We start from the raw sequence: 115343 nt of genomic DNA on the forward strand, positions 1-115343 counted from the left end.
GAGGCGGAGGCGAGGAGGAGGACCGAGCCGACCAGGCCCGCCTGGGCCGGGCTGAGGCCGAGCCCGGCGGAGAGTCTGCCGACGACGGTCGGGAGGAGGTACGGGGCGAGATAACCGGCGGTGAACAGGGCCACGAGGGGCCCCAGGGCACGCGGGCGCGACGACATGGGCGTTCCAGGAACGGCGGGGCAAGGGAGGGGGAGCGCCCGGTGTGCGCACGGGAATCCTTGACTGCGGGATCCGACGGCAACGGGGTCGCGGGGACATTCGTATCAAGTGACCGTGGGCCCCGAGAAGCCCGATGAGGAAGGAAAGTCCCCATTCCATTTGTGATCTGGGTCACTATTGGGTTTGGGGGGTGAAGTGCCGGGTAGTCGATGTCGGTTTTCCGTCCCGCGTCACCCCGGTCACCCCGCCCCCATCAGGCACACTGGCCTGATCGGCACCACGGACGGGAGCAGGCCGTGACCACAGCACGAGGAGACCAGCAACACGACGCGGGCGTCGACCCGTTGGTGCGCCTGCGCGAGCCCACCGACCCCGCCTGCGACGTCTTCCTCACCGGCACGGTCTTCCTCGACATCATCTTCACCGGCCTCGACAGCGCCCCCGTGCGCGGCACCGAGTCCTGGGCCAGGGGCATGGGATCCAGCCCCGGCGGCGTCGCCAACATGGCCACCGCCCTCGCCCGCCTCGGTCTGCGCACCTCGCTCGCCGCCGCCTTCGGGGACGACCACTACGGCGAGTACTGCTGGGACGCCCTGGAGCAGGGCGAGGGCATCGACCTCTCGCTCTCCCGGACCGTCCCCGGCTGGCACTCCCCGGTGACCGTCTCCATGGCGTACGAGGGCGAGCGCACGATGGTCTCCCACGGCCACGAGGCCCCGCCCCTCGACGGCGCCCTGCCCGCCTACCCGCCGCACGCCCGGGCCGCCGTCGCCTCGCTCGTGCCCGGCCGGTCCGAGGAGTGGGTCGCCCAGGCCGCGCGGGGCGGCGCGAAGGTCTTCGCCGACGTCGGCTGGGACGACACCGGCCGCTGGGACCTGCGCGGCCTGACCGACCTGGAGCACTGCGAGGCCTTCCTGCCCAACGCCCAGGAGGCCATGCGCTACACCCGTACCGACTGCCCCAGAGCCGCCGCCCGGGCGCTCGCCGACAAGGTCCGCTACGCCGTGGTCACCCTGGGTGCGGAGGGCGCGTACGCGGTCGACGGGGCCACCGGCGAGACCGCCGAGGTGCCCGCGATCGCGGTCTCCGCCCTCGACCCGACCGGCGCCGGGGACGTCTTCGTGGCCGGCTTCGTCACCGGCACGCTCGCGGACTGGCCGCTCGCCGACCGGCTCGCCTTCGCCGGGCTCATCGCCGCGCTCTCCGTCCAGGAGTTCGGCGGCTCGCTCTCCGCCCCCGGCTGGGGCGAGGTCGCCGCCTGGTGGGAGCACGTCCAGGAGCACGTCTGCCAGGACCCGGAGGCCCTGCGCGCCCGCTACGCCTTCCTCGAACGCATGCTCCCGGCCGCCACCCGCCCCTGGCCCCTGCGCCGGGCCGTCCCGACCATCGGGTTCCGCGCCGCCCCGTCGTGAGCCGTCCTCCCGTAGCCGTAAGCCGTCCTCCCGGCAGCCGCGCTCGCGCCTCGTAAAAGCCCTCGGCCTTGTCGGTGCCAAGTCGTAGGCTTGGTATCCAGAGGTTGTCGAGCAGCGAGAACCCTGCAACGGGAGGTATGTGCAGGCCACAGTGCCGGCCCATGACTCAGACACCCACAGCCCCCAACGGCGCGCCGGGCGAGACCCGCGCCTACTTCACCGTCCCCGCCAAGCATCCGATGGTGACCGTTCTCGGTTCCGGTGACGCACTCCTCCGTGTGATCGAGGCGGCGTTCCCGAAGGCCGACATCCATGTCCGGGGCAACCAGGTCAGCGCAGTGGGAGAGGCGGCGGAAGTCGCCCTCATCCAGCGCCTGTTCGACGAGATGATGCTGGTGCTCCGCACCGGACAGCCGATGACGGAGGACGCAGTGGAACGCTCGATCGCCATGCTCAGGGCGAGCGAGAACGGCAAGGCGGACGCAGGCCAGGAGACCCCGGCCGAGGTGCTCACGCAGAACATCCTCTCCAGCCGCGGTCGCACCATCCGCCCCAAGACCCTCAACCAGAAGCGGTACGTCGACGCGATCGACAAGCACACGATCGTCTTCGGCATCGGCCCCGCGGGCACCGGTAAGACGTACCTGGCCATGGCCAAGGCGGTCCAGGCCCTGCAGTCCAAGCAGGTCACCCGGATCATCCTGACCCGGCCGGCCGTCGAGGCGGGTGAGCGGCTCGGCTTCCTGCCCGGCACGCTCTACGAGAAGATCGACCCGTACCTGCGGCCGCTCTACGACGCCCTGCACGACATGCTCGACCCCGACTCGATCCCGAAGCTGATGGCCTCGGGCACGATCGAGGTCGCGCCGCTGGCGTACATGCGAGGCCGGACGCTCAACGACGCGTTCATCATCCTCGACGAGGCGCAGAACACGAACCCCGAGCAGATGAAGATGTTCCTCACCCGCCTCGGCTTCGAATCCAAGATCGTCATCACCGGTGACGTCACCCAGGTCGACCTGCCCCGCGGCACCCACAGCGGTCTCCGTCAGGTCAGGGACATCCTGGACGGCGTCCCGGACGTCCACTTCTCGACGCTCACCTCCCAGGATGTCGTCCGGCACCGGCTCGTCGGCCGTATCGTCGACGCGTACGAGCAGTACGACAGCCGCAACGGGAAGCAGTAGAAGAGCACCATGTCGATCGACGTCAACAACGAGTCCGGAACCGAGGTCGACGAGCAGGCGATCCTCGACATCGCCCGCTACGCGCTCGCGCGGATGCGCATCCACCCGCTCTCCGAGCTCTCGATCATCGTCATCGACGCGGAGGCGATGGAGCAGCTCCACATCCAGTGGATGGACCTCCCGGGCCCGACGGACGTCATGTCCTTCCCGATGGACGAACTGCGTCCGCCGGCGAAGGACGACGACAACGCGGAACCCCCGCAGGGGCTCCTCGGCGACATCGTGCTCTGCCCCGAGGTCGCCACCCAGCAGGGCAAGGACGCGCCGACGCAGCACTCCATGGACGAGGAGCTCCAGCTCCTGACCGTCCACGGAGTGCTGCACCTGCTCGGCTACGACCACGAGGAGCCGGACGAGAAGGCCGAGATGTTCGGCCTCCAGGCGGCCATCGTCGACGGCTGGCGCGCGGAGAAGGGCCACACCGGCCCCTCGCCGGCGCCCACCGTCTCCTGACCCGGGGATCGGGCCCCCGATGAACGCATCGCTCATCCTCGGAGCGGTCGCGCTGGTGATCGTCGCCTGGCTCGCCGCCTGCGCCGAGGCCGGCATCGCCCGCGTCTCCAGCTTCCGCGCCGCCGAGGCCGTACGGTCCGGGCGGCGCGGCGCCGAGAAGCTCGCGCAGGTCGCCGCCGACCCGACCCGCTACCTCAACGTGGCACTGCTCGTCCGGGTCGCCTGCGAGATGGCGGCCGGGGTCCTCGTCACGTACGCGTGCCTGGAGGAGTTCCCCGAGACCTGGGAGGCCCTGCTCGTCGCCATGGCGGTGATGGTGCTCGTCTCGTACGTCGCCGTCGGCGTCTCGCCGCGCACCATCGGCCGCCAGCACCCGCTGAACACGGCGACCGCCTCCGCGTACGTCCTGCTGCCGCTGGCCCGGATCATGGGCCCGATCCCGCAGCTGCTCATCCTGATCGGCAACGCGCTCACCCCCGGCAAAGGCTTCCGCAAGGGCCCCTTCGCCTCCGAGGCCGAGCTGCGGGCCATGGTCGACCTGGCCGAGCAGGAGTCGCTGATCGAGGACGACGAGCGCCGGATGGTGCACTCCGTCTTCGAGCTCGGCGACACGCTCGTACGGGAGGTCATGGTGCCGCGCACCGATCTCGTCTGCATCGAGCGGTACAAGACCGTGCGTCAGGCCCTCACCCTCGCGCTGCGCTCCGGCTTCTCCCGGATCCCGGTGACCGGCGAGAACGAGGACGACATCGTCGGCATGGTGTATCTGAAGGACCTGGTCCGCAAGACGCACGTCAACCGCGACTCCGAGTCCGACCTCGTGTCGACGGCGATGCGGCCGGCCACCTTCGTGCCGGACACCAAGAACGCGGGCGACCTGCTGCGCGAGATGCAGCAGGAGCGCAACCACGTCGCCGTCGTCATCGACGAGTACGGCGGCACGGCCGGGATCGTCACCATCGAGGACATCCTGGAGGAGATCGTCGGCGAGATCACCGACGAGTACGACCGTGAGCTGCCGCCCGTCCAGGAGCTGGGCGGGGACAGCTACCGCGTCACCGCCCGCCTCGACATCGGCGACCTCGGCGAGCTGTACGGCTTCGGCCCGGACGAGTTCGACGACGAGGACGTGGAGACCGTCGGCGGCCTGCTCGCCAAGGCGCTCGGCCGGGTGCCGATCGCCGGGGCCAAGGCGGTCGTGGAGCTGCCCGACGGGCGCTCGCTGCGGATGACCGCCGAGTCCCCGGCGGGCCGCCGGAACAAGATCGTGACGGTGCTCGTGGAGCCCGTACGGGCCGACCCGGAAGGGACGACGAGGGATGACGCCTGACCAGCTGCGCGCCTTCTGCCTGGAGTTCAACGACGCGACGGAGGAGTTCCCCTTCGGGCCCGACACCTCCGTCTTCAAGGTCGGCGGGAAGTTGTTCGCGCTGTCCTGGCTCGACGGCCGGCCGCTGCGGATCAACCTCAAGTGCGAGCCGGAGGAGGCGGTCCGGCTCCGCGAGGAGTACCCGGCGGTGGCCCCCGGCTACCACATGAACAAGCGGCACTGGAACACGGTGACCGTCGGCGGACTCCCGGACCGCATGGTCCGGGAGCTCGTCGAGGACTCCTACGACCTGGTGGTCGCGGGCCTGCCGAAGGCGGTACGGCTCCGGCTCGACCGGCCCTGACACCCTAGGGGGTGTCTCGCCGATCATGCCGGGCTCGCGGCGTCTGGCACCGCTCCCCCAAGCTCTTCGAGCAGGGGGCACCCCCAGCCGCGTTGTCGTCGGTTGCCAACTCCCCCGTAGCCCTTCGGGCACGGGAGGTGCCCCCACCGCGTTGACGCCCTCCTCCGCCTTGCGATGCACGGCACCAGACGCCGCTCCCTGATCCGGCCTGATCGACGAGACACCGCCTAGGCGCGCTTCCGCAGGCCCACGGCGAGCAGCAGGGCCGCCGCGACCACGATCGCCGCGTCGATCGCGAGGACCGTGCGCACCCCGTCGTACAGGCTCGGGCCGGTCGTCGCGAGGACGCCGAGCAGCGGGATGCCGACGGTGAGGCCGACCTGCTGGGTCGTCGTCACCAGGCCGGTCGCCAGGCCCTGCTCCTCGTCCGGGACGCCGGAGGTGACGGTCACGCCGTACGAGATGATCGCGGCCAGGTGGAACATGCTGGCCAGCGAGACGCCGACCGTCGCGAACACCGCGCCCGACTCCGAGCCGAGGCCGAGGAGCGTCGCCACGAACACGCCCTGGCCGAACAGGGCGACCACCAGCGTGCGGCGGGCGCCGAACCGGCCGATGATCTTCGAGGCGAGCGAACCGGCGAGCACCGACAGGACGCCCTGCACGCCGAAGACCAGGCCGGTGCCGAAGGCCGAGAGGCCCAGGGTCTCCTGGAGGTACAGCGTCAGCACGAAGACGACCGTGGACATCATCGAGAACGTCACGAGCCCGCCCAGGTTGCCGAAGGCCACCGTCCGGCGACGCAGCATCGGCAGCGAGACCAACGGGGACTCGTGCCGGGACTCGACCGCCACGAAGGCCACGAGCAGCAGCACCCCGCCCACCAGCGTGACCAGGACGTCCGTACCGCCGAAGCCGCGCTCGGCCGCCGTCGACAGGGCGTAGATCACGGCGAGCAGCCCGCCGGTCACGGTCACCGCGCCCGGCACGTCGAGGCGCGGCCGCTCGGCGGTCCGCGACTCGCGCAGCACACCGGGGGCGAGCGGCAGCACGATCAGGCTGAACAGCGCGAGCAGCCCCATCGTCGAGCGCCAGCCCAGGGTGTCGGTCATGACCCCGCCGAGCACCATGCCGATGGTGAAGCCGAGGGACATCAGCGTCCCGGAGATGCCGAGCGCCCGGGCCCGCTGCGGGCCCTCGGGGAAGGTCGTCGTCAGCAGGGACATGCCGGTCGGCACGATCGCCGCCGCGCCCAGGCCCTGGAGGGCCCGCCCGGCGAGGAAGGAGGCCGGGTCCCAGGCGAAGGTCGCGAGCAGTGAGGCCGCGCCGAAGAGCGCGAGACCCCCGAGGAACAGCTTCTTGCGCCCGAACAGGTCGCCGATCCGCCCGAAGAGCAGCAGGAACCCGCCGGACGGCAGGGCGAAGGCGGTCACCGCCCACTGGAGCGCGGACGGGCTCATGCCGAGGTCGGCGCCGAGGACGGGCAGCGCCACGTTCAGGACGGAGAAGTCGAGCGCCACCATGAACTGGGCGGCGCACAGCACGAAGAGGACGAGCCGGGCGCGGCCGTTCAGAGCGGGCGGGGCCTGCGGGGCGGGGGTCGGGGTGGTCGGTGAGTCGAGGGTTGTTGCCATGGACACCACCCTCGGTGCCAGGGAACAACCGTGGGGAGCGGGAACTTATCCTGTTGGTCGCACCACCAGGCATCCAGGGGGAGGAAGCTAACCGTGGCCACAGCGGTCGAGAACGATGCCGGCAAGGCACACCGACTGGGCGAACTGCGCGAGTTCCTGATGAGCCGTCGGGCCCGGGTCACCCCGGCCGAGGCGGGACTCCCGGACGGCGGCGCCCGCCGCCGCACGCCGGGCCTGCGCCGCGAGGAGGTCGCCGTCCTCGCTGGCGTCGGCGTCTCCTGGTACCAGTGGCTGGAGCAGGGCCGCGACATCACGGTCTCCTCGCAGGTCCTCGACGCGGTCGCCCGAGTGCTGCGGCTCAGCCCGGCCGAGCGGCGCCATCTGTACGTCCTCGCCGCCCTCAACCCGCCCGCGCCCGAGGTCGATCCGGCGGCGCGGGACATGTGCGCGGGCCTTCGCCGGCTGATCGAGGCGTGGATGCCGTTCCCGGCGCACATCATGGACGTGTACTGGAACGCGATCATGTACAACGAGTCGGCGTCGGTGGTCCTCGGCATGCGGCCGGAGACCTCGCAGAACTGCCTGATCTCCTTCTTCACCGACCCGCTCTACCGCTCCCGCGCCGCCGACTGGGAGCGCCTCGCGCCGCAGGTCGTCGCCCAGTTCCGGGCCGCCTGCTCGGAGTGCCCGGACGACGACGGCTTCCGCGAGGTGGTGGAGGAGGCGAAGGCGGCGAGCGCGGAGTTCACGGCGCTCTGGGAGCGCCGTGACATCTCCCCTGGCGGCCAGCTCCGCAAGCGGATCGAGCACCCGATCGTCGGCGAACTCCTCATGGAGGCCACGCAGTTGCGGGTGCCGGCCCGCCCCGACCTGACGATCGTCATGCACACCCCGCTGCCGCTCGCGGACACCGAGGCGAAGCTGACCTGGCTGGTCTCCCCGGAGGGCAGGCGCGGGGCGATGTACCCGATCGCGGGCTGAGCGACGCGGACGGGGCGCGCCCCTGCGCACAGGAACGTCCCGGCCGCCGGATATTCTCCTGGCGTTCCGGCCGTACGTCCCCCTACCGGTGTCGGTCGTACCGTTCCGCTCGCACCCACAAGGGGCTCCAATCATGCGTACGCGCATCCGCCACGGTCTGGCCGCGGCCCTCACCGTCTCCGCTCTCGCCTTCGTCGCCGCGTGCGGTGGCGGCGAGGCCCAGGACGACACCAAGAAGGACGCGTCCGCCGACAAGCCGGCCGCCTCGCAGACGACGTCGGCCGCCCCGGCCGCCGCCACGCCGCTGACGGCCGCGCAGATGAAGGCCGGCGTCCTGGAGCTGAAGGACCTGCCGTCGGCCTGGAGGGCCGTCAAGGCCGAGAAGGGCCCGAGGCTCACCAAGGTCGACAAGGCCGAGTGTCTGCCGATCGGGGGCCTGTTCGCGGACAAACTGTCCGGCGCGACGCTCGGTGCCTCGGGCGACTTCGAGCATGGCGCAGGCACCACGCTCAACCAGGAGGTCCTGACATTCGCGGGCACCGGTGCCACCGACTTCGTCACGAAGCTGGGCGGCGCCCTGGAGAGCTGCACCGGATTCGGCGCCACGGCGGAGGACATGAAGGTGCAGGCCACCGTCGAGAAGCTCACCGCGCCGCAGGGGGCCGAGGAGGCCCACGCCCTGCGGGTGAAGCTGAGCATCCCCGACTTCGATTATGCGACAGAGGTGAACCTGCTGGTAGCCCGCCAGGGCACCGGTGTGATCCGGCTGGCGCACGACCCGGCCGCCGCCTCCGGCCGCAAGGAATTCGACGCGCTCGCCAAGATCGCCACCGACAAGTTCGTCAAGGGCGCCAAGAGCTGATCCCGCCCGCCGACCTATCCTCGGTCCATGACACTTCAGCCCGACCACGGCGACCTCGGCGCCGAGGACCTCAAGATCATCACGCTGGCGCGCAGCGCCCGCGCCCGTAACGGTGTGCCCGAGGGGGCGGCGGTACGGGACGAGACCGGCCGCACGTACGTGGCCGGGACCGTGGCCCTGGAGTCGCTCAAGCTGAGCGCGCTCCAGACGGCCGTGGCGATGGCCGTGGCCAGCGGGGCCCAGTCCCTGGAGGCCGCGGCCGTCGTCTCGACCGCCGACGCCGCCTCGGACGAGGACCGCGCGGCGGTACGCGACCTCGGCGGGCCGGACACCCCGGTGCTGCTCGCCGGGCCCGACGGGCAGCTGCGCGCGGCGGTCACGGCGGGCTGAGGCAGTTCCACAGCTGAACAGAAGGGGGCCTGGCAGCGTGCCGGGCCCCCTTTGTGTGTTTGTGAAGAATCAACGAAACGTCTCTTGTCTTCCTCGGCCCGTTGCGCATCAATGGCAGCGGTCGGTCCGACGGACCGTCAGATTCACGCCTTCACGCAGCGTCCGCACCCCTGCGTGCTTCATCGGGAAGGGGTACGACCACATGAGAGGCATCAGCAGAGGCGGGTTAGGCATCGGCGCGGTCCTCGCGGGCGCGCTCGCCGCGACCGCTCTCGCCTTCGCCCCGGCGGCCGGCGCGGTGACGCCGGGCACCGCCACCGCCACGTACGACTGCGGGATCTGGGGCGGCGGGCTCGCCACCCTCCAGGCCACGCAGAGCGGCACCGCCGCGACGATCACCCTCACCTCGGCCGTCAAGACGCCGGTCGCGGTCGGCGCCGACACCATCAACGCCCAGCTCACGATGGCCAAGGGCGGTGGCGGCACCCGTGTGTTCAGCGGCCAGAAGAACCCGGCGCTGGCGGCGCAGCAGTCCGTCACCATCGGTCCCCTCAACGGGACGGTGGCCATCGGTGACAGTCTCAACTCGTACTTCGCCGGCACCGCGCTGACGATGACGATCTTCGGTGTCACCGTGAACTGCGACGCGGTCACCTCGCAGTCGCCCGGCCCGTTCGTGTTCTAGCGCGACCTGCTCCTCCGTTCCTTCACCGGCGTCGCCACAGGCGGCGCCGGTACCTGTGCTGCGCCCGTCCCGACCCTCCCGTGGTACCCCCTGTGACCAGGTGAAACGTCGATCTTGACAGTATCTGATGGGTCATCAGTCGGTGCATTTCGATTCCATTGACTTCTCCTGGCCCGCAGCCGTCAATGGCGCCCTCTCATCCCTCAGGAGGGGGCACACATGGCACTTTCGCCCACCCGGACCCGGACCCGAAGACGGCGCTGGACCGCCGCTCTCGGGGCCACGGCCCTCGTGTTCGCAGCGGGCGGCGCGCTGGCGTCTCCGGCCGGCGCGTTGGGGACCGCGTCGCAGGAGGTGGAATTCCCCACCCGCTGCGTTCCGCCGCCGATCGCCGGCATCCCGCCCATCGAGGGCATCACGAAGGCCCAGATCACGGTCGACAAGGCCACGCCCAAGGTCGGCGACACCGTCACGGTGACGTACACGATCACCAAGCCGGCCGCCTCGAACCCCGTGGACCTGGCCCTGCCCGCCGACATCATGACCCCGACCGGCAAGGTCACCCTCGGCGGCGCCCAGTCCGGCGCGGTCACCGTGGCCGGGCCGAAGAAGAACCCGCCGGTCCCCGGCAAAGGCACGTTCCCGTCGTTCTCGATGACCGGTACGTTCACGGTCACCGCGCCCGGCTCGATCACGCTCTCGCCCGGTGACTACAACATCCACACCAGCTACATCATGGAGCTGGACACCCCCTGTTCGGTCCTCAACCCGCCCGCGCCCGTCTCCGAGACGGTCGTCGCGAGCGCGCAGCCGGGCGCCAACGAGCGGAACGTCTCGCTCGGCGCGGCCTCCGGCGCACCCGGCGTCCGGGTCACCGTGACCGGCGCCAAGTTCACCCCGCTCGCCGAGGTCACCGTCGTCGGCCGGGCCGGCGGGGCGGAGACCGCCGACAAGATGACCGTCACGACCGACAGCGAGGGCGGCTTCGTCGCCCGCCTGAAGGTCAACGACAAGGCGACCACAGGGATCGTGGCGTACGAGGGGGCGGCCTGGGACCCGGAGAAGGGCGCAGGACCGGCCGCGTACACCGTCATCGACGACACCCCGCAGCCGCCGAACAGCCAGAAGCTCACGGCCGCGGTCACGGCGGGCGAACTGTCGATGACCCAGGCCGGTGACGCCGTCCAGCTGTCGTCCGTCGACTTCGGTCAGGGCGGCGCGGCGACCGGCGACCTGAAGACGGTGACGGTCAAGGACTTCCGCGGCGGCCCCGCGGGCTGGTCCCTGACCGGCAAGGTCACCGACTTCACCGGGCCCGGCGGCTCCATCGGCGCCGGCGCGCTCAGCTGGACCCCGGCCTGCACCACCAAGGCCGGCAGCCCGAGCACCTGCGTACCCGGCTCGGCCGGCGCGGTCGGCAGCGGCGGGGCGACCCTCGCCTCGACGCCGAACGGCACGCTCACCGGCGGCGAGTTCACCGTCGACGCCAAGGTCTCCCTCGACGTCCCGGCGTTCACCGCGCCCGGTGCGTACGCGGGCGTCCTGACGCTCACGCTCAGCTGATCCGCAGTACGCACACAGCGGGCCGGGCGCGCACCCGGTCGGCCCGCTCCGAGCCACAGGGGGTTCCGCACCGTGCGCAGCAAGCTGTACGTCTTCCTCCTCGCGGCGGCGCTCACGCTGATCGGCGTGGCGGTGGCCCCGGCCGCCCGGGCCGCCGAGAACGGCGAGTGGGCGGTCTACCCGGCCGCATCCGAGCTCGGCAGCCGGCCGTACTTCTACCTCTCCGCCGACCCCGGCACGACCGTGAAGGACCAGGTCACCGTCGCCAACAAGACCGGGGCCCCACTGACCTTCCGGCTCTACGGAGCCGACGCGTACAACACCGAGCGCGACGGCGGCTTCGCCGTCCGCACCAGCCAGGAGAAGCAGACCGGCGCCGGAGCCTGGATCAAACCCGAGCGCGCCCGCGTGACCGTCCCGCCCCGCTCCAAGGTCACCGTGCCGTACACCCTGACCGTCCCCGAGGACGCCGAGCCCGGCGACCACCCCGGCGCCGTCGTCGCTCTCGACGAGCGGATCGAGGCGGGCAGCGGCTCGGTCGCCGTCGGTGTCCAGCGCGCGGTCGGGGCCCGGGTCTACCTCCGGGTCAACGGCCCGACCGTCCCGGCCCTCGCCGTCGAGGACGTCACCCTCGACCAGGACCGGCCGCTCGTCCCCGGCGCGGGTTCGTCCACCGCCGTCATCTCGTACACGCTCCACAACCGCGGCAACGTGACCCTCAATCCCAAGGTGGCCCTGCGCGCCGAGGGCGTCTTCGGGCGCACCCTGCTCGCCCGCGACCTGGCGAAGATCCCCTCCGAGCTGCTGCCCCGGCAGAAGATCCGGCTGACCGAGCGGTGGACGGGTTCGCCGCAGTTCGACTGGGGCGAGGTGACGCTCACGGCCACCGCGAAGGACGTACGGGAGTCCGGCCGGGCCTCCTTCCTCGCGCTGCCGTGGCTGGCCGCCGGGGTGGTGCTCGTCGGGGGAGTCGTGGCCCTGATCGCGCTCCGCGCACGGCGGGTCCAGGCGGGCCGAGCGGGCTCCGCCGGGCACTGAGGTACGTGAGGGGGCCGGGATCGGGGACAATGGCCCCCATGAGCGCTCGTAACCAAGAATCCGAAGCCGTCCACCGGGCCGGCTTCGCCTGCTTCGTCGGCCGCCCCAACGCGGGCAAGTCCACCCTCACGAACGCTCTGGTCGGCCAGAAGGTGGCGATCACCTCCAACCGGCCCCAGACCACCCGGCACACCGTCCGCGGCATCGTGCACCGCCCGGAGGCGCAGCTGATCCTGGTGGACACGCCCGGTCTCCACAAGCCGCGCACGCTCCTGGGCGAGCGGCTGAACGACATCGTGCGCACCACCTGGGCCGAGGTCGACGTGATCGGCTTCTGCCTGCCCGCCGACCAGAAGCTCGGCCCCGGCGACCGCTTCATCGCCAAGGAGCTGGCCGGGATCAAGAAGACCCCGAAGGTCGCGATCGTCACCAAGACCGACCTGGTCGACTCCAAGACGCTCGCCGAGCAGCTCATCGCCGTCGACCAGCTCGCCAAGGAGCTGGGCTTCGAGTGGCGCGAGATCGTGCCGGTCTCGGCCGTCGGCGACAAGCAGGTCCAGCTGGTCGCCGACCTGCTGATCCCGCTCCTCCCGGAGTCCCCGCCGCTCTACCCGGAGGGCGACCTCACGGACGAGCCGGAGATGGTGATGGTCGCCGAGCTGATCCGCGAGGCCGCCCTCGAAGGCGTACGGGACGAGCTGCCGCACTCGATCGCGGTGGTGGTCGAGGAGATGATCCCCCGCGAGGACCGCCCGGCGGACAAGCCGCTGCTCGACATCCACGCGAACGTCTACATCGAGCGCCCCAGCCAGAAGGGCATCATCATCGGCCCGAAGGGCAGCCGCCTGAAGGAGGTCGGCATGAAGTCCCGCAAGCACATCGAGGCACTCCTCGGCACCCCGGTCTTCCTCGACCTCCACGTGAAGGTCGCCAAGGACTGGCAGCGCGACCCGAAGCAGCTGCGGAAGCTCGGCTTCTAGCCGTAAAGACCTAGCCGCAAAAGGCTAGGCGCCTTCCTTCAGGACCTTCTCGATCAGTGTCCGCTGCGACTCCGTCAGGCTGGGGTCGCAGCAACGCATTGTCTCGTCGTCGACCGTGATCTCGTACGAGAAGCCGTCCCGGACGCCCCGCGTGTCGCCGCCACCGTCGCCCTCCCGGACGACCGTGGCGGCCAGGGTGTGCCACTCCCCGGCGTCCGGTCGGCCGGAGGTGTTCACCTCGGCCGACCGTTCGATGCCCGCGAAACCGCCCGTGCGCCGCACTCGAATACGCATGGGGCAGGTCTATCAGTCCGTCGGTACGCCGACGGCCGACCAGGCCTTCAGGACGGCCTGGATCTCCGCCCCGTCGCCGTAGCGGGCCTTCGCCGCCGCGACCGTGGCCGTGGCGAACTCGGTGAAGCGGGTCTCGGGGGTGAGCGTGCCGCCGGTCATCACGTCGTACCAGATCTGGCCGGCCCGCTCCCAGGCCTTGCCGCCCAGTTCCGTGGCCGCCAGGTAGAAGGCGTGGTTCGGGATGCCGGAGTTGATGTGGACCCCGCCGTTGTCCCGGCTCGTGCGGACGTAGTCGTCCATGTGGCCCGGCTGCGGATCCTTGCCGAGGACGTCGTCGTCGTACGCCGTGCCGGGGGCCTTCATGGAGCGCAGCGCCGTCCCCTGGACGTTCGGGTGGAAGAGGCCCTCGCCGATCAGCCAGTCGGCCTGGTCGGCGTTCTGGCCGAGCCCGTACTGCTTCACCAGCGAGCCGAAGACGTCCGAGACGGACTCGTTCAGCGCGCCGGACTGGCTGAAGTACTCCAGGTTCGCCGTGTACTGCGTGAAGCCGTGCGCCAGCTCGTGGCCGATCACGTCCACCGGGAGCGTGAAGTCGAGGAAGATCTCGTCGTCGCCGTCGCCGAACACCATCTGCTCGCCGTTCCAGAACGCGTTGCCGTAGTTCCGGTCGTAGTGGACGGTCGCGAGGAGCGGCAGCCCCGCGCCGTCGATCGAGTCCCGCTGGAAGGCCTTCAGGAAGAGGTCGAAGGTGGCGCCGAGCCCCGCGTACGCGCGGTTGACGGTGGCGTCCCCGGTCGCCTCCCGGCCCTCCTCGCGGACCGCGACGCCCGGCAGCTCCGTGGCGCCCTGCGCGTCATAGACGGTCCGCCGGGGGCGGGCGGACTCGGCGCCCGGCGCCACGGCCGTGGGCGCTTCCGGAAGGGACAGCAGGCGGCCGGTCCGGTTGGCCGCGTCGGCGACCAGGGTGCGGCGGGCGGTCGCCGCGACGGCCGGGTTGTCGGACGCGGCCAGGTGCTCCAGGAGGTGCGGGGGCACGATCGTGCAGAAGACTGAGGTCATCCCAGCAATGTGGCACTGGGTCACGCCACTGTCACTAGAGGCGACCATGATCCGCGAAATGGAGTGATTCGTCACCTTTTCGTATTTTCGTTCTCGCCCGTCCCGCATACTGGACCGAGATGTCCGCGCTCGGCGGACCTCAGCTAGGCTGCGGCACATCATGCGTTTCGGGCTGCTTCTCCTTAGCTGCCGCGGCGAGGGCCTGTAGTCGTAGGCCGACCCCCTCCCCGCGGGACCTGGTGTTGCGTTCGACCAGTCGGCCTCCCCCAAGCTCTCGACTTCGCTCGAGCAGGGGGACCCCCACTCCCGCTGGACCCGAGGAGCCCAACGCAATGTCCCAGCCTGTCGGTCGCCCCACGCCCATCACCAACGCCACCCAGACGCAGAAGCCGTCCGGGATGCCGATCCACAAGTACGGCCGGTACGAGGCCGTGCACATCCCCGATCGGACCTGGCCCGAGCAGCGCGTCACCAAGGCCCCCCGCTGGCTGTCGACCGACCTGCGCGACGGCAACCAGGCCCTGATCGACCCGATGAGCCCCGCCCGCAAGCGCGCGATGTTCGACCTGCTGGTGCGCATGGGCTACAAGGAGATCGAGGTCGGATTCCCGTCCGCGAGTGACACCGACTTCGGCTTCGTGCGCTCCATCATCGAAGAGGGCGCGATCCCGGACGACGTCACCATCTCCGTACTGACCCAGGCCCGCGAGGACCTGATCGAGCGGACCGTGGAGTCCCTGGTCGGCGCCAAGCGCGCCACCGTCCACATGTACAACGCCACCGCGCCCACCTTCCGCCGGGTCGTCTTCCGCGGCTCGAAGGAGGACATCAAGCAGATCGCCGTCGACGGCACGCGGCTGGTCATGGAGTACGCGGACAAGCTGCTGGGCGACGAGACGGTCTTCGGCTACCAGTACAGCCCCGAGATCTTCACCGACACCGAGCTGGACTTCGCCCTGGAGGTCTGCGAGGCGGTCTGTGACGTCTGGCAGCCCGAGGAGGGCCGCGAGATCATCCTCAACCTGCCCGCCACCGTGGAGCGTTCGACGCCCTCCACGCACGCGGACCGGTTCGAGTGGATGTCCCGGAACCTGACCCGCCGCCCGTACATCTGCCTGTCCGTCCACCCCCACAACGACCGCGGTACGGCCGTGGCGGCGGCCGAGCTGGCCATCATGGCCGGCGCCGACCGCATCGAGGGCTGCCTGTTCGGGCAGGGCGAGCGCACCGGCAACGTCGACCTGGTGACGCTGGGCATGAACCTGTTCTCGCAGGGCGTCGACCCGCAGATCGACTTCTCGCAGATCGACGAGATCCGTCGCACCAGCGAGTACTGCAACCAGATGGAGGTCCACCCGCGCCACCCCTACGCGGGCGACCTGGTCTACACGTCCTTCTCCGGCTCCCACCAGGACGCCATCAAGAAGGGCTTCGACGCCATGGAGGCCGACGCGGCCGCCGCCGGCAAGACCGTGGACGAGATCGAGTGGGCGGTGCCGTACCTGCCCATCGACCCGAAGGACGTCGGCCGCTCCTACGAGGCCGTCATCCGGGTCAACTCGCAGTCCGGCAAGGGCGGTATCGCGTACGTCCTGAAGAACGACCACAAGCTGGACCTGCCGCGCCGGATGCAGATCGAGTTCTCGAAGATCATCCAGCAGAAGACGGACACCGAGGGCGGCGAGGTCACGCCGGCCGCGATCTGGTCGGTCTTCCAGGACGAGTACCTGCCGAACCCGGGCGACGCCGACGCTCGTTGGGGACGCATCCAGCTGCGCTCCGGCCAGACCACCTCCGACACCGACGGCACCGACACCCTGACCGTCGAGGCGGTCGTGGACGGCGTCGACACCGTCCTGAGCGGCTCCGGCAACGGTCCGATCTCCGCCTTCTTCGCCGCCCTGCAGGCGATCGGCGTGGACGCCCGACTGCTGGACTACCAGGAGCACACCATGAGCGAGGGCGCCTCCGCGCAGGCCGCCTCGTACATCGAGTGCGCCATCGACGGCCAGGTCCTGTGGGGCATCGGCATCGACGCCAACACCACGCGCGCCTCGCTGAAGGCCGTCATCTCGGCGGTCAACCGCTCCGCGCGCTGATCCGGACGATCGGCCGACCCGAACAGTCAAACTGTGACCTCGGTCACGCCTTCAGGTTGGCTTAAGGGAGAACCGTCGACGGTGCCCCAATTACCCGTATGTGCGGGTAGTTGACGCCACATCAGGGAGTGCCGGAAGGTCGGCTCGTCCACTCGGACGACCCCCTTCCGCACTCCCTGACCTGGAGTTCCTCCATGCGTACGCCCGCCGCCGTGGCCGCCGTCCTCGCGGTCACCGGCACCGCCCTGCTCTGGGCCCCGGCCGCCTCCGCCACCCCGACGGCCACGCTGTCGTGCGCCCCTCTCGGCGCGGCCGGTGGTTACGCCGAGTTCGTCGAGAAGGACTCCACCCGCTTCTCCGACTCCGAGGGCGCGGTCGCGGTCGGTGGGGACGCGTACTTCGGTGACGGCGCCACCGGCCAGGGCTTCTCGGTCGGCTCCCGGCTCACCGACGCCGACCTCGCGAAGCTCCCCGGCGGCCGCAGCCTCGTCGTGGGCGGCACGCTCCACGCCAACCAGGTCGTCGTGTCCAAGGGCAGCGCCGTCTACGGAAAGCTGGACGACCGCTCCACCGCCGACTTCGCCGTCGACGGACGCCACGCGAGCGGCGCATCCCCGACCTCCCCGATCGACTTCGGCAAGGAGTTCGCCGCCCTGCGGAGCCTCTCCGCTGGCTGGGCGGCCGTCCAGCCCAACGGCACCGTCACCGTGCCCCAGGGCTCCCACGGGCTGCTCCTGACCGGCACCGACAAGGAGCTCAACGTCTTCGCCGTCGCCGCCGAGGACCTCCAGAAGGCCGCCGAGATCTCGGTCAAGGTCCCGGCCGGCGCCACGACCCTCGTCAACGTGATCGGCACCTCGTACGACATGGGCACCACCCCCACGTACGGCGTGAACCTCTGGGACGAGACCGCGGGCCGCTTCGTCCAGGACGACTACGCGGCGGGCAGCTCGGCCTTCAAGCAGGTCCGCTCCGAGCTGCTGTGGAACTTCCCGCAGGCCGAGAGCGTGAAGAAGAACTACACCTCCTGGCCGGGCACGATCCTCGCGCCGAACGCCAAGGTGGAGCTGGGCGGCAAGGGCGTCGGCCCCGGCCACGTCAACGGCTCGGTCGTCGCCGAGGAGCTGCTCTCCGTGCCCGGCGCCGAGACGCACCAGATGACCTTCACCGGCTGCCTGCCCAAGAACGCGGGGCCGGGCGACCCCGTCACGCCCGAGGAGCCGAAGCCGACGCCGACCGTCGTCCCGGAGCAGCCCGAGCCGGAGGAGCCGAGCGTCAAGGAGGGGGAGCCGTCCGCGTCCCCCTCGACGCCCGCCGAGAGCAGCGCTCCGGCGACCCCCGCGCCCTCCCCGACCACCCCTGAGGGTGATCTCGCCAGTACCGGATCCGCGTTCGGGCCGGGTGTCGTGGGGGTGGCGGTCGGGACCGTGGCCCTGGGCGGCGTATTCGTGGCGTACTCGGTGCGCAGGCGGCGCGGGCGGGTCTCCTGACGGTGGCGCGTCTCGGCCAAGTCGGTGGCGATCTGCTGACGGGGTGCTGACGCCGCATCAAGGATGTGGCTAACATCACTCCCCACGTCGGCAAAGTCGCCGGTTCGTCAAGGGAGGTGCGGCGTGCTGTCTGCCCGAGAGTCACGTAGCCGAAAAGTAACCCTCTGCGGCATTCGTACCTCCTGGAACACCGTCGGTGACGGCGAGTTCTTCTGCGAGGAGTGCGGCGGGGACCGCAACTACCGTCGCCGGACCGGACGTCGGCGGTTCGCCGTCCTCGGCGTGCCGCTGCTGCCCCGGGGCCACGCGGGGCCGGTCATCGAGTGCGCGGGCTGTCACACGCACTTCGGCACCGATGCCCTCGACCACCCCACGACGAGCCGCTTCGCCGCGATGCTGCGGGACGCCGTGCACACCGTCGCCCTCGCCGTTCTGGCGGCGGGCGGCACCTCGTCCCGTACGGCCGTGGACACCGCCGTCGCGGCCGTCCGCGCCGCCGGGTACGACGAGTGCACCGGCGTCCAGCTCACGGACCTGGTCGAGGCGCTCGAAGCCGACACCGGCCGGTTCCTGCCGGACGCGGACTGCGGGGGCGCGGCCCTCGCCATCGAGCTGCACGAGGCCCTGGAGCCGCTCGCCCCGCACCTGGCCGCCTCCGGGCGCGAGTCGATCCTGCTCCAGGGCGCGCGGATCGCGCTCGCGGACGGGGCGTACAGCCCCTCGGAGCGGGACGTCCTGAACACCGTCGGCAACGCGCTCGCGCTCTGCGCGGACGACACGGCACGGCTGCTCGCGACGGCGCGGACGCTGCTCTGAGCTCCGCTCACGGCGCGATGTTGTGGTTGAGGCGGAAGAGGTTGCCGGGGTCGTAGCGGCGCTTGACCGTCCGCAACCGGTCGTAGTTCTGCCGGTAGTTGGCCCGTACGCGGTCCTGGTCGTCGGTGTCCATGAAGTTGACGTAGCCGGCCTCCTCGGCGTGCGGCCGCAGGGCCTCGTCGTAGGCGCGGGTCCAGGCGATGTTCGCCTCGTTGTCGGCGGGGTCGGTGTGGGTCGTGCCGAACGCGGCGGAGAAGTTGGCGTCGCGGTAGGCGAAGGCGCTCTCCTCGGGGCCGACGCGGTGGCAGGCGCCGTCGATCGGGAAGATCGCGGTGTCGCTCTCCATCGAGGGCAGGGTCTCGCCGTAGCGGATGTGGACGTCGATGGCGCCGTCGCTGAGCTCGCGGCTGAAGTTCCCCTTCCAGTAGTGGTACAGCCCGGGCGGCAGGTCCTCGTCGAAGAGCGTGTTGACCATCGGGTACGGCATCCGCTCCACGAACCGGCCGACGACGGGGCCCAGGTCGTCCAGGAGCGCGAGCACCTTCTCGTCCTCCGCGGGCGGGCCGCTGAAGCAGGTCACGAGGCCGCAGAGCGGGCGGCCGTGCCAGCGTTCCGGCAGGAACGGCATGTCCGGGCCGAGCACCATGACGAAGATCGTGTTCAGCTCCTCGGGTGAGTCGGCGACCAGATCGCGCCACCGGCGGGCCACCTCCGCGTCGAGCGGGTAGAACGCGACACCGCCCAGGACGTCGTCGACGGGGTGCAGCCGGTAGACGAACGAGGTGACGACGCCGAAGTTGCCTCCGCCGCCGCGCAGCGCCCAGAAGAGGTCGGGGTGCCGTTCGGCGTCGCAGGTGACGAGGGTGCCGTCGGCGGTCACGACGTCGGCCTGGACGAGGTTGTCGCAGCTGAGGCCGTAGCGCCGGGCGAGGTTGCCCATGCCGCCGCCGAGGGTGAGCCCGGCGATGCCGGTGGTGGAGACGACCCCGCCCGTGGTGGCCAGGCCGAAGGCGTGCGTGGCGTGGTTGAAGTCGCCCCAGGTGCAGCCGCCCTCGGCCCGGGCGGTACGGGCCACGGGGTCGACGCGGACCGAGCGCATCCGGGTCAGGTCGACGACGAGCCCGTCGTCGACGGTTCCGTACCCGGCGACCGCGTGCGCGCCGCCCCGGACCGCGAGCGGCAGCCCGTGGTCCCGGGCGAAGAGCACGCCGGCGATCACGTCGCCCGCGTCGACGGCCCGGACGACGACGGCCGGCCGCCGGTCGTGCATGGCGTTGTAGACCGCGCGGGCCTCGTCGTAGTCGGGGTCGCCGGGGACGACGACCTCGCCTCGGACGGCGCCGCGCAGGGTTTCCAGCGAGTTCGTGGTGAGGGTGAGGGGGTCGGTGGTGTCCATGCACCCGTTCTAGGCCGGGGGACCGGGGCCGGGCATCGCCCGAACCACCCACATCAAGGGGCGGGCGGGGCATGGGCGAAACGGCCTATAGGGGCGCCGGGACCAGGTGGTGGGTGTGGGCGTACGTCGAGGCGGCGGTGCGGGTCGTCACGTCGAGCTTGGCGAAGATGTTGTTCAGGTGGCGGGCGACCGTGTGTTCGCTGATGACCAGGGCCTGGGCGATCTCCCGGTTCGTGCCACCCTCCGCGACCAGCCGCAGCACCTCCGCCTCGCGGGCGGTCAGGCCGCCGGGCAGCGCGTGGCGGCGCCGCTCCGTCAGCAGGGCCGCCGCGCGGCGGGCGTCGGGGAGCGCGCCGAGCCGCTCGAAGGCCGCCCGGGCCGCCACGAGCTCCAGGCGGGCGGCCTCCTCGTCCCCGGCCGCGCGGTTGGCGGCGGCCAGGAGCATCCGTACCTGCGCGGCCTCGTACGGCACCCGCAGCTCCAGCCAGCCCGCGAGCGCGCGGCGCAGCGGAACGAGGGCCGGTTCGTGCCGGGCGAGCGCGAGGGCGCCGCGCGCGGTGTCGGCCATGGCGGTCAGGAGCGGTACGCCCCCGGTCCCGGCGAGCCCCTCCAGCTCCACGACCGCCGCGTCGGCCCCGGCCACGTCCCCGACGGCCAGCGTGACCTCCGTCTGGGCGGCGAGCAGCCGGGCCCGGCCCAGGAGCCCGTGGCGCGGGTCGCAGGCGAGGGCGAGCCGCAGACCGGTCACGGCCGCGTCCGCCTTGCCCTGCGCGAGCCGCAGCAGCGCGAGGCCGGGCTGCGGGACCCTGCCCAGCTCGTGGGCGTGCGCGTACGCGCGGGCGGCGGCGTCCAGGCGGCCCTGGCGGCGCCGGATCTCGCCGGCCGCGTAGTACGCCTCGGCGGCGACGTCCAGGCTGTCCACCATCACCTCGCCGCACACCCGCCCGGCCTCGTCCTCGGCGAGCGTCCACGCCCCGAGGAGGTCGAGCACCTCGACGTGGTGGATCCGGCACAGGCCCCGGAAGGGGTTGTCCGTGAAGGACCCGGGCGCGTGCTCCACGCCCGCCACACCCGCCACACCCGCCGCACTTGTCGCCTCGGGCGGCCGCACGTGCTGGGACCACGGCGCCTCGCACCAGGTCATCGCCGCGTCCGTCCACTCCACCGCGCGGGCGAGGTCCGCCGCCTCCATGCACTGGCTGAGAGCCAGGCAGAAGAGTATGCCCGTGTACATGCCGCTCAGCTCGCCCGCCAGGACCGAGACCATCGCGTCGTCGAGCAGGGCCATGCCCTCCGCACGCCGGCCCTCCGCCAGGAGTACCGCCGCCTCGGTCTGGCTGCTCAGGGCCACCAGGCCCGGGTCGCCCGACGCGACGGCGATGTGGGTCATGCGGCGTGCGGCGGCCAGGGCCGCGGCCGGGTCGCCGTGCTCGATGGCCTCATCCACGTCCGTCCAGGCGAGGAAGCACTGTTCGGGGCAGTCCGGTACGTGCTCCAGGTGGTGCCGCGACCGGTGCAGCCAGCCCGCCGCGGCCGCGGGGCGGCCCAGGCAGCGGTACTCGAAGTGCAGCCACCACGCCACGGCCCCCGCGCCCCGGTGGTCGCCCGCCGCTCCGTACGCCGCGTGGGCCCGCAGCCGCGCGGCCACCGACTCGTCCACGTGTCCGGTCCACCACGCGGCGTCCGCGAGCAGGTCGAGGTCGCCGGGGGAGAGGGCGCCGGAGGGGTGCCGGTCGGCCTCGGTGAGCAGGACGTACGCCTCGGCCCAGGCGTCCCGGGCCGCCGCGTCCCGCGCCCGCGCGACGACGGTCGCGTGGTCGGTGGCCTGTCGTTCGGTTGCCTGGACGACGGGGACGGCAGCCATCGCCGCTCACTTCCCTTCCCGGATGCTTCCAGGGTAGGGCGGCTCGACGGAACGGGCCCGACGCGGCGAGACGCGTCGGGCCCGTTCGTAACTAGTACGTACTACGTCTGCGGGGCGGGGTCAGCCCAGCTCGACACCGCTCGCGCGGAGCATGTCCTCGCGCTCGACGATCTTCACGCGCTCGCGGCCCTGCGGCTCGCCCAGCGCCTTCTCGGCGGCGTCGAGGGCGTACCAGCCCTCCCACGTCGTGTACGTGATGCCCTTGCCCTCCAGGAAGGCGACGACCGCGTCCGTCTCCGGGTTGGCGGGCGTGAGGAGCCGGTCGTGGGCGAAGTCGTCCAGCAGGTTCGCGACCGTCTCGTTGGCGTCGCCCTTGGTGTGGCCGATGAGGCCGACGGGGCCGCGCCGGATCCAGCCGGTCACGTACGTCGACGCCAGGTGCTCGCCGCCCTCCTCGATGACCCGGCCGCCCTCGTCGGGGACGGTGCCGCTGGCGACGTCCCAGGGGAGCTTGGGCAGCTCGTCGGAGAGGTAGCCGACCGCGCGGTAGACGGCCTGCACGTCCCAGTCCGTGGTCTGGCCGGTGCCCTTCACGTTGCCGGTGCCGTCCAGCTCGGTGCGCTCGGTGCGCAGGCCGACGACCTGGCCGTCCGCGCCGAGGATCTCGGCCGGCGACTCGAAGAAGTGCAGGAAGAGCTTGTGCGGGCGGTCGCCGATGTCGCGGATCGCCCAGTTCTCCAGGGTCTTGGCGACCATGTCGGTCTGCTTGTTCTTACGGCGCTCGGCGATCGAACCGTCGTCGTAGTCGATGTCCTCGGGGTTGACGATGACCTCGATGTTCGGCGAGTGGTCCAGCTCGCGCAGCTCCATGGGGCTGAACTTCGCCTGCGCCGGGCCACGGCGGCCGAAGACGTGGATCTCGACGGCCTTGTTGGCCTTGAGGCCCTCGTGGACGTTCGGCGGGATCTCGGTCGGCAGCAGCTCCTCCGCCGTCTTGGCGAGGATGCGCGCGATGTCGAGCGCCACGTTGCCGACGCCGAGCACGGCGACCTTCTCGGCCGAGAGCTCCCAGGTGCGCGGGACGTCCGGGTGGCCGTCGTACCAGGACGCGAAGTCGGCGGCGCCGAAGACACCGTCCAGCTCCACGCCGGGGATCTTCAGCTCGCGGTCGGCCATGGCGCCGGTCGAGAAGACCACGGCGTCGTAGAACGAGCGCAGGTCGTCCAGGTGCAGATCGGTGCCGTAGTCGACGTTGCCGAAGAGGCGGACCTGCGGCTTGTCGAGCACCTGGTGCAGGGCCGTGATGATGCCCTTGATGCGCGGGTGGTCCGGCGCGACGCCGTACCGGATCAGACCGAAGGGAGCCGGCATCCGCTCGAAGATGTCGATCGACACGCCCGGCTCGTTGGCGGCCTCGGACTTCAGCAGCGCGTCAGCGGCGTAGATACCGGCGGGGCCGGCGCCGACGATCGCTACCCGGAGGGGGCGGGGCATGTCAGGGTTCCCTTCGCAAAACGACGTGGCGATGGGTGTCGCCACTTAGGTCACCCTAAATAACGCCTGAAGCGCGCCGGTACCCGCCCCCTGTCTATGACCCCATAAGCCGGTCTTATGGCTGCCCAAAGGGGCCTGGTCATCCGCCGGTGAACCTCACCGTGGGGGCGCGACCAGGCCGATCTCGTAGGCGAGGATGACGAGGTGGACCCGGTCGCGTGCGTCGAGTTTGGTGAAGAGGCGTGCGAGGTGGGCCTTGGCGGTGGCCACGCTGATGGTGAGCTCTTCGGCGATCTCGGTGTTGGACAGGCCGCGGCCGACGAGGGTCAGGACCTCGCGTTCCCGGTCGGTGATGCCGTCGACCACCGCCCGGCCGGTAGTGGCGACGGGTTCGGGCCGTGCCGCGAACTCCTCGATGAGGCGGCGGGTGACGCTCGGAGCTATGAGGGCGTCTCCGGCAGCGACGACCCTGATCCCGTCGAGGATGGTCTTCAGCGGCATGTCCTTGACGAGGAAGCCGCTCGCTCCGGCGCGAAGCGCGCCATAGACGTACTCGTCGTCGTCGAAAGTGGTGAGGACGAGGACGCGGGTCTTCGACTCCGGATCCGTGTTGATCCGGCGGGTGGCCTCGATGCCGTCCATGCCGGGCATGCGGATGTCCATGATGGCGACGTCCGGCCGTAGCCGTTGGACCAGTTCCACCGCCTCGGCACCGGTCCCGGCCTCCCCTGCCACCTCCAGGTCGGGGGTGTCGGCGATGAGGACGCGCAGGCCGGAACGGATCAGGGGCTGGTCGTCGACCAGAACGACACGGATCATCGGTCTGCCTCCACAGGCACCGGAAGCCGAGCTGCCACGCGGAAGCCGCCTTCCGGACGCGGCCCGGCGCTGAACTCGCCGTGCAGCAGACTGACCCGTTCGCGCATTCCGGCGATGCCGTATCCGGACTCTGCGACGGTGCCGCCCGAGCCGAGGTCGACGATATCGACGGCCAGTTCGTCGGGGCGGTAGTCGACCGTGACGCTGCAGTCCCGGGTGCCGGAATGCCGCACGACGTTGGTGACCGACTCCTGGACGATGCGGAAGGCTGCCAGGTCGACGTCGGAGGGCAGGTCGCGACGCTCCCCACGCCACCGGACGTCGACCCGGACCCCGGCGGCCGCGGTCTTCCCGACCAGCTGCCCGAGGGCGGCCAGACCAGGGAGCGGATCCAGCGGCGCGGACTCCGGGTCACTCCGGCGCAGCGCGCCGAGCATCCGCCGCAGGCCGGCGAGGGTCTCTCTGCTGGTGGCCTCGATGGCGTCCAGCGCTTTGCGGGTCTCGGCGGGCTGGGTGTCCATGACCAGGCTGCCCACACCGGCCTGGATGGCGATGATGCCGATGTTGTGGGCGACCATGTCGTGCAGTTCCCGGGCGATCCGCAGCCGCTCGGCCGTGACCGCCTGTTGCGTGGCCTGGGCGCGAACCGTGTCCGCGTGCGTCCGGTTCTGATGGACCGTGTTGCCGATCAGCCAGGCGATGACGACGGTCGACGCGAGGGCGGCCGGCACCGAGAGGTTGAAGAAGTACCCGCTTCCCAGCCGCCAGACCGTGTACGCGGCCAGCACGCCGACCGGGAGCACGGCCGCGAGGACCGAGACCCGCCGTGAGCGGGTCGCCGCGGTGTAGCCCACGGCAGCATCGGCCAGCAGGAAGAGCACGACCGGCGTCGCCCGCACCTCCATCCCGAGCGAGAACACGGCGCCCGCGAGCGCGATGGCCACGGCCGCCAGCGGAGCCCGGAAGAGCAACAGCGCGCCCAGGGTCGTGACGACGGCGGTGACCAGCAGCGGTGCGTCCTCGATGTTGCCGTTGTACCGGAGCAGACGCTGCAGTTCGTCCGGCCGCTGGAACGTGCGTACCAGGATGAGGGCCGACCAGAAGGCCGCCACCCACACACCCGGTGGCACGCGTTTGAGCAGGGGTGGACGGGGAGTGGCGATCATCAGTCGATCCTATCGACGCGCTCCCGCCGGGGCATTGACCCACGGGCGTAATCCCCCGGGCTACCAGCAGGGCTCACAGGTGTGAACCACCAGCCGATGCCGGCTCCTTGCCCTCCCCGGCAGCTTGGACCCATGATCGAATCCACCCGGCTGACCAAGCGGTACGGCGACACCGTCGCCGTCGACAACCTGACCTTCACTGTGGAGCCGGGCAAGGTCACCGGCTTCCTCGGCCCGAACGGCGCAGGCAAATCCACCACACTGCGGATGATCCTGGGCCTGAACACCCCCACCAGCGGGTCCGTCACCGTGGACGGGGTCCCCTTCTCGCACCGCCCGCGCGGACTGCGTCACGTCGGCGCGCTGTTGGACGCCCAGGACGTCCACGGCGGACGCACCGCACAGGCACACCTGTCCGCCCTGGCCCGCGGCAACCGCATCCCGGCGGCCCGCGTGGACGAGGTCCTCCAGGAGGTCGGGCTGGCCAAGGCGGCGCGGCGCAGGATCGGCGGGTTCTCCCTCGGGATGAAACAGCGTCTCGGCATCGCGGGCGCCCTGCTCGGCGATCCCCCGGTGCTCCTGTTCGACGAGCCCCTGAACGGTCTGGACCCCGAGGGCGTGCTGTGGGTGCGTGGCCTCTTCCGCCGTCTGGCGTCCGAGGGCCGCACCGTGTTCGTCTCCAGTCACATGATGGCCGAGATGGAGCACACCGCCGACCGGCTCATCGTCATCGGCCAGGGCCGGCTGATCGCCGACGAAAGCCTGGAGCACTTCTCAGCCCGCAACGCCTCCCAGGGCGTGACCGTGCACACGCCCGACCTGGCGGCCCTGGAAGCCCTGCTGATCGCCGAGGGTGCGTCGGTGCGCCGCGAGAGCGACCAGGCGGGCCGGGTCACCGGTCTGACCTCGGCCCGGATCGGCGACCTCGCCCACCGGCACCGCATCGTGCTGCACGAACTCGCCACCCACACCTCGTCCCTGGAGTCGGCGTTCATGTCCCTCACCGCCGACAGCGTCGAATACCTCGCAGGAGAAGCCCGATGAGCACCATGACGTTCTCCGGCACCCGGCCGTCCGAGAGCCCCGCCGAACCGGTGGCCAGGTTCACCGACCTGCTCGCTGCCGAGTGGATCAAGATGCGGTCCCTCCGGTCGACCTACTGGGTGCTGGCCCTCAGCGCCGTCGTCGCCATCGCGATCAACGTGAACGCCGTCCACTCCGACCTGACGTACATCGACCAGCCGCATCCCCCACTACCCGGCCTCCCGCCCTACAAGTACGACCCGCTGTTCCACGGCCTGAGCAGCATCGCCGCCGACGTCATGGCACTGGCGGCGGCCAGCTTCGGCGCCATCACGGTCTTCGGCGAGTACGCGACCGGAATGATCCGCACCACGCTCGCCGCCGTCCCCGACCGGCGCGCGGTGATCACGGCCAAGGTGGTCCTCGTCGCGGCGATCACGCTCGTCCTCGGTGTGATCGTCTCCGTGACGTCGTTCTTCACCACCAACGCGATGCTCGGCTCCCGCCACGTCGGGCTCTCCATCCACGACCCCGGCTGTCTGCGGGCCGTCACGGCATACGCGCTGGTCATCCCGGTCTGCGCGCTCATCGGCATGGCGTTCGGCGCCGTCCTGAGACACGCCACGGCCTCGATCGTCGCCGTCGTGGGAGCGCTCTTCATCCTGCCCATGCTCTTCGGTGGCGAGAGGTACCGGCTGTTGAAGGAGATCGGCAACCACCTGCCGCTGGCCGCGCAGGCCCGGCTGTCGCTGAACCCCGACGGCCACACCAGCCTGGGCGAATATCCGGCCACGATCACAGGCTCCTGGACCGCGCTCGCGGCATGGGCGCTCGTCTCGGTGGCCGTCGCCGTGATGGTCGTGCGGCGCCGGGATGTCTGAGGCCGGCTCAGCGGGCGGCCTCCGCCACGTCTTTGCCGAGGCCGCGGCTTAGGCAAGACGGTCCGGCCCCCGGTGTTAGATCCGCGAGAGCAGCAGCGCAGACCTTCAAGGTCATTCCACTGCCCCTCTTGGGCTCACCTTGGCCGGCCCCCTCAAAGGGAAGCTGCAACCCGGCCGCCGCGGTGCGCACCGTCGCCCCGGCCCACGGGTGGGGCGGGGCGACGGTACGGCCGCTGCTGCCGGGCGTCTACCAGAAGATCACGGCGTATCCGTCGGCGCCGGGAGTGCCGACGAGACCGGGACCGCCGGGCTGGGAGGGCTCGGGGGGAATGGTGACGGGCCCTCGCGCGCCGCCGGCTCCTCCGTTGCCGCCCGTTCCCGTCCCCGCCGGCAGGGAGATGATTCCGGCGGCGACCCCGCCGCCGGTCCCGGGGGTGGTGCTCACGGTGGTCGTGCCGGCCGTGCCCGACCTGATCACGCCGCCCGTAGAGCACGAGCCACTGCCGCCGGCGCCTCCGGCTCCCGGCGCGCCGGGAGCGCTCGCTCCGCCCCCGCCTCCTCCGCCGCCACCGGTGCCGCCCGCGGCGGAGAGCAGTGATGTGCTGTCGGGCGCGGTCACGGTCGTCGCGGCGCCGGTACTCCCCGTGTCGCCGACCGTGCCGACGCCTCCGTCGGTGCCTCCTCCGCCGCCGGCTCCGGGTCCGGCGCCGTCACCGGTGTCCACCGCGTAGTTCTGCCCGGGGGTGACGGGGATCGCGCACCAGACGAGGCCTCCGCCGCCGCCTCCGCCGCCCGCACCGCCGAAGCCGGCGCTCGGGAAGCTCGCGCCTCCGCCGCCACCCCCGCCTCCGCCTCCGCCGCCCCACGCCTGGACGAAGACCGACGTGACCCCCGTGGGAGGCGTGAACGTCCCGTCCTCGGTGAACTCCTGCACGCCGTGCGCCGCAGCCCCCGCACCGGGGGTTCCCGTCGGGCCCGCCGGTCCGGTGCCACCCGGCGGTCCGGTGGGCCCGGCCGGTCCCGTGGAGCCGTTCGTGCCGTTCGTGCCGTTCGTACCGGTCGGCCCTGTCGGGCCCGTAGGCCCGGTGGCGCCCGTCGGTCCGGTGGCGCCCGCCGGTCCGGTGGCACCTGCCGGTCCGGTGGCACCTGCCGGGCCCGTGGGCCCGGTGGCGCCGGTGGCGCCGGTCGGGCACCTGTCGTCGGGCTCCGGGTGGAGGAAGTCGAGCCCCGGGTACCGCGGGTGGCCGTGGTGAGGTCGGCAGTCATGCCCACCCAAACGGGCTCCCGGGCCGTCGCCGGCCGGGCCGCCGAAGCCCTGTGCCGCGCCTGCCATGGAACCCGACATCCCCACAAGCAGCAGAGCCAGCGACGCCATGGCGCCGCCGGTCACCCATCTCCTCCGACCCGGCAGCGGACCGAGCGGCGACCGCGTCGTGCGCGCAGAACTCATACGTTCTCCTCGTGAAGCGATATCAAGACGCCCCCGGAAGCCGGTCAGGCTTCCGGGGGCATTCTCGATTCGCACACGCGGACCGCTCGGGCGCCGCGCTGAGCATGTCAGCGTATTGGCGTATAGGCATACGAATGTGCCTATAGGGGCGCCGGTGGAGAGAGCGTCAGCTCTTGAGCTCGGCGATGAAAGCGGCCCAGGCGGCGGCGGGGACGATGAGGGCGGGGCCGGCGGGATTCTTGCTGTCACGGACGGGGACGACGCGGGGGACGTTGTCGAGGACTTCGAGGCAGTTGCCGCCTTCGCCGTTGCTGTATGAGCTCTTGCGCCACGCGGCGCCGACGAAGTCGTACGAGACCTCGACGCAGTCGCCGCCTTCGCCGTTGCTGTAGGAGCTCTTGAACCAGCTGGCGTTGCTCAGGTCGTACTCGCGCATCGTCTGTAGTCCTCCGCCGCCGATTCGATCAGAGCCAGGGACGCCTCCGGCGACAGAGCGGCGACCCTGAGCAGATCGTAGGCGCGCTGTGCCCGCTTCACCACTGCCGGATCGTCCAGCAACGTTCCGGAAAACGCCGTCTCTGTATAGCCCGTTGGTGGCGCGTCAGTGAACTCCATCAGCTTCAGCGAGCCGGCCATGGAGGCATGCGCCCCTGCTGCGCGCGGCAGCACCATCACCAAAGCCACCCGCTCACGCGCCAGCGTCGCCATGTGCTCCAACTGCGCTGCCATCACCGCCGCCCCGCCCACCGGGATGAGCAACGCGTTCTCGTGCACGATCACCCAATACTCGGGCCTTGTAGTGCCCTTGAGGATCTGCGCCCGGTCCAGTCGCGCTGTGACCTTCTCCTCCACATACGCGTCCGTCGCGAACGGGTTCGCTGCCAGCGTCACCGCCCGCGCGTACTCCGCCGTCTGCAACAACCCCGGCATCACCGTCGGTGCGAACTCGCAGATCTTCGTCGCCAGCCGCTCCAGCTCGACCACCGGCTCGAAATAGGACGCGTACGGCGAGGCGTTGACGAGTCGCTTACACGTCCGTTCGAAAAAACCACCGGTTTGTAGGACCACATCGATTCGCCGCGCCACATCCAGCTGCGGCTTCCGAATTCCCTGCTCGAACTGACCGATGTATCCGCCCGAAACGAACACCAGATCGCCCAGCTCCGTCTGCGTGAGCTCCTTCGTCTCCCGCTGCGCCTTCAGCTCCTGGCCGAAGAACGCCCACGTGTCCTGCCGCCTTGCTTTGGCCATGGTTTAACTCCTCGACCCTGCCCCGCAGTTGTAGGACCTGCGCATCTATCGATTCTAGAGATACGGCACCACGCTGGGTGCGGTAAGTGAGAAATGGATTCGGAAAGGGATGCGTTGGTGAAGGAACAACACACGCGGTCGACCACGGGGGCCGTCGAAGAAGCGAGCGAGACGGTGGCGGAATTGCGCGAGGCACTCGGACGGGCGGGAATCGTGCTTCCCTCCCTCGGGCTTGACGTCGTCACCCTCGCAGCCGACTCCCCGGCCCGGCCGCTCATCGAATTGGGACGCTGCACGGTGGAAACGGCACGGCTGCTCGCCGGCGCCGTACTCCCGCCAGGGGAAGAAGGGGGCCGGTCATGAAACTGCCCATCGGGTCGTACGTCGTAGAGATCCGCACCGGGCGTGTGGGCACGGTCATGGGGCACGAGGGCCCGTATCTACAGCTGCGGCCGCTCGGCGGCGGGCGGGAGTGGGACGCCGAGCCCGAGGGCGTCAGGGAGGCGACCACGACGGAGCGGCTCCGCGCAGCGACCGCGCACGCGAACGCGCGGAGTCGGGGCGAGGTGCCGTGACGGCGGTGGCTCAGCCAACCGAGGTGGTGGTCGGTCGTCGCCTGGAACAGGCGCTGGGTGAGGGCCGGAATCCGGGCCGGAGACCTCGCGTCGGGATTGGAGGCCGGGCGCCCTCTCCCGTACGGGAGAATGGGCCGCATGAGTCTGTTCCGCGACGACGGCGTTGTGCTGCGCACCCAGAAGCTGGGTGAGGCGGACCGGATCATCACGCTGCTCACGCGCGGTCACGGGCGCGTACGCGCCGTGGCGCGGGGGGTGCGGCGGACCAAGTCGAAGTTCGGGGCCCGGCTGGAGCCCTTCTCCCACGTCGACGTGCAGTTCTTCGCTCGCGGGAGCGACCTGGTCGGGCGCGGTCTTCCGCTCTGTACGCAGAGCGAGACGATCGCGCCGTACGGCGGCGGGATCGTCACCGACTACGCCCGCTACACCGCCGGGACCGCGATGCTGGAGACGGCGGAGCGGTTCACGGAGCACGAGGGCGAGCCGGCCGTGCAGCAGTACCTGCTGCTCGTCGGCGGGCTGCGGACGCTCGCGCGGGGCGAGCACGCGCCCCATCTCATCCTCGACGCCTTCCTGCTCCGCTCGCTCGCCGTCAACGGCTACGCGCCGAGCTTCGACGACTGCGCGAAGTGCGGCCTGCACGGACCGAACCGGTTCTTCTCGGTCGCGGCGGGCGGCGTCATATGCGGCGACTGCCGGGTGCCCGGCAGCGTCGTACCCTCTCCGGAGGCCATCGGCCTGCTCAGCGCGCTCCTCACCGGCGACTGGGCGACTGCTGACGCGTGCGAGCCGCGTCACGTCAGGGAGGGCAGCGGGCTGGTGTCCGCCTATCTGCACTGGCACCTGGAGCGCGGCCTGCGCTCGCTGCGGTACGTAGAGAAGAGCTAGGGAGACCCATCGCATGGCCATCGCACGACGCGGAATCCTCGGACGGAAGACTCGGGAGTACAAGACCCCGGAGCCGCACCCGTCCGGCGCGACCCCGCCGAAGCTCCCCGGTGAGCTGGTGCCGAACCACGTCGCCTGTGTGATGGACGGCAACGGCCGCTGGGCCCAGGAGCGGGGCCTCCCGCGCACCGAGGGGCACAAGGTCGGCGAGGGCGTCGTCCTGGACGTCCTGAAGGGGTGCCTGGAGCTGGGCGTCAAGAACCTCTCGCTCTACGCCTTCTCCACGGAGAACTGGAAGCGGTCGCCCGACGAGGTCCGCTTCCTGATGAACTTCAACCGGGACGTGATCCGGCGCCGGCGTGACGAGATGAACGAGCTGGGCATCCGTATCCGCTGGGTCGGCCGTATGCCGAAGATGTGGAAGTCGGTCGTCCAGGAGCTTCAGGTCGCGCAGGAGCAGACCGTCGACAACGACGCGATGACGCTGTACTTCTGCGTCAACTACGGCGGTCGCGCCGAGGTCGCGGACGCGGCTCAGGCGATCGCGCGGGACGTCGCCGCCGGGAAGCTCGACCCGTCGAAGGTCAACGAGAAGACGTTCCAGAAATACCTGTACTACCCGGACATGCCGGACGTCGACCTCTTCCTCCGCCCGAGCGGCGAGCAGCGCACCTCGAACTACCTGATCTGGCAGAGCAGCTACGCCGAGATGGTCTTCCAGGACGTCCTGTGGCCCGACTTCGACCGCCGCGACCTGTGGCGCGCCTGCGTGGAGTACGCCTCCCGCGACCGCCGCTTCGGCGCGATCCCGGCCGCGGACCGCGCGGCGATGGGCACGGTCCCGCAGCAGGGGCCGGCGGTCTGACCATGGACCTTGTCTACGTACCGACGCGCGCCGACGTGGTCGACGCCGTACGGGTGCAGCTGCGGCACGGCATGCTCCGGTGGCTGCGGTGGGTGCTGCCCCCGGCCGCCGTCCTGGCGTTCCTGGTGGCCGGCGTGGAGCTGTTCGGCCCCGGTGAGCCGGATCGGGTGTTCGTGGCCCTCATGACGGGGCTCGGGGTCTTCGTCGCCGTCCTCGGGCCGCTGACGCCCCGGCTGGCCGCCCGGCAGGTGTACGGGATGGTCGAACGGCAGGGGGAGTTCCGGGCCCGCGTGGACGAGCAGGGGGTCAGCTGGACCACGCGTGACACCGAGACGGCCAACCGCTGGCCGATGCTGCCCCGGTACGTCGAGACGCCGACGCAGTTCGTCCTGCTCACGGCCGACAAGGCCCGGGCCGGTGTCGCCGCCCTGCCCAAGCGCGGACTCGCCGACCCCGCCGACGTCGACCGGCTCCGTGAGCTCCTGGACCGGAGCATCACCCGGCTCTGAGCGACGGGGGACGGGGACGCGAAAGGGCCCGTACGGATCGATCCGTACGGGCCCTCACGCTTGATGTCCTGCTTCTGGTGTCCTACTTCGCCGCGCACTCCGCGCACGTGCCGAAGATCTCGACCGTGTGCGCCACGTTCACGTAGCCGTGCTGGGACGCGATCGTCTCCGCCCACTGCTCCACGGCCGGGCCCTCCACCTCGACCGCCTTGCCGCAGACGCGGCAGACGAGATGGTGGTGGTGGTCGCCCGTGGAACAGCGCCGGTAGACGGTCTCGCCGTCGCTGGTGCGCAGCGCGTCGACCTCGCCCGCGTCCGCGAGGGACTGGAGCGTGCGGTAGACCGTCGTGAGGCCTACCGAGTCGCCGCGGTGCTTGAGCATGTCGTGCAGCTCCTGGGCGCTGCGGAACTCGTCCACTTCGTTCAGTGCCGCCGCGACAGCGGCCCGCTGCTTGGTCGAGCGGCCGCGTACGGGGGGTCCTGCCGTCGCCACAGGGGCCTCCTTGTGAGTTCCGTTGCCCCCGCCATTCTGCCAGGCCGTTCAGACCGTGACGTCGTCCGTGGGGCGACGCGTGAGTGGCACCTGGGCGTCGCAGCCGTCCGCGCCCGCCTCGGCCGCCGCCGCGCGGGCCCGGCGCCGGGCCAGCGGCGCCGACAGCGCGGTCAGGACGATGAAGACGCCGATCGCAAGGAGCACGATGAGGGAGCCGGGCGGCAGGTCCTGGTAGTAGGTGGTGATCGTGCCGGTCAGGGTGACGGCCGTACCGATCACGACCGAGAGGATGAAGGTCGCGCGGAAGGACCGGGACAGCTGCTGCGCCGCCGCGACCGGGACCACCATCAGCGCGCTGACCAGGAGCAGGCCGACGACCCGCATGGCGACCGTGACGGTCACGGCGGCGGTCACCGCGATGAGCAGGTTCAGGGCGCGCACCGGCAGGCCGGTGACGCGGGCGTACGCCTCGTCCTGGCTGACCGCGAAGAGCTGACGGCGCAGGCCGATGGTGACCAGGATGACGAAGGCCGCGAGGATGCCGATCGCGGTGACGTCCTCGTCCGACACCGTGGACAGCGATCCGAAGAGGTACGAGAGCAGGTTGGCGTTGGAGCCGCCGCCGACCTGGATCAGCATGACGCCGCCCGCCATGCCTCCGTAGAAGAGCAGCGCGAGCGCGAGGTCGCCGCGGGTGCGTCCGTACGTCCGGATCAGCTCCATGAGCACGGCGCCGGCGACGGCGACCAGGGTGGCCATCCACACCGGGCTGCTGTTGAGCAGGAAGCCGAGGCCGACACCGGTCATGGCGACATGGCCGATGCCGTCGCCCATCAGGGCCTGCCGGCGCTGGACCAGGAAGATGCCGACGGCGGGCGCGGTGATGCCGACGAGCACGGCCGCGATGAGCGCCCGCTGCATGAAGGCCGGTTCGAGGAATTCCATGATCAGGTCAGCTTCCTCAGGTCAGCAGACCCGTGCGGAGCGGCTCGTCGGCCGCGTGCGGATGGACGTGGTCGTGGCCCGGCAGGGCGTGCTGGCCGACCGCCTTGGGCGGCGGGCCGTCGTGGACGACGCAGCCGTCGCGGAGGACCACGGCCCGGTCGATGAGCGGCTCCAGGGGGCCGAGCTCGTGCAGCACGAGCAGGACCGTGGTGCCGCCCGCGACCTGCTCGCGCAGGGTGCCGGCGAGGATCTCCTGGCTGGCGAGGTCGACGCCGGCCATCGGCTCGTCCATGATCAGCAGCTCGGGCCGGGAGGCGAGCGCGCGGGCGATCAGGACGCGCTGGTGCTGGCCGCCGGAGAGGGCGCTCACCGAGTCCTTGGCACGGTCGGTGAGGCCGACGAGCTCGATGGCGCGGTCGACGGCGGCCCGGTCGGCCTTCGTCAGCCAGCCGATCTTGCGGCGGGAGATCCGGCCGGAGGAGACGACCTCGCGGATGGTGGCGGGGACGCCGCTCGCGGCGGTGGTGCGCTGCGGGACGTAGCCGACGCGGGACCAGTCGCGGAAACGCTTCCGCTCGGTCCCGAAGAGCGAGATCGATCCGTCGGTCAGGGGGACCTGGCCGATGATCGCGCGTACGGCCGTCGACTTGCCGGAGCCGTTGGCGCCGAGCAGCGCGACGACCTCACCGGGGTTCACGGTGAGGTCGACGCCGCGCAGGACCGGGCGCGCGCCGAGAGACGCCGTGGCTCCGCGGACGGATATGACGGGCGTGACGGGCGCGCTCACGGTTGCCTCCTGCTGTGCGTGGGTCACTTCGCGCCGAGGGCCTTCTTCAGCGCGGTGAGGTTGGACTGCATGACCTCGATGTAGTCATCGCCCTGGGACTTGTCCGTGATTCCCTCCAGCGGGTCCAGGACGTCGGTCTTGAGGCCGGTGTCCTTCGCGAGGGTCTTCGCGGTCTTGTCGCTGGCGAGGGTCTCGAAGAAGACGGTGGAGACCTTGTCCTTCGCCGCGATCTCCTGGAGCTCCTTCATCCGGGCGGGGCTCGGCTCGGACTCGGGGTCGATGCCGGTGATGCCCTCCTGGTCCAGGCCGTACCGCTCGGCGAGGTAGCCGAAGGCGGAGTGGGTGGTGATGAAGGTCTTGGTGGAGGTGTTCTTCAGGCCGTTCTTGAACGCCGTGTCGAGGTCACCGAGCTTCTTGACCAGGGTGTCGGTGTTCTTCTTGTAGTCGGCGGCGTTGTCCGGGTCGGCCTTCTCCAGGGAGGCGCCGACGCCCTTGGCGACCTCGGCGTACTTCACCGGGTCGAGCCAGATGTGCGGGTCGAGACCGGCCTCGGACTCGTGGCTGTGGCCTTCGTGGCTCTCTTCGTGGCCTTCTTCGTGGCCGTGGCCGGGGTCCTCGGCGCCGTGGTCGTGGCCTCCGGCGGTGCCGTGGTCCTCCATCGTGGTGAGGCTCGCGGCGTCGACGGTGTTCTTCACGCCGGCCTGCTTGATCGCCTCGTCGACGGCGGGCTGGATGCCCTTGAGGTAGAGGATGTAGTCGGCCTCGCCGAGCTCGCCGATCTGCTTCGGCTTGAGCTCGAGGTCGTGAGGCTCGACGCCCGGCGCGGTGAGCGTGGAGACGGCGACGTGGTCGCCGCCTATCTGCTCGGCCAGGTACTGCATCGGGTAGAACGACGCCACCACGCTGAGCTTGCCGTCGGCGGACTTGTCGGACGCGTCGGACGCCCCGCCGCAGGCGGACAGGGTGACGAGGCCGAGGGAGACGGCTCCGGCGATGGCGGCGGTGGGTATCAGGCGGCGTACGTTCATGACACTCATTTTCAACAAAGTTGGAAACGATTGTCAATTGTCCCGGTTGTGGTCCCGGCCACGTTCCGCGGCTCCGCACCCGCGGCCCCGCGTATGCGCGCGGAAGAGAGCGGAAGAGCCGGACCGATTTGATGCGGAGGGCAGGGGCGCCGGTAACCTGAAGCATTCGCACTTCGTCGTCGTAATGAAGAGAGCACCGTGGCCGCCGACAAGATCGACACCATCGTCAGCCTGAGCAAGCGCCGTGGCTTCGTCTACCCGTGCAGTGAGATCTACGGTGGCCAGAAGGCCGCCTGGGACTACGGACCGCTGGGTGTCGAACTCAAGGAGAACATCAAGCGTCAGTGGTGGCGTTACATGGTCACCGCGCGCGAGGACGTCGTCGGCATCGACTCGTCGGTGATCCTGGCCACCGAGGTCTGGGAGGCCTCCGGCCACGTCGCCACCTTCACCGACCCGCTGACCGAGTGCACCTCCTGCCACAAGCGCTACCGCGCCGACCACCTGGAGGAGGCGTACGAGGAGAAGCACGGCCGTCTCCCCGAGAACGGCCTCACCGACCTGAACTGCCCCAACTGTGGCAACAAGGGCACGTTCACCGAGCCCAAGCAGTTCTCCGGTCTGCTCTCCACCCACCTCGGCCCGACCCAGGACTCCGGCTCCGTCGCCTACCTGCGTCCCGAGACCGCGCAGGGCATCTTCACCAACTTCGGCCAGGTGCTGCAGACCTCGCGCAAGAAGCCGCCGTTCGGCATCGCGCAGATGGGCAAGTCCTTCCGGAACGAGATCACTCCGGGCAACTTCATCTTCCGCACGCGCGAGTTCGAGCAGATGGAGATGGAGTTCTTCGTCAAGCCGGGCGAGGACGAGCAGTGGCACGAGTACTGGATGGAGCAGCGCTGGAACTGGTACACGGGCCTGGGTCTCCGTGAGGAGAACATGCGCTGGTTCGAGCACCCGAAGGAGAAGCTCTCCCACTACTCCAAGCGCACCGCCGACATCGAGTACCGCTTCCAGTTCGGCGGCAGCGAGTGGGGCGAGCTCGAGGGCGTCGCCAACCGCACCGACTACGACCTGAAGGCCCACTCCAAGGCCTCCGGCAACGAGCTCCTCTACTTCGACCAGGACGCCCAGGAGCGCTGGACCCCGTACGTCATCGAGCCCGCCGCCGGTGTCGGCCGGACGATGCTGGCCTTCCTGCTCGACGCGTACAGCGAGGACGAGGCCCCGAACGCCAAGGGTGTCATGGAGAAGCGCGCCGTGATGCGCCTCGACCCGCGCATCGCGCCGGTCAAGGTCGCCGTCCTGCCGCTCTCCCGCAACGCGCAGCTGTCGCCGAAGGCCAAGGGCCTCGCCGCCGACCTGCGGCAGAACTGGAACATCGAGTTCGACGACGCGGGCGCCATCGGCCGCCGCTACCGCCGCCAGGACGAGATCGGTACGCCGTTCTGCGTCACGGTCGACTTCGACACCCTGGACGACAACGCGGTGACCGTGCGCGAGCGCGACACCATGAAGCAGGAGCGCGTCTCCCTCGACCAGATCCAGGGCTACCTGGGCAGCCGCCTGCTCGGCTGCTGACGTTCGGTCGTTCGCTTCGTGAGGCCCTCGGTTCCGGTGACGGAACCGGGGGCTTCGTCGTGCTCCGGGGCTGCTCCGGGCTGCTTCTGGGTTCCTACTTGCCCTTCTTCGCGCCGAAGACCAGCGCGCCGATCGCCGCCGCCGCGGCGCTGAGGACACCCGCGGCCGGGGCCAGCGCGCCCTGGTCGATGAAGTGCTTGGCCAGCAGGAGGATCGAGACGAAGGCGGTCGCGCCGAAGACGGCCCCCGCGACGCGGAAGCGGAAGTGCACGATGTCCATCCGCATCTGATGCTGGTCGAGTTGGAGGCGGCGCAGGGCCTCAGCCCGCTGGAGCTCGATCTGCGCGGCCGACTCCCGCTCGACGATCCCGAGGACCCGCTCGGGCGCCCCGTCCAGGATCCGCTTCCAGACCTCGATGTCCTCGCCCGCCGGCAGGGGGCGGTGCGGGGAGAGGGCGCCCTGGCCGTTCGCGCCGTCCGGGCCCGGCAGCGCCGGCTGCGGGGGTACGGGGGCGGTCACCGGGGGTCCTCGTCGGCCCGGGCGGCCGCGGCCGTGATCCGCGCGACGACATCGCGCACGGACTCCTCCACCTCCACCAGGTCGCCTTCGAGCGGCAGCGGCTCCGCGAAGGGCCGTACCGGGACCGGCTCCACGCCGAGCACGCGCGAGGGGACCAGCACGGCGAGCACGCCCTCGGCGAAGGCCCGCCCCGGGGTGCTGGGCGTGGCGGCCCGGGCGGCCGGTACGCCGCGTCCGGCGATGGCGCCCGCGTCCGCACCGGGCGGATTCCGTCTGCGGACCGCCGCGACCCCGGTCCGTACGAGGTGGGCCCAGACGAGGAACAGCACCGCGGTCCACCAGTCGGCCAGCAGCGCCACGACCGCGGCGGTGGGCAGCAGCGCCAGGGTCGTCCAACGGCGCGGCCACGCCTCGGGGCGGGCGGCGCCGGTGTCCTGGGCGCCGGTGTCCCAGCCTTGGGCCCTCTGGTTCCAGTGGGCGGGCGGCTTGTTCCTGCCGATCCCGTCCCGGCGCGACGCCAGCCACTCGCACAGCCACTCCCACAGCCGTGACCGTTCCCGCCCCGGCTCGCGCGCCTGCCGGAGCCGTGGCCGCGGCTCCCTCGGGCGTATCCCGCCCCAGGCTCCACCGCTCCAGCCCTCGTTGTCCGCGTCCCAGAACGGCTCACTGGCGCTCACTGCGCCCCACCCCCCGCCTGCCGTAAGGGCGAAAGGTCCGACGGAAGGCCGCTGACCTCACCGATGAAGATGCCCTTCGTCAGCGTCTTCGCCTCGAACTCGTCCGCCTGCCAGCCCGCGTCACGCAGCGAGTCCACCACCCCCTGGGCGATGCCCTCGCGGACCGACTCCAGGTAGCGCTGGACGTCCATGTCCTGGAACGCGCCCGTCCTCCGCTCGGAGGCCAGCTCCCGCACCGACCTCGCGGGGCCTTCCGGCAGGCTCACGTCGTACCCGCCGAAGAGCAGCCGCCAGGAGTGCTTCACCGACCGCCACAGCAGGAGCGGCGCGGTGCCGGCCGTGATGGGGATGCGGACGGTCGCCTGCGCCGCCTTGGAGAGGAACCCGCTGTGCCGATGGCGGTGAGCGATCCGGTCCGCCTCCCGGAACCACGGCAGCACGGGCCAGAGGACGAACGACGCCGCCTCCAGCGTCAGCAGCCCGCCCTGGGTGTGCACGCGGACGTACACGGTGAGGACCACTTCGTCGTCCCAGCTGCTCACCTGGATCCGCAGGAAGTGGCGGCGCTTCTCCCCGCCCTCCTCCACCGCCGACGCGCGGTGCGACTCGAACTCGGCGAGGCTCTGCGGCGCCAGCCACCTGCGGGGGAGTCCGTCGACGGGGAGGAACACGCAGTCCTCGAGGGTCAGTTGGCGCAGCCGGTCGCGCACGGCGTCCTGCGCGGAGCCGAGCGCGGAAGGGACCCGGATCTGCTCCATCCGGACCCTGATGTGCTCCAGGACCTCCTGGTTGAGGAGCTGCGAGGGCGGGCGCGAGTCCAGCCCCGGCTCGCGGATCGGCCGCAGGCTCACGGCGTGCGTCCACGACGCGTACGGCACGCCCGCTCCCCGGAACGGTGCCGCCGTGTCGTACAGCAGCAGCGGCGAGGTCTGTTCCATCCGGATGAGCTGCCTGAGCCGCTGGAACCGGATGCCGATGGCCCGCACGGCCGGGTCGACCGTCGGCTCGTCGAAGCCCTGGGGCGACAGCTCCCGCCCCAGGATCGCGGCGACCTGCGCGCGCTGCAACGCCCCCGCCACGGCCATCAGCAGGGCGCAGCAGACCGCAGCCCACCACTGCCCCGGCTGGTGGCCGAGGCCCATCCACAGGTCGGAGACCCAGGAGAAGACGTCGTCCTCGGAGGCGGCCCCGAGACCGTCCTTCCGTGACCCCAGGTCCGGGTAGATCCAGAGCAGCCAGAGCGAGAGGCCGCCGAGCCAGGCCCGCCCCGACCAACGCAGCGCGACGCCGGGCCCTGTCCTGCCGGGGGAGGGCTCCGGATGCTTCGCAGACGGCGTACGGAGCCGGGAGCCGGCGGCGAGCAGGACGAAGGGCGGCACGAAGGCGAGCATCAGGCCGCCGCTGAACGTGATGCCGATCAGCCAGAGCGCCAGCACCACGGCGGCCCAGGCCGCCGCCATCCGCCGGGCGCGCAGGGCGTGGGCCAGGACCCGCGCCGCGTCGAAGCCGAAGGACGGCGCGACCCTCCGCTCCTCGTGCACATAGAGCTCGTCGATGACCGCGTCACGGAAGGTGTCGTCGAGGTACGTGCCGGCGCACAGCAGCCTGGAGGCTTCGGTCGTACTCGGGGCCGGCGGTACATGTGAAGGCAACACCCGCGCTACCCCTCCCCCTGATTTGTCCCCGAACCAGCGTATGGCACCGAGGAGTTGATGCCCAGCGCAACCAGGTGCGACGCGCCTTTCTAGGTGCTCAGGCCGCGCAGGAGCAGGTCGAGCACCGCGTCGAACTCGTCCTGGATGGTGGGGCGCCGCCACTCCGGGGCGTACATCGGGTCGTGGAAGCGGCCTGTCGCGTCGAAGAGCGCGCGGGCCGTGGCGGCCGGGTCGGGAGCGGTGAACTCCCCGCCCCGCGTCCCCTCTTCGACGATCTCCCGGACCTGTCCGATGAGGACCTCGATGTGCTCATCGACCACATCGCTGGCCTCGTCGATCAGGACCCCGTACGTGGCGAACAGCTCGGGGTCGTCGCCCGCCTTGTGGCGCTTGGCCTCGAAGAGGGCGGCGAACCAGGCCCGGAGCTTCCCGGCGGCCGGCTCGGCCGAGCTCGCGATCAGCCCGGCGAGCATCACCTCGGACCGGCTCAGCCACCGCTCGGTCACGGCCTCCCGCAGCGCCGCCTTCGTACGGAAGTGGCGGTAGACGCTGCCGTGGCTGACGCCGAGGACCCGGGCCACGTCCACCACGGTCGCCTTCGCGGGGCCGTACCGACGCAGCACCTCCTCGGTGGCTTCGAGGATGCGCTCTGCGGTCAGGGTCTCGGTGGCCATGGGATGACAGTACCTGTCAGTCGAACCCCCGGTCCGTGCTCGCTTCGGCGCTCGCTTCAGTGCTCGCTGTCCAGGTGGGCCATCTGCGCCGCCGGGTACCGCTCGCCTGCCGCCGCGCCCGCCGGTACGGCCCGCTCGATCGCGGCCAGGTCGGCGTCGTCGAGCGTCACGTCCAGGGCGCCGAGGGCCTCCGTGAGCCGGTCCCTGCGGCGGGCGCCGACCAGCGGCACGATGTCCGCGCCCTGGCGGTCGGCCTGCGCCAGGACCCAGGCGATGGCGGTCTGCGCGACCGTCACGCCCTTGGCCTCGGCCAGGGCGCGCAGCTGGTCCACGAGGTCCAGGTTCCGGTCGAGGTTGTCGCCCTGGAAGCGCGGGCTCATGCCCCGGAAGTCGCCCGGCGCGAGCTCGCGGTCGCGGGTGAAGTGGCCGCTGATGAGACCGCGCGACAGCACGCCGTACGCCGTGATGCCGATGCCCAGCTCGCGGGCGGTCGGCAGGATCTTCTCCTCGATGCCGCGCGAGATCAGGGAGTACTCGATCTGGAGGTCGGAGATCGGGGCGACGGCCGCCGCCCGGCGCAGGGTGTCCGCGCCGACCTCGGAGAGGCCGATGTGCCGGACGTGCCCCGCCTCGACCAGCTCGGCGATCGCGCCGACGGTCTCCTCGATCGGGACGTCCGGGTCGACGCGGGCGATCCGGTAGATGTCGATGTGGTCCGTGCCGAGGCGCTGGAGGCTGTACGCCGCGAAGTTCTTCACCGCGGCGGGGCGGCCGTCATAGCCGGTGAAGCCGCCTTCGACCGTGCGGAGCGCGCCGAACTTCACGCTGGTCAGCGCCTGCTCCCGGGCGGCGGCGGGGGCCGTGCGCAGGGCTTCGCTGATCAGCAGTTCGTTGTGCCCCATTCCGTAGAAATCGCCGGTGTCCAGGAGCGTCACGCCGGCGTCGAGGGCGGCGTGGATGGTCGCGATCGACTCGGCGCGGTCGCTCTCGCCGTACAGCGCGGACATGCCCATGCAACCGAGGCCGAGGGCCGAGACCTGCGGACCGGTGGCGCCCAGGCGGCGGGTGGGGAGGGAGGGGAGGGAGCGGGCGGAGGTCATGGGGGTCTCCTCGGGAGTCGGACTGAGGGGTGGCACGTTACAACCATGACATGACGGCTGACAGATTTCAATGTTTGTCATTCGTCTGGGTGGTGCGAGGGAAATCGGTGTGACCGGGGCCCTGGGCGGGGTAGCGTCTACGGCATGTCTTCGTTCTTCCAGATCTACGAGTGAGAGCGCGGCGGGCCGCGACGCCCGCCCCGCCGGACGATCCCCTCACCACTTCTCACCAATGGGAGAACCCCATGGCCAAGGGCCGTAACAACCTGCTCGGCGTCGGCGGACAGCGCAAGAAGCTGTCCCGAGGCGACCAGCAGGGCGCCGTTCAGAGCAGCAACGCCGACCGCAAGGCCGCCGTCGACCAGAAGCAGGAGCTGCTGAGGAAGATGCGCGAGCGCGCGACGGGCACCGAAGGCGCCGAGACCGCCGCCGCCACGGACGGCGAGAAGTAGCCGCAGCCGGTACGACGACGTGGGCCCGGGTCACCAACCGTGACCCGGGCCCACGTGCGTCCGGCCTCTGTCCCCGGCCTCCATCAAAAGGGGGCCGCCGCCTCAGCTCACGACGCGCGGCAGGCGCAGGCTCAGCAGGACCGTCAGGACGACGGCCGCCAGTTGGACCAGGAGCGTCACCGTCAGGGCGGTGCCCGTCGAGCCGGTCGCCGCGAGGGACAGGAAGAGCGAGCCGAGGGTGGCCACGCCGAGGGCGAGGGCCGACTGCTGGGTCGTCACCATCACGCCGCTGCCGACGCCCGCCCGGTCCGCCGGGACCTCGGAGAGGACGACCCGGAAGAGGACCGGCAGCTGGAGGCCCTGGCCGAGGCCCGCGACGGCCATGCCCGGCAGCAGGCTCCAGGCGGAGAGGTCGGGCCAGGAGCGCCAGGCCGTCAGGGCGAGCAGCGCGATGCCGAGCCCCTGTACGAGGCCGCCCGCCGTGACGACCCGCGTGCCCCAGCGCCGTACAAGGCGGGGACCCGCGAGCGAGGCCCCGAAGAAGGCGACGGCCATCGGGACCAGGGCCAGGCCCGAGACCACCGCGCTCATGCGCAGCCCCTGCTGGAGCGCGACCGCGATCACGAACATGAAGCCGCCGAAGCCGATCGAGAACGGCACGACCAGGGCGAGCCCGCGGCGCAGGGAGACCAGCGCGAGCAGGCTCGGCGGCACCAGCGGCGTACGGCCCCGGCGGTCGGCCCGCAGCTCCACCCGCCAGAACGCGGCCGCGGCGAGCGGGAAGATCCCGAGCGCGACCCAGGTCCACAGCGGCCAGCCCGCCGCCCTCCCCTCTGTAAGAGGGGCGAGGAGCGTGAGCAGCGCGAGGCCGAGGAGCAGGGTGCCCGCGACGTCGACCGGCGCCGGGCGCTCGGAGCGGGTCTCCGGGACGGTCCGCACCGCGAGCAGCAGGCCCGCCACCACCACGGGCACGTTGACCAGGAAGATCGCCCGCCAGCCGCTGCCCCACAGGTCGGCCGCGACGAGGACGCCGCCCAGGATCTGGCCGGCGACCATGGCGAGCCCGGCGGTGGCCCCGTAGAGGCTCAGCGCCTTGGCGCGGCGCGCGCCCGCCGTCGAGGAGTGGATGGTGGCGAGGACCTGCGGCAGCATCAGCGCGGCCGCGGCACCCTGTGCCACCCGCGCCCCGACCAGCGTCCAGGCGTCCGGGGCGAGCCCGCAGGCGAGCGAGGTCACGCCGAAGGCGGCCATGCCCGCGAGGAAGAGCCGGCGGCGGCCGAAGAGGTCCCCGAGCCGCCCGCCGAGGACGAGCAGCACGGCGTACGAGAGCCCGTACCCGGCCACGACCAGCTCCAGCATGGCCGGTCCCGCGGCCAGGTCGTGGTCGATGGTCGGCAGGGCGACGTTGACGATGAAGAAGTCGATCAGCGGCAGCGCGGCGCCGAGGAGGACGGTGAAGAGCCCGAGGGAGCCGAGGGCGGGCGCCGGGTGGTCGACGATGGCACCGGCGCCGCGGGCGGCCGAGGCGGTGGTGGCGGTGGTGGAGGCTGTAGTACTCACGCCATCGACGATCGGCCCTTTCTTAGCCTGGTACCAGAGTGTCTTTATCCTGGTACAAGCACTACCTGGAAACGGGCTGAGCGCCCCGGCATCCTGGGAGCATGACGACGATGGTGGCCCCCCTCGAAACGCGAGCGACCGCGCCACAGGCGACCGCGCCCGCCGAATCACGAGCGACCGCGCCCGCAGACGTCCGGCGCCACGAGCTGGCCGCCTTCCTGCGCAGCCGCCGCGAGCGGATCACCCCCGAGCAGGTCGGCCTGGTCCGCGGCCGGCGCCGCCGCACCCCGGGCCTGCGCCGCGAGGAGGTCGCGCACCTCTCCGCCGTCGGCGTCACCTGGTACACCTGGCTGGAGCAGGCCCGCGACATCCACGTCTCCCCGCAGGTCCTCGACGCCCTCGCCCGGGCCCTGCTGCTCGACGCGACCGAGCGCACCCACCTCTTCGCCCTCGGCGGGGCGGCCGACCCGAACCCCGAGTGGCCCTGCCCGACCGTGACGCCCGCGCTGCGCGCGATGCTCGACCAGCTGGAGCCGGTGCCCGCCTGCATCCAGAACAGCCGCTACGACATCCTGGCCTACAACCGCACGTACGGCAGGCTGCTCTGCGACCTGGACGAGCTGCCGCGCGAGGACCGCAACTGCATCTGGCTGGCCTTCACCAACGACGAGTGGCGGGCCGCCGTCGCCGACCTCCCGGACGTCACGCGCTCCATGGCCGGAAAGTTCCGGGCCTCGATGGCCGAGCACCTGGCCGAGCCCGCCTGGAAGGCGATGCTGCAGCGCCTGGAGACGGCCTCGCCGGAGTTCCGGGAGATCTGGGCCCGCCACGAGGTGGTGGCCCAGGGCGGCCGTACGAAGTTCATCCGCAACGCCCACGTCGGCACGCTCCACCTGGAGCACACCAACCTCTGGCTCGGGCCGACCTCCGGGCCGCGCCTGGTGACGTACGTGCCGGTGGACGAGGAGTCCCGCGGAGGTCTCGAACGCCTGCGCGACCTGTGTGGGCGAAACGACTGACGGAACACGGCGGCGGTGCGGGACAATGGCGTAATGACCGCGTTCTCCCCTCTCGCCATCGGCCCGCACATCGTGCAGCCGCCGGTGGTGCTCGCGCCGATGGCCGGCATCACCAACGCCCCCTTCCGCACCCTCTGCCGCGAGTACAGCGGCGGCAAGGGACTCTTCGTGAGCGAGATGATCACGACGAGGGCGCTGGTCGAGCGCAACGAGAAGACCATGCAGCTCATCCGCTTCGACGCGAGCGAGAAGCCGCGGTCGATCCAGCTCTACGGCGTCGACCCGGTGACGGTCGGCAAGGCCGTCCGGATGATCGCGGACGAGGACCTGGCCGACCACATCGACCTGAACTTCGGCTGCCCGGTCCCCAAGGTGACCCGCAAGGGCGGCGGCTCTGCCCTCCCGTACAAGCGGCCGCTGCTGCGCGCGATCCTCAACGAGGCCGTGTCGAACGCGGGCGCCCTGCCCGTGACGATGAAGATGCGCAAGGGCATCGACGACGACCACATCACGTTCCTGGACGCCGGCCGGATCGCGGTCGAGGAGGGCGTCACCGCGATCGCCCTGCACGGGCGGACGGCGGCGCAGCACTACGGCGGCACGGCGGACTGGGACGCCATCGCGCGGCTCAAGGAGCACGTGCCGGAGATCCCGGTGCTCGGCAACGGCGACATCTGGTCGGCGGACGACGCGCTGCGGATGATGCGCGAGACCGGCTGCGACGGCGTGGTCGTCGGGCGCGGCTGCCTGGGCCGCCCGTGGCTCTTCGGCGACCTGGTGGCGGGCTTCGAGGGCACGGGCGCGTACGCCCAGCCGGGCCTGCGCGAGGTCGCGGACGCGATGCTGCTCCACGCCCGGCTGCTCGGCGAGTGGCTCGGCGACGAGTCGCGCGGTGTCATCGACTTCCGCAAGCACGTGGCCTGGTACCTGAAGGGCTTCTCGGTCGGTTCCGAGATGCGCAAGAAGCTGGCGATCACCTCCTCCCTGGACGAGCTCGGTGCTCAGTTGAGCGAGCTCGACCTGGACCAGCCCTGGCCGACCGGCGCGGACGGCCCCCGCGGCCGCACCTCGGGCAACAACCGCGTCGTCCTGCCGGACGGCTGGTTGAAGGACCCGTACGACTGCTCGGGCATCAGCGAGGAGGCGGAGTCGGACACGTCCGGGGGCTGATCCCGGAGGTCCGGATCGTGGGAATCGGGCCGTTCGTACGGCGTGATCCTCGCCACCCTTGATAGAGGGTGTGCTCAGATGAGCAGATTACGGGGTGTTGTACTTCTGGAGGGGTGGCACTGGGTGCCACCCCTCTTGCGTTCAAGACTTGAACGCAAATGCTCTAGGAGGCGCTCATGTGAGCGGGTATTCTCAGGTTTCGGTCAAGGGGACTTCGGAGCCTGAAAGCGGAAGCTACTCGTCGGTTACTTTCGATGTGCTGGCGGACGGGTGGTTAAGACCATGTGACCGGTAGGCATACCTCCACAGGAGCCTTCGATCTGGGTATGTTCCTCGCCGTCAGGGCAGCCACCGAGTCCTCGAGGAGTCGAGACACGTGTCGGAAAACAAAGATCAGAAGTTCGTGTACGACTTCACCGAGGGCAACAGGGACCTGAAGGACCTGCTCGGTGGCAAGGGAGCGAACCTCGCCGAGATGACCAACCTCGGCCTCCCCGTTCCCCCCGGCTTCACGATCACGACCGAGGCGTGCAAGGTCTACCTCGACAGCGGCTCCGAGCCCGTCGAGCTCCGTGACGAGGTCAGCGCCCACCTGGACGCCCTCGAGCAGAAGATGGGCAAGAAGCTCGGTCAGGCCGACGACCCGCTGCTCGTCTCCGTCCGCTCCGGCGCCAAGTTCTCCATGCCCGGCATGATGGACACGGTCCTGAACATCGGCCTCTCCGACAAGTCCGTCGAGGGCCTCACCGTCCAGGCCGGCGACGCGCGCTTCGCCTGGGACTCGTACCGCCGGCTCATCCAGATGTTCGGCAAGACCGTCCTCGGCGTCGACGGCGAGCTCTTCGAGGAGGCCCTCGAGGAGGCCAAGGCCGCCAAGAAGGTCACCGTCGACACCGACCTCGACGGCGCCGACCTGAAGAAGCTCGTCAAGCACTTCAAGAAGATCGTGAAGGCCGAGGCCGGCCGCGACTTCCCGCAGGACCCGCGCGAGCAGATGGACCTCGCCATCGAGGCCGTCTTCAACTCCTGGAACACCGACCGCGCCAAGCTCTACCGTCGCCAGGAGCGCATCCCCGGCGACCTCGGCACCGCCGTCAACATCTGTTCCATGGTCTTCGGCAACCTCGGCCCGGACTCCGGCACCGGTGTCGCCTTCACCCGCGACCCCGCCTCCGGCCACCAGGGCGTGTACGGCGACTACCTGCAGAACGCGCAGGGCGAGGACGTCGTCGCCGGTATCCGCAATACCGTGCCGCTGGCCGAGCTGGAGTCGATCGACAAGGCGTCGTACGACCAGCTGATGCAGATCATGGAGACCCTTGAGACCCACTACAAGGATCTCTGCGACATCGAGTTCACGATCGAGCGCGGCCAGCTGTGGATGCTGCAGACCCGCGTCGGCAAGCGCACCGCCGGTGCCGCCTTCCGGATCGCGACCCAGCTCGTCGACCAGGGCCTGATCGACGAGGCCGAGGCGCTCCAGCGCGTCAACGGCGCCCAGCTCGCGCAGCTGATGTTCCCCAAGTTCGACGAGAACGCCAAGGTCGAGCAGATCGGGCGCGGCATCGCCGCCTCCCCGGGCGCGGCCGTCGGCAAGGCCGTCTTCGACTCGTACACGGCCGTCAAGTGGTCCCGCTCCGGCGAGAAGGTCATCCTGATCCGCCGCGAGACCAACCCGGACGACCTGGACGGCATGATCGCCTCCGAGGGAATCCTGACCTCGCGCGGCGGCAAGACCTCGCACGCCGCCGTCGTCGCCCGCGGCATGGGCAAGACCTGTGTCTGCGGCGCCGAGGAGCTCGAGGTCGACACCAAGCGCCGCCGGATGACCACCGCGTCGGGCCAGGTCGTCGAGGAGGGCGACGTCGTCTCCATCGACGGCTCCACCGGCAAGGTGTACCTCGGTGAGGTACCCGTCGTACCGTCCCCGGTCGTCGAGTACTTCGAGGGCCGGATGCACGCCGGCGCCGACGACGCCGACGAGCTGGTGCAGGCCGTCCACCGGATCATGGCCTACGCCGACCGCGTCCGCCGGCTGCGCGTCCGCGCCAACGCCGACAACGCCGAGGACGCGCTGCGCGCCCGCCGCTTCGGCGCCCAGGGCATCGGCCTGTGCCGCACCGAGCACATGTTCCTCGGCGAGCGCCGCGAGATGGTCGAGAAGCTGATCCTCGCCGACACCGACGAGGAGCGGACGGAGGCCCTGGAGGCCCTGCTCCCGCTGCAGAAGAAGGACTTCGTCGAGCTCTTCGAGGCCATGGACGGGCTGCCCGTCACGGTCCGGCTGCTCGACCCGCCGCTGCACGAGTTCCTGCCCGACATCACCGAGCTCTCGGTGCGCGTCGCCCTCGCCGAGGCCCGCAAGGAGCCGCACGAGAACGAGCTGCGCCTGCTCCAGGCCGTCCACCGGCTGCACGAGCAGAACCCGATGCTGGGTCTGCGCGGCGTCCGGCTCGGCCTGGTCATCCCCGGCCTGTTCACTATGCAGGTCCGCGCGATCGCCGAGGCCGCCGCGCAGCGCATCGACGCCAAGGGCGACCCGCGCGCCGAGATCATGATCCCGCTCGTCGGCACCGTCCAGGAGCTGGAGATCGTCCGCGACGAGGCCGAGCAGGTCATCGCCGAGGTCCGGGCGAAGACCGGCGTGGACCTGAAGCTCGCGCTCGGCACCATGATCGAGCTGCCGCGCGCCGCCGTGACCGCCGGTCAGATCGCCGAGGCCGCCGAGTTCTTCTCCTTCGGCACCAACGACCTCACCCAGACAGTGTGGGGCTTCTCCCGGGACGACGTGGAGGCCAGCTTCTTCACCGCGTACCTGGAGAAGGGCATCTTCGGAGTCTCGCCGTTCGAGACCATCGACAAGGACGGCGTCGGCGCGCTGGTCCGCAGCGCCGTCGAGGCCGGCCGGGCCACCCGCCCGGACATCAAGCTCGGCGTCTGCGGCGAGCACGGCGGCGACCCGGAGTCGGTGCACTTCTTCCACGAGGTGGGCCTCGACTACGTCTCCTGCTCGCCCTTCCGGATCCCGGTGGCGCGCCTGGAGGCCGGCCGCGCGGCGGCGGAGTCGAAGGGCTCCGACAGCCGCTGAGCCGTTCTGCTGAAGCCCCGCTGACCGGGCATTCAGTAGCAAAGACCGCCGGAGCCGCCGTTCGTCCCCGACCCTCAAACCGATGGGCGGCGGCTCCGGCCTGCAAGAGAGACGGGGCGGACACCTTGTGCGGAGGTGTCCGCCCCGTCGTACTTCGTCCGCCCCGCGATGTTCGCCGGATGTGAGTTTGTGTTCAATCGAGCCTGATTGAATTATTGGTCTTTGAACATTCCGTATTGAACTTTCCACGATTCGTCCCGCAAACAACAGGGCGGGCGCGGCCCCCGGATCCCCACCCGGTGGCCGCGCCCATTACCCATGCCGGGCAGGTGAGCCGCAACCCTCGCCGACCGCCGCCGGACGCGTGAAGCCCCCCACGGTCTTCGCCACGCCACCTCGGTCCTGAAGGTTTCCTGCCCGACACCCACAGCTTTTCCGTTTGCCCTGGGTCCCCGCGATGCTTTTCAAGTGTGGCTGAAACACCCTGGTAACGTCCTGTGATGATGTGCATACTCTTCGACGGGGGTGGTTGCGAGTGCACAGGTGGGGGTTCAATGCTGCGGATTCATTTCACCGCAAGCGACATGGCGGGCGTACGGATGGCGGCCCGGCCCGACGTTCTGTGGGAAACGATTCTCAGCTTTCATCGGCTTAGAGACCGGCGCGGATCGGTCGTCTACGGAGAATGGCGTTCCCAGACCCGGCCCCGGCTCAACGGGGAGACCCGGCTGCTTGCCGCGCTCGTTCCCAGCCGCGGTTACTTTCCCGACTTCCTGACCCCTCCCGAGGGCCTCCAGGGCCTCGAAGAGGGCCTCCAGGCGATCCGCGCGACCGCGGGGGACCGGCTCCTCACCGAGCTCGCCCTCCTCGGCGCCGACCGGCCAGGGGGCAGGACCGTGCCGCACTCGCTGCGCGCCCTCGCCGAGGGCGGCGCAGAACCGTTCGGCCGGCTCCTCGGGGCCCTGCGCAGCTACCACCGGGCGGCGATCGAGCCGTACTGGCCGCAGATCCGCGCCCGGGTCGAGGCCGACCGGGCGGTGCGCGGCCGGGCCCTGCTCGACGGCGGCGCGGACGAACTCCTCGCCTCGCTGCCGCCGATGTTCCGCTGGCGCGCGCCCGTCCTCGAGGCCGACTACCCGGTCGCCCGCGACGTGCACCTCGACGGCAGGGGGCTGCTGCTCCAGCCCTCGTACTTCTGCCGGGGCACGCCGGTCGTCCTGCGCGACCCCTCGCTGCCTCCGGTGCTCGTCTACCCGACGACGCACTGCGAGGCGCCGACGGTGCACGCGCCGGGCGGCCCCTCGCTGGCCAAGCTGGTCGGCAACACGCGCTCGGCGGTCCTGCACGCGATCGGTGACGGCGGCACCACCAGCGAACTCGCCCGCAGGGCGGGGGTCTCGCTCGCCTCGGCCAGCCAGCACGCGGGCGTCCTGCGCGAGGCGGGGCTCGTCGCGACGCTGCGGCACGGCAACGCGGTCCTGCACACCCTCACGCCCCTGGGCGCCGCCCTGCTGGGCGGCGGCGGGCGGAAGAGGGGGGTCGCGGGGACCGTCTCGGCGACGGCCCCCGCGGAGCGTCTCTACGCCCGGAACGGGCCGGTCACCTCGTAGGTGATACCGCCCGAGGAACTGCCGCTGGTGCCACGCTGGCTGGAGAAGTACAGCCGCTTGCCGTCGGGCGAGAAGGCCGGTCCGGTGATCTCCGAACCGGACTGGCCGCTGATCCGCAGGAACGGAGCCACGACGTCGTCCGGAGTGATGACGCAGACCTCCATGTTGCCGCCGTCCTCGGCGATGAAGAGGTCGCCGGAGGAGGAGCCGGTGACGTTGTCGACACCCGTCAGCGGGGCGCCGCCGCCGGAGACGAGCGAGTCGTCGTAGGCGAGCTCGTAGGTGCTGGTGGCGAGGTTGAGCTGCCAGAGGCGGTTGTCGCCCTTGGTGGTGAACCAGACGGTGTCGTTGGCGTAGTGGCAGCCCTCGCCGCCGTTGAACTTCTTCGAGCCGGAGACCTGGCTGCGGGTCGCGGTCGGCGAGCCGTCCGGGTCGGGGACGTTCTGCCAGGTGAAGGAGCCGGAGGTGGCGCTGCCGGCCACCAGGACCTGGAGCGTGCCGGCGGTGAGGTTGCCCCAGGTGGTCGGGATGAAGCGGTAGAAGCAGCCGCTGGTCTCGTCCTCGGTCAGGTAGATCACCTTGCGGACGGGGTCGGCGGCGGCGGCCTCGTGCTTGAAGCGGCCCATCGCGGCGCGGCGGACGGCCGCGTTCACCCCGTAGGGGTCGGTCTCGTAGACGTAGCCGAGGCTGACCTCCTCGCAGGAGAGCCAGGTGTTCCACGGGGTCTTGCCGCCCGCGCAGTTGGTGCGGGTGTTGGAGAGGATGCGGTACGCGCCGGTGACAGCGCCGGTCGAGCTGAACTTGACGGCGCTCGCGCCGCCGCCAGGGTTGATCTCCGAGTTGGAGACATAGATCCAGCCGGATCCGTCGACGAAGCAGGCGCCGCCGTCGGGGGCGTTGTGCCAGGTGTACGAGGTGCCGGGGACGGTCTGTCCCGACCGGGCGATGACCCGGCTGCTGAATCCGCTCGGCAGCAGGATGCCGTTGGCGTCGGCCGCGCCGAGAGCCCCGTAGGGGCCGGCGCCGGGCTGGGCGGGGGCCGCGTAGGCCGCCCCGCGCATCAGGGTGCCGCCGAAGGCGGCTGCCGACGTGCCGATGACCGCTCCGCGCAGGAAACTGCGTCGCTCCACGTCTCACTCCAGAGGGGTGGTGTGTGTGAACCCGCCGCACCGGTCGGCGGCGGGGTCGCGCGCTTTCGGAACCTAGGAGTACGGAGTTGGTACGGAGTTGACGGTGCAGCAACAAGCGATGAAGGGGAAGCGTCGGGCAGAAGGTCGGCGAGGGAAGGGGTGCGGGCGGGGTGGGAACGGGGTGGGAACGTGGCGGAAGGGGTGGTTACGTCCCCGGGGCGGTGGCGCCCGGTGGCGCCGGGCAGGGCCTCGTCCGACAATCGTTCGGTGATCTTCCTGCCTGTCGGGCCCATACCCCGAAGCCAGCCAGCGCCGCCCCGAAAAAACTTCCCGCGCGCCGATGAGTTCCGTCGCCGCCCGCCGTCTACCCCTCGAAACAGCACGGACAACAGGAGCACAGGAGAGTACGCGTCATGACTCAGATGATCTTCGTCAACCTGCCGGTGAAGGACCTGGAGACCTCCAAGGCCTTCTGGGGCAAGCTCGGCTACTCCTTCAACCCGCAGTTCAGCGACGACACGACCGCCTGTCTCGTCATCAGCGACACGATCTTCGCGATGCTGCTGACCGAGCCGAAGTTCAAGGAGTTCACGAAGCCCGGCAAGGAGCTCGTGGACGCGACGAAGTCGACCGAGGTCCTCCTCACGCTGAGCGCCGTGAGCCGCGCCAAGGTCGACGAGCTCGCGGACGGCGCCCTCGCCGCCGGTGGCACGGCGGCGAAGGAGCCCCTCGACTTCGGCTCGATGTACGGCCGCTCGTTCTCGGACCCCGACGGCCACCACTGGGAGGTCATGTGGATGGACCCGGCCGAGATCCAGGGCTGATCACCGCCGCAGGGACTCGTACGTCACGCCGGTGAGCTGCTCGGAGGCCACCCAGAGCCGTTCGCCGGCGACGTCGTCCAGCGTCCAGCGCGCCCGCCACGAGGACCCCGGCGCGCCCCGCCACATCAGGAACGACGGGCCGGTGAACGAGTCGGCTGCCACGCCCGTCGCCGTCGCCGCGTAGAGCGTCGGCAGCGCCCCGGCCTCGGCCGGCTGGGCGAAGACCCTGTTCCCGAGTGCCACGATCCGCTCGGCGCCCGTACGGCCCTCCATCCGTGCCGCCGCCGACTGCAGGTTGGTCGCCGCGTACCCGGGGTGGGCGGCCGCCGCCACGATCCCCGCGCCCGCCGCCCTCAGCCGCCGCGCCAGCTCGTGCACGAAGAGCAGGTTCGCCGTCTTCGAGCGGCCGTACGCGATCCAACGCCGGTACTTCCGCTCGCTGTTGAGGTCCCCCATGTCCAGCTTCGACAGGGCGTGCAGGCCGCTGGAGACGGTGACGACACGAGCGGCCGGGGCGGCGAGCAGCCGGGGCAGCAGCAGGCCTGTGAGGGCGAAGTGGCCGAGGTGGTTGACGCCGAACTGGGTCTCGAAGCCGTCCGCCGTCCGCCCGTACGGCAGCGCCATCACGCCCGCGTTGTTGACGAGCAGATCGAGCCGCTCGTACGGGAACGAGGCCGTGAACTCCCGTACGGAGGACAGGTCGGCCAGGTCCAGCGGGCGGAACTCCACCTCCGCGCCCGGTATCTCGCGGCGCACCGCCTCGACGGCCGCCGTGCCCCGGGCCTCGCTGCGGCAGGCGAGCACCACCCGGGCGCCCTTCCGGGCGAGTTCGCGGGCGGTGACCAGACCGATGCCGCTGTTGGCGCCGGTGACGACGGCCGTGCGGCCGCCCTGGTCCGGGATGCGTGCGGTGTTCCAGCCGGGCGGGACGGAACTGCCGGGCTTGGCGGAACTGTCGGACCTGCCGGAACTGCCGGGCGTGGCCATGCGGACCCCCTCGTTCTTACTCCGGAGTAGGACCGCACAGCCTACGGGCGGGCGCCTCAGGCCGAAACGCCCCCGTCGATCACGAGATCCGCGCCGACGACCGAACCGGCGTCCTCCGAGGACAGGTACAGCACCGCCGCCGCGACCTCCGAGGCCGCCGAGATCCGGCCGAGCGGCGACTCGGCCTTCATCCGTACCGCCCGCTCGGCCTCCGTCTCGCCCGGTCGCAGCGACATCGTCGAGTCCGAGGCGCCCGGGCTGACCGCGTTGATCCGGACCCCTTCGGCGACGTGGTCGAGCGCGGCGGCGCGGGTCATCGCGGAGACCGCGGCCTTGGAGACCTGGTAGCCGAAGAGGCCCGGGAAGCGCACGTGCGGGCCGAGGTTGGAGGAGATGTTGACGATGGCGCCGCCGCCGTGGGCCCGCATGTGGGCGATCTCGGCCTGGAGGGAGTGCAGGACGCCCGTGACGTTGATGTCGAGCAGCGTCTGCCAGTCCTCCAGGGGGAAGTCGGCGGCGGACGCGCCGCCCCGGAAGATCCCGGCGTTGTTCACGGCGACATCGAGGCCGCCGAATATCCCGACGGTCTCCCGGACCAGGTGGCGGGTGTCCTCGGCGCGGGACACGTCGGCGGTGACGGCGGCCGCGGTGCCGCCGGCGGCCTCGATCAGGGACACCGTCTCGGCGAGGGGGGCCTCGCTGCGGCCGGAGACGACGACCTTCGCGCCCTCGGCCGCGAAGGCGAGCGCGATGGCCCGCCCGAGGCCGGTGCCGGCGCCGGTGACGAGGACGCGCTTGTCGGTGAAGCGTGCGGACATGGCGATGCCAACTCCCTAGAGTCTTCTTCAGCGTGCGTTCTTGACCGTGCGTTCCAATATGAGGGCCCGAGAAAGAGGCGCCGTGAGGCGCCCTTGTCCGAAGCTCGGAATCTCAGTCGAGCAGTGTCAGGGCCTGCTCCGCCGCGTCGTGGACCCTGGCCGGGTCGCTCGACGCCTTGCCGACCACCCGCAGGCCCTGCGCCAGGACGAGGAGCATCCGGGCGAGCGCCTGCGGATCGCGGTCGGCCGGCAGTTCGCCCTGGGCGCGGGCGCGGACCAGCGAGGAGTGCAGCAGGGTCTCGATCTGCTCCCAGCTCAGCTCCACCCGGCGCGCCACCGGCACGTCGTGCGGCCCCAGTTCGGCCGCCGAGTTGGTGACGAAACACCCGCTCAGGCGTGTCGCTTCGGCCCCCGCCTCCGCGGCGAACCGTCTGATCACGCTCCGTACCGCCGGGAGCGCGGGCCCCGGCGCGGACAGCTCCTCCAGCATCACCGGCTCGCACGACTGGAGGTAGCGGTCCAGCGCCTTCATGTAGAGGGCGTGCTTGTTGCCGAAGGTGGCGTAGATGCTGGCGCGGCCGATCCCGAGGTGCTCGACGAGATCCGCCATCGTCGTCGCCTCGTAGCCGCGCGCCCAGAACAGCTCGAGGGCCGACTGGAGCGCGGCGTCGGGATCGAATTCCTTGGTCCTGGCCACGCGTTGACTCTAGGTTTATCTGGAACGGTCAGTCAAGTAAGGCGCTCAGTAAAGCGACTTACGACGCCCGTACCGGAAACACCGCCACCGACACGCTCTCGTCGTCCAGGCACCTCCCCGTCTCCAGGTCGAACCGCTGCTTGAGCAGCGGCGAGGCCACGAACGTCCGGCCGCCCGCCGAGCCGAGCAGCCCCCGGGACAGCACCTGCGCCCCGGTGAACGGGTCGCGGTTGTCGATCGCGTACGCCCGCCCCGCCCGGTCCAGGAAGAGCGCCGCCTGCCGGCCGTCGGGGAGCAGCGCGGCCACGCCCCGGCCCGGCGTCAGCCGGGAGGTCTCGCAGACCGGCGTCCAGGCGTCGGCCTCGATGTCGTGGGAGAGTTCGAGGTGCGTCGGTCGTTCGAGGTGCATCGGGCTTCAGACCCCTTCCAGAGTTCCGATGGTGAGGACCGTCAGGTCCGGCTTGATCTGGTCGCGCTCCGGCACGAACCGCACCGACGGGTCCGGTGCCTCCGGCGCGTTCACGAAGGAGACGAAGCGGCGCAGCCGCTCCGGGTCGTCCAGGGTCGCAGCCCACTCGTCCTGGTAGTCCGCGACATGGGCCGCCATCAGGGCCTCCAGTTCGTCGCAGAGCCCCAGCGAGTCGCGCACGACCACGTCCCGCAGGTGGTCGAGGCCGCCGTCGAGCCGCTCCAGCCACACCGAGGTGCGCTCAAGGCGGTCGGCGGTACGGATGTAGAACATCAGGAACCGGTCGATCAACCGGACGAGTTCGGCGTCCGACAGGTCCTGTGCAAGCAGGTCCGCGTGGCGCGGGGTCGCGCCGCCGTTGCCGCCCACGTACAGGTTCCAGCCGTTGGCGGTCGCGATGACGCCGAAGTCCTTCGACTGCGCCTCCGCGCACTCCCGCGCGCAGCCGGAGACCGCCGACTTGAGCTTGTGCGGGGAGCGCAGGCCCCGGTAGCGCAGCTCCAGCTGGATCGCCATCTTCACCGAGTCCTGGACGCCGTAGCGGCACCAGGTCTGCCCCACACAGGACTTCACCGTGCGCAGCGACTTGCCGTACGCGTGCCCCGACTCGAAGCCCGCGTCGACGAGCCGGGTCCAGATCGCGGGCAGCTGCTCGACGCGGGCGCCGAACATGTCGATCCGCTGACCGCCCGTGATCTTGGTGTAGAGCCCGAAGTCGCGGGCCACCTCGCCGATCACGATCAGCTTCTCCGGGGTGACCTCGCCGCCCGGGATGCGGGGGACCACCGAGTACGAGCCGTTGCGCTGGATGTTGGCGAGGAAGTGGTCGTTGGTGTCCTGGAGGGAGGCCTGCTCGCCGTCGAGGATGTACCCATTGTTGAGGCTCGCCAGGATCGAGGCTACCGTCGGCTTGCAGACCTCGCAGCCCTCGCCGCCGCGCGCCTCCGGTCGGCCGTGCGAGTCGAGCAGCTCGGCGAAGGAGGTGAGCCGCAGCGTACGGGTGACCTCGTACAGCTCACCGCGGGTGTACGAGAAGCAGCCGCAGAGCCCCTTGTCGGCCGGCTCGGGCAGTAGCTGCCCGATGAGCTTCACGCAACTGCCGCAGCCCGTACCCGCCTTGGTGCACTTCTTCACCTCCGGCAGCGTCGCGCACTGGGTGATCGCGTGCTTGGTGACGTTGTGGCAGGAGCAGATGACCGCGTCGTCCGGCAGCGCGGACGGGCCGAGCGCGACCGGCGCCCCCGCGCCCGCCGGGAGGACGAGCTGCTCGGGGGAGACGGGCGGGACGGAGCCGGTGAGCGGCCGCAGCATCCCGTACGAGTCGGCGTCGCCGACCAGGACACCGCCGAGGAGGACGCCCTCTCCGTCGACCACGAGCTTCTTGTACACGCCCGAGCGGGAGTCGGAGTAGACGACGTCGAGGCAGCCCTCGGCCGTGCCGTGCGCGTCGCCGAACGAGGCCACGTCCACGCCGAGCAGCTTCAGCTTGGTCGACATGTCGGCACCGGTGAAGGACTTCTCCTCCGCCGCGTCGGCGATCCTCGCCGCCACCGTCAGCGCCATCTCGTACCCCGGCGCCACCAGGCCGTACACCCGGCCGTCGGCCGCCAGCGCGCACTCGCCGATCGCGTACACCGCCGCGTCGGACGTCCGGCACGACTCGTCCACGGCGATGCCGCCGCGCTCGCCGACCGTCAGGCCGCAGTCGCGCGCCAGCTGGTCCCGGGGCCGTACGCCCGCCGAGAACACCACCATGTCCGTAGCCAGTTCGGAGCCGTCCGAGAGCCGCATCCCGGTGACCGAGCCGTCCTCCGTCACCACCTCCTGCGTACCGATGCCGGTGTGGACGGTCAGGCCCATCCGCTCGATCGTGCGCAACAGCGCCGCGCCGCCGCCCTCGTCCACCTGCACCGGCATCAGCCGGGGCGCGAACTCCACGACGTGCGTGTCGAGTCCGAGCCCCTTGAGCGCGCCGGCCGCCTCCAGGCCGAGCAGCCCGCCGCCGACCACGGCGCCGGTCGTCGCGGTCTTGGCGTACTCCTCGATCGCGAGCAGGTCCTCGATCGTCCGGTACACGAAACAGCCCCGCGCGTCCTTGCCGGGGACCGGCGGCACGAAGGGGTACGAACCGGTGGCCAGGACCAGCGTGTCGTACGCGAAGACCTGCCCGGAGCGGGCGGTGACCGTACGGGCCGCGCGGTCGACGGACTCCGCCGGGTCGCCGACGTACAGCTCGATGCCGTGCCTCGCCATGAAGCCGTCCTCGACCATGGACAGGTCGTCGGGGGTCTTCCCGCTGAAGTACGAGGTCAACTGGACGCGGTCGTAGGCGGGTCGCGGCTCCTCGCAGAGCACGACGACCCGGGCCCGCTCGGTGACGCCCCGGTCGGCGAGCGCCTCCAGGAACCGCTGGCCGACCATGCCGTGGCCGACCAGGACGATGGTGGGCACGGTGGGGGTGTGCAGGGGCGTGGTCGCCATCTCAGGAGCCTCCGTCATGGGTGAGCAGATGAAGCAGGGGGGCGTCGGGCAGGGCTTCGTCGCCCTCCCAGGCCCGGGCGAGCGTGCCGACGGCGGCGAGATCGCCGAGCAGCACGCCGCCGACGAGCCGGTCGCCGCGGACGACGACCTTGCGGTAGGCGCGCCGGGTGGCGTCGGTCAGCTGGACGACGTCGTCCCCGGGGAGCGGGGTGGCCTCGCCGAACGCGGCGAGGTCGAGCCCCACGGGCCCGCCGAGCGTGAGCCGGGTGAGGGCGCGGGTGCCGGTGTAGGCGGGGTGCGGAGCCCGCGACAGGAGGACGTCCGCGAGTGCGTCCGCCTGTTCCAGGGCCGGGCCCGCCAGGCCGTAGACGCGGCCTGCGTGTTCGGCGCAGTCGCCGACGGCGTGGATGTACGGGTCGGAGGTCCGCAGCTCGTCGTCGACGACGATGCCGGTACGGACGTCCAGGCCGGCGTCCCGGGCGAGCCCGATGCGCGGCCTGACCCCGCACGCGAGGACGACGACCTGCGCGTCGAGCACGAAACCGTCGGCCAGCTCGACGGCCGTCACCGCGCCGCCCTCCTGCCGCAGCCCGCTGACCCGGCACTCGGTGTGCACCTCGACGCCGAGGGACTTCACGTGCTCGCGGAGCAACGCCGATGCCTGGGCGTCGAGTTGGCGCTCCATCAGGCGCTCGCCCTGCTGGGTCAGGACCACCTCCGCGCCGAGCGCGGCGAGCGCCCGGGCCGCGGAGACGCCGAGCAGGCCGCCGCCGATGACCACCGCGCGGACGCCGGGGCGCACGAGGGCGCGCAGCTCCAGGCAGTCGTCGAGGGTACGGAAGGGGTGCACGCCCGACGGCAGCCGGGAGCCCCGGAGGCCGCGCAGGGGCGGAAGGACCGGGTTGGAGCCGGTCGCAAGGACCAGCCGGTCGTAGCCGACGGCCGTCCCGTCCTCGCACTCCACGCTGCGGGCCGCCCGGTCGATCCGCACCACCCGCACCCCGCGCCGCGCCGGCTCCTGGGGGGCGGGCAGCGCGATCACCTCGGGCGCGTACCGCCCGGCGAGGACGTCCGCGAGCAGCACCCTGTTGTACGGCGCGTGCGGCTCCTCGCCGAGGAGGGTGACGGGCAGCCGCTGGGCGAGCCGGACGCCCGCCGTTCCGCCGCCGACCACCACGATCCGTGTACTCATGTGTCGAAGCGTGCGGGCGGGGTGTTACCCGGGGGGATCCCGATTGTTTCTCCTGCGGAACGCTGATCTCCGCGGCGGGGGTCGTTCGGTGTGAGGGTTAACCCGTGGTGAGGCGCTCCTCAAGGGGGCCTTAAGGATCGCGGGGGAGGGGCTGAGCTGCGGTTTCGTATACCTCGGGGCCCCTAGTGTCGGCTCTCGTGACGACCGAGGTTCAGGAACCCAGGCATCCGGCGCTCGCCGCGTATCTCGCGCAGCGTGCCGGTGCCGCTGTGCAGGAGCGGGGCCGGGTGCGGCCCGGTGGGGGTCGTGCCCACCCGTTCCGCCCTGCGGAACGAATGCCCACAACCCCGCGGCTCGCCCCCGACCGTCTCCGTAACGCCATCCTCGGCGGAGCCGGGGCCGTCGCTCTCCTCTGGGGCGTCCAGGCCCAGCCCTCCGCCCGGCTCGACTCCTTCTTCGCCGCCGGGGCCCACCTCACCGGGCTGCTCGCCGGGTACGGCGTGCTCGTCATGCTGTTCCTGATGGCGCGCGTGCCCGCCGTCGAGCACGGAGTCGGGGCCGACCGGCTCGCCCGGTGGCACGCGGTCGGCGGGCGGTACGTGCTCGGGCTCATCGGCGCGCACGCCGTGCTCGCGCTCTGCGGGTACGCCGTGCACACCCGTACCGACCTCGTCACCGCCGCCGGAGGCCTGCTCGCCTACCCCGCGCTCGCCGCCGCCACCGCCGGGACCGCGCTCTTCGTCGCCGTCGGCGTCACGTCCGCGCGGGCCGCCCGGCGGCGGCTGCGGCACGAGACGTGGCGGGCGCTGCACCTGCTCAGCCACCTCGCCGCCGCCCTCGGCTTCGTGCACCAGCTCGCCGGACCCGACCTCACCGGCAGCGTCCTCGCGCTGTGGGCCTGGTCCATGGCGCACGCGACCGTCGCCGTCCTCCTCGTCTGGTACCGGATCGTCGTCCCCGTCCGGCAGGCCCTGCGCCACTCCCTCCGGGTGACCGAGGTCCGCGACGAGGCCCCGGGCGTCGTCTCGGTGACCATCAAGGGCACCGGCCTGGAGCTGCTGCGCGCCGAACCCGGGCAGTTCTTCCGCTGGCGGTTCCTGACCCGCAGGCTCTGGCGGACCGCGCTGCCGTTCTCGCTCTCCGCTCCCGTACGAGACGACACCCTGCGGATCACCGTCAAGGCGCTGGGCGACCACACCCGCCGGATCAGGCGCCTGCGCCCCGGCACGCGGGTCCTCGCCACCGGACCCTTCGGCGCGCTCACCGCGCACCGGCGCACCCGCCGCAAGGTCCTGCTGCTCGCCGGGGGCGTGGGGATCACCCCGCTGCGGGCGCTCTTCGAGACGCTGCCCGGCGGCCCCGGCGACGTGACGCTGCTGTACCGGGCCTCCGACGCGGACGGGCTCGTGCTGCGCGAGGAGCTGGAGCGCATCGCGCACGAACGGCAGGCCGCCCTCCACTACCTCCTCGGGCCGTCCGACGCCTCCTTCGACCCGCTCGCCCCGCAGGCCCTGCGCGACCTGGTGCCCGGCCTCGCCGGCCACGACGTCTACCTCTGCGGCCCGCCCGCCATGTCCAGGGCCGCCACCGAATCGCTCGTACGGGCCGGGGTGCCGGCCCGTCGCATCCACTCCGAGGACTTCAGCCATGAGTAAGCACCGCGCCCGTACCGTCCACCCCACCGACCGCGCCCGCAGACAGCTCGCCGCCGGGCTCCTGGCGGTCGGCGCGCTCGCCGCGACCTTCCTCACGGTCGCCGTCGACCCGGCCGCGCCGCCCGCGCCCGACCGGGCGCCGGTCGGCACAACCTCAGACGTAGCTCAACTCTCCAGGGATTGATGGACGGCACACCCATCTCCTCCCTAGGCTCGCGATCATGCCTGACATATCCCTGACCACTCTCGTGCTCCTCTGCGTCGCCGCTCTCGTGGCGGGCTGGATCGACGCCGTGGTCGGGGGAGGCGGCCTCCTGCTGCTGCCGGCGCTGCTGCTCGGAGTTCCGCACGTCCCGGCCCCGCAGATCCTCGGCACCAACAAGGCCGTCGCGATCGTCGGCACGACCGGGGCCGCCATCACCTTCGTACGCAAGGCGACGGCGCCCGTGCAGGTGAAGACGGCGGTACGGATCGGGCTCGCGGCCCTCGCCGGGTCCATGGGCGGCGCGTTCTTCGCGGCCGGGATCAGCAGCGACGTGCTGCGTCCGGTGATCATGGTGGTGCTCGTCGGCGTCGCCGCGTTCGTGATGCTGCGGCCGTCCTTCGGCACCCAGAAGGAGGGCGAGAAGCCGCCCGTCGGCCGGGCGCGGATCGTCACCGCGATCGTGATCGTCGGTGGCGGGATCGGCTTCTACGACGGCCTGTTCGGGCCGGGCACCGGCACGTTCCTGGTCCTCGCGCTCACCGCCGTGCTCCACCTCGACCTGGTGACCGCCTCCGCCACCGCCAAGATCGTCAACGTCTGCACCAACGCGGGGGCGCTCGCGATGTTCGCGTACCAGGGCAGCGTGCTCTGGCAGCTGGCGGCGGTCATGGCGGTCTTCAACCTGGCCGGCGGGATGATCGGGGCGCGGATGGCGCTGAGCAAGGGCGCCGAGTTCGTCCGGGGCGTGCTGCTGGTCGTCGTCTTCTCGCTCGTCGCGAAGCTCGCCTTCGACCAGTGGGCGTAGGAGCGTCTCGGCACAGCTATCGCACGCCGATGAGGTGGCCGAAGGCGACCACGTTCCCCTGGTAGCCGGACTTCTTGGAGAAGCCTCCGCCGCAGGTGATGACCCGGATCTCGGCCCGGCCCGCGGTCTCCCCGTAGACCTTGTCGTCCGGGAAGTCCTTGTTCTCGTACACCTCGACGGCGTCGATCGTGAACACGGCCGTCCGGCCGTCCTGCCGGTCCACCTCGACGCGGTTGCCCTTCTTCAGCGCGCCGAGGGCGTAGAAGACGGCCGGGCCCCGCGCGTTGTCGACATGGCCGGCGACGATCGCGGTGCCCTCGGCGCCGGGCGAGGTGCCGCCCTCGTACCAGCCGGCCAGGTTGCGGTCGTCCGCGGGCGGTACGTCGAGAGCGCCGTCCCGGTCCAGGCCGAGCCGCATCATGGGCGTGTCGACGTCGATCTCGGGGACGCGGAGCCGTACGGGCGCGGACGGCGGCAGCGGGTCGGCGGCGGCCGTGGTGTGCGCGTTCGGACCGGCGGCGAACGCCTGCGCGGCGGACGGTACGGGCGGGGTGACCTGCTCCGAGCCGTTCTGGACGAGCCAGATGCCGACGCACGCGGCGGCGGCTATGCCCCACCCCTTGCTCCTGCTGCTCACGGTGCGTTCCTCCGACGTGAGGGTGTGGGCCACGAGGGTGTGGCCCTGCCCCCGCCGGGCCGTCTGCGGGCGCGCGGCGGGGGCAGGACGCTGCGGTACGTCTAGCCGTCCTGCGCGCCGCTCGCCCGGCGCCGCAGGAGCCACGTACCGCCGACGGCAGCCGCGGCCAGCACCGCCGCGCCCGCCGCGATCTGGGCGGTGTCGGGGCCGACGCTGCCGCCGACACCGGTCTGGACATGGCCGCTCGGGCGGTCCTTGTGCTTGACGACGAGCTCGCCCCGGGCGGTCCTGCCGTTGTCGCAGGCCACACTGATCCAGTACGTACCGGCCTTGGTGTGCTCCGGCACCGTGAACTGGCCGACCACGACCTCCTTGTGCGTGCTCGGGTTCAGGTGGAAGTCCCCCGCGCCGAGGGACTGCGCGTCGCCGACGCCGCGGCCGTTCTTGCCGCAGGCGAGGGTGTTGACGGTGATGGTGGTGCCGGGGCTCGCGGAGGAGGGGTAGACCTCCAGGGACTCGTAGTCCCCGGCGTACGCGGCGGGGGAGCCGAGTGCGCCGATCGCGGCGGCCGCCAGTGCGGTACCGGTGAGCAGACGGGCAGTGGTGCGCATGGGGTCCTCCGGGACGCGCGAGCGGTCATGCCGGGGAGGCCCGGTCCTGCCGGGAGGGACTTCCCGGGACCTGCCTCCTAGGACCGAGATAAGTGCCGTCGAGCGCGCCGCGCCTGCTGATGGAGGGTCAGAATTACGCCGTACGGTGCGGTGTGTCGCCTTGCGCGGAGGGTGTTTGCGCAGGTCGGAGTGGGTTACGGAGAGTCAGCTGACGGTCCGTGTCGAACGGGTGACGACGGCCGGCGGGGTGGTGGAGTGGGCGGCGGTCGGGGCGGCGGGCCCCGCTGCTGTCTGGCGCCCGCTCCCGTCAGACGACCAGACCCTGGATCGCCGTCACGGCCCACTCCTGCGCCCCGATCGTCGCGCCCGCCGCGACCCCGGTCGCGACCGGCGTCAGGGCCCCCCTGAGCGTGGCGAGCGCCATGCGCAGGCGGCCCGGCTCGGGCTGGTCGGGCCCTGCGATCGTGGCGAGGACCTCGCCCGCCGCCGTCTCCGTGTCCTCGCGGTCCTGGTCCGGGAGGCCCTGCGCGGGGAGGGCGCGGAGCAGCTCGGCGACGCGCTCGGCGAGCGCCTCGTGGCCCGGGGCGACGCCCGTGCCGTTGTTCTGCTGGTTCTGGGTGGCCGTCCTGTTGCCCCAGGCGAACTGGTTGTGGGAGACGGGGCCGTGGAACACGGGCCCCTCGGAGCGCTGGTCGTTCTCTTCGTTCTCTCGCTCGTTCATGTGTCCCTACCGTCCTCGTTCGACTGGCGCTGGATGACCTGGTCGTTGTTCCACGCGAGCTGGCTGTTGTAGACGGAGCCGACGATGTACGGGCCCTCGACCTTGATGATCGGCGCCGTCTTCTCGACCGTGCGGACGGTCTTGCGGAGGACCGGCAGCGACGTGCGCAGGGAGACGAGCTCGACACGGCCGTTGTCCAGCACGGCGGTCCCCTCTGTCCCGTTCACGGAGCAGTCCACCAGGCGGCCGGAGCTCTCGTCGGCGAAGACGGCACCCGCGGTCGCGCAGTCGGTGAACTCGCTGTTCGCGACGTTCAGGTAGCCGGACTCGGTCCCTGACAGGCCGGTTCCCTCCGACCCGTTCACGGTGAGGTTCTTCGCGAAGAGCTTCGCCGTGCCGGACGCGGCGGCCCCACCGACGCTCGCCGTCGTGACCGTGCAGTCGTGCACGCGTAGCTGCGCCTCCTCGCCGGCGAAGAAGCCCACCGCCGCGCGCTCCGCCGTCACCTCCCTGAGGGTGACCCTGGACTGGCCGAGCGCGGTCACCGCGGTCTCCACGTCGCGGAACACCACGTCGGTGAGGTCGGCCGTCGTACCGCCGTCGCCCTTGGTGTCCAGGCCCAGCGTGCAGCGGTCCACCCGGACGTTCTCGAAGGCGCCCTTCGATCCGTCCCAGACCCGCAGCGCGGAGTTCGTCAGATCCTCGACCTGGACGCGGGCGAAACGGCCCCGGGAGCCTTCGGTGACGGCGATGCCGACGTTGCCGCCCGAGACGTGGCAGCCGGTGACCTCGGGCGCACCGCCCTTGGTCGAGAACACCCCGATGTTGCGGGCGTCGACGACCCGGCAGTTCTCGAACCTGCCCCGGGCGTCGGTCTGCACGTTGACGCCGGTGTCGCGGCAGGCGGTGAACACGCAGTCGCGCACCACCGGGGCGGCGCCGCTCGCCGCGCACACCCCGTGGGCCGCGTCGGTGACGCGCGTACGGTCCACGGAGCCGCGGGACTGCTCGACGAACATGATCCCCTCCGCGTGCACGGCGGTGATCACGCAGTCCGCCACCGCGAGCTCCGCCCGGGTGTCGGCCATGAGGGCCGCGTTCCCCGTGCCGGTCAGCTCGCAGCCGACGACCTCGGCGCGCGCGTCGCAGACCCGGACGCCATGGATCCGGCTGCCCTCGATGCGGCTGCCCCGGACGGAGAGCTGGGCGCCCTCGATCGCGGCGATCGCGTTGTCGGCGGCGTCCGTGAACCGGCACCGCTCGACCGATCCGGTGGAGGCGGTGAAGAGCGTCCGGCCGTGCAGGAAGGTGCTGTCCCGCAGGGTGACATGGGTGTTCGGCCGCGCGTGCGCGCCGGCGCCGCCCGGGGTGCGGACCTCGACGTGGTCGAGCGTGAGGGTGCCCTGCACGCAGGCGACGACGTCGTGCTCGACGTCCCGGCTGGTCAGCACGAGGCCCTCGACCTGGACCGAGCCGTACGTCTCCAGAACGGTCCCGCGCAGCAGGTTCACCACGACGGAGCCCGGTCCCTCGGCCGCGACGAGCCGGACGTCGCCCCGGGCGACGAGGCTCTCCTCGTACCGCCCGGGCGCGATCTCGACGACCGCCGACCGCTGCCGACGGGACACGCCCTGCAGGGTGGAGAAGGCGCGCAGGGCGGAGGTGATGGTGGGGTAGGTGCCACGACGGCCGTGCGGTGAGACGACGTACTTCACGACCATGCCACGGACCCCCGTCCTGCACCGTTCCCGGACTCCCGATGTTACCGGAGGGAGCCGAACGACCGCTGGTACAAGGCGGGTTGTCCGTGCCGGCCGGGCCCCGGGGAGGGTCGGGAAATCACCGCTTGACCTCAATCAAACTTGAGGTATCAGGATCCTCGGCATGGACAACAACACGCGTACGAACTCCGACTCCACGCCGCTCAAGCTCGCCGTCATCGTCGCCAGCAACCGCGAAGGGCGGTTCGCGCCCGTGCTCGCCGAGTGGTTCCGCGGTCGGCTCGCCGAGCACGCCGACTTCGCCGTCGACTTCGTCGACCTCGCCGAGGTCGAGCTTCCCACCGCCCTCTCCCACCGCCCGGACGCCGCCGTCCGCGCCGAGCTGGCCAAGGTCTCCCCGGTCCTCGACGCCGCCGACGCCTTCGTCGTCCTCACCCCCGAGTACAACCACTCCTTCCCCGCCTCCCTCAAGGCCCTCATCGACTGGCACTTCGTCGAGTGGCAGGCCAAGCCCGTCGGCTTCGTCTCGTACGGCGGCATGTCCGGCGGCCTGCGGGCGGTGGAGCAACTGCGGCAGGTCTTCGCCGAGATGCACGCCGTGACCGTCCGCGACACGGTCTCCTTCCACAACGCGCACGGGGACTTCGACGAGGACGGCCGGCACAAGGGCTCCACCGGCCCCGACGCCGCCGCCAAGTCGCTGCTCGACCAGCTCGCCTGGTGGGCGCACGCCCTCCGGGACGCCAAGGCCGTCCGCCCCTACGCCGCCTGAGAGGGAGTCACCTCATGCTGCTGCGCCTCATCGTCGGCCGGCTCCGGCCCTACCGGCGGACCCTGGCCTTGGTCGTCCTCCTCCAGCTCGTCCAGTCCCTCGCCTCCCTCACCCTGCCCACCCTCAACGCCGACGTCATCGACAACGGCGTGCTGCGCGGCGACACCGCCCACGTCCTCACCGGCGGCGCCCAGATGGCCGCCGTCACCCTCCTCCAGGCCGTTGCCGCGGCCGCCGCCGTCTACTTCGGCGCGAAGGTCGCCATGGGCGTCGCCCGCGACGTGCGCGCCGCCGCCTTCCGCCGGATTCAGGACTTCTCCGCCCGGGAGATCGGCCGCTTCGGCACCGCCTCCCTCATCACCCGCACCACCAACGACGTCCAGCAGGTCCAGACGTTCGCCGTCCTCGTCCTGACGATGCTGGTCGCCGCGCCCCTGCTGTCCGTCGGCGGCATCGTCATGGCCCTTGACCAGGACGTCCCGCTCGCCCTGCTGCTCCTGCTCTTCGTCCCGCTCATGGCCGGCGGCGTCGGCAGCGTCGTCCTGCGCATGCGGCCGCTCTTCCGCGGCACGCAGGAGCGGGTCGACCGGGTCAACCGGGTGATGCGCGAGCAGATCACCGGCATCCGGGTCGTCCGCGCCTTCGTCCGCGACCGCCACGAACAGGAGCGCTTCGGCGAGGCCAACGACGAGCTGCGCTCGGTCGGCACCCGGGTCGGCCGGCTCCAGGCGCTGATGTTCCCGATCGTGCTGATCGTCTGGGAGCTGTCGACCGTCGCCATCATCTGGGCGGGCGCCCACCGGATCGAGTCCGGGGCCCTGCAGGCCGGTTCGCTGATCGCGTTCCTCGGCTATCTGCTCCAGATCATGATGTCGGTGATGATGGTGCTCTTCCTGCTGATGCACATGCCTCGCGCCGAGGTCAGCGCCGAACGCATCCAGGAGATCCTCGACACCGAGCCCTCCGTCTCCACCCCCGCCGCCCCCGTCCACACCCTCCACGGACCCGGCCTGCTCGACATCCGGGACGCCGACTTCAGCTACCCCGGCGCCGAGGAACCCGTCCTGCGCGCCGTCAGCCTCACCGCCCTCCCCGGCCGCACCACCGCCGTCATCGGCTCCACCGGCAGCGGCAAGACCACCCTCCTCGGCCTCGCCGCCCGGCTCTTCGACACCACCGGCGGCCGGGTCACGGTCGGCGGCGTCGACGTCCGCGCCATGGACCCCGCGCTGCGCGCCCGTACCGTCGGACTCGTCCCGCAGAAGCCGTACCTCTTCTCCGGCACGGTCGCGAGCAACCTGCGGTACGGACGGCCCGACGCGAGCGAGGACGAGCTGTGGCACGCCCTGGAGGTCGCCCAGGCCGCCGACTTCGTACGCGCCCTGCCCGAGGGGCTCGACGCGCCGGTCGCGCAGGGCGGCACCAACCTCTCCGGCGGCCAGCGCCAGCGGCTCGCCATCGCCCGCGTCCTCGTCGCCCGCCCCCGGGTCTACCTCTTCGACGACTCCTTCTCCGCGCTCGACTACCGCACCGACGCCGTACTCCGAGCGGCCCTGAAGCGGGAGACCGCCGACGCGACCGTCGTCATCGTCGCCCAGCGGGTCTCCACCATCCGCGACGCCGACCGGATCGTCGTCCTCGACCAGGGCCGCGCCGTCGGCAGCGGCACCCACGAGGAGCTCATGCGGACCAACCCCACCTACCGGGAGATCGTCCTCTCCCAGCTCACCGAGGAGGAAGCGGCATGAGCGGCGACGACCGACCGCAGATGCAGGGGAGCGCCCCACAGCGCCAGAAGCACGGGAGCGCCCCGCAGCGCCGAGGCCCCGCCGTGCAGCAGCGCGGCCCCGGGATCAGTACCCCGTCCCTCGAACGCTCCCTCCAGTTCCGCGCCTCAGGCCTCCGGCTGCTGCGCACCATGGCCCCCGAACGCCCCCGGCTGCTCGGCGTCCTCGCCGCCGCGGCCGCGAGCGTCGCCCTCGCCGTCCTCAGCCCGCTGCTCCTCGGCCGCGCCACCGACCTCGTCATCTCCGGCGCCGCGAGCCCGGCCGGCGTCGACTTCCGGGCCGTCGGCGAGACGCTTGCCCTCGCCTTCGCGGCCGTCGCCGGCTCCGCCGCGCTCAACTGGCTCCAGCAGCGCCTCGCCACGACCGTCGTCCAGCGCGCCGGGCACCGGCTGCGCGCAGAGGCGCAGGCCAAGCTGGCCCGGCTGCCGCTCGGTTACGTCGACGGGCAGCCGCGCGGCGAACTCCTCAGCCGCACCACCAACGACATCGACAACATCGTCCAGACCCTCCAGCAGGCCTTCAGCCAGATGGTCCGCGCGCTCCTCACGCTCGTCGGCGTGCTGGTGATGATGTGCTGGATCTCGCCGCTGCTCGCCCTCGTCGCCCTCGCGACCGTCCCCGTCTCGCTGCTCGTCGCGGCCCGGATCGGCAAGCGCGCCCAGCCGCAGTTCGTGAAGCAGTGGGCGGTCACCGGCCGGCTCAACAGCCACGTCGAGGAGATGATCACCGGACACGCGGAGGTCGTCGTCTTCGGGCGGCGGGACGCGGCCGTGGCGCGCTTCGACGAGCTGGGCGAGGAGCTGTACGGGGCGAGCTTCCGGGCCCAGTTCATCTCCGGCTTCATCCAGCCGGCCCTCACCTTCGTCGGGAACCTCAACTACGTCCTGATCGCGGTCGTCGGCGGGCTGCGGGTGGCGAGCGGCACGCTGAGCGTCGGCGACGTGCAGGCGTTCATCCAGTACTCGTACGAGTTCAACGGCCCGATCAACCAGATCGCTGCCATGGCGAACCTGCTCCAGTCCGGGGTCGCCTCCGCCGAGCGGGTCTTCGACCTCCTCGACGCGGAGGAGGAGTCTCCGGCGCCCGCCGCATCGGGGTCTCCGCGCAGGACCGAGGGCCGGGTCTCGTTCGAGAAGGTGGCGTTCCGCTACGAGCCGGAGAAGCCGCTCGTCGAGGACCTGTCGCTGACGGTGGAGCCGGGGCAGACGGTCGCGATCGTCGGCCCGACGGGCGCGGGCAAGACGACGCTGGTGAATCTGCTGATGCGGTTCTACGAGGTCACCGGCGGCCGGATCACCCTCGACGGGACCGACATCGCGGCGATGTCCCGCGAGGAACTCCGCTCCGGGATCGGCATGGTCCTCCAGGACACCTGGCTCTTCGGCGGGACGATCGCCGACAACATCGCGTACGGCGTTCCGGGGCGGGTCTCGCGCGAAGGGATCGTCGAGGCCGCGATGGCGACGCATGCCGACCGGTTCATCCGGACCCTCCCCGACGGCTACGACACGGTCCTCGACGAGGACGGCGCCGGACTCAGCGCGGGCGAGAAGCAGCTGATCACGATCGCCCGGGCGTTCCTGTCCGAGCCGGTGATCCTGGTCCTGGACGAGGCGACGAGCTCCGTCGACACCCGTACCGAGGTGCTCATCCAGCGGGCCATGTCCTCCCTCCGGGAGGGCCGTACGTCCTTCGTGATCGCGCACCGGCTCTCCACGATCCGGGACGCGGACGTGATCCTGGTGATGGAGAACGGCTCGATCGTCGAACAGGGCACGCACGAGGAGCTGTTGGCGTCGGGCGGGGCCTACGCCCAGCTGCACGCGGCGCAGTTCGCGGCGGCGGCGTGAGCGGCGGACGGGCGCGGCGGGCGCGGCGGGCGGGGCGACGGGTGCGGCGGCGTGGGCGCGCCGGGCGGGGCGATGGGTGCGGCGGCGTGGGCGCGGGGTGCGGTGGGGGTGAGTACGGTGGGCCGCGTGACCCTCGCACTCACCGTACTCACCACCACCGACAGCCCGGCCAAGGCCCAGGAGCTCGCCCGTGGCGCGGTCGAGGCCCGCCTCGCCGCCTGCGCGCAGATCTCCGGACCGGTCACCTCCGTCTACCACTGGCGGAACGCGATCGAGACCGAGGAGGAGTGGCAGGTCCTCTTCAAGACCACGGAGGCGCGCTACGAGGCGCTTGAGGCCCACCTCCTGGCCGCCCACGACTACGAGACCCCCGAGGTCCTCGCCACTCCGGTGGTGCGGGCCTCGGCCGCGTACCTGGCGTGGCTGGAGGCCGAGACGACGTCGACCCCGTTCGCTGGCGCCGCCGGCGAATGACCGGACTGCCCTTCTTCGTCTACGGCACGCTGCGGCCCGGCGAGTACAACCACGACCGCTTCCTCCTCGGCCGCACGGCCCGGGAGGAACCGGCGCGTCTGCCGGGGGCGCTGCTGTACGACGGCCCCGGCTACCCCTACGTCGTCCCGGGCGAGGGCCTGGTCGCGGGCGACCTGGTGACCGCCGCGCCGGACACGTACGCCGAACTCCTCGCCGTGCTCGACCAGGTGGAACTCCCGGCCGGCTACGAGCGGGCCGAGCGCGAGGTGGTCCGGGTCGCGGACGGGACGGCCGTCCGCGCCTGGGTCTACTTCGCGGCGCCCGGCACCCCGTACGGGCCGCTCATCAGGGGCGGGGACTGGCGGGCTCGACCCGGACCGCGCAGGTCTTGAACTCGGGCATCCGCGAGACGGGGTCGAGCGCCGGGTTGGTGAGGGTGTTGGCGCGGCCCTCGCCGGGCCAGTGGAACGGCATGAAGACCGTGTCCGGTCGGATGGTCGTGGTGATCCGCGCGGGCGCGACCGCCCGGCCGCGGCGCGACACGACGGCGACCCGCTCGCCCTCGGCCACCCCGATCCGCTCGGCGAGCCGCGGATGCAGCTCCACGAACGCCCCGGGCGCGGCGGCGTTCAGCTCGTCCACGCGCCGCGTCTGCGCCCCGGACTGGTACTGCGCGACGACCCGCCCGGTGGTCAGCACCACCGGGTACTCGGCGTCGGTCTCCTCGGCGGCGGGCCGATGCACGACCGCCACGAACCGCGCCCGCCCGCTGGGCGTCGAGAACCGGTCGAGGAAGAGCCGGGGGGTTCCGGGGTGTTGCTCCGCGCCCTCGGGGCACGGCCAGAAGACGCCGTTCTCCTCGCGGAGGCGGCGGTAGCTGATGCCCGAGTAGTCGGCCGGGCCGTCCGCCGACGCGCGGCGGAGTTCGTCGAAGACCTCCTCCGGGTCCGTCGGGAAGCCCTTCTCCCGGCCGAGGAGGGCCGCCAGCCCGTGCAGGACCTCCAGGTCCGTGCGGACCCCCTCGGGCGGGGTGATCGCCCGCTGTCGCAGGAGCACCCGCCCCTCCAGGTTGGTCGTCGTGCCCGTCTCCTCCGCCCACTGGGTGACCGGAAGCACCACGTCCGCGAGCTCCGCCGTCTCCGACAGGACCACGTCCGCGACCGCCAGGAAGTCCAGCGAGCGCAGCCGCCCCTCGATGTGCGCGGCGCGCGGCGCCGAGACCACGGGGTTGGAGCCCATGAGGAGCAGCGACTTCACGTCGCCGCCCAGCGCGTCCAGGAGTTCGTACGCGCTGCGCCCGGGCCCCGGGAGCGAGTCCGGGTCCACCCCCCACACGCCCGCCACGTGCGCCCGCGCCGCCGGGTCGTCCAGTTTCCGGTAGCCGGGCAGCTGGTCCGCCTTCTGGCCGTGCTCACGGCCGCCCTGGCCGTTGCCCTGGCCGGTGAGGCACCCGTATCCGCTCAGCGGCCGCCCGGCCCGCCCGGTCGCGAGGCACAGGTTGATCCACGCGCCGACGGTGTCCGTGCCCTTCGACTGCTGCTCCGGGCCGCGCGCGGTGAGCACCATCCCGCTCTCCGCGTCGCAGAACATCCGCATCGCGTCCCGCAGCAGCGGCACCGGTACGCCGGTGATCCGCTCGACCAGCTCGGGCCAGTGCGCCATCGCCCCGGACCGGGCCGCCTCCCACCCCTCCGTACGCTCCCGGACGAACTCCTCGTCCACCCGGCCCTCGGCGACCACGAGATGGAGCAGGCCGAGCGCGAGCGCGAGGTCGGTGCCGGGGCGGGGCGCGAGGTGGAGGTCGGCCTGCTCGGCGGTGCGGGTGCGGCGCGGGTCGATGACGATCAGCTTCCCGCCGTTCGCCTTCAGCTCGGTCAGGTAGCGCAGCGCCGGCGGCATGGTCTCGGCCAGGTTGGAGCCGACGAGGATCACGCAGCCGGTGCGCGGGACGTCCTCCAGCGGGAAGGGCAGCCCCCTGTCGAGCCCGAACGCCCGCTGGTGCGCGGCCGCCGCCGACGACATGCAGAAGCGGCCGTTGTAGTCGATCTGCGAGGTGCCGAGCACGACCCGGGCGAACTTCCCGAGCGCGTACGCCTTCTCGTTGGTGAGGCCGCCGCCGCCGAAGACCCCCACGGCATCGGGTCCGTGGTCGGCGCGGGTCCGGCGAAGCCCATCGGCGACGGCGGCGAGTGCCTCCTCCCAGGAGGCGGACTTCAGGGCACCTGTGTCAGGGCATCGGACCAGGGGCCCGGTCAGCCTGACCCGGGAGGAGAGTACGGCCGGGGCGGTACGGCCCTTGCCGCACAACGCGCCCCGGTTGACGGGGAAGTCGGGGCGCTCCACCACCTCCACGGTCCCGCCCGCGGGGCGCAGCGACATGCCGCACTGGAGGGCGCAGTACGGGCAGTGCGTAGGGGTTGCGGCGGGGGTGGTGACAGCCTCGGACATGCGGAAACTGTGCGACGGCCGTGTTACGGGAGGGCGCGCGCCGCATTACGCCTCCGGTACGTCGGGCTCCGTTGCGGACCGCCCCCGAGGTGAGGGTCAGCCCGCCGACGCGAGCGCCTCCGTCACACCCTTCTCCCGCTCGCCGAGGAAGTGCGGGTCGGGCCGGAGCGTGGCGTCCAGGGCCGCCTTGCCCGCCGCGACGAGCTCCCGGACGCCGCCGTAGTAGAAGACGGAGTCGTGGGGTTCGACCACCTTCACCCCGTACGACTCGATGCCGGCCGCCCGGCAGAGCGCGACGGCCCGCTTGATGTGGAAGTCCTGGGTGACGAGCACGGCCCGGTCGATGCCGAAGATCCTCTTCGCGCGGACGCAGGAGTCCCAGGTGTCGAAGCCCGCGTAGTCGCTGACGATCCGGTCGTCCGGCACCCCGCGTTCGGTGAGGTACGTCCGCATCGCGTCCGGCTCGTCGTACTCGGCCCGGCTGTTGTCGCCGGTCACGAGGACGACCTTGACCTTGCCCGCGCGGTACAGCTCGGCGGCCGTGTCGAGCCGGTGCGCGAGGTACGGGGTGGGCCGCCCCTTCCAGAGGCCGGCGCCGAAGACGACGGCGACCTCCTGGGCGGGCACGTCGGCGGTGGTGCGCAGCCGGCTGTCGGCGACGGCGTGCGTCCAGGTGGCGGGCGCGAGGGCGAGGACGGCGCCCAGCATGACGGCCTGCACGGTACGGCGCCGGGCCCGGGTGGAGCGGGGGAGTACCGGCAGCCGCTTGAGCCGCTCCGGCACCCGTTCCGGCACCCGTTCCGGCACCCGGGCGAGTACGCGCACGCGTCGTCGCAGGCCGCGCATGGATGAACCTCCGTGGATCTTGTCCGCCCCCGTCACCCTGTTCGACGCGTACGCGGGCCGTTCGGTTCGCTCCTGCCGCCGTACAGAACGGTGGCGAGCGCGACACCGAGCAGCGTGCCGAGGAGCTGCGCCCCGACGAAGCCGGGGAGCGAGCCGGGGGCTATCCCGGTGAACGAGTCGGTGAGCGCGCGGCCGACGCTCGCGGCGGGGTTGGCGAACGAGCCCGATGAGGTGAACCAGATCGCCGCCGCGATGTAGGCGGCCACCGCGACCGGCGCGAGCGCGAGCCGGCCGATCCGGCGCAGCCCCACGACGAGCAGGACGAGCCCGGCGGTGGCGACGGCCTCGCCGACCAGGAGGTGCGGGTCCGAGCGGACCTGGGTGGACACGGACCAGGTGTCCGGCGTCCGCCCGAACATCGCCTCGGCGAGCAGGGCACCGGAGACCGCGCCGAGGAGCTGGGCGGCGCAGTACGCGGCGGCCTCGCGGCCGCCGGGGGCGTTCTCCTCGCCCCGGCGCGCCCACCACTCGCTGAGCGTGACGGCCGGGTTGAGGTGGCCGCCGGAGAGGGGGCCGAGGAGCACGATCAGGACGCCGAGGCCCAGGGCGGAGGCGAGGGAGTTGGCCAGCAGGGCCACGCCCACGTCCTCGCTCAGGGCCTCGGCCTGGAGACCGGAACCGACGATGACGGTCACGAGGGCGGCGGTGCCCACGAGTTCGGCGGCGACGCGCCGGGGGAGCCCGGGGGGAGCGGGCGGAGACATTCGCATGATGGAAAAGATATTCCGCTAGATAAAAGAATGAGGGCGGAAGGGGGTTATCCGTACGATCTGCGCATGATCGATGAAGCGGCCCTCAACAACGCGGAGTGGTGCGACGCGATGTGCCGCGCGCACGGCACCCCCGGAACCTTCGGGCGGCGCGCCTGGACCAACGCCCGCCGTACGCCGCCGTACTACCCGGACGCGGTGACGCTGAGCGCCGACGCTTCGGTACGGGACGTCCTCGACGGCATCGACCGCGACACCCCCGGCGCCTCGGTCAAGGACTCCTTCGCCTGCCTGGACCTGACCTCCGAGGGCTTCCGGCCGCTCTTCGATGCGCGCTGGATCACCCGGGCGGGCAGGCTCCCCGCTCCGGAGGTCGGCGTCCCGGCGGACACGTCGTGGCGCGCCGTGCGCGACCCGGCGGAGCTCGCCGCCTGGGCCATGGCGTGGAGCGGCGGGGACGCGGACGAGGCGGCGCTCTTCCGCCCCGAACTCCTCGCCGACCGGTCGACGAAGGTCGTCGCGGGGTACGGCGCCGACGGCCGGATCGCCGGGGGAGCGGTGCTGAGCGACAACGGCCGGGTGACGGGCGTCTCCAACCTGTTCGCCGCCGAGGGAACGGACCCGGCCGAGGCATGGGCCGGCTGCCTGACCCTCGTCGACGCCGGCCGCCCGGTCGTCGGCTACGAGTCGGGCGACGACCTCGCGCCCGCCCTGGCGGTGGGCTTCGAGGAACTCGGCCCGCTCCGGATCTGGCTGGCGTCCTGACAGCCTCCGCCGGGCGGCGGTGAGCGCACGGAAAACACTCGTGACGCCCACGCAACGGGGTGGCAACGCGGGGCGCGCAGGATCGGAGCATGACGGAGCGGGACAGTACGTTCGACACCACGGCCGAGCTGCTCGGCACGATCACGACACGGCTCGGCGAGCGCCTGAGCCAGGTCCGCCCGTACGGCGCCGCACGCCCCACCCTCATCGCCGTAGGCCACGGCAGCCGCGACCCACGCGCCGCGACCACCCTCGCCCACCTGGCGGAACGCGTCCGCGAACTCCGCCCGGGCCTGGACGTCCGCCTCACCCACATCGAACTGAACCCCCCACTCCTCCCGGAGGTCCTGGCGGACTTCGCGGCGGGCCCGGGCGCCTCGGCGCGTGCGGGGGACGCCGTGGCGTCGGCGGCTCCAGCCGGCCTGGCTGGTCCCACTGCTCCCGCCAGCCTCGCCGGTCCCGCCAGCCTCGCCGGTCCCGCCAACCTGGCCGGTCCCGCCGGTCCCGCCGGCCCCGCCGGCCCCGCCGGCCCCGCCGGCCCCGCCGGCCCCGCCGGTCCCGCCCCCCGCGCCGTCCTCGTGCCCCTGCTCTTCGGGCCCGGGTATCACGTCAAGCACGATCTGCCCGCCGCTGTCGCCGCGCTGCCCGGCGGGCGGGTGCGGATCGCCCGGCCGCTCGGGGCGCATCCGCTGCTCGTGGAGGCGCTCGTCGACCGGCTCGTCGAGGCGGGGTGGACCTCCGCCGACAGCGCCTCGCGCGCCACCGGGGTCGTTCTCGCGGCGGCCGGCTCCCGGGACCCCGAGGGGCTCGCCGCCGTGCGGCGGATCGCCGCCGCGCTCTCCGAGCGGCTCGGCGGCACCCCCGTCGTCCCCGCGTACGCCTCCGCCGCCCGCCCCACCGTCCCCGAGGCGGTGCGCGCGCTCGCCGCCCGGGGCCGCCACCGGGTCGCCGTCGCCTCCTGCTTCACCGCCCCCGGCCGCTTCGCCGGCGGCGCCGCCGCCCACGCCCCCTGGATCGCGGCGCCCCCGCTCGGCGACCACCCCGCCCTCGCCCGCCTGATCCTGCACCGCTACGACCAGGCGCTCACCGCCCAGGCGACCGTGCCCACCTGGCGAGAACTCGCCTCCGCCTAGGGCCTCGCGTCGAGATCAGACCAGGGTCGTGGGGTCCCTGGGCCCTATGGGCCTGGCGAGGCCCCAAGCCCCAAGCCCCAAGCCCCAAGCCCCAAGGCCCCAAGGCCCCAAGGCCCCAAGGCCCCACGCACCAGACCCGGCTCCCTACCCCGCTCCCTGGCGGCCGTGCGGCCGAAAATCCCCGGTAAGACCGCCCTCCTACCGCCCCCGCTGTCCGTCCCGCCGGTTACCTTCGGTGCATGGAAGGCTTCGCGGACACCCCCGGCATCACAGGCACCCCCGGCTACGACGACAGCGCCACCGAGCGCTGGGCCGCCGAGCCAGACAAGCGGCCCGGGCGGACCGCCTTCCAGCGGGACCGCGCGCGTGTGCTGCACTCCAGCGCCCTGCGCAGGCTCGCGGGCAAGACCCAGGTCGTCACCCCCGGCTCCCGGAGTCACGCCTGGGACGCCAGCCCCCGTACGCGCCTCACCCACTCCCTGGAGTGCGCCCAGGTCGGGCGTGAGCTCGGCGCCGCGCTCGGCTGCGACCCCGACCTCGTCGAGGCCGCCTGCCTCGCCCACGACATGGGCCACCCGCCCTTCGGGCACAACGGCGAGGTCGCGCTCAACGAGTTCGCCAAGGACTGCGGCGGCTTCGAGGGCAACGCCCAGTCGCTGCGGCTGCTCACCCGTATCGAGCCCAAGCGGTTCATCGCCGACCCCGCCACCGGCCGGCCCGTCAGCGTCGGCCTCAACCTCACCCGCGCCACGCTCGACGCCGCCACCAAGTACCCCTGGCCGCGCGGCGGTCACCCCAAGGACCCCGACTCGTCCAAGTTCGGCGTGTACGAGGACGACCTCCCCGTCTTCGAGTGGGCCCGGCAGGGCGCCCCCGCCCACCGCAAGTGCTTCGAGGCCCAGGTCATGGACTGGGCCGACGACGTGGCGTACTCCGTCCACGACTTCGAGGACGGACTGCACGCCGGCCACATCGACCCGAACATGCTCTTCTCCGAGCCCGAGCGCGCCGACATCTGGCGCGTCGCCATCGGCCGGTACGTCCCGCACGACACCGACCCGCAGGAACTCGCCGACGCCCTCGACCGGCTCGTCGACCAGGACTGGTGGCCGCACGGCTACGACGGATCGGCCGTCGCCCAGGCCCGCCTCAAGGACGCCACCAGCGAGCTGATCGGCCGCTTCGCCCTCTCCGCCGAGGGCGCGACCCGGCAGGCATGGGGGTACCGCCCAGGCCGTTCAGGCACTGGGGGAGGGTCAGGCCGCCTCACCCGGTACACCGCCGAACTCGTCGTCCCGCGCGAGACCCGCAACGAATGCGCCGTCCTCAAGGCCGTCGCCGACCGGTACGTCATGCAGCGCGCCGAGCAGGAGGCCCTCCGCGCGGACCAGCGAATCGTCCTCGCCGAACTCGCCGACGCGCTCACCTCCCGCGCCCCCGAGGGGCTCGACCCGCAGTTCCGCGCCCTCTTCGACACGGCGGAGGACGACAGGGCGCGCAAGCGGGTGATCATCGACCAGATCGCCTCCCTCACCGACGCCTCCGCCCGCACCCTCCACGGTCGCCTGCGCCGCTGAGGACCCGCTGAGGACCCGCCCTCTTTCGTCATCACGCTCCGTGCGGGACGCTCGGAGCGGGGCCCGAGGCGGAACGGCCGGCCGAACGGCCGGAGGCGTAGCGTAGAAGCGGTCGCAACGAGGAGGCATCAAGTGGTCGACGCAGATCAGACCTTCGTCATCGTCGGCGGGGGACTGGCCGGGGCCAAGGCGGCGGAAACGCTCCGGTCCGAGGGGTTCACCGGCCGGGTGATCCTCATCGGCGACGAGCGCGACCACCCCTACGAACGCCCACCGCTCTCCAAGGGCTACCTCACCGGCAAGGAAGAGCGCGACAGCGTCTTCGTCCACGAGGCCGCCTGGTACGCCCGCGCCGAGGTCGAGCTCCACCTCGGGCAGCCCGTCACCACCGTCGACCGCGAGGCCCGGACCGTACGCCTCGGCGACGGCACCACCATCCGCTACGACCGGCTGCTGCTCGCCACCGGCTCCGAGCCGCGCCGCCTCGACGTCCCCGGCACCGGCCTCGCCGGCGTCCACCACCTGCGCCGGCTCGCCCACGCCGACCGGCTGCGCCACGTCCTGGCCGCCCTCGGCCGCGACAACGGCCACCTGGTGATCGCGGGCGGCGGCTGGATCGGCCTCGAGGTCGCCGCCGCGGCCCGCGGCTACGGCGCCGAGGTCACCGTCGTCGAGTCCGAGCCGACCCCGCTCCACCAGGTCCTCGGCCCCGAGCTCGGCCAGCTCTTCGCCGACCTCCACACCGAGCACGGCGTCCGCTTCGTCTTCGGCGCCCGGCTCGCCGAGATCGTCGGCCAGGACGGCATGGTCCTCGCCGTCCGCACCGACGACGGCGAGGAGCACCCCGCGCACGCCGTCCTCGCCGCGATCGGCGCCGCCCCGCGCACCGCCCTCGCCGAGGCCGCCGGACTCGCCCTCGTCGACCGCGCCCACGGCGGCGGCATCGCCGTCGACGCCTCGCTGCGCACCTCCGACCCCGACATCTTCGCGGCCGGCGACGTCGCCGCCGCGCACCACCCGCTCCTGGACACCCGGCTGCGCGTCGAGCACTGGGCCAACGCCCTCAACGGCGGCCCGGCCGCCGCCCGCGCCATGCTCGGCCAGCACGTCTCGTACGACCGGGTGCCGTACTTCTTCTCCGACCAGTACGACCTCGGCATGGAGTACTCCGGCTGGGCCCCGCCCGGCTCCTACGACCAGGTCGTGATCCGCGGCGACGCCGGCAAGCGGCAGTTCATCGCCTTCTGGCTCAAGGACCGCAAGGTCCTCGCGGGGATGAACGTGAATGTGTGGGACGTCACAGATACCGTCCAGGGGCTCATCCGGGCCCAGTCCCCGGTGGACCCCGACGCCCTCGCGGACCCGTCCGTCCCCCTGGAGAGCCTGCTGGCGTAGGGGCCGGACGGCTGTCCGCACCCGTAGAATTCACGCGTGGCCGGCAGGATCAACGATGACGACGTGAAGGCGGTACGGGACGCGGTCCCGATCGACGCCGTCGTGTCCGAGTACCTCCAGCTCCGCAACGCCGGCGGCGGCAACCTCAAGGGCCTGTGCCCCTTCCACGACGAGAAGTCCCCCTCCTTCCAGGTCAGCCCGAGCAAGGGCCTGTTCCACTGCTTCGGCTGCCAGGAGGGCGGCGACACGATCGCCTTCGTCATGAAGATCGACCACCTCTCCTTCTCGGAGACGGTCGAGCGCCTCGCGGCGAAGGCCGGCATCACCCTGCGGTACGAAGAGGGCGGCTACAACCCCGGCCACCAGCGCGGCGAGCGCATCCGCCTGGTCGAGGCGCACCAGGTCGCCGCCCGGTTCTACGCCGACCAACTCGACTCCCCCGAGGCCGAGATCGGCCGGAAGTTCCTCGCCGAGCGCGGCTTCGACCAGGCCGCGGCCGCGCACTTCGGCGTCGGCTACTCCCCGGCCGGCTGGGACCACCTCACCCGCTTCCTGCGCGGCAAGGGCTTCTCCGACAAGGAGCTGATCCTCTCCGGGATCTCCCAGGACGGCCGCCGCGGCCCCATCGACCGCTTCCGCGGCCGGCTGATGTGGCCGATCAGGGACGTGGGCGGCGACGTCGTCGGCTTCGGCGCGCGCAAGCTCCGCGACGACGACAACGGGCCCAAGTACCTGAACACGCCCGAGACGCCGATCTACAAGAAGTCCCAGGTGCTCTACGGCATCGACCTGGCGAAGAAGGACATCGCCAAGGTCAGCCGGGCCGTCGTCGTCGAGGGCTACACCGACGTCATGGCCTGCCACCTCGCGGGCGTCACCACCGCCATCGCCACCTGCGGCACCGCCTTCGGCGGCGACCACATCAAGATCCTCCGCCGGCTTCTGATGGACAACGGCTCGGCCCGGGTGATCTTCACCTTCGACGGCGACGCGGCCGGCCAGAAGGCCGCCCTGCGCGCCTTCGAGGACGACCAGAAGTTCGCCGCCGAGACCTACATCGCCATCGCCCCCGACGGCATGGACCCCTGCGACCTGCGCCTCGCCAAGGGCGACCAGGCCGTCGCCGAGCTGGTCGAGCCGCGCACCCCGCTGTTCGAGTTCGCGCTCCGCCAGATCGTGAAGCGGTACGACCTGGAGACTCCGGCCGGCCGGGCCGCCGCCCTCGACGAGGCCGCCCCGATCGTCGCCCGGATCAAGAACGTCGCCTCCCAGCACGAGGTCGCCGTCCAGCTCGCCGGCATGCTCGGCATCCTCGACACCCCGTTCGTGGTCAAGCGCGTCGCCCAGATCGCCCGCTGGCAGCGCGACCGCGGCGGCCGGGGCGGCCCGGCGCAGGCGGCCCCGCAGCGTCCGTACCAGAACACCCAGGCGCCCGCCGCGCAGGCCGGCCCCGCGCTCAACCTGCGCAGCCCCGCGCACCGCACCGAGCGCGAGCTGCTCAAGCTCGCCCTCCAGCGGCCCGAGCTGGTCTCCCCGGCCTTCGACGCGTACGGCGCCGACGAGTTCACCGCCCCGCCCTACGCGGCCGTCCGCCAGTGCGTCCAGGAGGCGGGCGGCGCCACCGGAGCGCCCGACGACTATCTGTCCGCCGTCCGCGAGGCCGCCCCCGACGACACCGTCCGCGCGCTCGTCACGGAGCTCGCCGTCGAGACGCTCTTCGCCAAGGTCGTCGACGAGGTCTACGCGGGCGCCCAGCTCGTCTCCGTCCGGCTGCGCGCGGTCGAACGCCGCGTCCGCGACATCCAGGGCACCCTGGCCCGCCTCGGCCAGAACGGCGACCCGGCCCAAGTGGCCGCCGTACAGAACGAGTTGTGGGTCCTCACCCAGTACAGCCAGTCCCTGCGCACCAACGGCGCGACAGCTCTCTAGGGCCTCTCTGGGCGAGGTCTGACGTTCGGTCACCTCGCGAACTCAAAAAGTCACCGCACGCCCCTCGTGGCGGCGATGTGTCGTACCCCACACTGGGAAGCGGTGCCTGAGCCCCCGGAGCACCGGCAGCGATCACCCTGGAGGTCGCCCCCGTGCAGACCCAGACCCTGTCCGACGTCGTGCCCGGGCAGCGCCCGGCCGCCCACCATCCGGAGGCGCCGGCCTCCGCGGAGCCGGCCGAGGGAGCGGATCCGCCCGAGCCCACGGAGTTCGTGGACGACACGCCCGACCCGGAGCCGGTCCCGCGCCGCGTGGCCGATCTCGGCGGGAACGGGCCCTCGTCCGATCTCTTCCGCCAGTACCTGCGCGAGATAGGCCGGATCCGGCTGCTCACCGCCGCCGAGGAGGTCGACCTCGCCCGCCGCGTCGAGGCCGGGCTCTTCGCCGAGGCGAAGCTCGCGAGCACCCCCGACCTGGACTCGCAGCTCGCCCACGACCTGGACCGGCTCGTCGTCCTCGGCCGGATGGCCAAGCGCCGGCTCATCGAGGCCAACCTGCGGCTCGTCGTCTCCGTCGCCAAGCGGTACGTCGGACGCGGCCTGACCATGCTCGACCTGGTCCAGGAGGGGAACCTGGGCCTGATCCGGGCCGTCGAGAAGTTCGACTACGCGCGCGGCTACAAGTTCTCGACGTACGCGACCTGGTGGATCCGGCAGGCGATGTCACGGGCCCTCGCCGACCAGGCCCGGACCATCCGCGTCCCCGTCCATGTCGTCGAACTCATCAACCGGGTCATCCGCGTCCAGCGCCGGATGCTCCAGGAGCGCGGCTACGAACCCACCGCGGAAGAGGTCGCCGCCCAGCTCGACCTGGCCCCCGAGCGGGTCGGCGAAGTGCTGCGCCTCGCCCAGGAACCGGTCTCCCTGCACGCCCCCGTCGGCGAGGAGGACGACGTCGCGCTCGGCGACCTCATCGAGGACGGCGACGCGGCCAGCCCCGTGGAGTCGGCCGCGTTCCTGCTGCTGCGCGAGCACCTGGAGGCCGTCCTCTCCACCCTCGGCGAGCGCGAACGCAAGGTGGTCCAGCTCCGCTACGGCCTCGACGACGGCAGGCCCCGCACCCTGGAGGAGATCGGCCGGCTCTTCGGCGTGACGCGTGAACGCATCCGCCAGATCGAGTCGAAGACCCTCAACAAGCTGCGGGACCACGCCTTCGCGGACCAACTGCGCGGATATCTGGACTAGTTCGCCTGGTCCGGCCGGTACGGCTAGTCGACCTCCGCGACCGCCCGGGCGAACTGGGCAGCGTACAGCCGGGCGTAGGCCCCGCCCGACGCCAACAGCTCGTCGTGCGTGCCCTGTTCGACGATCGAGCCGTTCTCCATCACCAGGATCACGTCCGCGTCCCTGATGGTGGAGAGCCGGTGCGCGATCACGAACGAGGTGCGCCCGTGGGCGAGGCGGGCCATCGCCTTCTGGATGAGCACCTCGGTACGGGTGTCGACCGAGCTGGTCGCCTCGTCCAGGACCAGGATCACCGGGTCGGACAGGAACGCCCGCGCGATGGTGATCAGCTGCTTCTCGCCGGCGCTGACGTTCCCGCCCTCGTCGTCGATGACGGTGTCGTAGCCGTCGGGGAGGGTGCGGATGAAGCGGTCGGCGTGGGCCGCCCGCGCCGCCTCCTCGATCCGCTTCCGCGAGACCTCCCCACTCGCCCCGTACGCGATGTTCTCGGCGATCGTCCCGCCGAAGAGCCAGGTGTCCTGGAGGACCATGCCGATCCCGGACCGCAGCTCGTCGCGCGACATCGCCGAGATGTCCACCCCGTCGAGGGTGATCCGGCCGTCGGTCACGTCGTAGAACCGCATGAGCAGGTTCACCAGCGTGGTCTTGCCGGCGCCCGTCGGGCCGACGATGGCGACCGTCTGGCCCGGCTCCACCGTCAGGGAGAGGTCCTCGATGAGCGGCTTGTCCGGCTCGTAGCGGAACGCCACCTCCTCGAGGGCCACCTTGCCCAGCGACTCCGAGGGACGACGCTCGCTCCGCGGCGCGTCCGGGGTCTGCTCGTCGGCGTCGAGCAGCTCGAAGATCCGCTCGGCGGACGCGACACCCGACTGCACCAGGTTCGCCATCGACGCGACCTGCGTCAGCGGCATCGAGAACTGGCGGGAGTACTGGATGAACGCCTGCACGTCACCGATCGACAGCGTGCCGCTCGCCACCCGCAGCCCGCCGACGACGGCGACGAGCACGTAGTTGATGTTCGAGAGGAAGACCATCACCGGCTGCATCACACCGCTGTTGAACTGGGCCTTGAACCCGGCCTCGTACAGCGCCTCGTTCTGCTCGCGGAAGTCGGCGGCCGACTCGTCCTGGCGTCCGAAGACCTTCACCAGGGCGTGGCCGCTGTACATCTCCTCCACATGGGCGTTGAGGGTGCCCGTGGACTTCCACTGCTGCACGAAGTGCGGCTGCGAGCGCTTGCCGATCCTCGTCGCCACGACCACCGACACCGGCACGGTCACCAGCGCGACCAGCGCGAGGAGCGGCGAGATCCAGAACATCATCCCCAGCACGCCGACGATCGTGAGCAGCGAGTTCAGCAGCTGGCCCATCGACTGCTGGAGCGTCTGCGCGATGTTGTCGAGGTCGTTCGTGGCCCGGCTCAGCACCTCACCGCGCTTGGCCCGGTCGAAGTACGACAGCGGCAGCCGCGCCAGCTTCGCCTGCACCTCCTCGCGCATCCGGTAGACGGCCCGGTTGATCACCCTGATCGACATCCGGGTCGCCACCAGCATGAGGAGCCCGGCCGCCACATAGATCACCAGGACAAGCAGCAGCACCTTGCCGACGGCCGTGAAGTCGATGCCCTGCCCGGGGGTGAAGTCCACCCCGGACAGCATGTCCGCCATCCCGTCGTCGCCCTTGGCCCGCAGGCCCTCGATCGCCTGCGCCTTCGTCGTGCCCTCGGTCATCGGCCGGCCGACCACACCCGCGAAGATCAGGTCGGTCGCCTTGCCGAGGATCAACGGGCCGAGCACCGAGCCCGCCACGCCCAGCACGCAGGCGACCAGCATCAGCCAGAGCGGGCCCCGCTCGGGCGCCAGCTGCCGCAACAGCCGCTTGCCCGAGCCCTTGAAGTCCATGGACCGCTCGTCGGGGCCGCCACCGGCCATCATCCGTCCGCCAGGACCGGCCATCAGGCTGCCTCCGCCTCGGTCAGCTGGGAGAGCACGATCTCCCGGTACGTCTCATTGCCCGCCATCAGCTCGTGATGGCGTCCGGTCCCCACGACCCGGCCCTCGTCGAGGACCACGATGCGGTCGGCGTCCCGGATGGTCGACACCCGCTGGGCGACGATCACGACGGTCGAGTCCGACGTCTCCGCCTTCAGCGCCTCCCGCAGCTGCGCGTCGGTCTGGTAGTCGAGCGCCGAGAACGAGTCGTCGAAGAGATAGATCTCCGGCCGCTGCACCAGCGTCCGGGCGATCGCGAGCCGCTGCCGCTGACCACCGGACACATTGGTGCCGCCCTGCGCGATCGGCGCGTTCAGCCCGTTCTCCAGCTTCTTCACGAAGTCCGCCGCCTGCGCCACCTCGAGCGCGTGCCACAGCTCCTCGTCGCTCGCGTCGGGCTTGCCGTACCGCAGGTTCGTCGCGACCGTCCCGGAGAAGAGGTACGGCTTCTGCGGCACGAGCCCCACCGTCCGGGCCATCAGCTCGGGCGCCAGCTTCCGTACGTCCACACCGTCGACGAGCACCTCGCCGCCGGTCACGTCGAACAGTCGGGGCACCAGGCCGAGCAGCGTCGACTTGCCGCTGCCGGTCGAACCGATGATCGCCGTCGTCTCGCCCGGCCTGGCCACCAGCTCCACGTCCCGCAGGACCGATTCCTCGGCGCCCGGGTAGCGGAAGTCCGCGCTCCTGACCTCCAGATGGCCGCGCCGCCCCAGCTCCCGCACCGGCTCCGCCGGCGGCACGACGCTGCTCTCCGTGGAGAGGACCTCCTCGATGCGCTCGGCACACACCTCGGCGCGCGGCACCATCATGAACATGAAGGTGGCCATCATCACGGACATCACGATCTGCATCAGATAGGCGAGGAAGGCGGTCAGCGCGCCGATCTCCATCCCGCCGCTGTCGATGCGGTGCGCTCCGAACCAGACCACCGCGACGCTGGAGACGTTCACGACCGTCATCACGGTGGGGAACATCAGCGCCATCAGCCGGCCCGTCGACATCGAGACGTCGGTCAGCTCGGTGTTGGAGACCTTGAACCGGTCCCGCTCGTAGTCGTCCTTCACGAAGGCCCGGATCACCCGGTTGCCGGTGATCTGCTCCCGCAGCACCCGGTTCACCGTGTCGAGCCGCACCTGCATCGTCCGGAACAGCGGGCGCATCCTCCGCACGATCAGCGAGACCGCGATGCCGAGCACCGGCACGACCGCGATCAGCACCGCCGACAGCGGCACGTCGAGGCTGAGTGCCATGACGATGCCGCCGACGCACATGATCGGCGCCGAGACCATCAGCGTGAACGCCATCAGGACCAGCATCTGGACCTGCTGGACGTCATTGGTGGTACGGGTGATCAGCGACGGGGCGCCGAACTGCCCGACCTCGCGGGCCGAGAACGACTGCACCCGGTCGAAGACCGCGGCGCGGACGTCCCGGCCGAGCGCGGACGCGGTCCGCGCCCCGTAGTAGACGGCGCCGACGTTGCAGACGACCTGGATCACCGAGACGGCGATCATCAGGGCGCCGAACCGCAGGATGTAGCCGGTGTCCCCGTCGACGACACCGTTGTCGATGATGTCCGCGTTGAGGGTCGGCAGGTAGAGGGACGCGCAGGTCTGCAGGAACTGCAGCAGGACCAGCAGGCCGATGGGCTTCTTGTACGGTCGAAGGTGGGTTCGGAGAAGTCGTAGGAGCACGGGTCCTACTATCGCCCGCGCCCCCTCGACGTTACGACTGCGTTTTGTCGAGTCTTGAACCGACTCCGCTACGAGCCGAACGCGCCCGGGTGGATCTGCTCCCGCGTGGCCACGTACTGCTGCCGAACGGCCTGCCCGACGGGCAGCTCCTCACCAGGCTCGAAGATCTGCGCGGCGGCGCCCTGCCAGGCCGGCGGAGCGGCCGGGGACAGCGTCCCGCGCGCGACCCCGAGCGCCCAGGCGGCCTGCCGGGCCGCGCCGAGCGCCGCGTAGTCGGCGGGCTGCGGGACGACGACCTGCGCGCCGAAGATCGCGGGGGCGATCGCCTGCACGGCGGGCAGCCCGGCCGCCGCGCCGAGCAGGAACACCCGGCGCACCTCCACGCCGCGTCCGCGCAGCACGTCCATGGCGTCGGTCAGCGCGCACAGCATGCCCTCGAACGCGGCCCGGGCGAGGTGCTCGGGCTTCATCGACTCGCGGCGAAGCCCGCTGAGCGTGCCGGCGGTGTGCGGCAGCTGGGGGGTGCGCTCGCCCTCCAGATAGGGGAGCAGGACGAGACCGGAGGCACCGGGCGTCGACTTGAGCGCCAGTGCGGACAGCTCCTCCAGGCTCTCCGTGCCGAGCATCTCGGCGGTGCCGCGCAGCGCCCGTACCGCGTTGGAGGTGTGGACGACGGGCAGGTACATCCCGGCCGCGTCGGCGAAGGAGGTGATCAGGCCCTGCGGGTCGGCGAGCGCCTCGTGGTGCACGGCCATCACCGAACCGGAGGCGCCGAGGGAGACGACCGCGTCGCCCGGGGCGAGGCCGAGCCCGAGGGCGGCGGCCATCGTCTCGCCCGTACCGGCCGAGATCAGCAGGCCCTCGGGGGTGGTTCCGGCGGCGTCGGCGGGGCCGAGCACCTCGGGGAGGACGGCCTGGTGACCGAGGGCCAGCTCGACGAGGTCGGGCCTGTACGCGCCCGTGCCCGCGGACCAGTAGCCGGTGGCGGAGGCGGCGCCGCGGTCGGTGGTGCGGCGCGCGGGGCGGCCGAGGAGCTGCCAGACGAGCCAGTCGTGCGGCTGGAGGAGCATCGCGACGCGCTGGGCGTGCTCGGGCTCGGAGCGGGCCAGCCAGCGGAGCTTGGCCACCGGCTGCCCGGACTGCGGTACGGAGCCGACGGCCTCGGCCCAGGCCTGCCGCCCGCCGAACGCCTCGACGAGGTCGGCCGCGGCCACCTGCGCGCGCTTGTCGTTGCCGACGAGCGCGGGCCGGACGAGCCCGCCCTGCGCGTCGAGCGGCACGAGCCCGTGCTGCTGCGCGGAGACCCCGATGGCCTGCACCCCTTCGAGCAGCCCACCCCCGGCCGCCTCGCCGAGCGAGAGCAACCACGCCTGCGGGTCGACATCGGTGGCCTTGGGCTCACCCGGGTGCGGGGCGTACCCCTGACGCAGTACGGCACCCGTGTCCGCGTCGCAGACGACGATGCGTGTGAACTCGGCTGAGCTGTCCAAGCCGGCGACTATCCCCATGGAAGGAGATTCTGCCGCACGCGGAGGAGTAAGGGGAGCGCGTGCGGGGTAGGGGTGCCGATTTCGGCCGGACGGGACGGGGGCGCCGCGCGGGGCCGCGCCCTCGGAAGCCGCTGATCGGGCGTCGCCGATCAGGTATTGCTGAGGTGTCTCAGGTGTTGCTCACACCCCACTCGTCCTCGGTCACCTGACCGTTGTGGTGACGCAGCGAGTGGATCCGGTCGGTCACCGAGGCGGGGAGCTTGTCGCCGACCTTGTCGCTCACGGCGTGGTACGCCTTGCCGGCGAACTGCCGCCCGGTCTGCGCCGCGGACTCGGCGGCGTTGCGCACGGCCGGGTTCTGCGAGAAGTCCCTGGCCGACTTCTTCATCTGCTCGTAGCGCTCACGCCCGGCCCGCGTCCCGATGACGTAACCGAGGGCCAGTCCCACGACGAACGTCAGCTTGTACCGCACGGCGGCACCACCTTCCCTTGAGCTTCCCTGTTGCTTCACTGGTGCCCACGAGCGCCCACGGCATACCGATTGGCGGAGCACCCCCCTGCTTGCGCTAATGTATGTGTCGCAGCGAACGCGCGCCGCTCGGGAACACCCGAGGTGGATCCGTTCGGTGCAACCGCAGCAATCCCCTGTAGCTCAATTGGCAGAGCAGCCGACTGTTAATCGGCAGGTTACTGGTTCGAGTCCAGTCGGGGGAGCGCGATCCCCTGTAGCTCAATTGGCAGAGCATTCGGCTGTTAACCGGAGGGTTGCTGGTTCGAGTCCAGCCGGGGGAGCAAGAGAAAAAGGACCCTTAGGGGTCCTTTTTCGTGTGCCCGGGAACCATGCATCACGCTGCGCGGTCCTCATGGTCAGAGCAGTGCGCAGCAGACGCCGACCATCCGGAGCAGGAGATCGTATGAGCGGCTATGCTGCGGCAGACGGCGCGCACACTTGTACGCGCCACGCGGTAAGGGGCGGTAGCTCAGCCGGTTAGAGCAGCGGACTCATAATCCGTCGGCCGTGGGTTCGAGTCCCACCCGCCCCACCACAGCAGAAACGTCGTGACCAGCCAGAAGGCTGGTTTTCTTCACGCTAGCACCGGTGTGGCGTGCGCCACATGAGCGGCGCGCCGGAGTGCCGTACGTTTTTTCGGAGCCTGGCCACGGCCGGCCCATTCCTGACGCGCTCTTCGCGTCGAGCCTCGCTCGCGGCGCGGCCGTGCCTTCGTCGATTCCCCCCCGCCCGACTCCCCAGCCCGACGCTCTCGTCGTCGTGTCGTGCTGCCGTCCTCGACCCCTGTTCGCAGGGGTGGGGGACCCCAGTGGTCGGGGTGGGGTGGCCCCTTCCCCGGGGGCGGGAGCGTGGGTGGTGGGTAGGGGGCGGTTAAGGGTGGGGATGCGCCGCTGGGATGCGTACCGTCGGTCTCATCGGGGCGATCGGGTGGCTCACAGTGCGGTGAGGTCGAGCCCGTCGAGCCTCGTGTTCTCGCATCACACATCTCGGCTTGGCACCCGCGGACGCATGCCGTCCGCCGCTGCCGCCGTGCGCGTCGAGCTCATCTAAGGAGGGGGAGACATGGATGCTCTGGCCGAGGCCCTGCTCGCGGGGGCCGGACCGGACGAGCTGGAACGGCACGCGTTACCCGCGGAGTACCTGGCCGCGCATCTGCGTGCGGCGGACGTGGACATGTTCGCCGGCATCGAGGACCGGGACGTGCGGAAGTCGCTGCAGGTGGGGCGGGTGCCCATGCCCGAGCTCGCGCCGGACGAGGTCGTCGTCGCGGTCATGGCGAGTTCGGTGAACTACAACACCGTCTGGTCCGCCACGTTCGAGCCGAAGCCCACGTTCGACTTCCTCGAGCGGTACGGCCGCCAGGGCGGCGACGCGGCCCGGCACGACCTGCCGCACCACGTCCTCGGCTCCGACGCCGCCGGCGTCGTGGTCCGGGTCGGGGCCGGGGTCCGGCGTTGGAAGGTCGGCGACCACGTGGTCGTCAGCTGCGTCCAGGTCGACTCCGAGGAGCCGGCCACCCACGCCGACGCGATGCTCGGCGCCGAACAGCGCATCTGGGGCTACGAGACCAACTTCGGCGGCCTCGCCCACTACAGCGTCGTCCGCGCCAGCCAGCTGCTGCCCAAGCCCGGCCATCTGACCTGGGAGGAGGCCGCCGGGGTCATGCTCACCGCGGCGACCTCCTACCGGATGCTCGTCAGCGACAAGGGCGCCCGCGTCAAGCAGGGCGACATCGTGCTGATCTGGGGCGCCACCGGCGGGCTCGGCGCCTTCGCCGTCCAGATGGTGAAGAACGCGGGCGGCATCCCGGTCGGGGTCGTCGGCTCCCCGCGCAAGGCCGAACTCCTGCGCCGGCTCGGCTGCGACGTGGTCATCGACCGCTCGGAGATCGGCCTCGGCGCCGACGCCGCCCCCAGCCCGGAACGGACGATCGAGCTCGGCAAGGCGCTCGGCCGCGAGATCCGGCGCCAGGTCGGCGAGGACCCGCACATCGTCTTCGACTACATCGGCCGGGCCACCTTCGGCATCTCCGTCTTCGTCGTCCGCCCCGGCGGCACCGTCGTCACCTGCGGCTCCAGCACGGGTTACGACCACCACTTCGACAACCGCTACCTGTGGATGAACCTGAAGCGCGTCGTCGGAAGCCACGCGGCGAACCTCCAGGAGCAGGCCGAGTGCAACCGGCTCTTCCGGCTCGGGCACCTCTCCCCGATCCTCTCCGAGGTCTACCCGCTCGCCGAGGTTGGCGAGGCGGCACGGCTCGTCCAGGAGAACCGCCACACCGGCAAGGTCGGCGTGCTCTGCCTCGCACCCGAGGAGGGCCTCGGCGTCACCGACCCCGAACTCCGCTCCCGCCTCGGCGAAGCGCGCATCAACCCCCTGCGCACCACCACAGGGGCGGCGGTCTGACATGACGGACCGACAGATCGGGATCCTCGCCACCGGCTCGTACTTACCCAAACGCGAGGTCGACAACGAGGAGATCGCCGCCCGCGTAGGGGTCACCCCCGAGTGGATCGAGCGGAAGACCCAGATCCGTTCGCGGCGCTACGCCGCCCCCTACGAGGCCACGTCCGACCTGGCCGTGCGCGCCGCCGAGAACGCCCTGGAACAGGCCGGGCTGACCGCCGACCGGATCGACTACCTCATCGTCTCCACCTCGACCGGCGACTTCCCCCAACCCCCCACCTCCTACCTCGTCCAGACGGCCCTCGGCGCCGTCAACGCCGCCTGCTTCGACGTCAACGTCGTCTGCAGCGGCTTCGTCTACGCCCTCGAGCTGGCCCGCTGCCTCGTGGCCGCCGCACCCGACAGCCGGGTCCTGGTCATCGGCGCCGACCTCTACTCCCGCATCCTCGACTTCGACGACCGCCGCACCGCCGTCCTCTTCGCCGACGGCGCCGGCGCCGCCGTGGTCGGCGCGGTGCCCGCCCCGTACGGGATCATCGGCGTCGACCTCGCCAGCCGCGGCGACGCCCACGGCCTCATCCGGGTCGAGGCCGGCGGCAGCCGCAACCCGGCCTCGGAGGCCACCGTCGCCGAGGGCGGCCACTTCTTCCGCATGGACGGCCGAGGCGTACGGGACTTCGTCGCCGACCACGTCCCTCAGGCCCTCGGCGGACTCGCCCGGCGCACCGGCGTGGACCTCGCACGGGTCGACCACTTCGTGCCCCACCAGGCCAACGGCGTTCTGCTGAGCGACGTCGTGGAGCGCGCGGGCCTGACCCGCGCGGTGACCCACCGCACCTTGCGCAAGTACGGAAACGTGGGCAGCGCGTCGGTTCCCGTCGCTCTCGACGACGCCCACCGCAGCGGGGCGCTGTCCCCGGGACAGCTCGTGCTGCTCGCCGGATTCGGCGGCGGCATGTCGATCGGAGCGGCACTTCTGACCTGGGGGACCGGAGCATGACCGAGAGCGGTACGAGTACGACCACTAATGCCACTACTACCATCCGTCGCGTCGGCGTCATCGGCAGCGGCATCATGGGCAGCGGCGTCGCCGAACTGTGCGCCAAAGCCGGACTGGACGTCATCGTCCAGGTGTCCTCCGCCGCCTCCCTCGTCACCGGACCCCAGCGGCTGACCCGGTCCCTCGACCGGGGCGTCGCCAAGGGCAAGCTGACGGAACAGGAACGCGACGCGGCCCTCGGCCGGGTCTCCTTCACCCGCGACCTCGGCGAACTCGCCGACCGGCAGCTCGTGATCGAGGCGGTCAAGGAGGACGAACCGCTGAAGCTGGAGCTGTTCGCCACCCTCGACAAGATCCTGACCGACCCGGACGCGATCCTCGCCTCCAACACCTCCTCGCTGCCGATCGTGCGGCTCGCCGGCGCCACCAGCCGCCCCGGCCAGGTGCTCGGCATGCACTTCTTCAACCCCGCACCCGTCATGCCGCTGGTCGAGATCGTCGACTCGGTGCTCACCGAACCGCGCGTGAGCGAGCGGGCCCTGGCCTTCGTGAAGGACGTCCTCGGCAAGAAGCCGATCAAGTCCCCCGACCGGGCCGGCTTCGTCGTGAACGCCCTGCTCTTCCCGTACCTCCTCTCCGCCGTCCGGATGCTCGACTCCGGCCTCGCCACGGCACAGGTCATCGACGACGGCATGGTCCACGGCTGCTCGCACCCCATGGGGCCGCTCCGTCTCGTCGACCTCATCGGCGTGGACACCACCGTCTCCATCGCGCAGGCGATGTACGAGGAGTTCAAGGAGCCGCTCTACGCGCCCCCGCCGCTGCTGCTGCGCATGGTCGACGGCGGCCTGCTGGGCAAGAAGTCCGGCCGGGGGTTCTACGCGTACGGCTGAGTCCGCGTCGCCGTCTCCCCCTTCTCTCCCACCCCTTCAGCACACCTCGCCGCGCCCTTCAGCGTGCCCGCGCGACCACGGAAAGGACGAGCACACCATGGACACTGCAGTGCCCGAGGAGCCCATCGCCGTCGTCGGGATGGCCTGCCGCTTCCCCGGAGCGGCGGGGCCCGAGGCGTACTGGCGGCTGCTCACGGCCGGCGAGAGCGCGGTGTCCGACCGCTCGCCCGACGCCCGTCCCGGCCTTCCGGCCGGGGCGGTCTCCCGGCCGGCCGGATTCCTCGACGGTGTCGACGCGTTCGATCCCGAGTTCTTCGGGATCACCCCGCGGGAGGCCGCGGCCATCGACCCGCAGCAGCGCCTCATGCTCGAACTCGCCTGGGAGGCACTGGAGAACGCCGGAGTCGTCCCGGGCACGCTCCAGGGGGCGCGGGCCGGTGTCTTCGTCGGCGCGATCTGGGACGACTACGCGAAGCTGGCCCACGAGTACGGCTCCGACGCCGTCACCCACCACACCATCACCGGCGTCAGCCGGGGCATCATCGCCAACCGGGTCTCCTACGCCCTCGGTCTGCGCGGCCCCAGCCTCGTCGTCGACACCGCCCAGTCCTCCTCGCTCGTCGCCGTCCAGCTCGCCTGCGAGAGCCTGCGCAAGGGCGACTCCGAGCTGGCCCTCGCGGGCGGAGTGAGTCTGAACCTCGTTCCCGAGGGCTTCACCGTCGCCGAGCGGTTCGGCGCGCTGTCGCCCGACGGACGTACGTACACCTTCGACGAGCGCGCCAACGGCTATGTACGGGGTGAGGGCGGCGGCGTCGTCGTCCTGAAGACCCTGAGCCGGGCCCGCGCGGACGGCGACACCGTCCACGGCCTCGTCCTCGGCGGCGCCGTCAACAACGACGGCGGCGGCGACAACCTCACCGCCCCGCACGGAGCCGCGCAGGAGGAGGTGCTGCGCCGCGCGTACGAGCGGGCCGGCGCCGACCCCGCGGCCGTCCGCTTCGTCGAGCTGCACGGCACCGGCACCCCCCTCGGTGACCCCATCGAGGCGGCCGCGGTCGGCGCCGTCCTCGGGCACGGCAGCGGCCGGGCGGCCCGGACTCCGCTGCTCGTGGGCTCCGTGAAGCCCAACATCGGCCACCTGGAGGGCGCCGCGGGCATCGCGGGCCTCATCAAGGCCGTCCTCTCTCTGCGGGAGCGCGCCCTCCCCGCGAGCCTCGGCTTCCGCTCCGCCAACCCCGCCATCCCCCTCGACGACCTCCGGCTGCGGGTCAACGACCGCCTCAGCCCCCTGGACGGCGGAGAGGACGGCGACGCCGACGGTCGGCTTCTCGCGGGTGTTTCGTCCTTCGGCATGGGCGGTACCAACTGCCACCTCGTCCTGGCCGCCCCGGGGACTGACGTGGAGCAGGAGGAGCAGCGGGAGTCGCTGCCGTCGGGTTCCGTACCGCTCCCGCTCGCGCTGTCCGGTCGTACCCCCGACGCCCTGCGTGCCCAGGCCGGCGCCCTGCTCGCCCACCTGGACGCCCACCCCGGGCAGCGCCTCGACGACATCGCCCACTCGCTGGCGGTCACCCGTACCCACTTCGAGCACCGGGCCCTCGTCCTCGCCGAAGGGCCCGACGCGGCGCGGACCGCGCTCGCCGGGCTCGCCGCCGGGACCACCCCCGCCACCGCGACGGCGGGCGCTGTCCGCCCGGGCGGACTCGCCTTCCTCTTCACGGGGCAGGGCAGCCAACGGGTCGGTATGGGGCGGGAGTTGTACGACACCTACCCCGTTTTTGCGAGGGCCCTGGACGAGGTGTGCGACCTGCTCGACGAGCACCTCGACCTGCCGTTGCGCGAGGTCATGTTCGGGACCGGGGAGGACGCTGCCGGAACCGAAGAGGACCCGGCCGACGCCGGACCGCTGCACCGGACCGCGTACACCCAGCCCGCGCTCTTCGCGTACGAGACCGCGCTCTTCCGTCTGCTGACCCACTGGGGTCTCGCCCCCGATGTCGTCGTCGGCCACTCCGTCGGCGAGATCGCCGCGGCCCACTGCGCCGGGGTCCTCTCCCTCAAGGACGCCGCCGCGCTCGTCGCCGCGCGCGGCCGGCTCATGCAGGAGCTGCCGGAGGGCGGGGCCATGGTCTCCGTCCAGGCCTCCGAGGAGGAGGTGCTGCCCACCCTCGCCGGACTGGACGACAGGGTCTCCGTCGCCGCCCTCAACGGCCCCCTGTCCACCGTGCTCGCCGGCGACGAGGACGCCGTGCTCGACCTCGCCGAACTGTGGCGGGCCCGGGGGCGCAAGGCCACCCGGCTGCGCGTCAGCCACGCGTTCCACTCGCCCCGCATGGACCCGATGCTCGACGCCTTCCGCGAGGTGGCGGCCGGCCTCGACTACCGGGCGCCCCTCATCGACGTGGTCTCCAACCTGACGGGCCGTACCGTCACCGCCGAGTCCATCGCCACGCCCGAGTACTGGGTACGGCACGCCCGCGAGGCGGTCCGCTTCCGTGACGGCATGGGCGCGCTCGCGGAGCGCGGTGTGCGCCTCTTCCTGGAGATCGGGCCGGACGCGGTCCTCGCGGCGATGGGCCGCGACTGCCTGCCGGACCGGGAGGAGCGGGACGGCGTCGTGTTCGCCGCGACCGCGCGGCGCGGCAGGCCCGAGGTGCCCGCGCTGCTCGGTGCGCTCGCCGCCGTCCACACGCACGGGGCCACCGTGGCGTGGGAGCGGACCGCCGCCGACCGGGGGGCCCGCCGGGTGCCCCTGCCGACGTACGTCTTCCAGCGCCGTTCCTACTGGCTGTCGACGCCCACCGGCGCGGCTCGGAACGCGCTCTCCCGGGCCGGCTGGAGTCCTCTGGACCTCGCTCCGGTCGAGGAACCGGCCGGGCTGTGGGCCCTCGCCGGCGATGACGAGTTCGGCCTTGCCACGGCGCTCACCACCGCCACCGGAGGCGTGACCGTTCACCCGGACGTGACCACCCTGGCGGCGGCCGCGTCGCAGGCCGGGGCGCCCGAGGTGATCCTCGTACCGTGCCCCGTACGTGAGGGGGCCGAGCCCGAGGCCGGGGAGGAGCGGTCCGACGCCGACCGGATCCTCGACCAGGTGCGCGCCTGCCTGGCGGACGACCGCCTCACCGGAGCCCGGCTGGTGTGTGTCACCCGGGGCGCCGTCTCCACCGGCGCCGAGGACGGCGCGCCGGACCCGGCCGGCAGCACGCTGTGGGGTCTGCTCCGCGCCCTGGGTGCCCAACGCCCGGGCCGGGTCGCCCTGTTGGACCTGGGCAGCACGCGGGAGTCCCTGCGGGCGCTGCCCGCCGCGATCGCCTCGGGCGAGCCGGAGATCGCCCTGCGCGACGGCACCCTGCTGGTGCCGGGCAGCAGGCGGCGTACGGCGGCCCTCGCCGAGGGTGTCTCCCCGGCGGACCCGACCGCTACGCGCCCGGGGGCCGCCGCCGCGCCGGGCGCGGCAGGGCTCGCAGGCCGGGTCGCCGGACTGCCGCGCGAGGCGGCCGAGCGACTGGTCGACGAGGCCGTCCGTACCGACGTCGCCGCCGTCATGGGGTACGCCTCGGCCGACGCCGTCGACACCGTACGCACCTTCAAGGAGCTCGGGTTCGACTCCCTCACAGCGGTGGAGCTGGGCGACCGGCTGAGCACGACCGCCGGATTCCGCCTCCCGGCCACCCTGATCTTCGACCACCCCACGACCGACGCCGTCGTCCGCTACGTACGCGACGAACTCCTCGGCACGCCGGAGGACCCCACGGCAGCGGCCCGGACCACGTCCGGCCCCGCCGTCCCCGAGGACGACCCGATCGTCGTCGTGGGGATGGGGTGCAGGTATCCGGGTGGGGTGGGGTCGCCTGAGGATCTGTGGCGGTTGGTGGAGTCGGGTCGGGACGCTGTTTCTGGGTTTCCGGTGGATCGGGGTTGGGATCTGGAGGAGTTGTACGACCCGGAGGCTGAGCGTCCGGGGACTTCGTATGCGCGTGAGGGTGGCTTCCTGCATGAGGCTGCCGAGTTCGATGCCGAGTTCTTCGGGATCTCGCCGCGTGAGGCGTTGGCGATGGATCCGCAGCAGCGGTTGCTTCTTGAGGTGTCGTGGGAGGCCCTTGAGCGGGCCGGGATCGATCCGGCCGTACTGCGCGGCAGCGCCACCGGCGTCTACGCGGGAACGTTCAGCTTCCGCGACCAGGGCGACGCCGGACAGGGCGGCGCCGAGGGGCAGCGGATGACCGGTAGCGCCGCGAGCGTCCTTTCGGGACGGATCGCGTACTCGTTCGGTCTTGAGGGGCCGGCCGTGACGGTGGATACGGCGTGTTCGTCGTCGCTGGTGTCGCTCCACATGGCGGTGCAGGCGTTGCGTCAGGGGGATTGCTCCTTGGCGTTGGTGGGTGGTGTGACGGTGATGTCGTCGCCGGGGACGTTTGTGGAGTTCAGTCGGCAGAAGGGGTTGTCGGCGGACGGGCGGTGCAAGGCGTTCGCGGCGTCTGCGGATGGCACCGGCTGGGCCGAGGGCGTGGGTGTGCTCGTGGTCGAGCGGTTGTCGGATGCCGTACGCAACGGGCGGCGGGTGCTGGCTGTGGTGCGCGGTACGGCGGTGAACCAGGACGGTGCGTCTAACGGGTTGACGGCTCCGAACGGTCCGTCCCAGCAGCGGGTGATCCGTCGGGCGCTGGAGGAAGCAGGACTCTCCGCGAGGGAAGTGGATGCCGTTGAGGCGCATGGGACCGGGACCCGGTTGGGTGATCCGATCGAGGCGCAGGCGTTGTTGGCCACGTACGGGCAGGACCGGGCGGCTGGTGAGCCGCTGTGGCTGGGGTCGTTGAAGTCGAACATCGGGCATGCGCAAGCGGCCGCCGGCGTCGGTGGTGTGATCAAGATGGTCATGGCGATGCGGCACAAGGTGCTGCCGCGCACGCTGCACGTCGATGAGCCGACGCCCTTCGTGGACTGGGAGTCGGGTGCGGTCGCGTTGCTCACCGAGCAGCGTGACTGGCCGGAGACGGGCAGGCCTCGCCGTTCGGCGGTGTCGTCGTTCGGGATCAGTGGGACCAACGCGCATGTGGTCCTGGAGCAGGCCCCGTTCGCGGTCGCCGACGGCGGTCCTGAGGCCGCCGCCCCGCCCCGGCCGCTGCCCCTCGTCCTCTCCGCCACCTCGCCGCAGGCGCTGGCGGAGCAGGCGGCCCGGCTCCGTACCCATCTCGACACCCTGGACGAGGTGAGCCTGCCGGCCCTCGGACGCTCCCTCGCCCTGGAGCGGACCGCCTTCGCCCACCGGGCGGCCGTCCTCGCCGGGAGCGCCGACGACCTCCGGGAAGGACTGGACGCGCTGGCGGCCGGCGGACCGTCCGGCCGGCTCGTCACCGGCGCGCAGGTGAGTGGCCGGACCGCCTTCCTCTTCACCGGTCAGGGCAGCCAGCGGCCGGGCATGGGGCGCGAACTGTACGACACCCACCCGGTGTTCGCCGCCGCCTTCGACGCGGTGTGCGCGGAGCTCGACCGGCACGTCGGCCGCTCGGTGCGCGAGATCGTCTTCGCCGGTCCCGACGACTGGGAGGAGGGCCTGCTGGACCAGACGCTGTTCACACAGACGGGCCTGTTCGCCCTGGAGGTGGCCCTCTTCCGGCTCGCCGAGAGTCTGGGCGTCACCCCCGACTACGTCGCCGGCCACTCCATCGGCGAGCTGGCCGCCGCCCACGTCTCGGGCGTGCTGACGCTGGCCGACGCCGCCGCGCTGGTCGCGGCGCGCGGCAGGCTGATGCAGGCGCTTCCCCAGCACGGTGCCATGGTGTCCGTCCTGGCCCCCGAGGCCGAGATCGCGCCGCTCCTCGCGGGCCGCGAGCACGAGGTGGCCATCGCCGCCGTCAACGCGCCCGGCTCCGTGGTGATCTCCGGCGACACCGACGCGGTTCTCGGCCTCGCCCGGGACCTCGGTGAACGTGGCGTGAAAACCCGTCGCCTGACGGTCAGCCACGCCTTCCACTCGCCCCACATGGACCCGATGCTGGACGACTTCCGGGCTGTGGCCGAGGGCCTGACCTACGCGGCGCCGGCCATCCCGATCGTGTCCGACGTGACCGGCGAGGTGATCCCGACCGAGGAGGTGGGTTCGCCCGGCTACTGGGTCCGGCACGTGCGCGAGGCCGTCCGCTTCGCCGACACCGTCGGCACCCTGCGCGCCGCGGGCGTCACGACCTTCGTCGAACTCGGGCCCGACGGCGTGCTGTCGGCCCTGGGCCGGGACTGCGTACCGGACGGGGAGACGGAGGAAGTGGAGTTCGTACCGCTGCTCCGCAAGGACCGCGACGACGGCCTCGCGCTCGCGCAGGGCCTCGCCAGGCTCTGGGTGCGCGACGCCGGCCCGTCCTGGGACACCGCGCTCGGCGGCGAGGGGACGCGCCCGGCCGACCTGCCGACGTACGCCTTCCAGCGCAAGCGGTACTGGGCCATGCCCGTCCGGCCGGCCGGAGACCTCGGCGCGTCCGGCCTCGCGCCGGCCGAACACCCCCTGCTCGGCGCGGTGCTCACCCGGGCCGACGCCGACGAGACGCTCTTCACCGGACGGATCTCGCTGAAGACCCACCCCTGGCTCGCCGACCACGCGGTCCTCGGCCGGGTGCTGCTGCCGGGCACCGCCTTCGTGGAGCTGGCCGTACGGGCCGGCGGGGAGGCGGGCGCCGGACACCTGGAGGAACTCGCACTGGAGGCGCCCCTGGTGCTGCCCGAGCGGGGAGCGGTCCGGCTCCAGGTGGCCGTCGGCGCCCCCGACGAGTCCGGGCGCCGCTCCGTGACCCTGCACTCCCGCCCCGAGAACGGCGCGTTCGAGGAGCCGTGGACCCGGCACGCCGGCGGCACCCTCGTGCCCGAGCCGACCGGCGGCCCGGGCTTCGACCTGGCCGTGTGGCCGCCGCGGGACGCGCGGCCGGTGGAGCTGACCGGACGCTACGAGGACCTCGCCGGACAGGGCTTCGCCTACGGCCCCGCCTTCCAGGGCCTGCGGTCCGTGTGGCGCCGGGGTACCGAGGTCTTCGCCGAACTCGCCCTGCCCGACGGGCAGAAGGAGCAGGCGGCCGGCTTCGGCCTGCACCCCGCCCTCCTCGACTCGGCGCTGCACGCCATCGAACTGGGCGTGCTGCCGGGCACCGGCGAACCACGGCTGCCCTTCGTGTGGAGCGGCGTCTCGCTGTACGCCACGGGTGCGGCCGCCGCCCGGGTCCGGCTGGCTCCCGCCGGGGCGGGCTCGGTGACCATCGAGCTCGCCGACGCGACGGGCGCGCCGGTCGCCGCGGTCGCGTCCCTCGCGGTACGGGCCGTGTCGGCCGACCAGTTGGCGGCGGCCGGGGGGCGCGCCCACGAGGCGCTGTTCCGGCCGGCCTGGACGGCGGTACCGAGCGGTGACGGGACGCGGCGCGGGCCCTGGACGGTCCTCGGCGACGAGACCCTGCTCGCGCTGCCCGCGACGGAGCGGTACGCCGATGTGGCCGCCCTCGGCGACGCCGTCGCCGCAGGCCGGCCCGCGCCCGCAGTGGCGGTGCTGCCGTTGACAGGCGGGGTGGGCGCTGATGCCGGCGCCGTACGCGATGCCGTGCACGGTGCCCTCTCCGTCGTACGGAGCTGGCTGGCCGACGAGCGGCTCGCCGAGTCCCGGCTGGCCGTGGTCACCCGCCGGGCGGTCGCCGCCGCGCCCGACGAGGACGTTCACGACCTGCCGATCGCCGCCGTGTGGGGCCTGCTGCGCGTGGCGCAGACGGAGCACCCCGACAGGCTGGTCCTGGTCGACCTGGACCTGGACGTGAACCTGGGATCGGACGCGGACCCGGACGGCGAAGCCGTCGCCGAAGCGCTCACCACCGCCCTGTCCACGGACGAACCGCAGGTGGCGATCCGCTCCGGCGCCCCGCGCGTGCCGCGACTCGAACGCGCGGTGGTCCCGGACGGCGACACCGGCCCGTGGGACCCGGACGGCACGGTGCTCGTCACCGGCGGCACCGGAGCACTGGGCGCCCTCCTCGCCCGCCACCTCGTCGAGCGGCACGGCGTACGGAGCCTGCTGCTGGTCGGCCGCCGGGGGCTCGCGGCCGAAGGCGCCGCCGCCCTGCGGGACGACCTGACGGAGCTGGGCGCGGAGGTGTCCGTAGCGGCCTGCGACGTCGCGGACCGGGAGGCCCTCGCGGAGCTGCTCGCCGGGATTCCGGCCGGCCGCCCGCTGCGGGCGGTGGTGCACGCGGCCGGTGTCCTCGACGACGGGGTACTGGAGTCGCTGACGCCCGAGCGCATGGAACGCGTACTCCGGCCCAAGGCGGAGGCCGCCTGGAACCTGCACGAGGCCACCCGCGACACACCGCTCACCGCCTTCGTCCTCTACTCCTCCATCCAGGGGCTCCTCGGCGGCGCCGGCCAGGCGAACTACGCGGCGGCCAACACCTTCCTGGACGCCCTGGCCCACCACCGCCGAGCCCAGGGCCTCCCCGCCACCTCGCTCGCCTGGGGCCCCTGGGCCGACGGCGGCATGGCGGCCGGCCTCTCGGCCGCCGACCGCGACCGGTTCGCCCGCACGGGCATGGTCGCGATCGGCGCCGAACAGGGCATGGAGCTCCTCGACGCCGCCCTGCGGCTCGACACGGCGGTGGCCGTACCGCTGCCGCTCGACCCGGCCGCGCTCCGCGCGCTCGGCGCCGGGCTCCCGCCCCTGCTCAGCGGCCTCGTCCGGCCCACGGCCAACAGGGCGGCCGCGGCCGCAGGCCCGTCCGCGGGCCCGGCCGCAGGACCCACGCTCGCCGAGCGCCTGGCCGGACGCACCGAGGACGAGCGGCGCCAACTGCTCCTGGACCTCGTCCGAGCCGAGGTGGCCGGAACCCTCGCGTACGGCGGCGCCGACTCCGTCGACGTGAAGCGGGGCTTCAAGGAGTTGGGCCTCGACTCGCTGACCGCCGTCGAACTGCGCAACCGGCTCGGCCGGACGACGGGGCTGCGGCTCTCCGCGACGCTCGTCTTCGACTACCCGACCCCGGAGGCCGTCGCCGGCCACCTGGTGACGGTGCTGGCACCCGAACCGTCCACGGCGTCCGCCGACGCACCCGACGAGAACGAGGTCCGCCGCCTGCTCGCGGCCCTCCCGGTCGACCGCCTGCGCCAGGCCGGCCTGCTCGACGGCCTGCTCCGGCTCGCGCAGGAGACCGGCACGGACAACGGCGGTACCCAAGACACCGAAGAAGTCACCGAAGACATCGACGACATGGACGTCGATGCCCTCATCCGCATGGCCCGCGCCGGCTCCGAAGCCTGACACGTTCCGAACGGGAGAGAATCATGACGAACACGGCGCCAGACGAACTCGTCGCCGCCCTCCGCGACTCGCTCAAGGAGAACGCCAGACTCCGCAAGGAGCACCGGCAGTTGACCGACGCGGCTCAGGAGCCCATCGCCATCGTGGGGATGGGGTGCCGGTATCCGGGTGGGGTGGGGTCGCCTGAGGATCTGTGGCGGTTGGTGGAGTCGGGTCGGGACGCGGTCTCGGGATTCCCGGTGGATCGTGGGTGGGATCTGGAGGAGTTGTACGACCCGGAGGCTGAGCGCCCGGGTACGTCGTACGCGCGTGAGGGTGGCTTCCTGCATGAGGCTGCCGAGTTCGATGCCGAGTTCTTCGGTATTTCGCCGCGTGAGGCGTTGGCGATGGATCCGCAGCAGCGGTTGTTCCTTGAAGTGTCGTGGGAGGCGCTTGAGCGGGCCGGGATCGATCCGGCCGAGCTTCATGGCAGCACCACCGGCGTCTACGCCGGACAGATGTACTACGACTACGGTCCGCCCCTTCACGACCTGGTGGAGGGAGTCGAGGGCTACCGGCTGACCGGAGGCCTGGCCAGCGTCCTTTCGGGGCGGATCGCGTACTCGTTCGGTCTTGAGGGGCCGGCGGTGACGGTGGACACGGCGTGTTCTTCGTCGCTGGTGACCTTGCACATGGCTGTGCAGGCGTTGCGTCAGGGGGATTGCTCCTTGGCGTTGGTGGGTGGTGTGACGGTGATGTCGTCGCCGGGGACGTTTGTGGAGTTCAGTCGGCAGAAGGGGTTGTCGGCGGACGGTCGGTGCAAGGCGTTCGCGGCGTCTGCGGATGGCACCGGCTGGGCCGAGGGTGTGGGTGTGCTCGTGGTCGAGCGGTTGTCGGATGCCGTACGCAACGGGCGGAAGATCCTCGCGGTGGTGCGGGGTACTGCGGTGAACCAGGACGGTGCGTCGAACGGGTTGACCGCTCCGAACGGTCCGTCCCAGCAGCGGGTGATCCGTCGGGCGCTCGCCGAGGCGGGGCTCGCGCCACGCGATGTGGACGTGGTGGAGGGGCACGGGACCGGGACCCGGTTGGGTGATCCGATCGAGGCGCAGGCGTTGTTGGCCACGTACGGGCAGGACCGGGCGGCTGGCGAGCCGTTGTGGTTGGGGTCGTTGAAGTCGAACATCGGGCATGCGCAGGCCGCCGCCGGCGTCGGCGGTGTGATCAAGATGGTCATGGCGATGCGGCACAAGGTGCTGCCCCGCACACTCCATGTGGATGAGCCGACGCCCTTCGTGGACTGGGAGTTGGGCGGCGTGGAGCTGCTCAGGGAGCAGCGTGCGTGGCCCGAGACGGGTAGGCCTCGCCGTTCGGCGGTGTCTTCGTTCGGGATCAGTGGGACCAACGCGCATGTGGTCCTGGAGCAGGCCCCAGCCGAGGTCGCCGACGGCGGTCCTGAGGCCGACATCGCGCCGTCCCAGCCCCTGCCCCTCGTCCTCTCGGCCAAGAGCCCGGGCGCGCTCGCCACGGGAGCCCGGCGGCTGCGTGAGCACCTCGTCGAGCACGGTGCCGACCTGGCCGGCGTGGCCGGCATCGGTTTCTCGCTCGCCTCACGCCCGGCCTTCGACCACCGCGCGGTGGTGCTCGGCGCCGACACGGCGGAGCTACGCGACGGTCTCCTCGCCCTCGCCGAGGGGCGCCCCGCTCCCGGACTCGCCTCGGGCGTGGCCGACCGGTCCGGCAAGGTGGCCTGCCTGTTCACCGGTCAGGGCAGCCAGCGGCCGGGAATGGGGCGTGAACTGTACGACACCCACCCGGTGTTCGCCGCCGCCTTCGACGCGGTGTGCGAGGCCGTGGACGGGCTGCTCGAACGTCCGCTGCGCGAGGTCGTGTTCGCCGAGGAAGGCACCGAGACAGCCGACCTCCTGAACAGCACGGCCTTCACCCAGACCGCCCTGTTCGCGCACGAAGTGGCGCTGTTCCGGCTCCTGGAGAGCTGGGGCCTGCGCCCGGACGTCCTGATGGGGCACTCGGTCGGCGAGCTGGTCGCCGCCCATGTCGCGGGCGTCCTGTCGCTGGCCGACGCGGCCGCGCTGGTCGCGGCGCGCGGCAGACTGATGCAGGCGCTCCCGCAGAACGGCGCCATGGTGTCCGTCCTCGCTACAGAGGCCGAGATCGCGCCGCTCCTCGCGGGCCGTGAGCACGAGGTGGCGATCGCCGCCGTCAACGGGCCCGGATCCGTGGTGATCTCCGGCGACACGGACGCGGTCCTCGGAATCGCCGAGGAGCTCGGCGCCCGTGGTGTGAAGACCCGTCGTCTTACGGTCAGCCACGCCTTCCACTCGCCCCACATGGACCCGATCCTCGACGAGTTCCGCGCGGTCGCGGGCAAACTGGCCTTCTCCCCGCCGACGGTGCCGATCGTCTCCAACGTCACCGGCCGCCTCCTCACCGCGGAGGAGGCGTGCTCCCCGGAGTACTGGGCCGACCACATCCGAGGAGCCGTACGCTTCCACGACGGTCTGCGCACCCTGTGGTCCCAGTCCGTCGCCACCTGCCTGGAACTGGGGCCGGACGCCGTGCTCACGGCCATGGCGCAGGAGGGCCTGGACGCGGAGGCAGCAGCCGAGGCCCCGGTCTCCGACCGCGTCGCGCCCCTGCTGATCGCCACCCAGCGGCGCGGCCGGCCCCAGGCTCGTACCCTCGCCGAGGCGATGGCGCAGGCCTACACGAGCGGCGCGGTCGAGACGGACTGGCGGGTGCTGTACGCGGGCGCCGACGCCCGGAAGGCCGAGCTGCCCACGTACCCCTTCCAGCACAAGCGGTACTGGCTGGAGCACACCGCCACCACGCCCCTGGACGGCGGGACCGCCGAAGGCGGCGGCCCGGAGCGGCAGTTCTGGTCCGCCGTGCGGGAGCGGGACCTCGACGGCCTGCGGGACCTGTTCGGTCCCGAGACGGCCGACGCGCTCGCCGGAGTCGTACCGGCGCTCGCCGAGTGGAGCGAGGACAGCGCCCGGCGCTCCGCCGTCGAGAACTGGCGCTACCGCGCCGTCTGGTGGCCTGCGGACGCTCTCGCCGACACCGAACTCACCGGCACCTGGCTGGTCGTCGAGCCGCCGGCTCCCGCCGCCTCCGGCCTGGCGGCCGAGATCGCGACGGCCCTGGCCGCGCGGGGCGCCCACCCGGTCCGGGTCGTCGTCGACCCGGCGCGGGCGGACCGGGCGTCCGTCGCCCGGCAGCTCGCCGAGGCGGCGGACGAAGCAGCGGACGAAGCAGCGGACGAGGCGGGCGAAGCGGCCGACGGCGCCCCGATCGCGGGCGTCCTGTCCCTGCTCGCCCTCGACGCCACCCCGCTCGACGACCACCCGGCCGTCACCCGGGGAACCACCGCCAGCCTGCTGCTGATCCAGGCCTGTGCCGACGGAGTCGCCCCCGAGGCCGCCGCGCCCCGCCTCTGGCTGCTGACCCAGGGCGCCGTCGGCACCGGCGGCCAGGACCTGACCACCGACCCTGCGCAGGCCCAGGTGTGGGGCCTGGCCCGGACCGCCGCGCTGGAGCACCCGCGGCTGCTGGGCGGAGCCGTGGACCTTCCGGCCGCGCCCGACGCGGACGACCTGCGCCGGCTGGCGGCCGTCCTTGCCGCCCCCGCCGACGAGGACCAGGTGGCGATCAGGCCCGCGGGCACGCTCGTACGGCGCCTGGTGCGCGCCACCGCAGGCCGCCAGGGCGACTCCGCCTGGACGCCCCGCGGCACCGTCCTCGTCACCGAGGGCACCTGGGGCACGGGCGCGCGGGTCGCCCGCCGGCTCGCGGCCCTGGGCGCCGAGCACCTGGTGCTCACCCACGCCCCTGGGACCGCCGCCCCCGGCGCAGAGGAGACCGTGGCCGAACTCGCCGCCCTGGGCGCCGAGGTGACCGTCGCCCCCTGCGACCTCGGCGACCGGGCCGCGGTGGCCGCCCTGCTCGCCGCCGTCCCGGCGGAGCGGCCGCTCACCGCCGTCGTCCACGCCGCCGCCGAACTGAGCGCGGCCGCGCTGACCGAGACGGACCCGGCACAGTTCGCCCGTACGGTGAGCGCCACGGTGGCCGGCGCCGCGCACCTGCACGAGCTGCTGGCGCACGGCGACGATGCCGAAGACCTGGACGCCTTCGTCCTGTTCACCTCGGTCGCCGGGGTGTGGGGCAGCGGCGGACAGGGCGCGTACGGCGCGGCCACCGCCCACCTCGACGCGCTCGCCGACCACCGCCGCGCAGGCGGCCGTACCGCGACCGCGCTGGCTTGGAGCGTCTGGGCGGACACCGCGGTGTCCGCCGACGCCACGGCCGACCCGGCCGCCGAGCAGGCCCGCCGCGACCAGCTCCGCCGCCTCGGCCTGGCCGAACTCGACCCCGAGCGGGCCCTGGACGCCATGCTGGAGGCCGTCGGCCGGGCGCACGGCGGCTTTGTGGTCGCCGACGTGGACTGGGACCGGTTCGCCCCGGCCCTCGGTGCCGTACGGACAAGTCCGCTGCTGCGCGCCCTGCCCGAGGCCGTACAGGCCCTGGAGGAGCCGGCCGCGACCGGTGCCGGGGCCCCCGACGGCGCGGCCGAGACCCTGCGGGCCTCGCTCGCGGGACGGTCCGAGGCGGAGCAGGACCATCTCCTGACCGAGCTGGTCAGGGCCGAGATCGCCGCCGTACTCGGCCACTCGGGCCCCGAGGCCGTGCCCGCCGGCAAGGCCCTGAAGGACCTCGGGCTCGACTCGATGTCCGCCGTGACCCTGCGGAACCGGCTGGGCGCGGCGAGCGGTCTGCGGCTGCCCGCGACGCTCGTCTTCGACCACCCCACCCCCGCCGCCGTGGCCGCGCTCCTGCGCGCCGAGCTCGCTCCGGAGGAGCCGGGCACGGACATCGAGCAGGAGATCGACCGGCTGGAGGCCCTGTTGGACGGGGTCTCCCCGGACCGGGGCGCACGGGACCGGATCGGCACCCGGCTCCAGTCCCTGATCGGCCGGCTCGCCGACCGGGACGCGGAGGCTCCGGCAGCCGGTGTCGCCGAACGCCTCGACGCGGCATCGGACGACGACATCTTCGCCTTCATCGACAGCGAACTCGGCACCGGCTGAACCGACCGCAGCTGGACCCCGCCCCCCCCCGCCCCGCCCCCCGCCCCGACATCAGCGCGAGCCTTCCCCACAGAGCGAGGAACGGATGAACGCCACACCTGACGAGAGCAAGCTCCGCGACTATCTGAAGCGCGTCACCGTCGAGCTCACCGAGTCCCGCCGCCGCCTCAAGGAGACCGAGGACCGGCGTCACGAGCCCATCGCCGTCGTGGGGATGGCCTGCCGGTTCCCCGGCGGGGTGCGCTCACCGGAGGACCTGTGGCGCGTGGTGGAGAGCGGCGCCGACGCGATCGGCGGCTTCCCCACCGACCGGGGATGGGACGAGGACCTCTACGACCCCGACCCCGACCGGGCCGGCCGGACCGTCACCACCCGGGGCGGCTTCCTCTACGAGGCGGCCGAGTTCGACGCCGAGTTCTTCGGGATAGCGCCGCGCGAGGCGCTGGCGATGGATCCGCAGCAGCGGCAGTTCCTGGAAGTGTCCTGGGAGGCGTTCGAGCGGGCCGGGATCGACCCGGCCGCGCTGCGCGGCAGCAGCACCGGTGTCTACGCCGGCTGCGTCACCGACGACTACCAGCTCACCCTCCAGCAGGCCCCCGGCGAGATCGAGGGGTACCGGATGACGGGCGCCGCGCGCAGCGTGGTCTCCGGCCGGGTCGCGTACACCCTCGGCCTGGAAGGGCCGGCCGTCACCGTGGACACCGCCTGCTCCTCCTCCCTGGTCGCCCTCGACCTCGCCGTGCAGGCGCTGCGCCGGGACGAGTGCGGTCTCGCCCTCGCAGGCGGCGTGACGATCCTCGCCACGCCCACCGAGTTCGTGAACTTCAGCCGCCAGCGCGGCTTCTCCACCGACGGCCGGTGCAAGGCCTTCGCCGCCTCCGCGGACGGTACGGGCTGGGCCGAGGGTGTGGGCGTACTCGTACTGGAGAAGCTGTCGGACGCCGTACGCAACGGGCGGCGGATCCTCGCGGTGGTGCGGGGTACTGCGGTGAACCAGGACGGTGCGTCGAACGGGTTGACCGCTCCGAACGGTCCTTCGCAGCAGCGGGTGATCCGCCGCGCGCTCGCCGAGGCGGGGCTCTCCGCGCGGGACGTGGACGCGGTGGAGGCGCACGGGACCGGGACCCGGCTGGGTGACCCGATCGAGGCGCAGGCACTGCTCGCGACCTACGGCCAGGACCGGACGTCGGGCGAACCGCTCTGGCTGGGATCGCTCAAGTCCAACATCGGCCACACGCTCGCCGCCGCTGGAGTGGGCGGTGTGATCAAGATGGTCATGGCGATGAAGTACGGGGTGCTGCCGCACACCCTGCACGTGGACGAGCCGACGCCGTTCGTGGACTGGGAGTCGGGCGGCGTGGAACTGCTCACCGAGCAGCGCGGTTGGCCCGAGACCGGCCGCCCCCGCCGCTCGGCGGTCTCCTCCTTCGGCATGAGCGGGACCAACGCGCACGTGGTCCTGGAACAGGCCCCCGCCGAAGTCGAAGCCTCAGCCGCACCCGAAACCGACGAACCCGCCCCCGAGCAGCCCGTGTTGCCGTTCCTCGTCTCGGGGCGCGGCCCGCACGCGCTGCGCGCCCAGGCCGCCCGGCTCGCCGCCCACCTGAAGGCCCGCCCCGAGGAGGACCTCGCCGACGTCGCCCACGCGCTCGCCACGACCAGGACCGGCCTCGACCACCGGGCCGTCGTCCTCGGCTCCACCCCGGACACCGTCCTGGCCGGGCTTGCCGGCCTGGCCGAGGGCGAGACCCGCACCGCGTCCGTCGCGGGCGTGGTCCGGGAGCGTGGCCGTACGGTCTTCGTCTTCCCCGGCCAGGGGTCCCAGTGGACCGGTATGGCCGTCGAACTCCTCGACACCTCACCCGTCTTCGCGGACCGGCTGCGCGAGTGCGCCCGTGCCGTCGGCGCCCATGTCGACTGGGACGTGGAGGACGTGCTCCGCGAGCGGGAGGGCGCCCCTTCCCTCGAACGCATCGAGATCGTCCAGCCCGTGCTGTTCTCGGTCATGGTGTCCCTGGCCGAGCTGTGGCGCTCCCACGGCGTCGAACCGGACGCCGTCGTGGGTCACTCCCAGGGCGAGATCGCAGCGGCGGCCGTCACCGGCGCGCTGACCCTCGACGACGCCGCCCGGCTCATCGTGCTGCGCTCGCAGCTCTTCGCCGACGAACTCGTCGGCCGGGGAGCCGTCGCCTCCGTCGCCCTCTCCCGGGACGAACTGGAGCCCAGGCTCGCGCCGTACGGGGAACGGCTGACCGTCGCGGGCCTCAACAGCCCGCGCCTGGTGACCGTCGCCGGCGAGACGGCGGCGCTGGAGGAGCTGGTCGCCGGACTCGGCGCCGACGGGGTACGGGCCCGGATCGTCCCGGCCACCGTCGCCTCGCACAGCCCCCAGGTCGACCGCCTGCGCGAACGCATCGCGGCCCTGCTGGAGTTCGTACGGCCCCGGGCCGGGCGGGTCCCGCTCTACTCGACCGTCACCGGAGAGGTGCTCGACGGCTCCGAACTGACCGCCGACTACTGGTTCGAGAACTGCCGGCGGCCGGTCGCCTTCGAACCGGTGCTCCGGCGGCTGTTCGCCGACGGATTCGACGTCTTCGTCGAGTCCAGCGCCCACCCGGTGCTCACCCTCGGCGTGGAGGAGACCGCCGAGGCCGCCGGGGCCGAACCGCTGGTGTCCGGCACGCTGCGCCGGAACCAAGGCGGCCTGCAGCGCTTCTACACGACCCTCGGCGAACTCCACGTCGGCGGCGTCCGGGTGGACTGGACCCCGGCGTTCGCCGGCCGCGCCGGCCGCCGTACCGAACTGCCGACGTACGCCTTCCAGCACCGCCGCTACTGGGTGGAAGGGGCCTCCGGGCCGGACGCCGGCGCCCCCGCCGACGCCCTCGACGCCGCGTTCTGGGCGACCGTCGAGCGCGAGGACCTCGAAGCCCTCGCGGCCACCCTCGGCGTCGACGCCGGGCCGCTCGGCGCCGTCCTGCCCGCCCTCGCCTCCTGGCGGCGCGAGAGCCGCGCGGACGCGGACCTCGAGTCGCTGCGCTACCGGGTGACCTGGCACGCCGCGGGCGACCCCCTCACGGCCGGGCCCACCGGACACTGGCTGGTCGCCCTGCCGGCCGGCGCCCCCGACGACCCGCTGGTCAGGGCCGTCGTCGAGGCCCTGGAGGCGGGCGGAGCCCGACCCTCCCTCGTCATGGTGGCCGGCGACGACAGCCGCGCGGAGCTCACCGCACGGCTGCGCGCCGCGACCGCGGGGGACCCGCCCGCCGGGGTGCTTTCCCTGCTCCCGCTGGACAGCACGGCGGACACCGCCCGCCCCGCGTTGCCGAAGGGCCTCGCGGGGACCCTGCTCCTCCTCCAGGCCGTGTCCGACGCGGGCCTCGACCGCCAGGTGTGGTCGGTGACCCGAGGCGCCGTCGCGGTCGGCGCCGCCGACCGGGTCGACGAGCCCGCGCAGGCCGAGGTGTGGGGCCTCGGCGAGGTCGCACGCCTTGAGGTGCCGCACCTGTGGGCGGGGATCGTCGACCTCCCGGAGGAGCCCACCGGGCGCGACCTGCTCCGGCTCACCGCCGTCCTGGCCGGGTCGGTGGACGAGAGCGGGCTCGCGGTACGGCCGTACGGGCTCTTCGCCCGCCGCCTCGTCCGCGCCCCGCGCACCCCTTCCCGTACCGCCTCAGGCACGCCCACGGTCCACGGCACCGCCCTCGTCACGGCCGGCACCAGCGGGCCCGGCGCCCACCTGGCCCGTCTGCTCGCCCGGGAGGGAGCCGCCCACCTGCTGCTCACCGCGGACCCGGACGGCACCACGGACGGCTCCGGGGACGGTACGGCCGAAGCCGAACTGGTCGCCGCCCTGGAGAAGTCGGGCGCCCGGGTGACCGTCGTGCGGATCGACCCCGCCGACCGCGAGGCGCTGGCCGGGCTGCTCGAAGGACTGCCCGACGACGCGCCGCTGACCGGCGTCTTCCACACCGCCGGGCTGCTGGAGGAGGAGGCGCTAGGCACCCTCACCCCCGACCGTCTCGAGACCGTCCTGCGCACCAGGACCCTGGGCGCCCGGCACCTGCACGAACTGACCCGGCAGCGGGAGCTCTCCGCCTTCGTGCTCTTCTCCTCCGTCTCCGCCGTCCTCGGCGCCGGTCTTGGCCTCGCCGGGCACGCCGCAGCCAACGCCTACCTCGACGCGCTGGCCGAACAGCGCCGTGCCGACGGACTGCCCGCGACCTCGCTGGCCTGGGGCGTGTGGGACGAGGAGCCCGCCGAGGCCGAGGCTGCGGCCGAGGCGGCGACGCGGCGCGAGCGCCTGACGCGGCGCGGTCTGCCGCCGCTCGCCCCGCGGCGGGCCCTCGCCGCGCTCCGCAGGGCCCTCGACACGGACACGCCCACCCAGGTCCTCGCCGACATCGACTGGGACACCTACCTGAGGGTGCTGGTGGCCGGACGGCACGAACCGTTCCTCGGCCTCGTCCCCGAGGTCGCGCGAGCGGCGGGCCAGGGCGCGGGCGGCCGCGACCGGGCCGCCGCGGAGCTCGCCAAGCTCCAGGGGGCGAGCGCGGCCGAGCGCCACGCGCTGCTGCTCGGCCTGGTGCGCGCCGAGATCGCGGAACTCCTCGGGCACGACACCCCGGAGGCCGTGGAGGCCCGGCGCGACTTCCTCGAACTGGGCATGGACTCGGTGGGCGCCGTGGCGCTCCGTACCCGCCTGGAGAAGGTCCTGCGGACCAAGCTGCCCGCCCGGCTGGTCCTCGACCACCGCACACCCGACAGCCTCGCGTCCTTCCTGTCCGACGCGTTCGCTCCGGGAACCGGCGGCGACGCGGCGGGCGGTCCGGCGGGAGACCAGGCGGACGGACTCGCCGCCCGGTACCTGGCGGCCGTCGCCGCCGACGGGCGGGCGGACGCGTTCGCGGTCCCGCTCGCCGAGGCGGTGGCCGCCCGTGCCTCCTTCGAGGAGCCGGGCCCGGACGACATCCCCGAATCGGTGCTGATCAATTCCGGCGGCCGAGGGCCCGTGCTGATCTGCCTGCCCACGGTGCTCGCCACCTCGGGGCCGCACCAGTTCGCCCGCTTCGCGGCAGGCCTCGGCGGCGAGCAGGAGGTCGCCGCGCTGAGCCTGACCGGCTTCGCCGGCGGTCAGCGGCTGCCCGCGTCCCTCGACGCGCTCACCGCCGCCCTCGCCGAGGCGGTGCGCCGCCGCGCCGACGGGGCCCCCTTCGCGCTCGCTGGCTACTCGTCCGGCGGCGTCCTCGCCCACGCGGTCACGGCCCTGTTGGAGGCGGACGGCGTGCTGCCCGAGGCTGTGGTCCTGCTCGACAGTTACGTCCCCGGCAGCGACGAACTCATCGCCGTCGGACCGGCGTTGATGCGGGGCATGGCCACGCGGCTCGCCGAGTTCGAGCCGCTCGGCGCCGAACGGGTCACCGCCATGGCCGCCCACCTGGACCTCATCGCCGACTGGCGGCCCGCCGACATCAAGGCCCCGGTCCTCCTCGTCCGCCCGGACCGCCCCGTGCCCGGGGACCTGCCGCCGGCCGACGACGCCTGGCGGTCCGTCTGGCCGGGGCGGCACGACGCCGTCACGGTCCCCGGCGACCACTTCTCGCTCATCGAGGAGGACGCCGTCACCACCGCGCACGCCGTCCGCACCTGGTGGGACCGCACGGTCCCCGGCGGCGCGGTGCCCGCCCCCGACTCGGCGAAGGAGCCGTCCGCATGACCGAGCAGGACAGAGCAGAGAACGACACGGCACAGCCGGGACAGTCGTACGGCCGCACCCCCGTCCTCGTAGTAGGCGCCGGCCCGGTGGGCCTGGCCGTCGCCTGCGCGCTGTGGCAGCGCGGCGTCCCGGCTCGGATCGTCGAGGCGCAGGCGGAGCCGCACCAGGGCTCCCGCGCCGTGCAGCTCCATCCGCCGACGCTCCGCGTCTTCCGGGAGCTCGGCATCCTCGACGAGGCCGAGCGGCTCGGCCTGAAGATCCGTACGACCAGCTACCACCTGGCCGGCGGCCGCACCCTGCGGGTCGCGCTCGGCGCGGAGAACGAACCGCTGATGCTCCCTCAGCAGGACACCAGCCGCCTCCTCGAGGAGGCCCTGCTCCGGGCTGGCGGGCGGGTGGAGCGCTCCGTACGGGTCACGTCCGTGGCCCTCGCGGACGACGGCGTCACGGTGAAGGCCGAGGGGCCGCGGGGCACGGAGGTCATCGAGGCCGACTGGCTCGTCGCCGCCGACGGCGTCCGCAGCACCGTCCGCGAGCTGCTCGGCGTCGACTTCGACGGTTCGCCGGTCGCCACCGGCTTCCTGCTCGCCGAGGGCCGCATCGACGGCGCCTTCGAGCGGGACGCGGTCCACTACTTCCTCGGCCGTACGGGCTCGGTGGTCTTCGCCGGGATGCCCGGTGACCGGATCAGGGTCTCCGGCGCGGTCCCCGACGACCACCCGACGACGCCCGAGGGCGTCCAGCGGCTGCTCGACGAGCGCGGCCCGGGCGGCATCACCATCGAGGACCTCGACATGGTCGGCCGGTTCACCAGCCAGGAGCGGATCGCCGCCGCCCTGCGCAAGGGGCGCTGCCTGCTGGCGGGGGACGCCGCCCACACGCACTCCCCGCTGGGCGGGCAGGGCCTCAACCTCGGTATCCAGGACGCGCACAACCTCGCCTGGAAGCTGGCCGGCGTGTGCACGGGCGCGTTGCACGCGCGCGTGCTCGACACGTACGAGGCGGAGCGGCGCGGAGCCGCCGAGCAGATCGTCCGGATCACGCACCGGTTCCTGAAGGTCTTCATGCTCGGCCCCTTCGCGGCCCGGGTGCGCAACACGGTGTGGAGTTCCCTGGAGGCGACCGGTGTGCTCCGCCGCTGGTTCGTCCCGCTCCTCGCCGGCTGGCGCATCCACTACCCCGACACCCTGTCCGGCGCCCCGGCCGGCCCCGCCAGGGGCGGCCGGCCGCGTGGGCTTCCCGCCCCCGGCCGGCGGGCGCCGCACTGGGTGCCGCCGGAGCAGGAGGCAGGACCGGCCGGGTTCCGGCTTGTGACCACGGGGCCCGCGGGCGGCGCCACCGCCGTGCGGGGCCGGGCGTGGGCGGAGCGGGCTCCGCTGCCGGTCGCGCACGTCCATGTGCCCCGGCGCGCCGCCGGCTTCGTGCTCGTACGGCCCGACGGCTATGTCGCGGCCGCCGGCGGCACTCCCGCCGAACTCGCCGATGCCGGCCGCCTGCTGGCCCGGATCGCGCGCTGACCCGACGAGGACAAAGGAGTCCAGCCATGCCGGCCACAGACCGCCTGGCGGAACTGATCGAGCTGAAGTCGCGGGTGCGCCGGGGGACGGACCCGACGGCCACCGCGCGCCAGCACGCCCGGGGCAAGCTCACCGTGTACGAGAGGATCGAACTGCTCCTGGACGAGGGCTCGTTCCAGGAGATCGAACCGCTGCGGCGGCACCGTTCCTCCGGCTTCGGCATGGAGCGGCGCCGCCCCCACTCCGACGGGGTGGTCACCGGATGGGGCACCGTCCACGGGCGGACCGTGTTCGTGTACGCCCACGACTTCCGGATCTTCGGCGGTGCCCTGGGCGAGGCGCACGCCGCCAAGATCCACAAGCTGATGGACCTCGCCGCGGACACCGGCGCGCCGCTGGTCTCACTCAACGACGGCGCGGGCGCG

Annotated in this window: 90 protein-coding genes, 3 tRNA genes and 1 pseudogene (2 of these 94 cut by a window edge); 53 read left to right on the plus strand and 41 right to left on the minus strand. The window is 72.2% G+C overall.

Features of this window, described 5'->3' with window-relative positions:
* A protein-coding gene (locus ACFWRO_RS06600; protein WP_384505164.1) for an MFS transporter crosses the window boundary here: on the minus strand, window positions 1-167 show its 5' portion. 1168 nt of this gene lie to the left of the window's left edge; only the first 167 of its 1335 coding nucleotides appear in the window; its start codon is at window positions 165-167; its stop codon lies beyond the left edge, outside the window.
* 297 nt (window positions 168-464) lie between these two features.
* Here ACFWRO_RS06600 and ACFWRO_RS06605 point away from each other — a divergent pair, with 297 nt between their 5' ends.
* The 5 genes from ACFWRO_RS06605 (at window position 465) to ACFWRO_RS06625 (ending at window position 4953) form a co-directional block, all read left to right on the plus strand.
* Window positions 465-1580 (plus strand): carbohydrate kinase family protein, encoded by a 1116-nt coding sequence (locus ACFWRO_RS06605; RefSeq protein WP_384505167.1) that lies wholly within the window; start codon window positions 465-467, stop codon window positions 1578-1580.
* 161 nt (window positions 1581-1741) lie between these two features.
* Window positions 1742-2767: a PhoH family protein gene (locus ACFWRO_RS06610; protein WP_384505170.1), complete on the plus strand. Its 1026-nt coding sequence runs from the start codon at window positions 1742-1744 to the stop codon at window positions 2765-2767.
* A 9-nt stretch (window positions 2768-2776) separates the two neighbouring features.
* Window positions 2777-3280, plus strand: a complete 504-nt coding sequence (gene ybeY, locus ACFWRO_RS06615; protein ID WP_384505173.1) for an rRNA maturation RNase YbeY — start codon at window positions 2777-2779, stop codon at window positions 3278-3280.
* Between the two features lie 19 nt (window positions 3281-3299).
* Entirely contained in the window at window positions 3300-4610 is a 1311-nt protein-coding gene (locus tag ACFWRO_RS06620) for a hemolysin family protein (RefSeq protein ID WP_384505176.1), read from the plus strand.
* Window positions 4600-4953, plus strand: coding sequence for an MmcQ/YjbR family DNA-binding protein (locus ACFWRO_RS06625; RefSeq protein ID WP_384505179.1), 354 nt, complete (start codon window positions 4600-4602; stop codon window positions 4951-4953). Before ACFWRO_RS06620 ends, ACFWRO_RS06625 begins: the two co-directional genes overlap by 11 nt.
* Before the next feature lie 227 nt (window positions 4954-5180).
* On the opposite strand, the gene ACFWRO_RS06630 is transcribed toward ACFWRO_RS06625, so the two are convergent.
* Window positions 5181-6587 (minus strand): MFS transporter, encoded by a 1407-nt coding sequence (locus ACFWRO_RS06630; protein ID WP_384505182.1) that lies wholly within the window; start codon window positions 6585-6587, stop codon window positions 5181-5183.
* A 159-nt stretch (window positions 6588-6746) separates the two neighbouring features.
* Here ACFWRO_RS06630 and ACFWRO_RS06635 point away from each other — a divergent pair, with 159 nt between their 5' ends.
* From ACFWRO_RS06635 to era, 7 genes are all read left to right on the plus strand, one after another.
* Window positions 6747-7568, plus strand: a complete 822-nt coding sequence (locus ACFWRO_RS06635) for a helix-turn-helix transcriptional regulator (protein ID WP_384505447.1) — start codon at window positions 6747-6749, stop codon at window positions 7566-7568.
* 133 nt (window positions 7569-7701) lie between these two features.
* Entirely contained in the window at window positions 7702-8430 is a 729-nt protein-coding gene (locus ACFWRO_RS06640) for a hypothetical protein (protein ID WP_384505184.1), read from the plus strand.
* A 27-nt stretch (window positions 8431-8457) separates the two neighbouring features.
* On the plus strand, window positions 8458-8820 hold the full coding sequence (locus ACFWRO_RS06645; protein ID WP_384505186.1) for a cytidine deaminase: 363 nt from the start codon (window positions 8458-8460) through the stop codon (window positions 8818-8820).
* 202 nt (window positions 8821-9022) lie between these two features.
* Complete coding sequence (locus ACFWRO_RS06650; RefSeq protein ID WP_384505189.1) at window positions 9023-9505, plus strand: hypothetical protein; 483 nt, start codon at window positions 9023-9025, stop codon at window positions 9503-9505.
* Between the two features lie 219 nt (window positions 9506-9724).
* Complete coding sequence (locus ACFWRO_RS06655) at window positions 9725-11068, plus strand: beta-xylosidase (protein WP_384505191.1); 1344 nt, start codon at window positions 9725-9727, stop codon at window positions 11066-11068.
* 72 nt (window positions 11069-11140) lie between these two features.
* Window positions 11141-12106, plus strand: a complete 966-nt coding sequence (locus ACFWRO_RS06660; RefSeq protein WP_384505194.1) for a WxL protein peptidoglycan domain-containing protein — start codon at window positions 11141-11143, stop codon at window positions 12104-12106.
* A gap of 29 nt (window positions 12107-12135) precedes the next feature.
* The gene (era, locus tag ACFWRO_RS06665) at window positions 12136-13086 is read left to right on the plus strand and encodes a GTPase Era (protein WP_384505197.1); all 951 of its coding nucleotides are present in this window, start codon (window positions 12136-12138) and stop codon (window positions 13084-13086) included.
* 24 nt (window positions 13087-13110) lie between these two features.
* On the opposite strand, the gene ACFWRO_RS06670 is transcribed toward era, so the two are convergent.
* Window positions 13111-13380 (minus strand): protealysin inhibitor emfourin, encoded by a 270-nt coding sequence (locus ACFWRO_RS06670; RefSeq protein ID WP_384505199.1) that lies wholly within the window; start codon window positions 13378-13380, stop codon window positions 13111-13113.
* A gap of 12 nt (window positions 13381-13392) precedes the next feature.
* Complete coding sequence (locus tag ACFWRO_RS06675; RefSeq protein WP_384505202.1) at window positions 13393-14439, minus strand: M4 family metallopeptidase; 1047 nt, start codon at window positions 14437-14439, stop codon at window positions 13393-13395.
* A 332-nt stretch (window positions 14440-14771) separates the two neighbouring features.
* On the opposite strand from ACFWRO_RS06675, the gene leuA reads away from it, so the two are divergent.
* From leuA to ACFWRO_RS06690, 3 genes are all read left to right on the plus strand, one after another.
* The gene (gene leuA / locus ACFWRO_RS06680; RefSeq protein WP_384505204.1) at window positions 14772-16538 is read left to right on the plus strand and encodes a 2-isopropylmalate synthase; all 1767 of its coding nucleotides are present in this window, start codon (window positions 14772-14774) and stop codon (window positions 16536-16538) included.
* Between the two features lie 194 nt (window positions 16539-16732).
* Complete coding sequence (locus ACFWRO_RS06685; RefSeq protein ID WP_384505207.1) at window positions 16733-18028, plus strand: choice-of-anchor A family protein; 1296 nt, start codon at window positions 16733-16735, stop codon at window positions 18026-18028.
* Between the two features lie 123 nt (window positions 18029-18151).
* The gene (locus ACFWRO_RS06690) at window positions 18152-18844 is read left to right on the plus strand and encodes a TerB family tellurite resistance protein (protein WP_384505210.1); all 693 of its coding nucleotides are present in this window, start codon (window positions 18152-18154) and stop codon (window positions 18842-18844) included.
* 7 nt (window positions 18845-18851) lie between these two features.
* On the opposite strand, the gene ACFWRO_RS06695 is transcribed toward ACFWRO_RS06690, so the two are convergent.
* From ACFWRO_RS06695 to ACFWRO_RS06715, 5 genes are all read right to left on the minus strand, one after another.
* Window positions 18852-20240, minus strand: a complete 1389-nt coding sequence (locus tag ACFWRO_RS06695) for an FAD-binding oxidoreductase (RefSeq protein WP_384505212.1) — start codon at window positions 20238-20240, stop codon at window positions 18852-18854.
* An 85-nt stretch (window positions 20241-20325) separates the two neighbouring features.
* Window positions 20326-22104: a response regulator transcription factor gene (locus ACFWRO_RS06700; RefSeq protein WP_384505215.1), complete on the minus strand. Its 1779-nt coding sequence runs from the start codon at window positions 22102-22104 to the stop codon at window positions 20326-20328.
* Window positions 22105-22224: 120 nt separating this feature from the next.
* Window positions 22225-23598 carry an FAD-dependent oxidoreductase gene (locus ACFWRO_RS06705; RefSeq protein WP_384505218.1) on the minus strand — a complete coding sequence of 458 codons (1374 nt, stop codon included), beginning with the start codon at window positions 23596-23598 and terminating at the stop codon, window positions 22225-22227.
* A gap of 156 nt (window positions 23599-23754) precedes the next feature.
* A complete protein-coding gene (locus tag ACFWRO_RS06710; protein ID WP_384505221.1) occupies window positions 23755-24417 on the minus strand; it encodes a response regulator in 663 nt (220 codons plus the stop codon).
* On the minus strand, window positions 24414-25583 hold the full coding sequence (locus ACFWRO_RS06715; protein WP_384505224.1) for a sensor histidine kinase: 1170 nt from the start codon (window positions 25581-25583) through the stop codon (window positions 24414-24416). The genes ACFWRO_RS06710 and ACFWRO_RS06715 overlap by 4 nt, the downstream gene beginning before the upstream one ends.
* Before the next feature lie 132 nt (window positions 25584-25715).
* Here ACFWRO_RS06715 and ACFWRO_RS06720 point away from each other — a divergent pair, with 132 nt between their 5' ends.
* Both ACFWRO_RS06720 and ACFWRO_RS06725 read left to right on the plus strand, forming a co-directional pair.
* Window positions 25716-26627, plus strand: a complete 912-nt coding sequence (locus tag ACFWRO_RS06720) for an ABC transporter ATP-binding protein (protein ID WP_384505228.1) — start codon at window positions 25716-25718, stop codon at window positions 26625-26627.
* Window positions 26624-27487, plus strand: coding sequence for an ABC transporter permease (locus ACFWRO_RS06725; protein ID WP_384505230.1), 864 nt, complete (start codon window positions 26624-26626; stop codon window positions 27485-27487). The genes ACFWRO_RS06720 and ACFWRO_RS06725 overlap by 4 nt, the downstream gene beginning before the upstream one ends.
* A 247-nt stretch (window positions 27488-27734) precedes the next feature.
* Here the strand turns inward: ACFWRO_RS06725 and ACFWRO_RS06730 are convergent, their stop codons facing one another.
* From ACFWRO_RS06730 to ACFWRO_RS06740, 3 genes are all read right to left on the minus strand, one after another.
* Entirely contained in the window at window positions 27735-28937 is a 1203-nt protein-coding gene (locus ACFWRO_RS06730; protein WP_384505232.1) for a hypothetical protein, read from the minus strand.
* 166 nt (window positions 28938-29103) lie between these two features.
* Window positions 29104-29373 carry a DUF397 domain-containing protein gene (locus tag ACFWRO_RS06735; RefSeq protein ID WP_384505235.1) on the minus strand — a complete coding sequence of 90 codons (270 nt, stop codon included), beginning with the start codon at window positions 29371-29373 and terminating at the stop codon, window positions 29104-29106.
* On the minus strand, window positions 29355-30188 hold the full coding sequence (locus tag ACFWRO_RS06740; protein WP_384505237.1) for a Scr1 family TA system antitoxin-like transcriptional regulator: 834 nt from the start codon (window positions 30186-30188) through the stop codon (window positions 29355-29357). Before ACFWRO_RS06740 ends, ACFWRO_RS06735 begins: the two co-directional genes overlap by 19 nt.
* 359 nt (window positions 30189-30547) lie before the next feature.
* On the opposite strand from ACFWRO_RS06740, the gene ACFWRO_RS06745 reads away from it, so the two are divergent.
* The 4 genes from ACFWRO_RS06745 to ACFWRO_RS06760 all read left to right on the plus strand — a co-directional run bounded on the left by ACFWRO_RS06745 (window position 30548) and on the right by ACFWRO_RS06760 (window position 33025).
* The gene (locus ACFWRO_RS06745) at window positions 30548-30763 is read left to right on the plus strand and encodes a hypothetical protein (RefSeq protein ID WP_384505240.1); all 216 of its coding nucleotides are present in this window, start codon (window positions 30548-30550) and stop codon (window positions 30761-30763) included.
* Window positions 30764-30901: 138 nt separating this feature from the next.
* Window positions 30902-31651 (plus strand): DNA repair protein RecO, encoded by a 750-nt coding sequence (gene recO / locus ACFWRO_RS06750; RefSeq protein WP_384505243.1) that lies wholly within the window; start codon window positions 30902-30904, stop codon window positions 31649-31651.
* Window positions 31652-31670: 19 nt separating this feature from the next.
* Window positions 31671-32516 carry an isoprenyl transferase gene (locus ACFWRO_RS06755; protein ID WP_384505449.1) on the plus strand — a complete coding sequence of 282 codons (846 nt, stop codon included), beginning with the start codon at window positions 31671-31673 and terminating at the stop codon, window positions 32514-32516.
* Between the two features lie 2 nt (window positions 32517-32518).
* Window positions 32519-33025: a YcxB family protein gene (locus ACFWRO_RS06760; protein ID WP_384505246.1), complete on the plus strand. Its 507-nt coding sequence runs from the start codon at window positions 32519-32521 to the stop codon at window positions 33023-33025.
* Between the two features lie 82 nt (window positions 33026-33107).
* Here ACFWRO_RS06760 and ACFWRO_RS06765 read toward each other — a convergent pair whose 3' ends face one another.
* The 4 genes from ACFWRO_RS06765 to ACFWRO_RS06780 are packed head-to-tail and all read right to left on the minus strand — an operon-like array spanning window position 33108 to window position 36278.
* On the minus strand, window positions 33108-33518 hold the full coding sequence (locus ACFWRO_RS06765) for a transcriptional repressor (protein ID WP_361965620.1): 411 nt from the start codon (window positions 33516-33518) through the stop codon (window positions 33108-33110).
* Window positions 33519-33566: 48 nt separating this feature from the next.
* Entirely contained in the window at window positions 33567-34469 is a 903-nt protein-coding gene (locus tag ACFWRO_RS06770; protein ID WP_384505452.1) for a metal ABC transporter permease, read from the minus strand.
* A gap of 10 nt (window positions 34470-34479) precedes the next feature.
* The gene (locus tag ACFWRO_RS06775) at window positions 34480-35250 is read right to left on the minus strand and encodes a metal ABC transporter ATP-binding protein (RefSeq protein ID WP_384505249.1); all 771 of its coding nucleotides are present in this window, start codon (window positions 35248-35250) and stop codon (window positions 34480-34482) included.
* Between the two features lie 23 nt (window positions 35251-35273).
* Window positions 35274-36278 (minus strand): metal ABC transporter substrate-binding protein, encoded by a 1005-nt coding sequence (locus ACFWRO_RS06780; RefSeq protein WP_384505252.1) that lies wholly within the window; start codon window positions 36276-36278, stop codon window positions 35274-35276.
* A 198-nt stretch (window positions 36279-36476) separates the two neighbouring features.
* Here ACFWRO_RS06780 and ACFWRO_RS06785 point away from each other — a divergent pair, with 198 nt between their 5' ends.
* Complete coding sequence (locus ACFWRO_RS06785; RefSeq protein WP_384505255.1) at window positions 36477-37859, plus strand: glycine--tRNA ligase; 1383 nt, start codon at window positions 36477-36479, stop codon at window positions 37857-37859.
* 94 nt (window positions 37860-37953) lie between these two features.
* Here the strand turns inward: ACFWRO_RS06785 and ACFWRO_RS06790 are convergent, their stop codons facing one another.
* The 5 genes from ACFWRO_RS06790 to ACFWRO_RS06810 all read right to left on the minus strand — a co-directional run bounded on the left by ACFWRO_RS06790 (window position 37954) and on the right by ACFWRO_RS06810 (window position 42485).
* Window positions 37954-38379, minus strand: a complete 426-nt coding sequence (locus tag ACFWRO_RS06790) for a hypothetical protein (protein WP_384505258.1) — start codon at window positions 38377-38379, stop codon at window positions 37954-37956.
* A complete protein-coding gene (locus ACFWRO_RS06795) occupies window positions 38376-39056 on the minus strand; it encodes a hypothetical protein (RefSeq protein ID WP_384505261.1) in 681 nt (226 codons plus the stop codon). The genes ACFWRO_RS06790 and ACFWRO_RS06795 overlap by 4 nt, the downstream gene beginning before the upstream one ends.
* Complete coding sequence (locus tag ACFWRO_RS06800; RefSeq protein ID WP_384505264.1) at window positions 39053-40711, minus strand: hypothetical protein; 1659 nt, start codon at window positions 40709-40711, stop codon at window positions 39053-39055. Before ACFWRO_RS06800 ends, ACFWRO_RS06795 begins: the two co-directional genes overlap by 4 nt.
* 89 nt (window positions 40712-40800) lie before the next feature.
* Window positions 40801-41385: a TetR family transcriptional regulator gene (locus tag ACFWRO_RS06805; protein WP_384505266.1), complete on the minus strand. Its 585-nt coding sequence runs from the start codon at window positions 41383-41385 to the stop codon at window positions 40801-40803.
* A gap of 56 nt (window positions 41386-41441) precedes the next feature.
* On the minus strand, window positions 41442-42485 hold the full coding sequence (locus ACFWRO_RS06810; protein ID WP_384505269.1) for an aldo/keto reductase: 1044 nt from the start codon (window positions 42483-42485) through the stop codon (window positions 41442-41444).
* A gap of 245 nt (window positions 42486-42730) precedes the next feature.
* Here ACFWRO_RS06810 and ACFWRO_RS06815 point away from each other — a divergent pair, with 245 nt between their 5' ends.
* On the plus strand, window positions 42731-42937 hold the full coding sequence (locus tag ACFWRO_RS06815) for a DUF6243 family protein (protein ID WP_384505272.1): 207 nt from the start codon (window positions 42731-42733) through the stop codon (window positions 42935-42937).
* Between the two features lie 102 nt (window positions 42938-43039).
* Here ACFWRO_RS06815 and ACFWRO_RS06820 read toward each other — a convergent pair whose 3' ends face one another.
* The gene (locus ACFWRO_RS06820) at window positions 43040-44437 is read right to left on the minus strand and encodes an MFS transporter (protein ID WP_384505456.1); all 1398 of its coding nucleotides are present in this window, start codon (window positions 44435-44437) and stop codon (window positions 43040-43042) included.
* A gap of 161 nt (window positions 44438-44598) precedes the next feature.
* On the opposite strand from ACFWRO_RS06820, the gene ACFWRO_RS06825 reads away from it, so the two are divergent.
* From ACFWRO_RS06825 to ACFWRO_RS06840, 4 genes are all read left to right on the plus strand, one after another.
* On the plus strand, window positions 44599-45516 hold the full coding sequence (locus ACFWRO_RS06825; protein WP_384505275.1) for a helix-turn-helix domain-containing protein: 918 nt from the start codon (window positions 44599-44601) through the stop codon (window positions 45514-45516).
* 33 nt (window positions 45517-45549) lie between these two features.
* A complete protein-coding gene (gene dusB, locus ACFWRO_RS06830) occupies window positions 45550-46686 on the plus strand; it encodes a tRNA dihydrouridine synthase DusB (RefSeq protein ID WP_384505278.1) in 1137 nt (378 codons plus the stop codon).
* A gap of 376 nt (window positions 46687-47062) precedes the next feature.
* A complete protein-coding gene (gene ppdK / locus ACFWRO_RS06835) occupies window positions 47063-49774 on the plus strand; it encodes a pyruvate, phosphate dikinase (protein ID WP_384505281.1) in 2712 nt (903 codons plus the stop codon).
* A 554-nt stretch (window positions 49775-50328) separates the two neighbouring features.
* Window positions 50329-51384: an ArsR/SmtB family transcription factor gene (locus ACFWRO_RS06840; RefSeq protein ID WP_384505284.1), complete on the plus strand. Its 1056-nt coding sequence runs from the start codon at window positions 50329-50331 to the stop codon at window positions 51382-51384.
* On the opposite strand, the gene ACFWRO_RS06845 is transcribed toward ACFWRO_RS06840, so the two are convergent.
* Complete coding sequence (locus tag ACFWRO_RS06845) at window positions 51354-52514, minus strand: alkaline phosphatase PhoX (protein ID WP_384505287.1); 1161 nt, start codon at window positions 52512-52514, stop codon at window positions 51354-51356. The two genes, ACFWRO_RS06840 and ACFWRO_RS06845, sit on opposite strands and share 31 nt — an antisense overlap.
* Before the next feature lie 413 nt (window positions 52515-52927).
* Here ACFWRO_RS06845 and ACFWRO_RS06850 point away from each other — a divergent pair, with 413 nt between their 5' ends.
* Window positions 52928-53338, plus strand: coding sequence for a VOC family protein (locus ACFWRO_RS06850; protein WP_384505290.1), 411 nt, complete (start codon window positions 52928-52930; stop codon window positions 53336-53338).
* On the opposite strand, the gene ACFWRO_RS06855 is transcribed toward ACFWRO_RS06850, so the two are convergent.
* The 7 genes from ACFWRO_RS06855 to ACFWRO_RS06885 all read right to left on the minus strand — a co-directional run bounded on the left by ACFWRO_RS06855 (window position 53339) and on the right by ACFWRO_RS06885 (window position 60296).
* Window positions 53339-54325, minus strand: a complete 987-nt coding sequence (locus tag ACFWRO_RS06855; RefSeq protein WP_384505292.1) for an oxidoreductase — start codon at window positions 54323-54325, stop codon at window positions 53339-53341. It abuts the gene before it with no gap.
* Between the two features lie 56 nt (window positions 54326-54381).
* Entirely contained in the window at window positions 54382-55143 is a 762-nt protein-coding gene (locus ACFWRO_RS06860; RefSeq protein ID WP_384505295.1) for an SDR family NAD(P)-dependent oxidoreductase, read from the minus strand.
* A 112-nt stretch (window positions 55144-55255) separates the two neighbouring features.
* Window positions 55256-55840 carry a TetR/AcrR family transcriptional regulator gene (locus ACFWRO_RS06865; RefSeq protein WP_384505298.1) on the minus strand — a complete coding sequence of 195 codons (585 nt, stop codon included), beginning with the start codon at window positions 55838-55840 and terminating at the stop codon, window positions 55256-55258.
* A 58-nt stretch (window positions 55841-55898) separates the two neighbouring features.
* Window positions 55899-56249: a nitrite reductase small subunit NirD gene (nirD, locus tag ACFWRO_RS06870; protein ID WP_384505300.1), complete on the minus strand. Its 351-nt coding sequence runs from the start codon at window positions 56247-56249 to the stop codon at window positions 55899-55901.
* Window positions 56250-56255: 6 nt separating this feature from the next.
* Window positions 56256-58790 (minus strand): nitrite reductase large subunit NirB, encoded by a 2535-nt coding sequence (nirB, locus tag ACFWRO_RS06875; RefSeq protein ID WP_384505303.1) that lies wholly within the window; start codon window positions 58788-58790, stop codon window positions 56256-56258.
* 1 nt (window position 58791) lies between these two features.
* Window positions 58792-59982 (minus strand): NAD(P)/FAD-dependent oxidoreductase, encoded by a 1191-nt coding sequence (locus ACFWRO_RS06880; protein WP_384505305.1) that lies wholly within the window; start codon window positions 59980-59982, stop codon window positions 58792-58794.
* 182 nt (window positions 59983-60164) lie between these two features.
* Complete coding sequence (locus ACFWRO_RS06885) at window positions 60165-60296, minus strand: hypothetical protein (RefSeq protein ID WP_384505308.1); 132 nt, start codon at window positions 60294-60296, stop codon at window positions 60165-60167.
* A 21-nt stretch (window positions 60297-60317) separates the two neighbouring features.
* Between ACFWRO_RS06885 and ACFWRO_RS06890 the strand changes: the two genes are divergently transcribed.
* The 3 genes from ACFWRO_RS06890 to ACFWRO_RS06900 are packed head-to-tail and all read left to right on the plus strand — an operon-like array spanning window position 60318 to window position 62647.
* Window positions 60318-61637, plus strand: a complete 1320-nt coding sequence (locus ACFWRO_RS06890; protein ID WP_384505310.1) for a ferric reductase-like transmembrane domain-containing protein — start codon at window positions 60318-60320, stop codon at window positions 61635-61637.
* Window positions 61630-61821 (plus strand): hypothetical protein, encoded by a 192-nt coding sequence (locus tag ACFWRO_RS06895; protein WP_384505312.1) that lies wholly within the window; start codon window positions 61630-61632, stop codon window positions 61819-61821. Before ACFWRO_RS06890 ends, ACFWRO_RS06895 begins: the two co-directional genes overlap by 8 nt.
* 37 nt (window positions 61822-61858) lie before the next feature.
* On the plus strand, window positions 61859-62647 hold the full coding sequence (locus ACFWRO_RS06900) for a sulfite exporter TauE/SafE family protein (protein WP_384505315.1): 789 nt from the start codon (window positions 61859-61861) through the stop codon (window positions 62645-62647).
* Between the two features lie 16 nt (window positions 62648-62663).
* Here ACFWRO_RS06900 and ACFWRO_RS06905 read toward each other — a convergent pair whose 3' ends face one another.
* The 4 genes from ACFWRO_RS06905 to ACFWRO_RS06920 form a co-directional block, all read right to left on the minus strand.
* The gene (locus tag ACFWRO_RS06905) at window positions 62664-63284 is read right to left on the minus strand and encodes a class F sortase (RefSeq protein WP_384505317.1); all 621 of its coding nucleotides are present in this window, start codon (window positions 63282-63284) and stop codon (window positions 62664-62666) included.
* A gap of 101 nt (window positions 63285-63385) precedes the next feature.
* Complete coding sequence (locus ACFWRO_RS06910; RefSeq protein ID WP_384505320.1) at window positions 63386-63895, minus strand: hypothetical protein; 510 nt, start codon at window positions 63893-63895, stop codon at window positions 63386-63388.
* A 307-nt stretch (window positions 63896-64202) separates the two neighbouring features.
* Window positions 64203-64616 carry a hypothetical protein gene (locus ACFWRO_RS06915; RefSeq protein WP_384505323.1) on the minus strand — a complete coding sequence of 138 codons (414 nt, stop codon included), beginning with the start codon at window positions 64614-64616 and terminating at the stop codon, window positions 64203-64205.
* Window positions 64613-66337 (minus strand): right-handed parallel beta-helix repeat-containing protein, encoded by a 1725-nt coding sequence (locus ACFWRO_RS06920; RefSeq protein WP_384505326.1) that lies wholly within the window; start codon window positions 66335-66337, stop codon window positions 64613-64615. The genes ACFWRO_RS06915 and ACFWRO_RS06920 overlap by 4 nt, the downstream gene beginning before the upstream one ends.
* A 163-nt stretch (window positions 66338-66500) precedes the next feature.
* Between ACFWRO_RS06920 and ACFWRO_RS06925 the strand changes: the two genes are divergently transcribed.
* The 5 genes from ACFWRO_RS06925 (at window position 66501) to ACFWRO_RS06945 (ending at window position 71612) form a co-directional block, all read left to right on the plus strand.
* On the plus strand, window positions 66501-67109 hold the full coding sequence (locus tag ACFWRO_RS06925) for an NADPH-dependent FMN reductase (RefSeq protein ID WP_384505329.1): 609 nt from the start codon (window positions 66501-66503) through the stop codon (window positions 67107-67109).
* A 14-nt stretch (window positions 67110-67123) separates the two neighbouring features.
* A complete protein-coding gene (locus tag ACFWRO_RS06930; RefSeq protein WP_384505332.1) occupies window positions 67124-68857 on the plus strand; it encodes an ABC transporter ATP-binding protein in 1734 nt (577 codons plus the stop codon).
* The gene (locus tag ACFWRO_RS06935) at window positions 68854-70746 is read left to right on the plus strand and encodes an ABC transporter ATP-binding protein (RefSeq protein WP_384505334.1); all 1893 of its coding nucleotides are present in this window, start codon (window positions 68854-68856) and stop codon (window positions 70744-70746) included. The genes ACFWRO_RS06930 and ACFWRO_RS06935 overlap by 4 nt, the downstream gene beginning before the upstream one ends.
* Window positions 70747-70872: 126 nt before the next feature.
* Window positions 70873-71220, plus strand: coding sequence for a divalent-cation tolerance protein CutA (gene cutA / locus ACFWRO_RS06940; protein WP_384505337.1), 348 nt, complete (start codon window positions 70873-70875; stop codon window positions 71218-71220).
* Window positions 71217-71612 carry a gamma-glutamylcyclotransferase family protein gene (locus tag ACFWRO_RS06945; RefSeq protein ID WP_384505339.1) on the plus strand — a complete coding sequence of 132 codons (396 nt, stop codon included), beginning with the start codon at window positions 71217-71219 and terminating at the stop codon, window positions 71610-71612. The genes cutA and ACFWRO_RS06945 overlap by 4 nt, the downstream gene beginning before the upstream one ends.
* On the opposite strand, the gene ACFWRO_RS06950 is transcribed toward ACFWRO_RS06945, so the two are convergent.
* The 3 genes from ACFWRO_RS06950 to ACFWRO_RS06960 all read right to left on the minus strand — a co-directional run bounded on the left by ACFWRO_RS06950 (window position 71566) and on the right by ACFWRO_RS06960 (window position 75284).
* Complete coding sequence (locus ACFWRO_RS06950) at window positions 71566-73668, minus strand: molybdopterin oxidoreductase family protein (protein ID WP_384505342.1); 2103 nt, start codon at window positions 73666-73668, stop codon at window positions 71566-71568. The genes ACFWRO_RS06945 and ACFWRO_RS06950 overlap by 47 nt on opposite strands.
* A gap of 96 nt (window positions 73669-73764) precedes the next feature.
* On the minus strand, window positions 73765-74514 hold the full coding sequence (locus tag ACFWRO_RS06955) for a vancomycin high temperature exclusion protein (RefSeq protein ID WP_384505345.1): 750 nt from the start codon (window positions 74512-74514) through the stop codon (window positions 73765-73767).
* A 32-nt stretch (window positions 74515-74546) separates the two neighbouring features.
* Window positions 74547-75284, minus strand: a complete 738-nt coding sequence (locus ACFWRO_RS06960; protein ID WP_384505348.1) for an aquaporin — start codon at window positions 75282-75284, stop codon at window positions 74547-74549.
* A gap of 66 nt (window positions 75285-75350) precedes the next feature.
* On the opposite strand from ACFWRO_RS06960, the gene ACFWRO_RS06965 reads away from it, so the two are divergent.
* From ACFWRO_RS06965 to ACFWRO_RS06990, 6 genes and pseudogenes are all read left to right on the plus strand, one after another.
* Window positions 75351-76049 (plus strand): hypothetical protein, encoded by a 699-nt coding sequence (locus ACFWRO_RS06965; protein ID WP_384505350.1) that lies wholly within the window; start codon window positions 75351-75353, stop codon window positions 76047-76049.
* Between the two features lie 89 nt (window positions 76050-76138).
* Window positions 76139-77182 carry a sirohydrochlorin chelatase gene (locus ACFWRO_RS06970; protein ID WP_384505353.1) on the plus strand — a complete coding sequence of 348 codons (1044 nt, stop codon included), beginning with the start codon at window positions 76139-76141 and terminating at the stop codon, window positions 77180-77182.
* A 239-nt stretch (window positions 77183-77421) separates the two neighbouring features.
* Window positions 77422-78759: a deoxyguanosinetriphosphate triphosphohydrolase gene (locus ACFWRO_RS06975; protein ID WP_384505356.1), complete on the plus strand. Its 1338-nt coding sequence runs from the start codon at window positions 77422-77424 to the stop codon at window positions 78757-78759.
* Between the two features lie 132 nt (window positions 78760-78891).
* Window positions 78892-80154 (plus strand): NAD(P)/FAD-dependent oxidoreductase, encoded by a 1263-nt coding sequence (locus ACFWRO_RS06980; RefSeq protein WP_384505358.1) that lies wholly within the window; start codon window positions 78892-78894, stop codon window positions 80152-80154.
* A gap of 36 nt (window positions 80155-80190) precedes the next feature.
* Entirely contained in the window at window positions 80191-82083 is a 1893-nt protein-coding gene (gene dnaG / locus ACFWRO_RS06985; protein WP_384505361.1) for a DNA primase, read from the plus strand.
* A 113-nt stretch (window positions 82084-82196) separates the two neighbouring features.
* Window positions 82197-83327: pseudogene (locus tag ACFWRO_RS06990) on the plus strand (RNA polymerase sigma factor); the annotation flags it as partial.
* A gap of 23 nt (window positions 83328-83350) precedes the next feature.
* Here ACFWRO_RS06990 and ACFWRO_RS06995 read toward each other — a convergent pair.
* The 4 genes from ACFWRO_RS06995 to ACFWRO_RS07010 all read right to left on the minus strand — a co-directional run bounded on the left by ACFWRO_RS06995 (window position 83351) and on the right by ACFWRO_RS07010 (window position 88977).
* The gene (locus tag ACFWRO_RS06995) at window positions 83351-85282 is read right to left on the minus strand and encodes an ABC transporter ATP-binding protein (RefSeq protein ID WP_384505364.1); all 1932 of its coding nucleotides are present in this window, start codon (window positions 85280-85282) and stop codon (window positions 83351-83353) included.
* Window positions 85282-87015 (minus strand): ABC transporter ATP-binding protein, encoded by a 1734-nt coding sequence (locus ACFWRO_RS07000; RefSeq protein WP_384505367.1) that lies wholly within the window; start codon window positions 87013-87015, stop codon window positions 85282-85284. Before ACFWRO_RS07000 ends, ACFWRO_RS06995 begins: the two co-directional genes overlap by 1 nt.
* Before the next feature lie 68 nt (window positions 87016-87083).
* Window positions 87084-88523: an FGGY family carbohydrate kinase gene (locus ACFWRO_RS07005; RefSeq protein ID WP_384505369.1), complete on the minus strand. Its 1440-nt coding sequence runs from the start codon at window positions 88521-88523 to the stop codon at window positions 87084-87086.
* A 151-nt stretch (window positions 88524-88674) separates the two neighbouring features.
* Window positions 88675-88977 carry a YtxH domain-containing protein gene (locus ACFWRO_RS07010; protein WP_384505373.1) on the minus strand — a complete coding sequence of 101 codons (303 nt, stop codon included), beginning with the start codon at window positions 88975-88977 and terminating at the stop codon, window positions 88675-88677.
* 169 nt (window positions 88978-89146) lie between these two features.
* Here ACFWRO_RS07010 and ACFWRO_RS07015 point away from each other — a divergent pair.
* From ACFWRO_RS07015 to ACFWRO_RS07065, 11 genes are all read left to right on the plus strand, one after another.
* Window positions 89147-89219: transfer RNA gene (locus tag ACFWRO_RS07015), tRNA-Asn, on the plus strand.
* Window positions 89220-89224: 5 nt separating this feature from the next.
* Window positions 89225-89297 (plus strand) — tRNA-Asn (locus tag ACFWRO_RS07020).
* Between the two features lie 177 nt (window positions 89298-89474).
* Window positions 89475-89551: transfer RNA gene (locus tag ACFWRO_RS07025), tRNA-Ile, on the plus strand.
* Between the two features lie 527 nt (window positions 89552-90078).
* Window positions 90079-91425 (plus strand): crotonyl-CoA carboxylase/reductase, encoded by a 1347-nt coding sequence (ccrA, locus tag ACFWRO_RS07030; RefSeq protein WP_384505375.1) that lies wholly within the window; start codon window positions 90079-90081, stop codon window positions 91423-91425.
* 1 nt (window position 91426) lies between these two features.
* A complete protein-coding gene (locus ACFWRO_RS07035) occupies window positions 91427-92425 on the plus strand; it encodes a 3-oxoacyl-ACP synthase III family protein (protein WP_384505379.1) in 999 nt (332 codons plus the stop codon).
* A complete protein-coding gene (locus ACFWRO_RS07040) occupies window positions 92422-93318 on the plus strand; it encodes a 3-hydroxybutyryl-CoA dehydrogenase (RefSeq protein WP_384505382.1) in 897 nt (298 codons plus the stop codon). The genes ACFWRO_RS07035 and ACFWRO_RS07040 overlap by 4 nt, the downstream gene beginning before the upstream one ends.
* Window positions 93319-93415: 97 nt before the next feature.
* A complete protein-coding gene (locus tag ACFWRO_RS07045; protein WP_384505385.1) occupies window positions 93416-102598 on the plus strand; it encodes a type I polyketide synthase in 9183 nt (3060 codons plus the stop codon).
* A gap of 20 nt (window positions 102599-102618) precedes the next feature.
* Window positions 102619-107685 (plus strand): type I polyketide synthase, encoded by a 5067-nt coding sequence (locus ACFWRO_RS07050; RefSeq protein WP_384505459.1) that lies wholly within the window; start codon window positions 102619-102621, stop codon window positions 107683-107685.
* An 85-nt stretch (window positions 107686-107770) separates the two neighbouring features.
* Window positions 107771-113401 carry a type I polyketide synthase gene (locus tag ACFWRO_RS07055; protein WP_384505388.1) on the plus strand — a complete coding sequence of 1877 codons (5631 nt, stop codon included), beginning with the start codon at window positions 107771-107773 and terminating at the stop codon, window positions 113399-113401.
* A complete protein-coding gene (locus ACFWRO_RS07060; RefSeq protein ID WP_384505391.1) occupies window positions 113398-114918 on the plus strand; it encodes an FAD-dependent monooxygenase in 1521 nt (506 codons plus the stop codon). The genes ACFWRO_RS07055 and ACFWRO_RS07060 overlap by 4 nt, the downstream gene beginning before the upstream one ends.
* A 26-nt stretch (window positions 114919-114944) precedes the next feature.
* On the plus strand, window positions 114945-115343 hold the 5' end (the start) of the coding sequence (locus ACFWRO_RS07065) for an acyl-CoA carboxylase subunit beta (protein WP_384505394.1). It continues 1152 nt past the right edge of the window; the window shows 399 of its 1551 coding nt (coding positions 1-399); it begins with the start codon at window positions 114945-114947; its stop codon lies off the right edge, out of view.

The organism is Streptomyces sp. NPDC058579, from assembly GCF_042718575.1.
Taxonomy (GTDB): domain Bacteria; phylum Actinomycetota; class Actinomycetes; order Streptomycetales; family Streptomycetaceae; genus Streptomyces.

Bases quoted from the DNA above. Each gene is read 5' to 3' on its own strand.
- ACFWRO_RS06950 (WP_384505342.1), bottom strand. From the start codon at position 73,668: ATGTCCGAGGCTGTCACCACCCCCGCCGCAACCCCTACGCACTGCCCG.
- ACFWRO_RS06825 (WP_384505275.1), top strand. From the start codon at position 44,599: ATGACGACGATGGTGGCCCCCCTCGAAACGCGAGCGACCGCGCCACAG.
- ACFWRO_RS06745 (WP_384505240.1), top strand. From the start codon at position 30,548: ATGAAACTGCCCATCGGGTCGTACGTCGTAGAGATCCGCACCGGGCGT.
- ACFWRO_RS07035 (WP_384505379.1), top strand. From the start codon at position 91,427: ATGACGGACCGACAGATCGGGATCCTCGCCACCGGCTCGTACTTACCC.
- ACFWRO_RS06740 (WP_384505237.1), bottom strand. From the start codon at position 30,188: ATGGCCAAAGCAAGGCGGCAGGACACGTGGGCGTTCTTCGGCCAGGAG.
- ACFWRO_RS06625 (WP_384505179.1), top strand. From the start codon at position 4,600: ATGACGCCTGACCAGCTGCGCGCCTTCTGCCTGGAGTTCAACGACGCG.
- ACFWRO_RS06650 (WP_384505189.1), top strand. From the start codon at position 9,023: ATGAGAGGCATCAGCAGAGGCGGGTTAGGCATCGGCGCGGTCCTCGCG.
- ybeY (WP_384505173.1), top strand. From the start codon at position 2,777: ATGTCGATCGACGTCAACAACGAGTCCGGAACCGAGGTCGACGAGCAG.
- ACFWRO_RS06695 (WP_384505212.1), bottom strand. From the start codon at position 20,240: ATGGACACCACCGACCCCCTCACCCTCACCACGAACTCGCTGGAAACC.
- ACFWRO_RS06925 (WP_384505329.1), top strand. From the start codon at position 66,501: ATGGACAACAACACGCGTACGAACTCCGACTCCACGCCGCTCAAGCTC.
- ACFWRO_RS07060 (WP_384505391.1), top strand. From the start codon at position 113,398: ATGACCGAGCAGGACAGAGCAGAGAACGACACGGCACAGCCGGGACAG.
- leuA (WP_384505204.1), top strand. From the start codon at position 14,772: ATGTCCCAGCCTGTCGGTCGCCCCACGCCCATCACCAACGCCACCCAG.
- ACFWRO_RS06970 (WP_384505353.1), top strand. From the start codon at position 76,139: ATGACGGAGCGGGACAGTACGTTCGACACCACGGCCGAGCTGCTCGGC.
- ACFWRO_RS06725 (WP_384505230.1), top strand. From the start codon at position 26,624: ATGAGCACCATGACGTTCTCCGGCACCCGGCCGTCCGAGAGCCCCGCC.
- ACFWRO_RS06735 (WP_384505235.1), bottom strand. From the start codon at position 29,373: ATGCGCGAGTACGACCTGAGCAACGCCAGCTGGTTCAAGAGCTCCTAC.
- recO (WP_384505243.1), top strand. From the start codon at position 30,902: ATGAGTCTGTTCCGCGACGACGGCGTTGTGCTGCGCACCCAGAAGCTG.
- ACFWRO_RS06920 (WP_384505326.1), bottom strand. From the start codon at position 66,337: ATGGTCGTGAAGTACGTCGTCTCACCGCACGGCCGTCGTGGCACCTAC.
- ACFWRO_RS06715 (WP_384505224.1), bottom strand. From the start codon at position 25,583: ATGATCGCCACTCCCCGTCCACCCCTGCTCAAACGCGTGCCACCGGGT.
- ACFWRO_RS07005 (WP_384505369.1), bottom strand. From the start codon at position 88,523: ATGGGGATAGTCGCCGGCTTGGACAGCTCAGCCGAGTTCACACGCATC.
- ACFWRO_RS06840 (WP_384505284.1), top strand. From the start codon at position 50,329: ATGCTGCGGATTCATTTCACCGCAAGCGACATGGCGGGCGTACGGATG.
- ACFWRO_RS06965 (WP_384505350.1), top strand. From the start codon at position 75,351: ATGATCGATGAAGCGGCCCTCAACAACGCGGAGTGGTGCGACGCGATG.
- ACFWRO_RS06855 (WP_384505292.1), bottom strand. From the start codon at position 54,325: ATGGCCACGCCCGGCAGTTCCGGCAGGTCCGACAGTTCCGCCAAGCCC.
- ACFWRO_RS07045 (WP_384505385.1), top strand. From the start codon at position 93,416: ATGGACACTGCAGTGCCCGAGGAGCCCATCGCCGTCGTCGGGATGGCC.
- ACFWRO_RS06670 (WP_384505199.1), bottom strand. From the start codon at position 13,380: ATGCGTATTCGAGTGCGGCGCACGGGCGGTTTCGCGGGCATCGAACGG.
- ACFWRO_RS06710 (WP_384505221.1), bottom strand. From the start codon at position 24,417: ATGATCCGTGTCGTTCTGGTCGACGACCAGCCCCTGATCCGTTCCGGC.
- ccrA (WP_384505375.1), top strand. From the start codon at position 90,079: ATGGATGCTCTGGCCGAGGCCCTGCTCGCGGGGGCCGGACCGGACGAG.
- ACFWRO_RS06760 (WP_384505246.1), top strand. From the start codon at position 32,519: ATGGACCTTGTCTACGTACCGACGCGCGCCGACGTGGTCGACGCCGTA.
- ACFWRO_RS06705 (WP_384505218.1), bottom strand. From the start codon at position 23,598: ATGCCCCGCCCCCTCCGGGTAGCGATCGTCGGCGCCGGCCCCGCCGGT.
- ACFWRO_RS06900 (WP_384505315.1), top strand. From the start codon at position 61,859: ATGCCTGACATATCCCTGACCACTCTCGTGCTCCTCTGCGTCGCCGCT.
- ACFWRO_RS06810 (WP_384505269.1), bottom strand. From the start codon at position 42,485: ATGACCTCCGCCCGCTCCCTCCCCTCCCTCCCCACCCGCCGCCTGGGC.
- ACFWRO_RS06850 (WP_384505290.1), top strand. From the start codon at position 52,928: ATGACTCAGATGATCTTCGTCAACCTGCCGGTGAAGGACCTGGAGACC.
- ACFWRO_RS06620 (WP_384505176.1), top strand. From the start codon at position 3,300: ATGAACGCATCGCTCATCCTCGGAGCGGTCGCGCTGGTGATCGTCGCC.
- ACFWRO_RS06975 (WP_384505356.1), top strand. From the start codon at position 77,422: ATGGAAGGCTTCGCGGACACCCCCGGCATCACAGGCACCCCCGGCTAC.
- ACFWRO_RS06675 (WP_384505202.1), bottom strand. From the start codon at position 14,439: ATGACCTCAGTCTTCTGCACGATCGTGCCCCCGCACCTCCTGGAGCAC.
- era (WP_384505197.1), top strand. From the start codon at position 12,136: ATGGCCCCCATGAGCGCTCGTAACCAAGAATCCGAAGCCGTCCACCGG.
- ACFWRO_RS06955 (WP_384505345.1), bottom strand. From the start codon at position 74,514: ATGCGCGGCCTGCGACGACGCGTGCGCGTACTCGCCCGGGTGCCGGAA.
- ACFWRO_RS06720 (WP_384505228.1), top strand. From the start codon at position 25,716: ATGATCGAATCCACCCGGCTGACCAAGCGGTACGGCGACACCGTCGCC.
- ACFWRO_RS06890 (WP_384505310.1), top strand. From the start codon at position 60,318: ATGCCCACAACCCCGCGGCTCGCCCCCGACCGTCTCCGTAACGCCATC.
- ACFWRO_RS06780 (WP_384505252.1), bottom strand. From the start codon at position 36,278: ATGAACGTACGCCGCCTGATACCCACCGCCGCCATCGCCGGAGCCGTC.
- ACFWRO_RS06700 (WP_384505215.1), bottom strand. From the start codon at position 22,104: ATGGCTGCCGTCCCCGTCGTCCAGGCAACCGAACGACAGGCCACCGAC.
- ACFWRO_RS06995 (WP_384505364.1), bottom strand. From the start codon at position 85,282: ATGGCCGGTCCTGGCGGACGGATGATGGCCGGTGGCGGCCCCGACGAG.
- ACFWRO_RS06610 (WP_384505170.1), top strand. From the start codon at position 1,742: ATGACTCAGACACCCACAGCCCCCAACGGCGCGCCGGGCGAGACCCGC.
- ACFWRO_RS06655 (WP_384505191.1), top strand. From the start codon at position 9,725: ATGGCACTTTCGCCCACCCGGACCCGGACCCGAAGACGGCGCTGGACC.
- ACFWRO_RS06895 (WP_384505312.1), top strand. From the start codon at position 61,630: ATGAGTAAGCACCGCGCCCGTACCGTCCACCCCACCGACCGCGCCCGC.
- nirB (WP_384505303.1), bottom strand. From the start codon at position 58,790: ATGGCGACCACGCCCCTGCACACCCCCACCGTGCCCACCATCGTCCTG.
- ACFWRO_RS06930 (WP_384505332.1), top strand. From the start codon at position 67,124: ATGCTGCTGCGCCTCATCGTCGGCCGGCTCCGGCCCTACCGGCGGACC.
- ACFWRO_RS06645 (WP_384505186.1), top strand. From the start codon at position 8,458: ATGACACTTCAGCCCGACCACGGCGACCTCGGCGCCGAGGACCTCAAG.
- ACFWRO_RS06945 (WP_384505339.1), top strand. From the start codon at position 71,217: ATGACCGGACTGCCCTTCTTCGTCTACGGCACGCTGCGGCCCGGCGAG.
- ACFWRO_RS07055 (WP_384505388.1), top strand. From the start codon at position 107,771: ATGAACGCCACACCTGACGAGAGCAAGCTCCGCGACTATCTGAAGCGC.
- ACFWRO_RS06635 (WP_384505447.1), top strand. From the start codon at position 6,747: ATGAGCCGTCGGGCCCGGGTCACCCCGGCCGAGGCGGGACTCCCGGAC.
- ACFWRO_RS06960 (WP_384505348.1), bottom strand. From the start codon at position 75,284: ATGCGAATGTCTCCGCCCGCTCCCCCCGGGCTCCCCCGGCGCGTCGCC.
- nirD (WP_384505300.1), bottom strand. From the start codon at position 56,249: ATGCACCTCGAACGACCGACGCACCTCGAACTCTCCCACGACATCGAG.
- ACFWRO_RS06935 (WP_384505334.1), top strand. From the start codon at position 68,854: ATGAGCGGCGACGACCGACCGCAGATGCAGGGGAGCGCCCCACAGCGC.
- ACFWRO_RS06805 (WP_384505266.1), bottom strand. From the start codon at position 41,385: ATGGCCACCGAGACCCTGACCGCAGAGCGCATCCTCGAAGCCACCGAG.
- ACFWRO_RS06910 (WP_384505320.1), bottom strand. From the start codon at position 63,895: ATGCGCACCACTGCCCGTCTGCTCACCGGTACCGCACTGGCGGCCGCC.
- ACFWRO_RS07040 (WP_384505382.1), top strand. From the start codon at position 92,422: ATGACCGAGAGCGGTACGAGTACGACCACTAATGCCACTACTACCATC.
- ACFWRO_RS06630 (WP_384505182.1), bottom strand. From the start codon at position 6,587: ATGGCAACAACCCTCGACTCACCGACCACCCCGACCCCCGCCCCGCAG.
- ACFWRO_RS06815 (WP_384505272.1), top strand. From the start codon at position 42,731: ATGGCCAAGGGCCGTAACAACCTGCTCGGCGTCGGCGGACAGCGCAAG.
- ACFWRO_RS06730 (WP_384505232.1), bottom strand. From the start codon at position 28,937: ATGAGTTCTGCGCGCACGACGCGGTCGCCGCTCGGTCCGCTGCCGGGT.
- ACFWRO_RS06880 (WP_384505305.1), bottom strand. From the start codon at position 59,982: ATGAGTACACGGATCGTGGTGGTCGGCGGCGGAACGGCGGGCGTCCGG.
- ACFWRO_RS06685 (WP_384505207.1), top strand. From the start codon at position 16,733: ATGCGTACGCCCGCCGCCGTGGCCGCCGTCCTCGCGGTCACCGGCACC.
- ACFWRO_RS06640 (WP_384505184.1), top strand. From the start codon at position 7,702: ATGCGTACGCGCATCCGCCACGGTCTGGCCGCGGCCCTCACCGTCTCC.
- ACFWRO_RS06915 (WP_384505323.1), bottom strand. From the start codon at position 64,616: ATGAACGAGCGAGAGAACGAAGAGAACGACCAGCGCTCCGAGGGGCCC.
- ACFWRO_RS06860 (WP_384505295.1), bottom strand. From the start codon at position 55,143: ATGTCCGCACGCTTCACCGACAAGCGCGTCCTCGTCACCGGCGCCGGC.
- dusB (WP_384505278.1), top strand. From the start codon at position 45,550: ATGACCGCGTTCTCCCCTCTCGCCATCGGCCCGCACATCGTGCAGCCG.